The sequence below is a fragment of the Salimicrobium flavidum genome, assembly GCF_900156645.1.
In the GTDB taxonomy this organism is placed as follows: Bacteria; Bacillota; Bacilli; order Bacillales; family Halobacillaceae; genus Salimicrobium; species Salimicrobium flavidum.
Genome location: NZ_FTOC01000009.1, coordinates 1 through 115,343 on the forward strand (window position 1 = coordinate 1; position 115,343 = coordinate 115,343).

Genomic DNA, 115,343 nt, shown 5'->3' on the forward strand with positions numbered 1-115,343 from the left:
AAACTCTCCATAAAAGAGCGATTGATTAGCTCATGTTGTCTTGCTTTAAAAATTGACGCATGGCATAAAACATTGTTCAGTTTTCAAAGATCTACGGTGTCGCTCTCAAAACAGCGACTTAATCAATATACCATGTTGTGCGTATTCCGTCAACAACAATGTATATTTTTTTGTGTCGATTAGCCATGATCGGCTATTTTTCAATGTAATTTCATGGTGGGCCTGAGTGGACTTGAACCACCGACCTCACGCTTATCAGGCGTGCGCTCTGACCGACTGAGCTACAGGCCCATTAATTATAATGGAGCGGGTGAGGGGAATCGAACCCCCGTCATCAGCTTGGAAGGCTGAGGTTTTACCACTAAACTACACCCGCATTTAATTTTAGGAAGTATCGATGGTCGGGAAGACAGGATTCGAACCTGCGACCCCTTGGTCCCAAACCAAGTGCTCTACCAAGCTGAGCTACTTCCCGTGAGAAGAAAAAATGGTGCGCCCGAGAGGACTTGAACCCCTAACCTTCTGATCCGTAGTCAGACGCTCTATCCAATTGAGCTACGGGCGCATATATATTGAAGAAATGCGGTCGAGAGGACTTGAACCTCCACGGGATTAACTCCCACTAGGCCCTCAACCTAGCGCGTCTGCCGATTCCGCCACGACCGCATGAAGAATTAATGGTGCGGGTGGAGGGACTTGAACCCCCACGTCGTAAGACACTAGATCCTAAATCTAGCGCGTCTGCCAATTCCGCCACACCCGCATAGAAGTGAGCCATGGAGGGCTCGAACCTCCGACCCTCTGATTAAAAGTCAGATGCTCTACCAACTGAGCTAATGGCTCCCTGTGAAAACTTTCTATCCTATTCGGTTCACAAGCACAAAGACTATTGTATAACTCTCAAGTTTGAAAGTCAATAAAAAAATGAAAACTGAAATGGCTGGGCTAGCTGGATTCGAACCAGCGCATGACGGTACCAAAAACCGTTGCCTTACCGCTTGGCTATAGCCCAATCATTTGATGGCGGTCCGGACGGGACTCGAACCCGCGACCTCCTGCGTGACAGGCAGGCATTCTAACCAACTGAACTACCGGACCGGAAAAAAGATGACCCGTACGGGATTCGAACCCGTGTTACCGCCGTGAAAGGGCGGTGTCTTAACCACTTGACCAACGGGCCATAATGGCGGAGAAGGAGGGATTCGAACCCTCGCGCCGCTTACGCGACCTACACCCTTAGCAGGGGCGCCTCTTCAGCCAACTTGAGTACTTCTCCGTAATATGGCTCCACCGGTAGGATTCGAACCTACGACCGATCGATTAACAGTCGATTGCTCTACCACTGAGCTACGGTGGAATAGTTCATCGCATTAATTAGCGACTTTGAATATTTTACTTTATGTAGTCGTTGATGTCAATCATATTATGAAAGAAATATGATTTGTTTCGCCGCTCTCTTTCGACGGCTATACTAATTTAACACGCAGAGGGGATTACGTCAATATTATTCCTCGACCTTTTTCAGAAATCCTTTACACTTTCCGCACCGGTATTTATCTGTATTCACACGCCGTTTCCGTTTATAAAGCTGATGACATTTCTGGCAGCGATATTTGTGGGCGGGGTGCTCTTTTATGGAAGGGAGTGGCGTGCAGTGTCTCGGGGCATCCGTTTCCTTCATTAACTTACGGAATTCTGCATCCCTGTGGTTAAATCCTTTCCCTTCTACATGAAGATGATAATGACATAATTCATGCTTGATGATTCCTTCGACTTCCTTTTCGCCCCACTCCTTCAGATAGGAAGGGTTTATTTCAATTCGTCTTTCCCGCGGAATATATCTTCCTCCTGTAGTACGAAGCCGGTTGTTGAATCGAATGTCATCCTTGAATTCACGGGAGAACTGACTTGAGGAGATCTCTTTCGTCCATTCCAGCAATTGTTCATTATTCATGTGCTCACCTCTCTTTCTTTCAGGCAACAATACAAATTCGACCTGAACCCTTATTCCATTTATGATTTGGCTCTGTTATCGTTCCTTGTTGATTTTCTTTCTATACGGGTAGAAGCTTGCCGCGGGCATGACGTGAACTTCCGGAATCTCTCTACGTTCGATTCCGATGATTTTTAAGTTCATGCTTTTCCCGCAGGCGTCCCCACCCTTCATTCCTAACATCAACATCAGGCTGTAACAGAGCCTATGATTTAAGACGCTCATAATTTGTCTTAATATCATATCACAAAACAAAAAGCCCAGGCTATTCATACTTCCATGCAAAAACCCCACACAACACCTGGATATCTCCAGATATTGCATGGGGTTCCACTATTCCCTATACCTTCTGTTTCTACGTCTTTTTCACCATCGTCAGAGCTACACGTTGTTTTTTGGTATCCACTTCTTCCACCCAAACTGTGACTACATCTCCGACGGAAACGACATCCATCGGGTGTTTTATGAAACGATTGGCCAATTTGGAAATATGGACAAGTCCGTCCTGCTTCACTCCTATATCGACAAAAGCACCGAAATCCACGACGTTCCTGACTGTACCTTCAAGTTCCATGCCGCTCTCCAGATCCTCCATCGTCAGGACGTTCGTTTTCAACAACGGTTTCGGAAGATCGTCACGGAGGTCCCGCGAAGGCTTCTTCAATGATTCAATAATATCCCCGAGAGTCAACTCACCTACGCCAAGACGCTCTGCCGTCTGTTTTAGATCTATGTCCTGAAGTTTCTCCGAAAGGGCTGCGGAGCCTATATCTTCTTTCTTAAGACCCAGATCTTTCAACAGCTCCCGTACTGCTGTATAACTTTCCGGGTGAATCGGTGTCTGGTCCAGAGGGTCTGTTCCTTCCGGGATACGTAAGAAACCGATACTCTGTTCGAATGTTTTCGCGCCGAGTCTCGGTACATCCTTCAAATCTTTCCTGCTTGCGAATTTCCCTTTCTCGTCACGCTTTTTCACTACATTTCCTGCTACCGTTTTGTTCAATCCGGAAACATATTGTAATAACGATGAGGAGGCTGTATTCGCATTGACTCCTACCTGGTTGACGGCAGTCTCCACTACAAATGTAAGAGATTCATTCAACCGTTTTTGGGTGACATCATGCTGATACTGCCCGACACCGATGGATTTCGGATCGATCTTCACCAGTTCCGCCAGTGGGTCCTGCACTCTTCTGGCAATGGATACCGCGCTTCGCTCCTCCACCTGAAAATCAGGGAATTCTTCGCGCGCGAGTTTGGAAGCGGAATAGACACTCGCCCCTGCTTCATTCACGATCATATATGGAGCTTCCCAATTATGTTTCTGAATCAATTCTGCGAAAAACTGTTCCGTTTCCCTAGAAGCCGTTCCATTACCTATCGCAAAGAGTTCGATATTATGTTCCCTCATGAATTCGGTGACTTTTTTCTCCGCTCCTTCAAAATCTTTACGGGGAGGAGTCGGGTATATGACCGAGATATCCAGAACCTTTCCAGTTTCATCAACGGCCGCCAATTTACAACCTGTGCGGTAGGCGGGGTCTATTCCAAGCACCGTTTTTCCGCGAAGCGGCGGTTGCAATAGAAGACTTCTTAAGTTTTTGGCAAACACTTCTATCGCCTGCTCCTCCGCTTTTTCCGTCAATTCATTCCGTATCTCCCTCTCGACGGAAGGTTTGATAAGACGCTTATAGCCATCCTCAACAGCTGCGTGAAGCAGGCCGCCTTCCTCCTTCTCTCCCCCTGTTTTCCGCTGCAGGTAGTGAAGTATCCGATCTTCAGGTGGAAGTACAGACACTTTCAGAATTCCTTCTTTCTCTCCTCGATTCAACGCCAGAATCCGGTGGGAAACGACCGCTTTCAAGGATTCCTGGAACTCGTAATACATTTCATACACGCCTTTTTCATCCTTCTCTGTTTTTTTAGCTTCAGATGAAATCGCTCCTTCGTAAGTCTTGTTCCTGATATAGTCACGATATTCCGGTTCATCGGCCACCCATTCAGCAACGATATCCTGTGCTCCCTGCTTCACATCTTCAAGCGTATGTAACTCGTTCTCTTCCGAAAGATAATGCTCCGCTTCTTCTTCCATTTGCACAGGGGTTCTTTCCCAGATCAACTTCGCCAAGGGTTCCAGCCCTTTTTCTTTGGCTACCGTCGCTCTCGTTCTTCTTTTTTGTTTATAAGGGCGATAAAGGTCTTCGATTCTTTGGAGCTTTTCCGCTTCCTGCAACTCTTTCTTCAGCTCCGGTGTCAGTTTTCCCTGCTCTTCAATCAAACGCAGGACTTCTTCTTTTCTTTTTCTTACGTTCTGTTCATACGTATAATTATCCTCGATATCCTTGATCTGCACTTCATCCAGACCACCCGTCATATCTTTACGGTAGCGGGCGATGAAAGGGACGGTGAAATCCTCTTCCAATAACGCCAGCACTTCTTTGACGGAAGATTCCTTGATGGTAGTCTGTGCAGCTACTTTTTGAATTAATGTCTGATCTGTCACTTTTTCTGCCTCCCTAAGCTTTCTCCTTACTATTCTAACAGAAATCCGAGAGCTCGAAAGTCCTCCGGGTAGCGTGACTTCTAGTCATCTCTTTCTGCCTCCCTCTTCCCTTCTCCATGCCCCCTCTCTTCCTTAGGGTCCTGTCATCAATAACAGTCGTCCACAAAGCATTTCCATTAAAAAACCTCATCCTGTTCATCAGAATGAGGTTCATCAATTATATTCCATTACGACCAATGTCGTGTCGTCCGAGCGTGACTGACCAAACTCGCTATCGTATTCATCCACCAGATCCTGCACGGTTTTCGCCCGGTAGAAAAGCTTAGTCACTTTCCTTTCGTCTACTCCATCGGAAAAAACGAGGAATCTCATCCCTCTTTCAAGCGTTCCGCGCTTCACGCGAAGGTCTTTCGGGTACCCGGCCAAAAAACCGGGAAGAGGGATGTTTCTGCTTTTCTTACCTGAAGCATCTACAATGACGATACCGATATTACCAATGGAAGAGTATGCATACGTCCCTTCGAGCTTATCGATACGCAAAATCCCGAGGACGACTCCCCTTTTATCCATAAGTACTTTATTGCACTTACCGACAAGAGAAGGAATCGTATCATCAGGATTCTGTTTTATGACGTCCATAACTGCTTTGGAAGCCTCTTTGGCAAGTTCACCACTCCCGAGTCCATCAGCCATAGCACAAATGAAATTGTTTTCTGTTTCATTGTAGATGTAGCTGTCTCCGCAATAGAAGTTCCCCTGTTTCGGCTTCTGATACGTCGCTATAGTAAGGGACGGCTCATTCATCAGCGAAATGCCTCTATCGATTCTGATTGAAGTGCTTCCCGCAATTTGCGTAAGGCTCTCCGTTGAAGACGGGAGACATGCATTTGGGAAATCCCGAGTTGTTCACCCGTATCCTTTTGACTCATATTTTTGAAATATGTGCACTGGAGTATTTCCTGCTCCCGTTCACTCAGAATTGGGAGCACTTTCTCAAGAAGCATACGTTGATCGATATTCTCATAGCCATCTTCCTGATCTCCGATGAGGTCGAGAATGGTCACTGTACTGCCGTCCGAGTCCGCTTCGATTTTACGATCCACGGAAAGGGCTTTATAACTTTTGCCCATCTCCATCGTCTCCAGCACATCTTCTTCGGACACTTCAAGGTACTCCGAAATTTCAAGAATGGACGGAGAACGTTGCAGATCACTCGTCAGCTCCTCTGTCGCTTTCTTTATTTTCGGTCCAAGTTCTTTGATCCGTCGCGGCACGTGTACACTCCAAGTTTTATCACGGATGAAACGTTTGATTTCCCCGATGATCGTCGGAATGGCGAACGATTCGAAGGACTTGCCATAGGACGGGTCATATCTTCTGATCGCCGCGAGCAATCCGAGCATCCCTACCTGAACGAGATCTTCATGGATGGTGCTGTTTTTGCTGTATTTTCTTGCGATCGACTCTACAAGGTCGTTGTATACGAGGACAATTTTTTCCTGTATTTCTTCATCACGAGGATTCTCCTGTAAATACGCGATCCATTCATATACTTCATCATTGTGATGTTGAGACTTGGTCGCCATCGCGGCCCACCTCATTTTCATGGAGATACTTCGTCATAAGTACAATCACTCCATGCTCACTCTTAATTTCGACTTTATCCATCAACGCATCAATCAGAAACAGGCCGAATCCTCCTTCACGAAGGTCCTCTACACTATCTTCCTGGTGATAGGGTCCGATTTCTTCCTTGACCCTCTCGAGGTTGAAACTGCCACCGTGGTCAGCGACCATGATTTCCAGACGATCCTCGTATACTCCGCAACCTATAGTGAGTTCGCCGTTCTCTTCTCCGCTATAAGCGTGTTCCACACCATTTGTGATCGCTTCTGACACCGCCACTTTCAAATCCTCTATATCTTCATAAGTGAAACCCATGCGACTGGCAATCCCCGAAACGCTGAGACGCACTACTCCGATATATTCCGGTTTCGCCGGCACCTTTACTTCAATGAAATCAAAAGTACTCATCTTTAACTCCCACCTTCTTTGACGGACGTATCGATATCAATGATTTCCGTAAGTCCGGTGATTTTGAACAAGCGATACACACGTTCCTGCATATGTGTAAGTTTCAAAGTCGCTCCATATTCCTTCGCGGATTTAAGAGCACTGATAAAGATTCCGAGTCCGGTGGAATCCATATAATTCACAGCAGCGAGGTCCACTTCCACTACAGCTTCTTCTGCCTGTGTAAGCGGAAGCAGTTCTTCTTTTAATTTCGGAGCAGTGAAAGCGTCAACTTCTCCTACAAGAGTCATCACAGAGTAGCGCTCCTCCGGCTGTTTTACATCTATATTTAAATTCAATTCCTACACTCCTCCTTGAATTACCTGAAAAATTGGTCAAAACTAACTAATCGTACGTATTCCCACACATTCCGCTGATTAAACATCTCTTTTCAATACAATTAATGTAAAATCATCACGAAGCTGGAAATCCTGGAGGCGTTCAAAGTATTTGTACACATTTTCCACGATTTCCTGGGAAGGAAGATCTTTATTGTCCCGGATCACTTCGAGTATTTCTTCCTGCTCGATGAATTCGTCACCTTTTCTGCATTCTGTTACCCCATCTGTCAGCAAAACGATCATGTCTCCCTTTTCGACCTGTTTCTGACGCTGTTCATACATGGAATCTTCAGAGACTCCGAGTACGAGACCAGGGGCAGAGAATTCTTCAAATTCATCACGGGCTTTGGAATAATAGAACCCGGGTTCATGGCCTGCCGAGGAATAGGAGAAGGTATGGTCTTCCGTGTTATACATCCCGTACATCATCGTGATGAACATATTCGAATCCACGTTTCTTTCGACCACGCGGTTCAGGCTTCCTAAGATGTATTTCGGATCCATCCGGAGTTCCGGAAAACTGTCCATCGCATACTTGATCATAGACATGCACAGAGCAGCCGGTACTCCTTTTCCGATCACATCTGCAACGGCAACACCAAGAGACCCTTCATCATCCATGACGAAGTGGTGGTAATCGCCGTTCATCTGTTTGGAAGGAACACTCATCGCTCCTATATCCAACCCCTCCATTTCGGGTTTCACCGTGGATAAGAGCGTTTTCTGCATATTTGCGGCTACAGCTATTTCCGATTTCAGTTCAAGCTGTTTTTCACGTAGTGATTGGAACTCCTGATAAGCGAGTCCGTAAGACATCATCGTTTCCATCAAAAAGTCGAAAGAATCAAGAATAAGTTGCGGCATCTCCGGGTATATTTCCTGCAAAGACCGTAAATGTATATTGATGATTTCTTCCGGTGAAATGTTCTGTTGCATCGATTGCTTACTGAATTGTTCTGCCTGGTAGAGCGCGCGTTCATCTTTGGTGCGAACATACTCTTCCAGCAGATCCCGGTAATTCTCAAGGTCCAGCCTTAACGTACTCATATTTTTCCTCCCTTTTTATCGGAGCCATTTGGTGGATTCGATTGTCGTACCTTCTCCGGATTTTGAAATGATATCAAACTCATCCATAAGACGTTTCACGCCTGGGAGGCCTGCTCCGAGTCCTCCGGATGTGGAGTAACCATCCTCCATGACCTGAGCCAGATCGCTGATGCCGGGTCCTTCGTCTATAGCTTTGATATTTATGCCTTTTTTCTGAACGGTTTCGATAGCCTCGAAACAGATTTTTCCCGCTCCGGCATACAGATAGATATTACGGGCCAACTCTGAAATCGCTGTGGCGATTCTGGCCTGATCAACTGTGCCGAACCCCACTTTTATTGCAATATCGCGGCCCATTTGTCTTGCGGCTACGATATCCCACTCCTTTTTTATATAAACACAGGACTGATCTTTCATACCCTACTCCTCCAATTCTTGACGCAACTTTATTAACCCTTGCTCCAAGTCCAGTGCTGTAGGTACGTCCTGCAGATGAATACCAAGATCGATCAAAGTCACTGCTACAGCTGGTTGAATACCGGTGAGGACAACTTTCGCCCCCATGAGATCAGACATGGTGACCACATCCCCGAGCACCTTGGCAATGAAAGAGTCTACGATATCGACAGACGTCAAATCGATCACCACTCCGGTCGCCCCGCTCGAATGTATCTTTTCCAGAAGATCCTCCTGGAATTGAATAGCGGTCTTGTCATCGAGTTCTGTCTGTATCGAGATCAACAGGTAGTTGTGTAATTTTAATATTGGGATTCTCATTCGTTATCACTCCGATCCAGTGAGTCGATTAGATTCTCTATTTCCTGTTCCTGATTGCGGTCTTCCACAATTTCCCTGTTGGTAAGCTCAAGCGCTGTCTGGAAACCCTTCCGAAGCGAACTTTTCGTCGGGAACTTCCCTAAATCAATACCGAGACTCACAATGGTCTGAGCAATTTCAGGACGGATACCGACGAGAATGCAACGGGAACCGATTAGTCGGACAGCTTCCGCCGCCTGAATAATGTGATGCGCTACCATCGTGTCCACGACCGGCACACCTGTGATATCAATCAGAACCACTTCCGCATTATGTTTGATGACTCCATCAAGAAGGCTTTCCATAACCATCTTCGCCCGTTCGGTATCAATCGTCCCGATCAGTGGCATGATAGTGATATTGTCCATTACAGGAATCAGAGGCGCTGATAGTTCCTGCAATGCCGAACGTTGCAGGGAAACGATATTTTCCCAGCTTCCGGAATACTCCGAAACCAGTTCATTGATGAGTGGGTCGACCCATTCGTCCACTTTCTCAAGTACCCAGGAAAAATACTCGTCTCCGAGCTCGTATACATGTTCTGCTTCGGAAAAATCGAGTTCATCCCACTTCTGGATGATGAACTTCACCACCGATCTGCGGAACACCTGCATGCCGTCCGTCAAATAAGTGAGAGGCCAGCCGAGATTGATGAGTCGTTCCGCGAATTCATCCAACGGAGTCTTTGCCATCTCCCCTTTTTTGATGCCATCAAAGATCACGTTGACGAATTCACGATTTGTATTTTCTAACATCTCCTCGGAGATAGACTGGTAAAATTCTTTATGCTGGTTCTTTTTCGCCTGATCTATCCACATCCGGACGATTTCATCGCTGTTATCCAAAACTAAATCTTTCAGTACTTTTTCCATCTATACATTACCTCCACGCTATGGAAAGCTCATTGAATATATTGCTTTCATTTATTTTAACAAAAATCGTTCCCCAGTAATACTAAACGAGTCATTTTAAGGAATATTTAAATGTATTGTAAAATATTCCTTACACAAATAAGGAGACTGCTGGCTGGCAGTCTCCTAAAAGTCTATAAGCCCCAAACTTATTTGCAGAGCTTTGTTCACGCGAAGCATCATCGATTCGTCCAGGTGGGTAATCTTGTCTGTCAAACGTTGTTTATCGATTGTTCTGATTTGCTCCAGTAATATGACCGAATTACGTTCAAACTGGTATTTTTCTGCATCTATTTCTACATGAGTAGGCAGTTTGGCTTTTTGTATTTGCGCTGTAATCGCCGCCACGATCACCGTAGGACTGAAACGGTTTCCGATGTCATTCTGAAGGACAAGTACCGGGCGTACTCCTCCCTGTTCGGACCCTACGACCGGTGACAAATCAGCGAAATAAACGTCTCCTCGTTTGACTATCAACGGCTTCACACCCCGCTCACTAATTGCTCGAGGGTGTGCTCTGCCTCCTCTTCAGCTTGGAAAGCTTCTGAAGCGATATTTAAGTTGATTTTCGCCATCTCCATATAACCCTGACACATGGATTCACGAATTTGCCGTTCCTGTTTTTCACGTAAATACATTTTCATTGCCTGACAAAGAAAATCGTTTCGATCACATTGTTCTGTCTCCACATAATTATCCACTTCACTTAAAAGCGTTTCCGGAACTTTAAGGACGATTTCCCGCATGTTTTCCGACAAACCATACACCTCCACCATTAACTCTATCTCTTTGGACCAGTAATCTGCTATTCCAATATTACCATTGCGACCTGTCTAATGCAAAGGCCTATTTGAACTTCAGACGATTGGATCCTGGAGGCGGTGGGAAGTGGCGATGATTTCATTATTCCTTTTGTAGATCCTCGGCACACGATTAGTGATGATACACGGGATTTCGTAATTGATCGTTTCTAAATAATCAGCTACTTCATCCATTTCGATCTCTTCCTCCTGTTGTTTCCCGATCAGAACCACTTCTGTACCGGAGGGATAATAGCCGTCGAGACGAACCATGAATTGATCCATGCAGATACGTCCTATGATCTCGCACCTTTTTCCATTGACGAGGACCTCCATCCCCTGAAGTTTGCGGATCCACCCGTCCGCATACCCCAGCGGAACGGTGCCCACCCACTCTTCAGAAGATGTTTTGTATGTCGCGCCGTAACTGACCGCTTCTCCGGGCTCAAGTTTTTTGGCATGGATCAGATTGCTGTAAAGAGCAAAAGCCGGATGAAGGTCTATCGGCTTTTCTTTTTTCACATTATGGGAAGGGTAGAGTCCGTACATACTGATGCCAAAACGGATGAACTGATGCATCTGCTCCGGGAACCTCATACTGGCCGCGCTGTTCCCGGTATGTATATCAACTTCCTGTTTCCAATTTTCCCTGAAACGTTCCAACAAGTCTTCAAGGCGGCGATTCTGTTCTTCGTAGTAAGCGAGGTCGTCTTCATCCGCTGTCGCAAAATGAGTGAAAACCCCCGAGAGAGAGACTCCCGGCTTTTCCCTGATTGCATCCAGAACTCCTACCATCTCTTCTTCAGAGCGTACACCGAGCCGGCCCATTCCTGTATCGACTTTGAGATGCACATTCAACGGCGTACCATCCATGTCCCCGACTTGCTCCACCCATTCTTTCTGGTACACGGTGACAGTAATATTTTCCCGAGAAGCGACCTCCGCGTCTTCCGGGCGTATGTATCCCATAACGAGAATAGGGACGTCGATCCCTGCACGCCGCAGCCGAAGCGCTTCATCAAGAAGCGCAACCGCAAGGCGCTCCGCTCCTGCTTCAATGGCGGCTTTTGCTACCTGTACGTCCCCATGCCCGTATCCATTCGCTTTTACTACTGCATAAACTCCCGTCGTTGCAGACAATCGTTTTTTCAGTTGCGTCACATTATAATAAATAGCATCCAGATCGACTTCCACTCGGGAATCACGATAAAATCTCTGTTCCATAACTGCCATCTCCCACGTCATTGATTTTTTTCATTATTGAGGGTGTATCTCGTCGTGTCAAGCTTTATCCAGGCCGCTTCAGCGCGGAAGAAAAGTACGATAGGTGAGGGAAAGCCCGTCTGTCAGATCGGTAGGGAGCAGGTCTAACACCGTCCTATTCTTTGAGATCAACAATTCAGCCGTCCGTCCGTGAAGAAAACAACCGTTCGCAAGAGCCTTCACCGGCGACTCATGCTGCATGAGCATTGTAAGCAGAACACCTGTCAATACATCCCCGCTTCCTCCTTTGGAGAGACCTTCATTGCCGGAGGGCTCAATGATTTGACTTCCCTCCGGTGTGGTGATGATTGTATTAGGCCCCTTCAAAACGAGATAGACCCCGTATTCATAGGCCAACGACCTGCTCAGAGAGAAAGGGTTCCTTTTCACCTCGGAGACTTCTTCGCCCGTCAGGTGTGCCATCTCCCCGAAGTGCGGAGTGAGCACCGTGACTTCCTGTCTTTTTTTCAAATCATCAAGAAGGAAGCGCAAGTGATAAAGCCCGTCGGCATCAATGAGCAGGGGACCGGACGTACGGGACAGTAGCATTTCTATCACCGGCCGGCTTTCCGGTTCCCTTCCCATACCGACCCCGACAGCTACAGCGTCTTTTCCTTCGAGAACCTCGGGGTCCACGCTTGAAATAACACCGGAAGATTCTCCGGTGCCGGCGAACATCGCCTCCGGTAATGAAGGAGTAAGGTAGGGGATGATGTCCCTGACTGTCGCAGCGGTGGTAAGCCCCGCACCCGCTCTTATAGAGGCTCTCGCAGCCATCATCAGAGCCCCCGGCATCATTCTCCCTCCTCCTACAATAAGCCCTTTCCCTCTCGTCCCTTTATGAGCGGAGCCTGGCAGTACTGGGAAACTTTCAGCGAAAGCTCCCTCTGTCCATATTTCCCGGCTGACCTTCGGGGAAGCCATAGGGGGGAGGCCGATATCAAGCACTTTCCACTCTCCGTAATACCCGGCTGTATGGTCGAGAAAAAGAGACTGTTTCGGCGCCTGCACGATATACGTGGTATCAGCCTTCACCGCCTGGAATTCTTTTACACCCTCATCCGCAGGCAGACCTGAAGGGATATCAACACTGATCCGGTGCATTTGTGACTCATTCACTTTACTGACGAGTTCGTCAAAAGGAGCACGCAAAGCCCCCTTCACCCCTATCCCAAGCATTGCATCAACGAGGACGGTGTTTTCGTTCCACACTTCCTCAGATAAGGAAGAGAGAGAGTAGCCGCTCTGTTCATACACCCGCTTATGATAAAGGGCGTCCCCCTTGATTTTTTCATCCGGAACGACCTGTACAGCTGTGGCAATACGCCGCCTGTCTTTCAGAATCCTCGCAATAACATACCCATCGCCGCCGTTGTTTCCTCCCCCGATGACTATAAGGAACTTTTCGGTTTCCGGAAACTTCCGTAAAATTTCTTCCGCAATGGCACGACCGGCATTTTCCATGAGAACTTGCCCTTCCCGGCCGTAGCTTTCCATGGCTTTTCGGTCCCAGTCATACATCTCTTCTGCCCGTAATACTTGCATAACTCCCCACTCCTTGTCCGCTTTTTTCAGCAAAGCTACCCTGAAAATAAATATTCAGGCGGACGCTTTCCGCAGGCGTCCCCACCTTCCGTTCCTATCATCGACAATAGGCTTTAACAAATCTTTCAACAAAAGAAGCTATCGGTTACAGCTCTTCCACCACCACGTTCGCTACTGCATAATGATCACTGTGGGAAATGGAGACGAAAAAGCTGTAACTTTCCCATCCCTTTACTATGAGGACTGGTTTGCCCAATTCATCTGTGTCTACACTTATGTGTTGAAACCCTATACGTCCCACCCCTGTGCCAAGTGCTTTCCCCGTGGCTTCTTTAACAGCAAACCTCCCTGCCGCAAACTCATTCCTTCTCGTGAGTGACAGAGAATAATACCTTTCCCGTTCCCGTTCAGTCAATATTCGTTGAATCAAACGAGGGTTTCGCTTTATACTTTTTGTGATACGATTAATTTCCACGACATCTATTCCGATACCTTTAATCATTTTCTACCCTGCCCCTTACTTATTTAATCCCCGCCTAGCGGGTAACGAGAGTCTGAAATGCATCAACGAAACAATACTGCGCTTTCGAAGCTGTCAAAAAAAGGAGACCGACTATGTTTTTAAGAACCGAAAGTTTTAATGACTTCCTGAAGTTTTACCCGGTGATTGCGTTCATTATCGCCGTACACATCCTTCTCTGGCTGATGATGGATGTCCTGTCCCTCCCTTTTGCGGTGGAATGGAAACAGCTGGGAGTCGGTAATAACTACCTGATCAGCCAGGGAGAGTATTGGAGACTTATTACGCCTATATTTCTTCACGCCGGACTATCCCACACCCTGTTCAATTCCTTTTCTCTTGTCCTTTTCGGACCGGCACTGGAAAGAATGCTTGGAAAAACGAAGTTCATCCTTGCTTATTTGCTGGCAGGGATAGCCGGGAATATCGGAACGTATGCTGCGGACCCTGGAGCCTACTACTCCCACCTCGGCGCTTCCGGTGCGATCTTCGGGTTATTTGGAATCTACGCTTATATGTTATTTGCGCGCAAGGAGCTTCTTGATCAGGTCAGTTCTCAAATAATCGGTGTCATCATTGTTCTTGGACTAATTATGACGTTTCTTCAGCCGAACATCAACGTGCTTGGTCATTTGTTCGGATTCATCGGCGGAATCGCCCTTGCCCCGCCTCTTTTAAGAAATATAAAACCAGGATACTTTCGTTAAGAAAAGCGGAAACTTCCGTTTAGAAGCAATGGCGTAAGCAGGAGGCTTACTTTTCGGATCATCTTAACCGAAAATAAGGATACTGCTTATGACATGAGCTTCTGGAAGTTGGAACTGGACAAGAAAAGCGGAAACTTCCGTTTAGAAATGCTGGCATAAGTAGACTGGTCAGACGAAAGGCGCCCTTCCTTTCTCTGACCCGGGCTACTTATGACACGAATTTCTGGAATCTGGAACTGGACAAGAAAAGTGGAGCTAGCCCGTTCAGGAGTTCTGGCGTAAGCAGGGGGTTCTCTTTTCAGGCGGTTTTTCCTGGAAAAGAAATCGCTGCTTAGGACACGGACTTCTGGCTAGCGTAACTGGACAAGAAAAGTGGAGCTAGCCCAATCAGAACCCTGAACATTAAAGAACTGAAACATCATACCCTTGTCCGCTTCAACAGAAAGGAGACTATTATGCCTGTAACCACCTCGAGACGCTACCGTGAAGTGCTTAAAGTGTTCTCAAAACATGGTCTCAGCCACATCCTCGAAGGAGCCGGACTGAGACATGCGAAAAACCGATCCACCACCGGTATCCATTTACGCCAGGCCTTTGAGGAGCTCGGGACTACATTCATCAAGTTCGGTCAAATTCTGTCGACAAGGAATGACCTGCTCCCTGAAAAAATCACTTCAGAGCTCGAAAAACTCCAGACAGGTGTACCTCCGCTGCCTTTTGAAGACATTAAAGCAGTGATAGAAGAAGAACTCGGTCCTATTTCCACCGTGTTCACCCATCTGGACGAAACTCCTCTGGCTGCGGCTTCCATAGGTCAGGTACATAAGGCCAGAACCACTGAAGGGAAAGAAGTGGCAGTGAAAGTGAGGAGACCCGGCATCACGGACCAGGTCGAACTTGATCTGAAAATTTTATCAAGGCTCAGTCATCGACTCGTCCATTTTCCGAAGATGGAAGAAACCCGTCAGATCGAAGACCTCTATTATGAATTCTCGGAAACGTTGCGTACCGAACTCAATTTCCTGAAAGAAGCGGAACATATGGAGACCATCTCCCATAATTTCCATTCCTGGCCCAAGGTCCACATCCCTTCGATCGACCGGAAACGGACGACTTCCCGGGTTTTGACCATGAAATATATGGAAGGACTCCGCTTCGCCGAATTCAGCAACCAGCACAAAAACGATCCCGATTTTATCGAAACCCGTAAAGCTATCGCTGAATTTTCTGCGGAAGTTCTTCTCAAAATGGTGTTTGAAGATGGGGTCTTCCATGCGGATATCCATCAAGGGAACTTCCTCCTCGATGAGAACAACGAATTGATCATCCTGGACTTCGGAATGATCGGAACCATCGACTATCACACCCGCCAGAAACTGATGAACATCGCCCTTTCCTTCTCATCGAAGGATGCTGAATTGCTGACGGATGCACTTCTAGATATCACACTCGAATCCGGGCAGGGGGCTGAAATGGACGCTCTTACTACAGATGTGAAACGTCTCATTTCACGGACGAGCGGACGAGCCCTTGAGGATATCCCACTCGGGGAAGTACTCGGCGACCTTTTCACGATTTTACGCCGTTATCACTTGAGACTTCCACCGACAGCAGCCCTTTTGTTCAAAACGTTGATCATGGCCGAAGGGACAGGACGAGCAATCGATCCCGGATTTGAATTGCAGAGCACCCTGGAAAAACAGAGCAGACACTGGATGAAAGAACGATACCGCCCGGATCACCTCGGTAAAGATATGTGGAGATACACGAAACTGTGGAAGGACATCGGCAAAGAAACACCGCTTATGATAAAGCGGGTAATGAGAAAAGGAATGAATATAGGAGTAGAGCCGAAAGGATGGGAAAAGATCATAGCCCATTTTCATATTATGGTGAACCGCATCGCCATCACACTTCTGCTTTCCTCCTTCATCATCGCTTTGTCTCTGCTTCTTTCTGTCTTCCGGCCGGATGAAGGGTATCAGCTGCTTTCCTGGTTTCTCTGGTCCCTGTTCTTTCTATCACTCATACTTGGAATCTACCTGATCACTTCGATCTTACGCTCCAAAAATAAATTCAAAAATAAAACGCGCTAGAAGCATTATGCTTCCGGCGCGTTTTTTGTTGAATCTTATCTCACTTAACCTTTGTCTTTCTGGTTGAAGTTACGATTTCTGTTGTTGTTCTTGTTGTATGGGCGTTTTTTCTGATTACCTTTATAGGAGTTGTTACGGCCTTGGCCGCCTCCACGTTTGGACTTCCCGCCCTTGGCGTTCTTCGTGCTGATCGGCTGTACAGAAGATAGGCGAACCGGTGTCTCTTGTCTTTCCACCGTCAGCATTTTAAGAGCTGCCGCAACGAGATCCTGACCTTCATACTGGTCCATAAGATCACTTGCTGCCTGTTTGTAATCATTGATATCTTCAGCATTGAGCTTTTCGACAAGCTTCGTAACCGCAACATCCTGCTGACCTTTTTGCGCTTCCTTGTAAGAAGGAACGCGAAGTTTATCAACTTTCTTCTTCGTAAGCTTCTCGATCAGATTCAGCTGATCTTTTTCACGCGGCGTAACGAAGGAAATGGATTCCCCTTTACGTCCGGCACGACCGGTACGGCCGATACGGTGCACATAACTCTCCGGATCCTGAGGGATATCGAAGTTATACACGTGAGTTACGTCTGAAATATCAAGTCCGCGTGCTGCAACGTCTGTCGCAACCAGAATCTCAACGCGACCTTCTTTAAATTTCTTCAGTACGGACATACGTTTACCTTGGGTAAGGTCTCCGTGAATACCTTCCGCGCGGAATCCGCGTACCTGAAGAGCATCTGCTACTTCGTCGACACGGCGTTTCGTACGACCGAAGACGATAGCAAGGTCAGGCGACTGAAGATCCAGAAGACGTGTAAGAGCGTCAAATTTATGCTTTTCAGCAATCTCGACGTAATACTGATCGATATTCGATACAGTCATCTCTTTCGACTTCGTTTTAACTTCCTTCGGCGTGTTCATAAGCGTTGTGGCGATATCGCGGATCTCTTTCGGCATCGTCGCAGAGAAGAGAAGGGTCTGACGCTCTTCAGGAAGAGCTTTCAGAATATCGCGGATATCATCGATGAAACCCATGTTGAGCATTTCATCTGCTTCATCAAGGACAGCTGTATGAACCTGCTCGAGCTTGATGGTTTTTCTTCGGATATGGTCGAGGAGACGTCCTGGCGTCGCAACAACGATTTCGTTGTTCTTCAGCGCACGGATCTGACGTTCCATATTGGAGCCGCCATAAATCGGAAGTGCACGGACTCCTGCGTTTTTACCTAATCGGTTCAGCTCTTCCGCTACTTGAATCGCAAGCTCACGAGTCGGGGCTACTACGAGTCCTTGAACACCGCGTACCTGCTTGTCCACTTTTTCAATCATAGGGATTCCGAAAGCTGCAGTTTTACCGGTACCAGTCTGTGCCTGGCCGATAACGTCATGACCCTCCATTCCTAGAGGGATCGTTTGTTCCTGAATGGGTGTTGTTTCTTCAAATCCCATATGATCTAAAGCTTTCAAAATCGGATCTGATAAACCTAATGAATTAAATTTAGTCACGTTCTTTGCATACTCCTTCTGTGTGAAAATCCATTATCACAGTAAAAAAAGCCTTCTGCCACTTACTTCTTTGGAGAGGCCCTCGTTGACGAACGGATTCACTTGTTAATTGACTATCCTCATTCTACACCCTTTTCCATTACTTTTCAATCATATTATGTGATAGAATGATATTACCTATTTTAATCAAAGGAGGAATCGCGTTGGACAGGCCTCCTGCAACCATATATGCCGTTCTCGCCGTGGCGGTTCTGTCTATTTCCGCCTCGGCTATATTCGTACGTCTCGCGGGAGATGTACCAGCAGCTATCATCGCTTTTTACCGGCTCGGCATCGCTGTAGCAATCATGACGCCCTGGGTGATAGTGAAGCACCGTAATCACCTAGCATCTATAACGAAAAAAGACGCGCTTTCTTCCATGCTTTCCGGTATTTTTCTCGCAGCTCATTTCATATTATGGTTCGAGTCCCTAAAATATACATCCGTCGCAAGTTCCGTCGTACTCGTCTCCCTGCAGCCGATTTTCGCGTTTCTCGGAACGTATTTCTTTTTCCGGGAACGGTTCACGGCCGGAGCCGTCTTGAGTATGATGATCGCCATCACGGGAAGTGTGATTATCGGATGGGGAGATTTCCAGGCCGGGGGAGATGCTTTATACGGAGATATCCTTGCACTTCTCGGGGGGATGATGGTCACCGGTTACTTCCTGATCGGACAAAGCGTAAGGAAACGCCTCACCCTCACTTCTTACACATGGCTTGTGTATGGAATGGCAGCCATTGCGCTGTTCATATACAACCTTCCGTCCCTTTCATCGTTTTCCGGATATAGCGGAAACCAGTGGCTCATCTTTTTGATGCTGGCACTTATACCGACCTTTTTGGGGCATTCCCTGTTGAACTGGTCCCTGAAGTGGGTGAGTACTTCTAAAATCTCGATGGCCGTTCTTTTGGAACCCGTCGGAGCCTCTATTCTCGCCTATCTTCTTTTCGGAGAGTCGTTAAGCTGGTCCCAGGTACTCGGCGGTGCAGTGGTCATTTTCGGTTTGATGATTTTCATATTGAGCACGACCCGGAAAAGAAAACCCACCCTTTCCTATACAGCGAGAAAGCGGGGATGAGCTTCTGTTATAATCAACGAATCATTACCTTTAGAGAGAGCAGGTGAATCGTTATGGCAATCCAGATCGTTATTGATGGAGGAGCGGATGTTCCTTCCTCTTTCATTGAAGAACATAATATCAAAGTGGTCCCTCTCAACCTCCATTTCGGAGAAGACCAGTACAAAACAGGGATGGATCTCGATCTTCCCGATTTTTACCGGAAGCTGAAAGAGGCCGACGAACTCCCGAGATCGTCTTCCCCTAGCCCGAATGATTTCTATGAAATGTTCAAATCCATCGATCCGGGCACCCCTATCCTGAACCTCGCCCTCACACAAGGGCTGAGCAGTACCTACGAGCATGCTGAATTAGGTAAAAAGATGCTCCTCGAAGAAGAACCGGACCGCTCCATAGCCGTCATAAACACGAAAACCGCTTCATGCGGTATCGCTTTGCTGGCGGATGATGCCGTAAAAAGAATCGAAGAAGGGATGCCTTTCCACGACCTCGTCAAACATATGGAAGAACGCCTTGAAAAAGCGACGACCCTCTTTGTTCTGAAAACCCTGGAAAACGTCATCAAAGGGGGAAGACTCGACCGCGTCAAAGGAGCAATAGCAAAAACCCTTAACATCAAACTGCTCATGAAAGCGACCGAAGTCAAAGGCGATATCGATGTCATAGAAAAGGTGCGTGGAAATAAAAAAGCGATCCGTCGCTTCGTCGAACAGATCGGGGAGTACACCACTGATTTCGAAGACAAAGTCATCGCTGTTTCCCATTGCAATGATGAAGAAAACGCGAAAGCACTCCTGGAAAAAATCCAGTCCACCTATCCGTTCAAGGAAGCGATCCTTACAGAAATGGGGCCGCTCATTTCGACTTACTCCGGAGAAGGCGGCCTTGTGATCGCCTTTTATAAAGATTAAAAAGAAAAGCGAAGGCGACTGTTCAGCTTCCTACGCATAAGTGGACGGGCCTGGCTTCGGGTGAACTCTCCCGAAACAGGATTGGCCACTTATGTCGCAGGAAGCTAGGAGCCATAGCTAGATCAAGAAAAACGGAAAAGCCCGTTTAGAAGTTCTAAAATAAACGGATACCCCTGGCTTCGAGTGTTCTTTCTCGAAACAGGGGTATCCGTTTATTTTATGTACTTTTGGGCTTTAGAGCTGGACAATGAAAAGCGGAAACTTCCGTTTAGAAACTACTGGCATAAGCAGGTTGGTCAGATAAAAGGTGTTCTTTCCTTTTTCTGATCCGAGCTGCTTATGCCATGAATTTCCAGGGTAAATAAAAGCAAGGAAACAGCCATGTGTGAGCTGCTTCCTTGCTTTTTTAGATGATTGATAAAGAAAAACGAATCCCTTCAACTTCCGGCATCGACACCATAGTCTCCGGGGTCCGGTTTTGGTGATAACAACGCAAGAACCACGGCAGCCACAGGGAAAATAAGAATGGCAAGAATCGCCTCCTGATAGCCTCCGAACAAATCGTAAAAAACACCGAATGGAAGCGGCCCGAGCGCAGACCCTATCACCATGACTGTCTGGGCAAGACCTTTAATGCTTCCAAGGTGCATCCTGCCGAAATAATTGGGCCAGACGATGTTCAGAGCAATCCTTTCAAACCCGTTGACCATCCCCCATACGACAGCGAACGAAAATGCAAGAACAACGGAATCAGTAAAGAAAAGAAGAAGGAGTGTGACGACATGTCCAAAGAAGGTAATCGCCAAAATATAGTGAATAGAGAAACGATCCGCCAGATAACCGGTTAGAAATGTAGTAGGAAATCCGACAATGGCCATCACCGACAGGATGGTAGCCGCAATACCCACACCGAGACCTTTCATATCCATGATCGACACTATGTGAAAAGTAACGGCAGTATTCACAAGAGCAGGTACAGAAACACAGAACAAGATAAACCAGAACGTCCTCGTCTGCATTGCCTGCTTAAGTGTCCAGCTCACTTCACTGATTTCACCGCTTATCTCTTCATCCCCGGGCTTCCGATGAGCCTCCCCGTCGGGCAAAGCACCTACATCTTTGGGTTGGTTTCTGACAAGCCAGACTGTAATCGGAACAAATATGACTAGTACGGACACACCGAGGGTCATCCATGCTGTACGCCAGCCGAATGATTCAATCAGCCAGGCGTTCAAGGGCGGGAACAATGCCGAACTTGCGAAAGTACCTACCGCCATGACACTGAGTGCCCGGCCCCGTTTTTTGATGAACCACTGCGGAACGAGCGTATTAGGAACAAGAGTCATCGACCCCTGGCCAAGAAGACGGATCAGAAAGAAACCGATGAACATCATGACAGGCCCGACAATGGCCGCATTCCAGAAAAGAGCGATCGATAAACCGATCCCTACTCCGATCATCATGAAGCGCTGCCCGAAACGATCCACCATTCTCCCTACCATGAAAAGAGTGAACCCCGCCACCAGCGTGGCTGCGGAATACAAACCGGAGACCATGGAGCGGCTGAAGCCGAACTCCTCGATGTAATAGTCTATGAAAATCGAATTGGAATATGTCTGACCAGGCCCTGAGAAGAACACTCCCAGCGCCGCAACAAAAACGATCACCCAGCCGTAATAAAATTTTGTATGTATCGGCGGTTTTTGATTCATACCTGTACCCTCCTTACTTCTGCACATAAAAAAACGGACTCCCCGTTTTTTCTTATCAATTCTTCCATTATATTCTTTTCACCGGAAATGAGAAACCTATTTGTTCATTGGATCGCCCTCACAAAAATAAAAAGGCAGAGAAAAATTCTCTCTGCCCTTTTATTTAAGCGGATAATTTTTTCTTCAATCTGTTTTCCTGTACCCCGAGCACCTCTTCTTTATTTACGAAAGTTACAGGCGTGCCGTAGACACCCTCATCCTGCATCATCTTTCTGTATTCAGGATGACCTGTAATCAGTCGTTCCTCATACACCACGCCCCATGAATTAAGTAAGTCTCTGACTTTATCACATTGGGCACACGGTTCACTCGTATATAAGATAACACGATTCTCACTCACTCTTAACCCCTCCCAGATGTCTCATTAATCATGTCTAGTGGCGGAATAAATCCTCCACTGGGGTGTCTCCTTCAACTACATCAAAACTTTTATTTTCAGCTTTCGGATGTTTCAATGCCTTCACCAGAACATCTGCTACATCTTCTCTTGAAATCGATTCTCCCCCGTTCACATGTTCACTAAGGAAGACTCTCCCCTTGCCTTCACCATTTGTAAGTGGGCCTGGGCGAATGATCGTATAAGGAACCCCTGATTTTTTCAAATATTCATCTGCTCTATGTTTAGCGAAGAGATAATGTTTGATGGAATGATCACCCGCTTCCGGACGATCCGCAGCCATGGAACTCAGCATCACGAAGCGTTGAACTCCGAAATGTACAGCTCTGTCTGTAGCTTTGATCGCTCCTTCCTGATCGATGATGATCGTCATTTCTGCACCAGTCTCCTTACTTGAACCGGCAGCAAAGATCACTGCGTCAACATCCGCATAAGCGGATTCGAAATCTTTCTCCAAATCTCCCATGACAGCGGTTACACCTTTTTTCTCGAACATTTCTTTCTGATCTTTAGAACGTACCATTGCTACAGGAGTGTAGTCCGTCTGTTGTATCTTTTCGACGATCAGTCTTCCTACTTTCCCTGCGGCTCCTATGACTAGAACTTTTATCAGAAACACCTCCTCCACACTTGTCTATGCCTTTCATTACCCGTTCAGCTCCAGAAAAAAACCCAAACAAAAAAAGCAGGAGAGACTTTCCTCCTACTTTTTCAACTCATCCGCATACATCCCGAGCTTTTTCAAAAGAGGGATGACCTGTTCCTTTTCTTCTTCTGTAATACCGCCCATCACTGTCTCAAGGCGCTTCCAGTGATCTGGGAAGATCTGATTCAACAAATCTCTTCCTTTGTCGGTGATTGCCGCATAGGTGATACGTCGATCACTCGGACAAGGAATACGTTCGAGGTATCCTTTTTTCTCCAGTTTGTCCACCACATACGTGATGCTTCCGCTGGCGAGCAGAATTTTTTCTCCGATTTTCTGAAGAGGCTGCTCCCCCTGATGGTAGAGAAGTTCCATGACTCCGAACTCTGTCGGATTCAAGCCATGCTTTTGTATGTCGTCTTTCGCCAAATCGGCGATCGCCCTTTCCGCTTTTGCCAACACCACAAACAATTTAAGGGAAGGATCTTCTTTTTTCTTGCGGTACAGCTCCTGTTCATCCATGCCTTTCGTCCTCTCCTGAGTATTCTCTTATCGTTAGTATAGGTATCTCCTTCATCGTATGTCAAACCTGTTGTATTTCCCTGTTCTGTGTCATAATTACTCTATCATGAAATAAGCAGAAAGCGGTGTATATTATTGCTAGAAGATACAGGTGAAAGAGTCATACCGGAATTCATGAGTCCTGAAAACACATTGTTGCTTGAACATATAGCTCGTTATCAATTCGCTCTTCGTTATCTGCACGGGCGTGTACTGGACCTCTCCTGTGGTGCGGGGTATGGCACTCATATGATTGCCAAGCATAGAAAAAAGGAAGTCGAAGAAGTACTCGGCGTAGATATCGATGAAAAAATCATCCATTATGCCAAAGGGAAGTATTATCATCCCAACTCTTCCTTCGAGGTACACAACGCTGTCGATGAGAACCTGCCGGAAAAAATCGGAACGTTCGATTGTATCGTCAGTTTTGAAACGATCGAACACATTGAAGAAGAGACTGAACTACTTCACAACTACTACCGTCTTTTAAAACCGGGTGGAACCCTGATCGTCTCCACACCCTTCGGAAAAGGACGGGGCGAGCCGTGTGGGTCACCCTTCCACATTCACCAACTGACGGTAGCTGAATTCAAAGAACTGTTCACTGAATATGAAGAGATCTCCTTTTACTTTCAACAGGGAGTTCTCATTGAACCGCCTCAGGAGAGCGTCCATTATCCTCTTGGTATCGCGGTTGCCACCAAGCCTTGATCCTTACTCACTGAATGCTACATGAGTTCCGACATTCCCGGTAAGGAAAGATAGCCGCTTCGGCAACAGGGTTATCTCTGAAGGGGTCTCCCCTTCAATCTCCCCGTCCTGGTCCACTTCTTCAACCGGGTCCGTGGAAATCTTGATATGGGAAGCTTTCGCATAAGCAAGCTCACGGAAATTATCTTCATTTGTCCAGGGACGGCTCATCGTCATAAGCTCACGGAAGAGACGGAAGTTCGAATCCTTGATCACCATCACGTTGAAGTATCCGTCATCGATTCTCACATCAGGGTCAGGAACTTGACGGGTGCCTATGAAAGAGCCGTTCATCACCATCAGCATAACAGCTTCCCCTTCCATTTTCTTACCATCCACTTCCATCTGATAAGAGAAGGTTTCAGCACCACTCATCGTTTTAAAAGCACTGATGAAGTAACTCAGCACTCCGAGACTGTCTTTTTGGTCTTCATCAATATTATGCGAAGTCCTGGTTACAAGACCGATCCCCCAGAAGTTCGCAAAATATCTTCCCTCCGACTTCCCTATATCCACTTTCTTACCTTTACCCTCCACAAGCTGATGGGCAGCCTGATTCAGGTTCATCGGCAATCCAAGCATCCTCGCAAAATCATTACACGTTCCTGCGGGCAGGACACCGAACACAGGAGGATTTTCTACTTCCGCGAAAATATTCACGCATTCATGGACTGTACCATCGCCGCCCAGAATGAAAAAAACGTCAATATCCTGTTTATATCGTTCCGCTGTGAGGTGTAAATCATCAATGCCCTCTGTCTGTACTGTTATCAGCTCTTTCACTGCTTCTGCGAGTACAGGCAGTACTTGTGATAAATTATGTTCAATCTCCGTCTTACCGGCATTCGCATGATATACAAGTAGTCCTTTATCAAAACGCGGCATGGGAATGCGCCTCCTCTACATATACACATCTCAGTTATCATTTCCTTTCTTTTCTTTCTTTAAACTTTGAGGGAATGGAAATAACAGTCGTTAACGTCTAGTAAGTTATGACAAATTCAGTTAAAATGATTTAAGAATAGACACAGTAAAAAGGATGAACCTAATGATATATTCAGTAAACCTTTGGAAATTGTTTTGGAAAAGGGATGAAGAGTTATGGAAATTGAGCCAGGCGGAAAAAATCCGCAATGTATGGAACATGCTTTTTTTCCTGGTTCTCGCTTCTATCCTTACTTTTGTTTGGACAGCCTGGATCGGACTCGGAACAGATCCTGTTTCAGCTAACATGATAGAACTGAACCGGTTGGAGTATGAATGGAGAAAAGCATGGTTCGGACTCGGAAGAATCGGATACGCTCTGTTGTTTTCCGGTTTCATCCTTTTCTTTTCTACACTCATCTTTTGGCTTTTCAACACCGCTTCTTATAAACGTATCATGGTTATGCAGATGAACGTACTTCTCGTGATGCTGTTGGAACGCATCACCTGGATTCCACTCCTTACATACGCAGGACTCGATTGGTTCGTCTCGCCGCTTTCGTTCGGAGTAGTCACTTCTTACTTCACGGATATTACGTGGGTCATTTACTTTTTCGGAGCGATCTCCCTGTTCCAGCTGTTCATCATCTGGTATCAGATTTCTTCTCTGAAGAAGATATCCTCCACACGCCCTGTATGGATATGGATAGGGGTTATCCTATGGCATCTGATACTATGGGCTGGCGCTGCAGCTCTCAGTTATTTTGATATTGCACTCGTTTACTTGCTTAGATAATTCTTAGAAAGCAGAGGTACATCGTATGACAAAAAAGAGCAGAGTAATCAGACGGATTACCGGGGTAGTTATGATTTTATTCATTACCCTGAACGGGCTTTTGATTTATTTCGACCAGAAAGACCGCGTCACAGATAAATCATATATCGAAGAATGGTCCCAGAGTTTCACGGGAGATATATTCGAACGTCTCGAAACAGATGGGGTATTCGCTTCATCCGAACAAAACGAAGTATATTTCGACCATGACAGAGGAAGCTTCAACGAATTCCTCGTCGCTCAGGGAGATGAAGTGAGCGAAGGAGACGATTTGTACACGTATGACGTCAACAACTATGCTTCCAGACAAGGGGAACTCGAATCAGAAGTCACCCGACTTGAAGATGAAATCGATGCTATCGAAGAATATATCGACGAAGTCGAAGATTATAACGTACCGGAACCTGATACGGATATTGAGGATGAAGATTACGATCATCCGGTCCCTTCTTCCTATGTAGAAACCGAATTTGAAAAAGAAGAACAAGTCGCCGAAAAAGAAATGGAACTTGCGCAGAAAGAAGCGGAACTTTCCATGGTGGAAGACCAACTCGATCAACTCGAAGAAGGTGGAGAAACGATAACCGTCACCAGCTCATTCGAGGGAACGGTCACGGATATTTCCAAATCACTTGAAGATCCGGTTCTGACTCTTCAATCGACCGAATTGCTGCTTCGAGGTAATTTATCCGAGCAAGAAAGGAAACGAGTCGAAGAAGGAATGACGACTATTGCCGAGATACCGGAAGATGACATTGTCGTAAGCGGTGAGATCTCCCTTCTCAACGAATTTCCGGAGGATACGAACCTGCATTTGAACAGCACCTACCCTTTCGAAGCTGATGTAAGCACGGATGATGCAGAAATTCTCCCAGGGTACCATGCGGACGTGGACATCATTACTGATGAATCCATCGAAACGACGGCTGCTCTTGAGAAAGCCCTCATCGCAGAAGAGAATCTTTATGCATGGGTCATGAATGAAGAAGGACTTATGGAGAGAAGGTCGATCGAAACAGGACTTGATGAAAAGAATATAGTAGAAATCACGGAAGGGCTTGAATCCGGGGAATGGCTTGCTGTTGAGCAGAAAGATGAATTCCGTAACAATGCACCATTCATCACTCCTCTCGACCTGGACAACCTGGAAGTCAAACGTCTCTTCTCGCTGGAAACCGGCACTATGATCACTTACGGACTCCTTGGACTCCTCAGCAGGTAAAAAGAAAAGCGGAACCACCCGCTTAGAAGTTCTGGCGTAAGCAGAGGTTTCTGTTTTCAGGTGCTTTTCCCTGAAAAAGAAATCACTGCTTAGGTCACGGACTCCTGGGTGGTGCAGCTAGACAAGAAAAGCGGATGCGTCCGCTTAGAAATACTGGCATAAGTAGACCGGGCAGACAAAAGGCGTTCTTCCCTTTTTCTGATCCGAGCTACTTATGACACGAATTTCTGGACGCTATAGCTAGACAAGAAAAGCGGAAAAGGCCGTTCAGAAGCTCTAAGATAAGCGGATGCGCCTGGCTTCGGGTGACTTTCCCCGAAACAGGGGTGGCCGCTTATCTTATGGGCTTCTGGGCTTTGCAGCTAGACAAGAAAAGCGGAACCACCCCGCTTGGAAACAAAAACACATTGAGAAAAAATCATAGCACCGTTCTTCCTTAAAACCTTCCCGTTCCTGCCGGGAGGGTTTTTTATTTGCATTTCTTCCTCCCTGGTGCCACGATTAAAGTAGTGTTTGTCCCTGGCAAACGCACATTCTTACATTAATAAATTTAAATGGTTTCCGTTATAATAGAAAGGAAAAGATACTTATGAAATTGAGTGTATTGGATCAGTCCCCTATCCTTGCAGACATGGACCCGGAAAAAGCTCTCCAGCAAACCACCGAACTCGCCGCCTACGTGGACAAGCTCGGCTTCCATCGGCTCTGGGTGTCTGAACATCATAGCACCAACAGCCTGGCCGGTTCCGCTCCCGAAATTTTGGCCACACACTTGGCTGCGAATACCGAACGGATCCGGATCGGTACAGGAGGAGTGCTTCTCCCCCATTACAGCGCTTATAAAGTAGCGGAAAGTTTCCGTGTACTCGAAACGTTGTATCCGAACCGCATCGACCTTGGTGTCGGACGTGCTCCGGGCGGTATGCCTAACGTGAATCTCGCTTTAAATCGAGGCAAACTACCAAAAGTCGAGGATTATCCGAAACAGGTAGAACAGTTGATGAGCTATCTGCACGGAGAAGACCCTGCAAATATGGATATCTACGCTACCCCTAAAGGGGCCAGCAGTCCGGATGTCTGGATGCTTGGTTCAAGTGGCACGAGCGCGCGCCTGGCCGCCGATCTCGGAACATCCTATTCGTTCGCCCACTTCATCAACGGGCACGGGGGAATGGGAGCGATGGACAGATACAGGAACCACTTCACTTCTTCTATACAACAATCTGAACCGAAAGGGAACGTTTCTGTATTCGCCGTATGTGCAGATACACAGGAACAGGCAGAGTATTTGGCCTCGAGCCTTGATCTTGCCCTGTTGCTCATTGAGCAGGGAGGCGTGAGACACCATTTCCCTACGCCTGAAGAAGCGATGGATTATTCCTATTCTTTCTTCCAACAGGAAAGAATCAAAGAAAACCGGAAACGGATGATTATCGGTGATCAAAAAACCGTAAAAGAAGAAATTGAATCTCTCGCTGATGGGTACGGAGTAGACGAAGTGATAGTGAATACTATCGTCCACCCATTCGAAGAACGTCTGCGCTCTTATGAACTCATCGCCGATGCTTTCAACCTGACTTAGGAGGGATATCGACATGCTTGCGATCGATCATATCGTAGTGACCACAACCGATGCAGAACAGGACCGTCTCTCTTTCACCTCTCAATACGGGTTACAGGGGACGGGCGGTGGCAATCATCCTGATTGGGGCACCCACAATGAACTTTGTTTTTTCGATAATCGCTTTTATATCGAATGGCTCGGAGTCAGTGATGCCTTAACAGCGGAAAAATCGGAAAATCCTCTGATCCGCCAGATGCTTCAACAACAAACCGGAAACACAATTCAAATCGCTCTCCGCACCGATAACATGGACGATTTTCTGGAGTACTATGAAAAAGAGGGCATTGAATACGAGGGACCTTTCCCGGGAGCCCGCAGACGAAAAGACGGATCGCTCTTGGAGTGGCGCATGCTTTTTCCGAAACACGAAACGGTACCCCTCCCCTTTTTAATCGAATGGAACGGGGACAATTTCCCACAGGATCCTGTTTATATCAATCCACTCTCCGACACGATGATTGAATACGGTACAGAGCATAGTCGTTCAGAGAGTGCAGAAGTATTCCGGAATATTTTCCGTTTCCCGAAAGATGATTCTGAAGCTTTCACTCTTACCAACGGGCAATTGTTTGTCACAGAACAATCGAGAATCATAACGTACCTCGATCATATTATGCTTTAGCTGCAGGCTCTCCCTGCAGCTTTTTTTATTCAGTCATTTTTCTGATATTTCAGACTTCCATTTTTTACTTATAACCTTTTAAGAGTGTGTCATTCTTTCCGATATAAATAGATGTCAGACAACATAGAACAAGGAGAGTGAATGATGAAATATACAACTATGATCCTTTTACTGTTCTGCTTTTTGTTTCTCGCAGGTTGTGCCGAAGAATCGGCGCAATCAGAAGAGACCATCAGCGCAGGACTTGTCGTAACAGATAGCGGGCTCGGAGATAATGCATTCAGTGACCTTGCATTCCAGGGGTTGGAACAGGCACGGGATGAACTGGATATCTCTTTTGATTACCGCGAACCGGTCGACCAAAACTACGAAGAACACCTTCGTACCTTAGTCGAAGATGACCATGATGTAATCATCGGGCTCAGTTTTAACATTCAAGAGGCTATGGAAAAGGTGGCCGAAGAATACCCGGAACAGCAATTTGTACTCATTGATGCAGAATCATCGCTTGAAAACATCACTTCCATCACTTTTAAAGAAGATGAAGGGAGTTATCTGATCGGTATGATTGCGGCGATGAAAACGGAAACCGATACCGTCGGGTTCATCGGCGGAGAAGAAATCCCGGTGGTCCAAAAATTTGAAAATGGCTTCAAAGAAGGAATTCAGGCTGTAAGTCCGGACACCGAAGTACTGACGGAATACAGTGGGACATTCGGAGATGATCAGCTCGGCAAAGAAATCGCCGAATCCATGATTGAACAGAATGCCGATTACATATTTCCTTCCGCTGGTTTCACAGGTGTAGGAGCTCTCCAGGCCGCAGACGAAGCCGGGATCTACGCATTCGGTGTCGACAGTGACCAAAGCTTTTTAGCGGAAGACGCAGTAGTTACGTCCATGACCAAAAACTTGAACGTAGCCATCTTTGACGTCGTCGAACAAGTCGCACAAGGAGAGTCACTCACAGGGGATACGCTCACTCTCGGGCTCGCCGAGGGAGGAGTAGGGCTGGCCCCGATCCGCCTGATTGACCTTTCCCCGGATCAGCAGCAGATGCTCGATGAAAGGAGGAATGCCGAATGACGATCAAACGACGGCTTTACGTCATGACGCTCATCCCTCTTCTTCTTAGTCTCGGGCTTGTAACCTGGATAGTTTTTCAGATGATGGACCTGCAAAGTTCCTCGAAGGAAGATGTTGATGCGCTTCTTTCAGCTCAGCAACTGAACAGTGAATTGATTTCCGCGGAACAGGCACTGAACACGTATGCCCAGAACCCTACCCAGGCCTCAAGGCAGCAGGCACTTACAAAGATGGAAAGTACGAAAGGAACAATCGATGACTTGGCAACTCTAATCCAGACAGAGGCACAGTCTCACTGGTTAGACAGAGCCGCTCAAAAATATGAGACGTGGAACGAAGCGGCGATCCAAGCTGTGGAGAATAGAGATATCAACGAAACACGCAGACAGGCATCCAGAAGTGCCGGTATTGTAAATGATGCCTACAACCTACAGGAGGTATCCGATGAGAATTACTCAGAAACGGTAGCCACTCAGCAGCAATCCATCAGCGGACTGATTACGTTCGCTATTATTGCAGCTGTCATCCTGCTTCTTGCGTCCCTGTTTTTCACAACGAGACTTACCAGACACATCGCCTTGCCTATCCGTCGTCTCGCCGAACAGGCTGAACGCGCAGCGGATGGAGAATTGTCGATGACTATAGAGACGGATGAAAAAGAAAGAGATGAAATCGGACAGCTGAAACGATCCTTCCAAACGATGCTCACAAATCTCCAAAAAACGGTGGATTCCGTCCACTACATCGGAGAACGTGTCGAAACGTTCAGTAAGAGTCTGAATCAGGAAATGGAAACACTCTCCGAAGGAAGTCAACAAGTGGCTTCATCTACGGACGAACTCGCCCAGGGGAGCCAATCCATCTCCACAGATGTTCAGGATGTAGTAGTGCTGACAGATAACATGAACGATCAGTTCTCCGTCAACGCAGAAGAAAGCAAAGAATCCTCCAAGGCCGGTGAGACGGCAATTTCAAGTATTGCCAAGGGAAGAAATGCAATTAGACAGCAGCAGCTGTCCATGGACGAGAGTCGTTCTTCTTTAAGTACGGTCAAAGAATCCGTCGACCGTTTCACAGAGTACACAGATCAGATCGAAAAAGCCGTTCATCTCGTCAACGACATCTCAGAACAGACGAACCTGCTGGCTCTGAACGCGGCGATTGAAGCAGCACGCGCCGGTGAACACGGAAAAGGGTTCGCAGTTGTTGCGGAAGAAGTGAGGAAACTTGCAGATCAATCTACAACGGCGACATCCGACATCGCGCGTATGGTAGAACAGATCAAGTCAGGAGTTACAGCCATCCACACCCAGACGGAAGAGACCATCACTGCGAGCGAGAAACAGGCGGAAGCGGTGGAAACCTCGGAGACTTCCTTCTCTGAAATCCAGAGCAATGTGGAAACGATGAACAACCGTCTTCAGCAGTTGGCTGTCAATATGGAAACCTCCCGTGAGCAAAGCGAGCAGGTGGCCGCTTCCATGCAGAACATAAGCTCCATCACAGAAGAAACAGCCGCCGGAACAGAAGAAATTTCCGCCTCGGCAGAAGAACAGCAACGTTCGTTCAAAGAAATGCAGAAAGAAACGGAAAATCTCGAACAAATGGTCAAAGACCTGAACGAACAACTTAAGAGATTTTATTAAAAAGAAAGGCTCTGTTAAAGCCTGTTGTTGATTTTAGGTACGGAGGGTGGAGACGCCTGCGGGAGGAGCATGAACGGAAAATCACCGGAATCGAACGTAGAGAGATTCCGGAAGTTTACGTCATGCCCGCGGCAAGCTTCCACCCGTAGAACGAAAATCAACCAGGAACGATAACAGACCCTTTTCAAAAAAGATATGGCTACTTATGGCTCCGGTTTCTATGTGACGGAGCTAGATAGGAAAAGCAGTGCCATTCTGCTTAGAAGCACTGTCATAAGCAGAGCATTCTAAAAATACTTTCGATACTTACTCAAGTTGTGCGACGTTCATGGCACCAGAACCTGCGTGAACGTAGTGTAAAAATATTTGTGACCCGCTCACACCGGTGAAGCTCAGCTGAACGTCGTAATACTTGAAGAAATGCAACGTTCAAAGCTTCACCTTCTTTTTGAACGTCGCACAATCCACTTCCACCATAAAAAAAGCGTGAGCCCCTGAAATATACTCTCAGGACTCACGCTTTTCATTTTATAAACTCTTTTCGAGAAAACTCTCCACTTCTTCAGGAGTTTTAGCATTCGCACTGTGTAAATGAGCGATCTTTTCTCCCTTTTGGAAGATCAGAATGCTCGGAATCCCCATGACTTCATACTGCTCGGCGAGTCCAGGCACTTCATCACTATTCACTACAAACCACTCATAGGCGTTGTACTCTTCCAATATATCTCCTATAAACATGTCCATCCGTTTACAGTCCGGACACCAATCCGCTTCAAATTTCAAAATCACAGGCTCCTCTTTTTCAATTACCGCCTGAAACTGTTCTGTTGTATGAATTCCCTGCATCGTAATCCCCTTTCTTAACTTTGTTACTTATACTCTACACGACCGAGGCCCCATGCCGCAAACAAACCGCCGAGAAATGCCAGTACACTGACGAAAAGCATCGTTGCATTTCCGGACAGGCCAGGATAAATGACGACGACAGAGCCTAACACAAGACCGATGATCACCGCGTACGTTCCTGACGTATAATGATCCAGGAAGTACTTGACGATTTTACTCATCACCACGATCCCGATGGCGATACCTGCACCGACAACGGCAATAACATCCAACTGAAGATTGGATACCCCTTCGATGACTGTAGTGTAAACCCCGATGATCAAAAGCAAAAAGGAACCGCTGATTCCCGGTAGAATCATCGCACTGCTCGCAATCATCCCCGAGAAAAACAGAAGCAGATACATCCCGGAGGACAAATTACCGATAGCTTCTGATTCTTCCGGCTGAAAGAAGGCGAGCGAACTCACCACAAGCGCGCCAATCAGCATCAATACATAATGTTTCATCCTGAAATTATACTTCATCTCAGCTTTCTTACTGAGAAATGGTAACACCCCGATAATCAATCCCAGAAAGAAAAACTTCGTCTGAGCGGGGTAGTGGTCGAACAACCACTCGATCACATTCGCCAAAAGCAGAATGGACGTCACGACACCGATGCCAAGCGGCAACAGGAATTTCAGATGACGCTTCCATTCCTTACTGAAAAAACCGTTTATCGCCTCAATCAAACGATCATAAATACCGAGCACTACAGCGATGGTACCACCGCTCACTCCCGGGACCACATCACTCGCCCCCATCATCATACCCCGATATATATTCTTCCATTCCCACATATAAAACGTGCTCCTTCATTTTCAGTTATAGTAACCTTACTCATTGTACCAAACAATTCTACAATGCCAATAACAAGTACCATACGTTTACGATGATTAAGACAAATGTAACAATTCTTTCAATGACAGAGCCTGTTTTGAAAGTTACGAAAAAAGAATAGTGTTTTCTGCTGAACGGATAGAATAAGGGGATTCCTTTTTTCGTAATAAAATCCGCGAACAGATGAGAGGTACTCCCGATAATCAGACCTCCGAAATAGTACCAGGGGAGTCCGAGAAGCCATTGGACAAAATAACTGTAACCCACAAGGAAAAGTAGAAAACACAGGGAATGCGTTATCTTCCGGTGTCCTCTGATCATCAACAGAATAGGGAGCAACAGCATAACGAATGTTTTCAAAGGCTCTCTGTATGTATCAAAAATAGCCGGAAAAAATAAATAAGCTGCTAAAGCGATCGTAAATAAGGTGATCAGAATCCTCCAAAACTTCTGTCCGAGCTTCGAGCGTGGTGTATCAATATCAGGCACAAGCGCGCCGAATAATACAAACATAAAGAAAACGAGCATCTCAAGCGGTCGTTCCGGAAGAAACGGGAGCGCAGGTAGCATCGTGACAGCTGCGACCCCGAAAGTGAACCCGACGACCTGATGTCCTGGTGCCATCATGATAAAAACCTCTTTCTTCAAACATACATTCGCCTATTTATCATACCTTATTTTTTTAAGACACACAAAAACCCGGACAAGAAAAATGTCCGGGCTTTGCATTACTTCTATTATTCAGCTGTCACATTCAACTCTACATTAATGTTTCCGCTCGTGGCTTTCGAGTAAGGGCAGACTTTATGAGCTTCGTTTGCAAGCTCTTCTGCTTCTTCCTGAGAAACGCCTTTCACTTTAATGTTAAGAGTGACGCCTATTTTAAGACCACCATCAGCGGAGTCTTTCATAAGGCTGACCTCTCCAGTTACTGTAGAGTCTATATCTTTTTTCTTCTTATCCGCTACCAAATTCAGCGCACCGTCAAAGCAGGCAGAATAACCGGCTGCGAAAAGCTGTTCAGGGTTCGAACCTTTTTCACTGCTTTCACCTGGCTGTGCCAGTTGAAGATCAACTAATCCATCTTCGGATTTTACGTGACCGTTACGGCCGCCTTCTACTGTTGCGCGGGATGTGAACATTACTTCGCTCATAAAATAACCACTCCTTGAATTTGATATTTCTTCTTTCCTTTCACTGTATACCTTACCACTCGCAATTTTAAACCTCGTCCTCTAACTTATATTCTTCTTTCAGCGATTCAGGGGCCATTTTAACGATTTGCTGAAGAATAAATGTAAGTACAGCAACATCATCGATGATGCCGAAAAGAACCAGAAAATCAGGGATAAGATCCCAGGGGAACAGGATATACAGGAAAGCCAGCAATACAGCTCCTCCTTTTTTAACCCCTTTCACTTCTCTCGAACGAAAAAAAGATACCAGAAACGGAATAGATTTACGAAACTGAAACAAAAATTTGACTCTTCTCCAGAACTTCACAGAAAACCTCCTATTCTGTCTTAATTGCCTATGAAACTTGTATGCTTTAATATAATCATTAGTAGTACCTGTCTTTTGAAGGAGGAACCGACGTGAATATTGTATTGCTGAATGGTACGCTCACCGGCACCAAAACGGAAACGATGCTCGCTACCGTTGAAAACTATATGAAAGAAACAGCTCCTGAGATAACGTTAGAGAATATAAACCTGAAACACTATGACCTTCAATTCGTAGATGGCCGCCCACCTGAAGACTACAATGATGACATGAAGCGCCTGATCCATTCAATTGAAGAAGCGGACGGCTACATTATAGCTACGCCTGTGTTCCAGGGCGGAATCCCTGGCGTGCTTAAAAATATATTCGACGCCATATCTCCATTGTCCATGCGCTACAAGCCGGTGTCGATCGTCGCTGTCGGTGGGACACTTCAGCATCATCTCGTCATCGAAAATCAGCTGAAACCGGTGCTTGACTATTTCCGCTGTCTGATCACTCCAAACTATGTGTATGCCCACCCCGGTCACTTCACGGATGATAAACAGTTGGAAAACGAAGAGGTGAAAAACCGGCTACGGGAAATGAGCGATATATTCCTGCGCTATTTGGAAATGGGACGGTATCTTTCGCCATACAAGCCGGATTTATACCAATAGAAAATAGCACCCCATGGAGAGGTGCTATTTTTTATGCAGTTCCGAGCACTTTTCTTACATAGTTCTGCGTCTCTTCAAAAGGAGGGATACCTCCATGTTTGTCCACGTTACCAGGCCCTGCATTATAAGCAGCGAGCGCTAGTTGTTCATTTCCGTCATAGCGGGATAGCATATCACGTAAGTACATCGTTCCCCCCATAACATTCTCCTTCGGGTTCATAGGGTCCTTCACTCCGAGTCCTTCCGCCGTTCCTGGCATAAGCTGCATCAGCCCCTGAGCCCCAGCATGACTGACAGCTTCAGGATTGAAATTCGACTCCGCCTGAATGACCGAACGTATGAGATTCTCCTGTACACCGAATTTCTCAGAAGCTTCACGGATGATTCCATCTATGTCGCTGTCCTCACGTTGGATTGGGCTCGAAACATCCGTTATGGCAGGTGCCTGCGCTCCGGAAAAAACTTGGACCGAAGTGAGATTCTGCGCCTTCTCAGGGGCTTGGGTCAGATTATTCATCGAAGCCTCGAGTATGCTTTGGAACATCATCTGTTGCATCCCTGATCCGAAACTTTTTCCTCCCTGTCTCTCTCCCTGAAGGGTTCTCATCGCCTGCATTTGCATCATGGACTGAAAATCAATCGTATTGATCAATAGCCTTACCTCCGCTACATGATATTTCTTTAATCATACTTTAATGAACAGGAATGAACAACTGTTTTTTCAGGGTACCATCGATTAGGTAGCTATCCGAAAAACAAGTCGAAGATATCACTCCCTTTGGAGGATGCCTTGTTGTAAAACTCAGAGTATCCACAGTTCTCACAATATACTACGGTGAATTTATTGTCTTGCACATCGAACATTTTCGAAAGTCCGGATCCGGTCATCGATACATCTTTTGTACCAGCTTTCGTGCTACCGCATTTAATACAACCTTTTTCACTCATGGTTCCACTCCTTATTCGCTATGTTAGTTTTCGTTTTTGATTTTCGTCTCTACGGGGGGAAGCTTGCCGCGGGCATGGTGGAAACTTCCCGCAGGCGTCTCCACCTTCGTTCCTTCAATCAACGCTAGACGTCGAAGAGGCTTTTTATTTCGCCCGTCTTGCAGCTTGCTGTAAAGGGTCCCACACGCTGTTGTAAGGAGGGGCATATGCAAGATCGAGATCGAGTAGATCCTCTGTGGTCATTTCATTATAAAGGGCTGTAGCCATCACATCGATCCGTTTATCGACACCGTCCGGTCCGATAATCTGAACGCCGAGCAACCGCTTCGTATCCGGCTGATAGAAAAGCTTCAGGGACATAGGTGCTTCGTCCGAATAATAACCGGCTGCATGTGTAGCCTGCATCGATACCGTTTCAAACGGTATATTTTCTTCTTTCGCTTCTTTTTCCGACAACCCGGTCTTTCCGATGGTAAGGTCAAAGAATTTCAGAATAGAGGTGCCGACGATCCCTTTGAAAGCTCTCCGCTGTCCGCTCAGGACTTGACCCAGGATACGACCCTGCTTGTTGGCATGTGTTCCGAGCGGGATAAAGTCATTTCTCTCTTTGATACGATGGAACTGCACGGCACAATCACCGGCCGCATAAATATGAGGCACATTCGTTTCCATGAATCGATTTATTTCTATAGCTCCGCTCTTCGTCGTATGCATTCCTGTACTGGTAAGAAAATTCGTGTTCGGAGCAACTCCCGTCGCTACGATAAGGAGGTCGGTCCTATACTCATTCTTATCCGTTACCACCTTTTGGATGCGTTCCTCTCCTTCAAGGTGGGCGACCGACTCGTTCAAAGTGATTTCAACTCCGTGTTTCTCGGCCTCCTGGCCGATCAATGCTCCCATATCCGCATCCACCATGGAACCGGGATAGTCGCTTCTACTGATGATACGGACATCTTTACCGATTTGCTTGAAATTTTCAGCTACTTCAAGACCGATATAACCACTTCCTATAATCGTCACCTTGTTCACTTCAGCGGTCACGTCTTCCATTATTTTTTCAATGTCTGGTATCGTCTTTACTACATGAACTCCTGCAAGATCGACTCCCTCCCACGGGGGAATCACGGGGCTTGCTCCTGAAGCTATGACAAGCTCGTCATACTTCTCCTCGAAGTTCATACCGTCCCCATCCACACCGTAAACGACCTTCAGATCACTATCTACGGCATTTACTTCATGGTTCACCCGGGCATCGATACCGTATTTCTCCCTGAACGTCTCCACGTCCCGGGCAATCAGGTCATCCGTCGAGGACACGCCCCCGCCGATGACATATGGAAGCCCACACTGGCCATATGAATAGATTTCACCTTTTTCAAGGACGACGATTTCAGGATTATCGGTATTACGAACGACTTGCATGGCTGCACTCATTCCCGCGGCATCGCCGCCTACAACTACTAATTTCACATTCATCCCCCCAAGCTGCAAAGTAGACTTTCTTCTTCCTTTACGAGTACCAATCTAAAAAGGGTACTCCCGGTATCCGTTCATGACGCTGATCCATTTCACCGTGGTGAATTTATCCAGCGCCCATTCTCCACCGAAGCGGCCGATTCCGGATTGTTTTTCTCCACCGAATGCTACGTGCGCTTCATCATTCACGGACTGATCATTGACGTGGATCATGCCGGTATTGACCTGCTTCGCCACTTCCACACCCCGGTACACATCCGTTGTGAACACGGAGCCGGAGAGCCCATAAGGAGTACCGTTGGCGGTTTCCACAGCTTCCTGCTCATCTGACACTTTAATGATGGAAGCGACCGGCCCGAAGACTTCTTCTTTAGCTAATGTTTTTTCATTATCCATATTCGTCAATATCGTAGGATGAAGGACGTTACCTTCCGCTTTTCCACCTGTGAGCAATTTTCCGCCCTCCTCGATGGATTTGTCGATTCCTTCAAGAATACGGTCGACCTCCTCCCTCGCGATAAGTGGTCCGACCATCGTCTTCTCATCTTTCGGATCGCCGTAAGGAAGACTTTCCGCTTTTTCTTTGAATTTCCGTACGAACTCCTCGTGTACATCTTCATGCACGATGAACCGGTTCAAAGACATGCAGATTTGTCCCTGATGCAAATATTTTCCGAAAGCAGCCGCTTCCACCGCCTTATCGATATCTGCATCTTCAAGGACGATCATGGCATTGTTGCCCCCGAGTTCAAGAGCCGTGTCTTTGATGTGCTTCCCTGCAAGTTCTCCGATATGACTACCTACTTCCGTGGAACCGGTAAATGAAAACATTTCAGGAATCGGATGAGTAATGAAGTCATCCCCGATTTCAGATCCCCGTCCGACTACTACGTTGATCAACCCTTCAGGAAATCCTGCCTCTGCTGTCAACTCCGCAAGCAGAAGTCCAGACGTAACCGGAGTGTGTGAAGCCGGCTTGATCACGACACTGTTACCGCTGGCGAGAGCCGGTGCCAGCGACCGGGTCGTTAAGTGAAAAGGGAAGTTCCATGGCCCGATAACACCTATGACACCCTTAGGGTTGCGGTACACTCTGTTTTCTTTCCCGGGGGTATTGGAAGGGAGAATTTCTCCTTTCATACGTGTCGGAAAAGAAGCAGACTCCGTAACGATATCAAGAGCAGCTCCGTATTCGACTTCAGCTTTCACTCTAGTACTTCCTGCTTCTGTAATCAGCCAGTCGATGATTTCTTCTTTCCTCTCTTTGATCACTTCGATCCATTTCAGGAAAATTTCCCGCTGCTCTGCAGGGGTCTTTTCTTTCCATTCCTGTTGAGCTTTTTCTGCTGATTGGTAAGCTTCATCCAAATCTTTTGAATCAGCGGATGGGATCGTTGCAATCAGCTCATCACTGTAAGGATTTCTGTTTTCAATCGTTTTATCACTCGAACCTTTTTTCCATTCTCCGTTCACATACTGGGATGTATAAGTTTTCATACGTATCGCCTCCGTCCATAGTATTCTTCTTAATTATTCACTCTTCCCCGCTTCCTGAAACATCTCTTCACATGACAACCGATTCATGGCTTCCATTTCCCGGCCCCATATGTTATTATATGAACATATAATCATATATAAAGGAGTGAGAACGTTGGGACACCACCATCATCACAGTCACGATACAACCGGAAATATCAAAGTCGCGTTTTTTCTCAACTTCTTTTTCACCATCATTGAGTTAATCGGCGGCATTCTCACAAATAGTATCGCCATCATCTCGGATGCCCTGCACGATCTTGGGGACTCGCTTTCTCTCGGCCTTGCCTGGTTTCTACAGAAGTTTTCAAACAAAGACCATTCGAAGGATTTTTCCTTTGGGTATAAACGATTTTCTCTGTTAGCCGCTCTCATCAACAGTGTCGTTCTGATTGTCGGCTCCATCTTCATTTTAACCGAAGCCATCCCGAGATTGTGGAATCCGGAAACTCCTAACACATGGGGGATGATGGGGCTGGCTATACTTGGCATAGCCGTAAACGGAGCAGCCGTCTTCCGGTTGCGTGGAGGAGAATCCATGAACCAGAAGGTCATGTCCTGGCACATGCTCGAAGACGTATTAGGTTGGGTAGCGGTTTTCATCGTAGGTCTTGTCATGACGTTTTTTGACCTGCCTATCCTCGACCCTGTCGCTTCGATAGGAATCACCCTATTCATTCTCTACAATGTCATCGTAAATCTCATCAAAACGATGAGACTTTTCCTGGAAGCAGTTCCCGATTCTGTAGATCTCGAGAAAATCAGACGGGATATCCAACAACTGCCCGAGGTCCGTTCGACTCACCACACCCATCTCTGGTCACTGGACGGAGAGCATCACGCCTTTTCTACGCATGCAGTGGTAGCGTCGGAGGCGACGAAAGAGGAAGTGTGCCACGTGAAAGAATCGATCAAATCGATCGTCAGTCCGATCCACCTGGATCATATGACGATAGAAATCGAATACGAAGACGAGTTCTGCAGCATGGCCGAGGAGGGAGCGCATGGCTGAGTTCGATAACGAAGAAACCATCCGTAAGACAGCAGATACATTCAAGGTGTTGTCCGACCCGACAAGAATAAGGATTCTCCATTTTCTTTGTAAGAAGGAATCTTCCGTATCCGACATCGCTTCTGAGCTCGACCTGAAACAGTCGACGGTATCTCACCAGCTACGTACACTGAAGCTTTATCGTCTGGTTACTTTCCGGAGAGAAGGTACAAGCATATACTATACATTCGATGACGATCACGTGATGCAGACGCTTGAACAGATGATCGAGCACATCGAAGAATGACAGGAGGCCCTTATGGAATTCAGAAAAACACGCAAAGATGATCTACCGGAAATCATGCCGATGATACACGAAGCCCAGCAAAAGTTCCGCGCTCAGGGCATCAGCCAGTGGGTGGACGGGTATCCTGATGCCGAAACCATTTCTTCCGATGTGGACAAGGGAGAAAGTTATGTACTCGCAGATGAAAAAGAAATTGTAGCAAGCACGGTCATCTCCTCTCGTCAAGAAGTCACCTATCGCACCATTCACGAAGGAGAGTGGCTGAGCGATGCAGACTATCTGGTAGTCCACCGGCTCGTAGTGAAAGAAGACAGGAAAAATGAAAGACTCGCTTCCCTCCTTCTCCAGAAAACAGAAGAGATAGCAGAAGACCTATCGATCATGAGTATAAAAATCGACACTCATGAAGAGAATCTACCGATGCAGAACCTGCTGAAGAAGAACAGCTATGAGTATTGCGGGGTTATCTATCTCGAGGATGGAAGCAAACGTCTCGCCTATGAGAAAAAAAGAAAAGTGGAAGCTTCCGTTTAGAAGCTAATGGCTAAGCAGGAAGCTTCGTCTTCGGGGGGCTTTTCCCGGAGAAAAGGTTACTGCTTAGACATGCGCTTCTGGAAGCTGAAGCTGGACAAAGAAAAGTGGAATCACACGTTTAGGAGTTCTGAAGTAAGCAGGGGTTTCTCTTTTCAGGTGGTCTTTCCTGAAAAAGAAATTACTGCTTAGGGCATGGACTTCTGGGTGATGCAACTGGACAAGAAAAGTGGAAGCTTCGTTCAGCAATTTAAATAATAACTCTGTTAAAGCCTATTCTTGATCATAGGAACGGAAGGTGGGGGGGACGCCTGCGGGACTGGCATGGAAGGGAAATCACCCGGAACGACTAGAGGAAGTTTCGGGAAGTTTCCGCCATGACCGCGGCAAGCTTCCACCTGAAGAGACGAGTATCAACAACAAACGATAACAGAGTGTAAATAATAAACAAACCGCGTACTATCACCATTGATAGTACGCGGTTTTAATTCTACATATCAAGTTGTTCAGGCGTATCCTCGGAATCATTCATGAGACGGATCGTTTCAGGGAAAATTTCAAGAACGATATATTCCGGATCTTCTTTCCCGTCAAACCAGTGTTTCATATGCTCATTCCATATCCGGGTCTTTATATCCTGGTCCTCGCGGATCTGCGCCTGTCCCTGGATTTCCAGGTAGGCATCCCCCGAACCTTCTCCTTCATACCCGATCAAAATGTGTACGAACGGATTCCCATCGATTTCTTCCGCTTTATACGTTTCTTTATTGGTCGGTGTGAACAAGGTCAGATTCTCGTCGTGCTGGAATGTCATGTAGCGGGTATGCGGCTTGTTATTTTTAACGGTGGCCAGCGTCCCTACATTGTGATTCCTTAGTATATTGCTGACGCGTTCTTTCAATTCCTCATGCTTCATGGTCATTCTCCTCTCAGTAATCATTCTGCTTACTGCTATTTCCTTACAATCCATCGTTTAAACCATTAATAAGAATTATATGCTCTGCCGTTTTGTTTTTTTGTAAAATTCGCTATACTTAACTTGTATAACAAAAACCATATTCATCTTACATAAGGAGGAATTTTTTATGTCTTTTGCTACGGCTATCAACTGTATGGACGGAAGAGTCCAGCTCCCTGTCATTCACTGGATGAAGGAAAAATACGGAGTGGATTACATCGATATGATCACTGAAGCGGGACCGAACAAAACACTGCTCGAAGGGTCTTCTTCTCAGCTCGAAGAAATCAAAAAGAAAGTTCTCGTCTCGACGGAAAAACATGACTCCAAAGTGATTGCCGTCGCCGGTCATCATGACTGCGCAGGAAACCCGGTGGACCGCCCACAAAAAGAAAAAGAAATCAGACGCTCCGTGGAATTGATTGAAAAATGGGAGCTCGGCGCTACCGTTCTAGGTCTGTACGTCAACGAAAACTGGGAAGTGGAAATGATAACAGAGTGACCTTCCCACTGAGGAGGGAGAGATTTCATGAAAGAATTCGTCGGGTACTGCGCTGCATGTGAAGCGGAAATACACTGCAGAGACGGCTTTCTTGACGGTATCATCGCGGATGATAAAACGCTCTTTTGTTTTCAATGCGGAAAAAACAAGTGAGGATTGTCAGAAAACTCTACGCTTTCTTCGAAGAAAGCGTAGAATTTTACTTACAATTTAAAATATTCACGCAACTTCTTATCCAGAGAGACGGAGGGACTGCCCCTGCGAAGTCTCGGCAACCAGTGATTCTTAACCGCCCGGTGCCAAATTCAGAGCACACCTGTGCGAAGATGAGAAGGACAAGCTTGGTTTATTGCTTTATTCCTACATTTACCAAGCCCCTTCTCGCTCCGTGCAGAAGGGGCTTTTTCTATTATGAGGAGGATTTGAAACGGTTCGGGAAGGAAGTTATTCCGCTCGTCAAAGAGAAAGAAGAGGCATTGAAGAAGGAAGGGGTACTCCTATGAAGTCGTTAGGCATATCAGGCAGGTCAACCCGCGAAAATCACTTCAGGAACAGTATTGACGTCTCCCTCACCCGGGAGGCGTATTTTCTTTCCTTTCCTGAACTGGTAAGATAAAGAAACCGGCAATTGTTACGGAGGTGAATACAATGAGCAGAAGAATGTCTATGCTATCGATTGCGGGTGGTGCCGCTCTCTGGGGAATCATAGGACTTTTCGTTACATACCTGTATGAGTTCGGCTTCACGCCGGTGCAGGTCGTAGCTGTACGTGTAGCCAGTGCGGCTGTATTGTTACTACTTTATACATATTTCACGAGCAAACAAAGTCTTCGCATCCATTGGAAAGACAGCCATTATTTCATAGGTACAGGAATTATCAGCATCGTGTTTTTCAATCTCTGTCTGTTCATAGCCATGGATGAAACCTCCATCGCCATCGCCGTCACCCTGTTGTACACAGCCCCGGCTTTCGTAACGGTCTTTTCACGTTTTCTTTTCGGTGAACTGTTTACAGGAAGCAAAATCACCGCGCTTTTCACGACGCTCATAGGATGCGCTCTAGTGGTAGGCCTCTACCCGTACACTGGATTTGAACTGTCCGTTTACGGCGTGATAGCGGGATTGGGCTCAGGGTTTTTCTACGCCCTTTACAGCATCTTCGCCACCTACGCGCTTCGTAAATACTCTTCTGTCACTGTAACCGTTTATACGTTCGTGTTCGCAAGCGTAGCCATTCTTCCGTTTGCCGGACTAGGGAGTCTCAGCTCGGCTTTCGCACAGCCGGCTACATGGGTGAATATCATCGGTATCGGACTTTTCTCCACCACGCTCGCTTTTTTGTTCTATACGAAGGGGTTAGAGAAAGTCGAATCGAGCAAAGCTTCGATCATCGCGACCATCGAGCCGGTCGTCGCCACCCTGATCAGCTTCTTCGTATTCCGGGAGCTGCTGGATAGCTGGCAGATCTTCGGGTTTCTGTTAGTGATCACAGCTGTCATTCTCGTTCAGGAGCGCTCCCGTCCTTCTTTCTTAAAGCGAAAAGTGTCATGAACGAAACCGCCTGTTCGAACATTGGGTTGGCCAGGTCTTCCGGAGCCCCTTCTTTAGGCACGGAAGACCTCCCCTCCACAATCCAGCCATGATTCTGTGCAAGTCTCTCGAACTCCCACGGCATCATCGTATTGCAGACGACTTCTTCCCCTTCCAGTCTTGGATAACTGTTGGTCCTCGGTCCGGCCACCGGTCCCAATATTCCCGCTATCATCACTCCTCCCGGCTTTACGACCCGTTTTATTTCTTCAATACCCTGAAGCGGGGACGCTACCCATTCCAGGCAGTTGATTACCATAACACCGTCAAACTCCGCCTCGTCAAATGGCAAGGCAGCAAGGTCGGCCTGCAGAAACTGGATACCTTCCCTGCGCTGCTTCGCCATTTCAATCATTTTGGAGGATAAATCGACTCCGGTCACGTCATACCCTTTGTTATGTAGCATTTCACTTCCTTCCCCGTCGCCACATCCAATATCCAGTACCGATGATTTTTCCGGTACAAATGACTGGAAGAAAGGAATCACTTTTTTCCGACTTCCCTCTTTCCACATCTTTTCACTTCTCTCTCCCCAATTCCCGGAAAACTGGTCCCACTTTTCTTCTGCTTTTTCGTGCCATTTTTTATCAATCATTTTTTTCCTCCTTTGTCTTTCACTTTATGTATGATAGAATCAATATATAGTAATCATTTTTAATAAAAACACAATATATAGTACGGAAGATAGATGCTCACAGAGCTTAATAGGGAATCCGGTGCGACTCCGGAGCTGCCCCCGCAACTGTAAGTATCCGCGAAACAGCGTCTCCACTGTAGATCACTACGGGAAGGGCTGGAGTAAGATCGGATACGAGCCAGGAGACCTGTCTGTTTTTCGTCAGGAAAGTTTCACCTTTTTCGGGGTTGGAGAAGATGAAACGATGATGCGTATTTTCTCGTGTCATGGTTTCATCCGCTCCCGCCTATGGAGCGGATTTTTTTATTCCAAAAGGAGGAATCACTTATGACAGTAACCGCAGCAGTTGATTGGAAAAACTGGTTGAGCGATCAGCAGAACTATTTCCCCCAACTCGACTTTTCACGTATAAGCGAAAAAATAACAGACGGGACTTCCGTGGTGCTCGAAGCCCTTGCCGAAATGGACGAAACCGAACCGGGATGGACCTACGTCGCTGCCCGGGCTCATATCGAAAACCTTTATACGGAAGCGATACAAAATCGACATACTTACAAACCTTATCAGGACCTTCACGGACTGATCGAGGCTCTCATTGAAGAGGAGGTTTACGCACCGTCTCTTCTCACCCATTATACCAAAGATGAAATCAATGAACTCGAACATCTTCTCGAGCCTGAGAAGGATCTGCAGTTCACTTATATCGGACTGAAGACTCTCGATGACCGGTATTTGGCGAAAAGGAAAAACGGAAAAACGATGGAGCTTCCCCAGGAAAGATGGCTGATCATCGCCATGAATCTTATGGCGAGTGAGGATACTTCCTCCCGCTTCGATTATATCAAAGAGGCCTACTGGGCACTCAGCAATCTTTACATGACCGTCGCCACACCGACCCTCGCAAATGCGGGTAAATCCCACGGGCAACTCAGTTCATGTTTTATCGAAACCGTCGATGACAGTCTTCAATCCATCTATGACAGTAACACATCCATCGCCAACCTGAGTAAACATGGCGGCGGCATCGGGGTATATCTCGGGAAAATCCGTTCCCGCGGCAGTGATATCAGGGGTTTCAAAGGGGTCTCCTCAGGTATCCTTCCCTGGATGAAACAGCTGAACAACACCGCGGTAAGTGTCGACCAGCTCGGCCAGCGCCAGGGAGCAGTAGCTGTCTATCTCGATGTCTGGCACAAGGATATCTTCTCTTTTCTCGACAGCCGCCTGAATAATGGAGACGAGCGACAGAGAACGCACGACTTGTTCACCGGTATCTCCATCCCGGACTTATTCATGGAAGCTGTCCGGGCCAGAGACGACTGGTATCTGTTCGACCCTCACGAGGTAAGGAATACGATGGGCTTCTCCCTCGAGGACTCCTTCGATGAACAGGAAGGAGAAGGCACGTTCCGTGATCGATATGAAGCCTGTGTCCATAACCCTGACCTCTCCAAAGAAAAAGTCCCTGCCATTGATATCATGAAGCGGATCATGGTCGGACAGCTCGAAACAGGCACACCGTATATGTTCTACCGGGACGAAGTGAACCGGAAAAACCCGAACCACCATACCGGCATGGTTTACTGCAGCAACCTGTGCACTGAGATCACCCAAAATCAGAGTGCCACGACTCAGGAGTCCCAGTACACGGAAAACGGCCAGATCATCACTGTTCATAACCCGGGGGATTTCGTCGTCTGCAACCTGTCGAGCATCAATCTCGGAAAAGCCGTGCCCGATCAGGTACTGGAAAAATTGATTCCGATTCAAGTACGCATGCTCGATAACGTCATAGAAGAAAACCATATCCCCGTCCTGCAGGCGGAACAAACGAACAGTCGGTACCGAGGCATCGGACTCGGCACATTCGGCTGGGCTCACTTATTGGCTCAGAATAAGATCGCCTGGGAATCCGACGAAGCTGTCCAATACACGGAAGACGTCTATGAAAAAATATCTTATTTAACTATTGAAGCGAGCAGTGATTTGGCAAAAGAAAAAGGGAGTTACCCTCTTTTTGAAGGCTCCGATTGGGACACGGGCGCCTATTTTACGAAACGGGGGCTGAAAAACGCGGATTGGAAAACTCTTGAAGATAAAGTGCATAAGGACGGATTGCGAAATGGCTATCTCATGGCCGTCGCTCCAAACTCCAGCACCTCACTCATTGCAGGGAGTTCTGCGAGCATCGATCCGATATTCAAAAAATTCTATTCCGAAGAGAAAAAGGATTTCAAAATCCCGGTCACAGCTCCGGATCTCAGCCCGGAAAACTTCTGGTACTATAAGTCCGCCCATGACATCGACCAGCACTGGAGCATCGCTCAAAACGCCCGGAGACAACAGTTCATCGATCAGTCGATATCTTTCAATCTCTATGTGAGAAACGATATCCATGCCAAAGATCTGTTGAACCTTCACCTCGACGCGTGGGAAAAAGGATTGAAAACTACCTATTACACAAGGTCCACCTCCGGCACCGACTATGACGAATGCGAAAGCTGCACGTAAAAGAAAAGCGGAAGCTTCCGCTTAGAAGCTATGGGCTAAGCAGAACGAGCAGAAGAAAGGCGGTTTTTCCTTTCTCTGATTGGACTGCTTAGAACACGAGCTTCTGGAAGCTGCAACTGGATCAAGAAAAGCGGAGCCGAGTGCTTATCCCTGTTCGCATAAGTAGAAACGACAAAGAAAAGCGTCCTTTCTTTTCATTGGCAGAGCTACTTATGTCGCTCAGGGCTACGAGGCAAAGCTAGACAAAAAGCGGAATCACCCATTTAGAAGTTTCAATAAAAATGGACGCGCCTGCGGAACCAGCATGAGCCGAAACCATATAAAATAACACCCTCTTTTTGAAAGGAGCACTAAGCATGACTATACAAAAAAGATCCCTCGTCGACTATGAAGCACCTAACCGCTCGACAGGCATCATTAACGGCAGAACTTCGAATGTCCTGAACTGGGATGATACAAGGTTCGCCTGGGCTTATCCGATGTACAAAAATATGCTACAAAACTTCTGGATCCCCGATGAAATCAATATGAGCAATGACCTGAAACAGTGGCCGGAACTCTCTGAACGGGAACAGCAGTCCTTTAAAAAAATCATCGGTCTGCTCGCTTTCCTCGATTCGATCCAGACAGATTACTCAGGAAAAATTTCGGACTACCTCACTGATTCAAGTTTGGCAGCCCTTATGCAGGTGCTTTCTTTCCAGGAAGTCGTACACAACCAGTCGTATTCCTATATACTATCCACACTGGTCCCTTCTGCAGAGCAGGAAGAGATTTTCGATTACTGGAAACACGATCCGATTCTTCAAAAACGGAATGAATTCATCACAGACGGCTACCAGGAGTTCATCGATGATCCATCACCGGAAAGCTTCCTGAAGTCATGCGTATACGACGTCGTGCTCGAAGGATTATTCTTCTACGCCGGATTCGCCTTTTTCTACAACCTGGCCCGTAATCAGAAAATGGTTTCCACCTCCACGATGATCAATTACATCAACAGGGACGAGCAGATTCACGTAAACCTGTTCGCACGTATTTTCAATGAAACGTTGAACGAACAGACCCAACTCGACCAGGAAAAATTCCATCAATTCGCCCAGGACACTCTAAAGGAAGCTGCGGAGCTTGAAATAGAATGGGCCCGTCATATCATCGGGGAGGACTTCCCCGGTATCCCGATGGTGGATCTTGAGAGCTATATCCGCTTCACTGCAAACACACGAGCCCAACAATTGGGTGCGGAAAGACCATTCCCGGAACACCGGAAGAATCCGATGCGCTGGATTCGCGCCTATCAGAATGTTGACGAAGGAAAATCCGATTTCTTCGAACAAAAATCGAGACAGTACACGAAAGTATCAGAAGATAACGGGTTCGACGATCTGTAAAGCGCCCTAAAGCTTCTCGCTGGAAATAAAAAATGAGCCGGATGCGCTCCTCTAATGTGAGGAACCCATCCGGTTTTACTAAAGTTTAATGTTGAAAGCCCTATAAAAAACAGAACTTCCAAGCTTTGCGGAAGTTCTGTTTTTTATAGGGCTTTCAGCAAAATTGAAACTTATTCATCCCATCCCAAAAGTTCAGCAATAACGTCAGAGCTACCGGGAAACAATAATAATGATATCGACATTCCTACAAGGCCGATACCGATTATAAATAGAAAAATCACAATTTTAACTGAACGAGGCACATCCTTCTTAAGCGCTCCAATCACAATTAGTACAATTCCGATAGCAAGTAAAAACAAATAGTAAAATCCCATCAAGACACTCCCTATAATATTTTGTCTTTAAAGAATATATTCAGGTATTCGAACAAAGAAATAACCTTTATTCAGTAACGGCAGATAATCTTAGAGTATCTTATGTTTTGGAACTTGTAAATAATTTCCCTTTTCCGAGATATCACTCGTCTCAACCACCGCCTCGCTTATGATGAATAATCTCTAATACCTGAAACCAGTTCAGATAATGATTGAGATACTTCTTTGCAATTCCATTGAAGCGTTACATTGATCTTCGAAATTAATGTAAACTTCCCTAACATTACCTGTTGCTTTTTCAGAATATTTTGTGTATATTACTACTAATACATTACTTAATGTGTTAATTAAGTTAACATTAAAGGAGGGAACGTAGTGAAAAAAGTGGAAGCCATCATTCGTCCTGAAGCATTTCAGACACTACGGCACCAGTTGGATCAGATCGGCGTAAATGGCTTGACCGTCTCGGAAGTCGCCGTCTGCGGTCAGCAGAAAGGAAAAGAAGGTATATTCAGGGGCACGAGATATGAAATCAAGCTTTACCCGAAAGTCAAAGTCGAGATGATCGTCGATGATCACGAAATCGATCCCATCGTCGAAGTCATCATGGATACCTGCACTACGAACGAACCAGGGGACGGGAAAATATTCGTCTCCCCTGTAGAAGAAGTGTATCGGATCCGCACGGCAGAAAAAGGAAAAGCAGCACTTATTTAAACCAATACAAATAGGAAAGGTGATTACAACCGATGAAAAAAATTGTTCCGTTATCTTTGTTGGCACTGTTGGGGTTTCCGATGATAGCAAGCGCTCAGGCTGTATCTCCTGAAGCTGCCATCGCATCCATTGATATGATATGGGTCATGATCGCCGCCTTTTTAGTATTTTTCATGCATGCAGGATTCGCGATGGTCGAATCCGGATTTACCCGCTCCAAAAACGCGTTGAATATTCTCATGAAAAACTTCATGACCATTTCCATCGCTTCTGTCCTTTATTTCCTCGTCGGGTATGGTATTATGTTCGGTACTTCAGGAGGAGGATTCATCGGAACAGACGGCTTCATGCTCACCGGACATGAAGACCAGATCGGTTTCTTCGTTTTCCAGGCCGTCTTCGCAGCTACTTGTGCCACCATCATCTCAGGAGCAGTAGCTGAACGTATGAAACTCGGTGCCTATCTTCTACTTACACTGATGATGACAGGACTCATCTATCCGATTGTCGGTCACTGGGTATGGGGCGGAGGTTGGCTTGCGGAACTCGGTTTCGTCGACTTTGCCGGATCGACCGTCGTTCATATGACCGGGGCTGCAGGAGCTTTAGCTACTGTAATGTTTCTCGGACCGCGTCTCGGTAAATATACAGGGAAAACCGTCAATGTCATCCAGGGACACAATATCCCTCTTGGCGCACTCGGGGTGTTCATTTTGTGGTTCGGATGGTTCGGTTTCAATGGCGGAAGCACACTCGCAGCCGATCCGTCGCTTGTCCCATCGGTCATCGCTGCCACGCTTCTTTCCGCATCCGGCGGTGTCATCGCCTCTGCTTTCTATTCACAGATCAAATTCGGTCAGATTGATGCTTCCCTAACGTTGAACGGGGCTCTTGCAGGCCTTGTAGGTATCACGGCAGGGGCAGCCGACATTTCGGCGGTGGGAGCGATCGCTACTGGTCTTATCGCTGGTGTCATTCTCATTGAAGCTATCCAGTTGTTCGACCGCGTCTTCAAAATCGATGATCCTGTAGGAGCTATTGCTGTACACGGTATTTGTGGAGCGTGGGGAACGATTGCAGTGGGGCTTTTCGCTACAAACGGCGGCCTTTTCTACGGAGGCGGCGGAGAATTGTTATTCATTCAGACAGCGGGAATCGTTGCTGTAGCCGTATGGACGATGGCCGCCACCTCAATCAGTATCTTCGCAATTAAGCGGACGATCGGTATACGGGTATCGCGTCAGGAAGAAATCGCAGGTCTTGATTTTTATGAGCATGGGTCCTCCGCTTATGAATCTTCCGGGAGCATTTTCAACGAAAACACTCCCCAGACCGTGGACGCTGATTTCGGCGTCGGATTGTTGAATCGACTGAACACCATTGATAATCAACATAAAAAGACAGTCCATTAACTAAGGAAGCCCTCTTTGGAAATGTGTTCACTCCAAAGAGGGCTTTTGGCTTGGTCGGTTACTGTTCAATGTTGTTGTTTATTATCGTCGAGAAGGCAAAAATGTCCGTCTGGATCTTACACCAGAGTCTTCGGTATCTATCCTCATAAATAACTTTGTAACCGGTCGAGGGATTCATAAATGGACTCCCGAATAGACGGATTATAAAAGACAGCTGCCGGGTGATATAAAGGAATCACTGTATAACTGCGTTCCGTCTTAACGTAGGTGTCATTATCCTGGTCGTATCGAAGCAACGGTGTCTCCAGTTTTTCACCGATCACTTCAGAGATTTTTCCCTTCTCATCGATCAGTCGCTGATACGCTACACCACCTAACAGAAGGATCACCCTCGGATTCGCTTCTTCAATTTGCACATCCAGAAGTTCTGCATGGGCTTTCACTTCTTTTTTATTCGGCTTGCGATTAGCTTTACGCACCTCTTCGCCCCCGGATTTCTTTTCCCATTTATAAGGGCGACTCCTTACGACACTGGTAATGTATACATCATCTCTTGTCCAACCGAGATAGGAGAGCTGTTTATCCAGTTCTTTACCGGCTCTCCCTGTAAAAGGTTCCCCGTCATATACTTCATTTTCTCCCGGGGCTTCCCCGATCATCATAATCTCCGCCGGCACCGGCCCTTTCCCTAGTACAAATCCTTCTGTATCAAATGGTTCTATATTTTGTTCGGCTCTTTTGATTACATCTTCCGGCAATTTCATTTTCTTCACCTCCCTTTTCTTTACCCGGATTTTTCCTTGTGTAACTCTTAACGTTTTCCTTCCTTTAGAGAAATGGGTACAATGAATATAGTAATGAACAGGAAAAAGGAGCCACTTTTATGGAAAAAATCGCACAGGGTATTGTAAAACTGCGAATTTGGCTACTGACCTTATGGCTGATAGCCTTCGTGATATTAGGGTATTTCGCTTTGGATCTCCCCTCCCTTCTTGAAGGAGACGGATTCCGCACCGAGGGAGAGTACGAACAGGTGCAGGAGATTTTGACAGATGATTTCGACCGGCCCGAATCTACCATTCTGGTATTATTCGAATCGGCGGACGATGAGAAGATTGAAGAAACACTCACAGAAATCGAGAACTTGAATATCGCCGCTTCCATCCAGTCGCCTCTGGATGCAGAAGAGCTGTATAAGGAAGAGACGGCCTATGCCGCTATTCAATTTGATGAAGAAAGCACCGAACTCACTGAGGAAATTCAAGACATACGTTCGATCACCGAAGACACTTCCGGCGTGACACTGACAGGCGAACCTGTCATATCAGAAGATATCAATAAAGCGAGTCAGGAAGATCTGAAAAACGCGGAGCTTATCGGGCTTCCCTTTGCATTGCTGATTCTTCTCGTGGCCTTCGGTACCCTGACAGCATCGCTGTTGCCCCTTGTCATCGGAGGATTCACGGTAATAGCGGGCTTCGGGTTTCTTGCGCTCGCCGGAGACAGCATTTCCCTGTCTGTATTCATATTGAACATCGCCCCGATGATCGGACTGGCGCTGAGTATCGATTTCGCATTGCTGTTCATCAACCGGTACCGGGAAGAGTTGGCTAAGCAGGCCATTGATGATGCGCTCGTCACAACCATCCGGACAGCCGGACGATCGATTATTTTCTCGGCGGTCTGCGTGTTCATCGGACTGGGTGCCATGAGCATCATTGATGTTGATATCTTTCTAAATATTGCTCTCGGCGGCACCGTGGTCATCACCCTGGCTGTATTGACTTCTCTCACCCTGCTTCCGGCACTGCTGAGATTACTGGGGCCGCGTATAAATAAATTCCGCGTACTTCCGGCCCAGAAAGATACAGTCCCGCGGTGGAGAGCTTTTGCTAAAGGTATTATGAAACGTCCGGTCATGACAGCTCTTGTCTCATTCGTCATTCTGCTTATCGGAGTCATTCCGGTCTCAAATATGAATGTGTCTATCCCTACGATCGATGCGCTTCCTGAAAGTTACGAATCGAGAAGCGCTTACGAAACCATCGAAGAAACGTTCATGAACGACACGGATAGTACGGTTTATGTAGTCGCTGAAAATGAAACGGACTGGCTGAGTGAAGAAGGGCTCGAAGCTATGAAAGATAAAATAGATGAACTCTCCGGCCCGGATATCGTGGATAGCATAGACTCTCTCTACTCTGCTGCGGATGTTGAAACCCCGGAAGAGTTGAATGCCGCTCTACAGAACCCGCAGACACGCGAAGCTCTGGAACCGGCGATCGATCAATTCATAGCCGGCGATCGTCTTCTTTTACCCTTGAACCTGACAGTAGCTGATAATTCAGGAGAAGCACAAAATCTTGTCAGGGATTTAAAAGAAGAACAGGAAGCGCTCATAGGCGGATTACCCGCTTTCAACCAGGAGATATATGATGAAATCTTCGACAAACTGCCTATGGTATTGACGATCATCATCGTATCTACGTTCTTCATCCTGATGATTGCGTTCCGTTCTATACTGATTCCGATCAAAGCTATCCTGATGAACATTCTGGGACTGGCTTCTACATTCGGCATTCTCGTATGGCTGTTCCAGGGAGGACATTTCGGTTTGAATGAAGCGGACATCGCTTTGATTCTACCGGTGATTGTATTCAGCCTCGTATTCGGATTGAGTATGGACTACGAAGTTTTTCTCATCTCCCGTATGAGAGAATTTTACCTTGAAACGAAAGATAATCATTATTCTACAATCGAAGGTGTAGCCAATACGAGTAAAATCATCACGTCCGCCGCACTGATCATGATTGTGATTACAGGAGCCTTCGCTTTCACCGGCGTCGTTCCTGTTAAGCAGATAGGTATAGGTATCGCCATAGCGATTTTCATCGATGCTACCATCATCCGTCTTCTGCTTGTTCCGAGTCTTATGAAACTGTTCGGTCACTGGAACTGGTGGTTCCCATTCAGCAAGAAGAAATGATTTTACAAAAACTTGGAACAACACACATAACAAAGAGCCTGGGCCAAAACTAAATAGTACAAAACAAAAACCGAACGATAGTGTTCGGTTTTTGTTTTGTATGCTGTTTATAAAAGGATTAAAAAGAACAACACATCGCTTTCCGCGGGCACGGCTTCAAGCCGACCCATAATCAAGAAAATCGCTTGATCATGGGGATCTTCAGCACGTGCTGTTCCCGCAGGAGTCTCTGTGTTGTTCTTCATAAAAGGATAGGCATCGTCTCGAATGTTCGGTTATTGATTGCTGTTATTCGTTTTGTCCCAAACTCTTTGTTATGCCTTATTTAATCTTAGTACCTGCACTTTTTCACTCGCACTTTCTATTTCATCTGAAACGAAACGAACGAAACAGCGAAATAAAGGACAACAATCAATATAGAAGGAATCACATACGTAAACTGATATTTCGGGCTTTTTCTTGAGATACTGATCAGGAACAGCAGGACGAAAACAATCGAAGCAATCGCAATAATTATATTGACCTGACTGGACTCGCTGAAGAGATTTCCTCGGAAATACATCACATCCGTGATAGCCAGAATTAGAATATTGAACGCATTACTTCCGATAAGTGAACTGATTGCCAAATTGTAGTTCCTCATCTTGAGGGCTGTTCCGACACTCGAGGCATCAGGCAAGGAAGTGCTGATAGCCACGAGGAAAGCTCCTATAAAAGAAGAACCGAGCCCTGTGATTTGGGCGATTTCCTCTGCAGTGACCGTCAATATACTCCCCATAATCATAATGGCTACAGCCAGACTGATAAAACGCGTCAACACTTGTTTACGAGTATATTCCCGGTATCTTTCCTGCTTTCTTTCATTCTTCACTTTACGCCCTTTGTATTCCGTACGTTTATTGATCAGCTGCGCCCCGATAACATATAGCAGAACCAGGGCGAAGGTAGAGTAACTGATATGAAGAAAAGGAGTCGGTAGTGGAAAGGATACCGCAACAATCACGATGATCGTAAGAAAAATGACCAGATAAGCATAGAGTTTACTTTCCACTGTTGTTTGCGTCATAATCTGATGCTTCCGATAGATCAGATCGAACACCGCCAGACCCAGAAGATTGAAAAGGTTACTGCCTATCAGATTACCGACAGCAAGTCCCGGGGTGTCAATGATGACTGCCGTCACGCTTGATGTAAGTTCCGGCAAGGAAATAGCTATGCCGATTACGGCTCCTACCACGGTAGATGTCGCTTTAGTTTTTTCCTTTACTGCATCGCCGAACACAGCAAGGTTGGAAGCGATGAAAAAGGTGGCGATCGCAGAAACAAAAAAACCAAGAAATATCAGCACTGCCATAAACATAGACTCCTAACTATTGTTGTTTGCTTTTAATCAGATCAGCTGTCAGCTGACCGGACAGTGTCACCATAGGTACTCCGCCTCCGGGGTGCGTAGAACCTCCGGCAAAATAAAGATTATCGTACAAAGCACTTTGCGCAGGGACTTTGAAACCGCCGTTCGACTTCTTGTCCGCGACAATACCGTAAATCGAACCACCATTTGCCCCATATAGAGACTCAAGGTCTTCCGGAGCGAACTGGTATTCGAAATCGATCGAATCTTCCAGGTCTTCGAGACCCATACGCTCCAATTTTTTGATAATCGTTTTTCTGTATGCTTCCCAGTCCCAATCTTTACGCTTCTTATTCTCGAGCGGTGGCACGTGGGTAAGGACAAACAGGTTATCCTTCCCTTCAGGCGCCTGGGAAGGATCTGACTTCGAAGATACTCCGATGTATACCGTCGGGTCCTCTGCAGGTTTCCCTTTATCGAAAATCTCTTTGAACTCCTGCTCAGGATCTTCGGAGAAAAAGAAATTGTGATGCTCCAATTGGTCATACTTTTTGTTCGTTCCTAATAATAATACTAGTCCGGAGACTGTCGGTTCAAACTTTTTCTCAAGTCTCTTCGCTTCTTTTTTACCTTTTTTCGATCCATCGATAAAGCGATACGTAGGAATAGCTTCTGCATTGGAAACGACGACATCCGCTTCTATCATTCCTCTCGCTGTCTCTACACCGGTCACTTTGTTCCCATCTGTCACCAATTTCGACACAGGAGTTTCAAGATGGACATCCACTTTCAGTTCTTCCATCAGTTTTCCCATCGCTTCTGCAATTTTGTACATACCACCCTGGATATAATGGATACCGAGACCGAGCTGCACGTATGCCAACTGGTTCAAAATCGCAGGAGAAGAATAAGGGTTCGAACCGACGTACATCATCATATAATTGAACATTTGCTCTAAATGTTTATTGTTAAGATGTTCATGGGTCGATTTCGCGACCGTCTTCATGGGATCCATTTCCATCAGTTCTTTGAACGAATGGTGCTTTTTCAGATCACTCAAGTCAGCAAGGCTGTATTTGTAGAAACTCTTCATGCATAATTCATACATATCCTGACTGTAAGAAAGGAAATTAGTCAACGAACTGTTCGGGCGATCTGTAACTTTGGACATTTCCTTAAGCATCGATGGTAAATCACTCGTAAGGTCCAGCTGTTTCCCATCTTCAAAAAACGTCCTCCACTGAGGCTCGACTCTTTCTATTTTTATGTAATCATGAATATCCCTGTGGACACTTTCAAAAAGCTGCTCGAGTACCCAGGGCATCGTTAGAATAGAAGGACCTGTATCGAAAGTGAACCCTTGTCCGGATCTCTGATTCAATTTTCCACCGATATTCTCGTTCTTTTCGAGAAGTGTAACGTCATATCCGTCCGCTTTCAGTCTTATTGCTGCCGACATCCCGCCAAGACCCGCTCCTACCACTACTGCTCTTTGATTTACCATTACATAACACCTCCGTTTAATAGATAAAAGGAATAAGACGATATCTTTTGCTGCACCACCGTACATATTTTTTCCCATGAAGCGAAATGAGCATCGATTCTTCCAGGTGAATCCTGTATAAAAGACTTCCTCCGACTGCAAGCCCTCCGGTCACAACTCCGACAAGGCTTCCGTTGCTGAGGGCGAAACCGGTAACAATGCTTAAAAGACCGGTGTACAAAGGATGACGCAAAACCCGATAGGGGCCTGTACTAACGAGACGATCTCCTTCACGAACGCTCACATTCCTGGTGAACTGTTCTTTAAGGTGGATGATGCCCCATAGACGCAAACCCACACCCGCACCATAAAAAATAATCCCAGCCCACCTTACAGCAGGTGACGTCACCGTCCAGGGGTCAATAGCCAGAATAAAAATGACAGATACAAGCATTGCCACAAAAACATACCGGAATGATACTTTTTCTGTTTTTTCAGAAGCGGGTGATGAAAAAAAGATGAATTCCACTGCCCAAAGAAGTGAAATTATACCAAACAGCATTTCAATCATACGTCACGCTCCTGACTTGTACCGGTTTTCTACCCCTTTCCCTAAAGCCGAAAACCACAAACCTTTCCTTTGCAACGATAACTTCTCGTACGTATAGTCAGAGGAAAGGAGGACGTCCGCCCATGACATTGCTCTACTCACTAGGTATCATTCTGACTATACTAGCTACCTACTATATCATTTTCAAAAAATTGACCAGAACCAGTTATATTATCTTTTCTGCCATTATCTTTTTTTATTTTCTGCTCCTGATTCTCAGTCCATGGCTTCTATTTTAGAACATAAGCCCGAACAATCAGACGGGACTGACTCGAGATCATAGTCCGGAATCATAAGAAAAACGAGCCGACATCCGGCTCGCTTAACGATTCCGGGAACGATTGATCGCTTCCCGAATATGATATAATTCTGCAAACATCGCTGCAGCAAACACAACCACCATAGTTAGCAGTACAGAAATAATAAATATGGATCCATCAAGGCCGAACCCGAGTACTCCCGAGAAACCGATTAAAGATCCGATTATAAGACCGATCGAAGCGAATATGACTATCTTCTGAAACGTGATCGAATAAAGCATGACCTCACCCCATTTATAGACTGGACTTCAGTTATTGCTTTCCCCTAAATTCTCCTTCGCAAACCATATGCTTCTTTTCACCCAGGGGTGCTATCACGTTCTTTCAGTTTCCTTCTTAAAATCTTCCCGCTTATCTGAGTCTTCGGTAGCTCATCTAGGACCTCGATTTCTCTGGGAGCTGCATGAGCAGCAAGCCCCCGTTTTACAAACGATCGCAACTCTTCCAACAGATAGGCACTCTCTTCATACGTATTGTTCAGTGTGATGAACGCTTTCACGATTTCTCCGCGGATCTCATCCGGTTTTCCGACGACACCCGCTTCCTGAACCGCTCCATGCTCGAGCAGTTTACTTTCCACTTCGAACGGTCCGATCCTTTCTCCCGAAGAGTTGATCATATCATCACTCCTCCCCTGAAAGAATATATACCCGTCCTCATCCATCGTCGCCAGGTCTCCGGCTAAATACCATTCCTTTCCGTATGGAAAATAGGAGCGGTATTTTTCTTCGTTTTTCCAAACTTCTTTCATCAGAGCCGGCCAGTCAGCACGGATCGCCAGGTGTCCAAGCTCTCCCGTTGCCACTTCCTTCCCTTCTTCATCCAGGACCGCCGCCTGCACTCCCGGAATCGGCCGGCCCATGGACCCTGGTTTGATGTCCCGGGTAGGTAAATTGGCAATAAGCTGCGCTCCGGTTTCTGTCATCCACCATGTATCATGGATACGAAGACCGAACACTTCAAACGCCCAGTGGATCACTTCCGGGTTCAGCGGCTCACCGACACTCAAAATGTGACGGAGTGAGGAGAGGTCGTAACGTTTACGAGTATTCTCTCCCGCGGCCTTCAACATACGAAAAGCCGTCGGTGCACTGTACCATACCGAAACTTTTGCTTTTTCCATCACTTCGTACCACGCTTCTGCAGAGAAACGTCCTCCATGAATGACTGTGGTGACACCGTTCAAAAGAGGAGCGAACACCCCGTAGACCGTTCCCGTCACCCAGCCAGGATGGGCCGTGCACCAATAGACGTCCGTCTCTTTCAAATCCAGCACCCATCTCCCGGTCTGGTATTGCTGGATCATGACACGGTGGGCGTGGATGATTCCCTTCGGTTTTCCAGTAGAACCACTCGTGTAGTGGATATTCACTCCATCATCCAGGTCGACCCATTCCGTTTCGCTTTCTGTGCTTTCTTCTTCCGCTTCTGAGGTGATTGATATGTATCCATCTACATGCTTATCTGTGACAAACACCGTCTTCAGACTAGGCAATTCTTTCTCCGGCACCCGTTCCAGGAATTCTTCCGATGTAATCAGATATTCCCCGTCACAGTCATATATCCGGTCTTTCACCGCTTCTTCCATGAAGGCCTCGAACAACGGCCCCACCGCTGCTCCGATTTTCACCGCCGCAAGCATGGCAATGTGGCAATACGGATGTTTCGGGAGAAAGATGAAAACGAAGTCCCCTTTTTGCACTCCGCGCTTCCTGAGTACGTTCGCCCAGGCGTTCACTTCGCTCTGAAGCTCTCTATACGTCCACGTTTCTTCCTTGGCGTCACTGATATACCAGAGAGCCGTTTTCTCTCCTTTCCCATCATTTACATGTCTATCTACACATTCATACGTCATGTTCACTTTGCCCGTTTCATACCAGGTGAACTCCGGATGGACCCGCTCCCAGCGAAACGGTTCTCCTTCATGCCATTCCTTTTCTACATTATATGTCCCGTGTAAGGGTGGCAAAATAGACATGGTTTCACCTCCTAATCATTCGTAAAATCAAGTTCTTTCAATATTTCTTCTTTCATGTCTGCAAGATCCCGGTCTCCGCGGTGGCGCGGTTTCGGTTTATCGACCACCAGCTCCGATTCCACTTCTCCCGGCTGGCCACGCATGATAAGAATGCGGTCACACAAATACAAGGCCTCATCTATATCATGCGTAACCAGAATACTCGTGGAGGGCTTCGTCTCCCATATCGATAAAAGCAGCTCCTGTAACTGCAGCTTCGTGAAAGCATCGAGCGCGCTGAAAGGCTCATCCAGCATCAGCAGATCCGGATTATGAAGCAGAGACCTGGCTATTGCCACACGTTGAGCCATACCTCCGGAGAGGTCTTTCGGAAAATGGTTTTCAAAGCCGCCGAGACCGACAATATCGATCAGTTCAGATGCCTCTTTCTTTTTGGAACCATCATCTCCGAACAGGACATTCTCAAATACTGTAAGCCACGGCATTAAGCGTGGTTCCTGAAACATCATTCCAATGGAAGGGTTCTTTTTCTTTGAATGGATCCGTCCCTCATACCCCTCATCAAGCCCGGAGAGAACACGCAGAAATGTGCTTTTCCCACAACCACTCGTTCCCAGCACTCCGATGACTTCCCCTTTTGTAAGTTGGAGATTCACATGCTGAAACCCCGCTTTCTTTTCGTCGAACCAGCGTGATACTTTTTCCACTGCGAGCATAAGCTCCCTCCTTACACTGAATTATCCAGGCGATCCTGCCATTGGAGTGATTTTCTTTCTATTCGCTTCAATATTTCATCTGTCGCTTTCCCGAATACGGCGAACAACAATATACTTCCTATCACAAGTTCCGGGGAAGATGTATTCTGACCGAAGACCATCAAATAGCCAAGTCCCTGACTCGTCCCGAGCAGCTCGGCCGCTACGACGAACATCCATCCCAGACTGAGCCCGCTTCTGATACCTGTGAGAAAGGAAGGAGCCGCTGCCGGAAAGACGATTTTCCTCACCTGCTTCCACGTAGAGAAACCGTACATTCTCCCTACTTCAATCAGTTTTCTGTCTACTCCTTGAATTCCTGAAGTAAGGTTCAGATAGACAGGGAAGAAAACTCCGACTGCTACCAGGGTGATTTTGGAGGCTTCCCCGATTCCGATCCAAAGGATAAACAAGGGAACCCACGCCAGGGAGGGGATGGCCCTCAGAGCCTGAAGCGTAGGATCGAGAAGTTTCTCCATCCATTTACTGCTTCCGGTCAGAACACCGAGAATAGCCGCTGCCGCTGTACCGATAACAAATCCGGCAAGCACTCGATAGAGAGTGATACCTATATGTCCCCATAATTCCCCTTCCCGTCCCATCGTTACCATTTCTTCTACGACAACCGTCGGAGCGGGAAGTAAATGAGAGGCGACCCAACCGTTACGGGAAGCTGTTTCCCAAATAATTATAAGCACTACCGGAAGTAAAAGCCCCGCCCACCAGTCCGTAAAAGGGAGCGATTTCTTTTTGCTTTTCTTTTTTTTTGATGCCGGCAACGTTGCGGTATTCGTTCGTATCGTCATACTGTCTCCTCCCTGTCGATTCTTTTATTCGATCACTTCTTCCGCAAAGGACGGATTAATCATTTCTTCTGTCAAAGCGTCAATATCAGCTTCCTGATCAATCACTTCCACATCCTGAAGAACGTCTCCGGCAGCGGTAATCGTGTCGATCACGTCCTGGTTCGGCACAGCATTGCTGAAGTCGTTCCGTTCTAGACTCTGTTTCGCCACTTCCAGATCCAACTCTGCTTCTGCAGCAAGAATCTCTGCTGTTTCTTCAGGATTATCAATAGCGAATTGACGGGCTTTTTCATAGGCTTCAATGACTTTCTTCACGACATCTGGATTATTTTCTGCAAACTCGGTACGTGTGTTCAACGTTCCGTAGGTATTAAGGTCAGCATCACGGTAGAAAAGGTTCGCACCGGATTCAAGCTCCTCTCGAGCCATATGAGGATCAAGTCCTGCCCAGGCATCCACATCACCGTTACTGAGAGCAGATGCTCCGTCCGGATGTTGCAGGTTTACCAGCTCAATATCGTCTGTGGACATGTCGTGTTTTTTCAGGGCGCGTTCTAGGAATATGTATGGATCCGTTCCGAGAGTCGCAGCCACTTTTTTGCCTCTCAGGTCTTCCACTGAATCTATTCCTGAATCCTTGCCGGATACGAGCGCGGTCCACTCCGGCTTAGAGTACAGGTAGACTGTTTCAACCGGTGCTCCGTTCGCTTTGGACATCAATGCTGCCGCTCCGGCTGAAGAACTGAAATCCACACTCGAGGAGTTCAGAAATTCAAGTGCTTTGTTGCTGCCCTGGCTTAGTACGTACTCTACTTCCACCTCTTCACCGAAAACTTCTTCCACGAAGCCTTTTTCCTTCAATACCAGACTCGTCGGGGAATAATAAGCATAATCAAGCGTGATTTTTTCCGGCGTCCCTGAAGCACCATCCGCATCTGAAGAACAACCAGCCACTAAAATCCCTAGTAAAATTATCGTTATAGTCAATATTAAATTTTTAATATTCATATGCCCAGCTCCTTTTTCTTATCCTATAATTTTCAGAAGACGGCTTGATGCCGCCTTCTGATATAAAAATCTTCATTTAAATTTCACAAGCGTACGTATCAATCGTTCCTCTCAAACGTTGAGCTTCCTTATAAGTGCAACGGTTGTGAACTACTTCGAGCCCTGCTTCATTGGCGATTCTCGCTGCTTCCGGAGCAATGACTCCTTCCTGGAGCCAGAACACATCCGGTTTCACCTCGCCTGCTTCTTCAGCGATACCGATAGCCGCCTGCGGGCTTCGGAACACTTGAACGACCTCCACCTTGAACGGTATGGATTTCAAATCAGGGTAGGCTGTCTCTCCGAGAACCTCGTTTTCTCCCGGGTTGACCGGTACAATCTGATAACCGAGACGCTGCATTTTCCTCGCCAGACGATGACTCGGACGCGAAGGTTTTCCGCTTAAACCTACGACTGCCAGACGCTTCGTACGTTTCTCCCCGTCCTCGGTTATTTCTGCTGATTTCAAGGCCCAGCTGATAACCCCTTCGTCGTTTTCCGTCAGTGTTTTGGCAGCCGCTTCATTCCCCGTCGCTTTTTCAATCGCGCGATCGAGATCGTTGATCAGATCTTTCACTGATTCCAGACCTACGGACAGACGGATCAACTCTTCGGTTACACCGCTCGAAGACAAGTCCTCCGCAGACAGTTGCTGGTGTGTGGTGGAAGCCGGGTGGATAATCAGAGACTTGGCGTCTCCCACGTTCGCTACGTGAGACCACAGGGAAATATTATTGATCAGACTGCTGCCCGCTTCTCTACCGCCTTTGATACCGAAGTTCACGATAGCGCCGTATCCACCTTCTAAATACTTATTGGCAAGTTCATGGGCCGGGTGGTCCGGGAGCCCCGGATAAGATACCCACTCTACATCCGGGTGTCCTTGAAGATATTCGGCTACCTCCAGAGAATTATCCGCATGACGCTCCACGCGCAGAGACAATGTCTCCAACCCTTGAGTCAGAAGAAACGCATTCTGCGGACTGAGACATGCCCCGAAGTCACGCAGTAACTGGACACGGAATTTCGTAGCGAAAGCTAGAGTCCCGAAATCTTTTGCATAGACAATGCCGTTATAGCTGTCGTCAGGTTCAGTGAACCCAGGGAACTTCCCGTTCGTCCAGTCGAAACGTCCTCCATCGACAGCTACCCCGCCAATCGCTGTTCCGTGCCCGCCGATCCATTTCGTCGCGGAATGGACAACAATATCAGCACCCCACTGAATCGGTTTACACTGAGCCGGGGTGGCAAATGTATTATCGATGATAAGTGGGACGCCATTACCATGTGCTACTTCCGCCACTTTCTCGATATCCAGTACGTGGAGACTCGGATTCCCGATCGTTTCAGCAAACACCGCTTTTGTTTTTTCAGTGATCGCCTTTTTGAAATTTTCCGGATCCTCAGGATCGACGAATTTTACATTGATGCCGTAACGCGGCAAAGTGTTAGCGAATAAATTATACGTACCGCCGTACAGATTGCTGGCCGCGACTACTTCGTCTCCTGCTCCAGCCACGTTCAAAATCGAATAGGAGATAGCGGCCATGCCGGATGCTGTGGCTACAGAAGCTACCCCGTCCTCGAGAAGAGCCATACGTTTTTCGAAAACGTCGACCGTCGGGTTCCCGATTCTTGAATAGATGTTTCCGGGCTCATCCAGTGCGAACAAGCTTTGTGCATGATCGGTATCGTGAAAAACGTAAGATGTCGTCTGGTAAATCGGTACAGCTCTTGATCCTGTTGTCGGGTCGGGAGATTGTCCGCCGTGGAGAGCTATTGTATCCAGATCGTAACCTTCGAATTGTTGAGACATAAATAATTCCTCCTAATGTGTATGTGTCAGGAGGTTCTGAGAGAAGAAGAGCCAATCAAAAAAACCTCTTCGATAAGAAGAGGTTTACGGGTAAACGTATATAGGTCCTCCCCTTATCTCTCAGACCTCCTGGATCTGTAGGAATTGGCACCTTTTCAAACTGATGTTTGAAGGTTGCCGGGCTTCGCAGGGCCTAGTCCCTCAGCCGCTCTTGATAAGAGTTGCTATTCAATTAGTGGTTTGAATGAAATTATATATGACAATCGGTCGCTAAGTCAATAATTTTTTGAATATTCCCTATTTAGAAGCTTCAATCGCCTGTTCAAGCTGAGCGATGATATCTTCAGAGCTTTCGATTCCCACAGAGATCCGAACGACGTGATCATCGATTCCGAACCGTTCTTTATCTTCTGAAGTGAGTGTACGATGAGAAGTACGGGATGGCACAGATACAGTCGTTTCGACTCCCGCAAGACTCGGAACGATTTTAATCCATCCGAGCGCCCGGTAAAAGGTGTTCATATCCACCGACTCATTCAACGCCACAGTCACAATCGCCCCGTTACCCTCAGAGGAAACACCTTTCGGGTAATAGACCTTCTGGACATCAGCATGTTTCTGCATCGCTTCAGCAAGCGCTTTGGCGTTCTTCGATTGTTTGTCCATCCGGATTCCAAGTGTCTTCGTTCCGCGGTAAGTCAACCACGCTTCGAAGGGGCTCAAATTGGAACCGAGAGAAACGATTTTTTTACGAGCTTTCTCTACGAGGGAGTGTTCCCCGACAAGAACTCCAGCCGTTGCATCACTGTGGCCTCCGAGATACTTCGTCGCACTGTGGACGACGAGGTCCGCTCCATTATGTAATGGACGCAAAAGATACGGCGTAGCAAATGTATTATCGATCATAACTTTCAATTCATTTTTTTCGGCCACTTCCTTCAGACCATTCAAATCTTCCACACGAAGAAAAGGGTTCGTCACTGATTCTGAGTATAGAAGCTTCGTATTCGTCCGGATTTCTCCCTTGACGCTTTCGAGGTCATGGAAAGACGTGAGCGTCACTTCGATTCCGAGAGCAGGAAGTTCATGAGCGAGCAGATTGTGCGTCCCTCCATATACATCTTCCGCAGCTACAATGTGATCCCCCGGCTTCACCACAGAAAGAATCCCCGCAAAAATCGCAGCCATTCCGGAAGCAGCAGCAACTCCAGCCTCTCCTTCCTCAAGCAAAGCGACCCCTTCCGCTAATTCTTCAGGATTCGGGTTCCGTTCTCTGGAGTAAAGGTAAGAGGTCTCCCCCTCATAATATTTCTCCAGGTCGTCGAGGTCTTTGAATGTAAAAGCCGAAGTCTGATATATCGGAGTAGCTTTACTATTCAGAGCAGCACTCTGGTCCGCTTTATGGTGTACAACTTTTGTGAAAAATGATGATTGCTTCATGATTGAATCTCCTCCGCTTATCGTTTCGTATCAGTATATCTACTCAAACAGCGGGTGTAAAGAAAAGCGGAATCATTCGTTTAGAAGCTCTAAGATAAGTGGACGCACCTGGCTTCGGGCGCCCTTTCCCGAAACAGGGGTGGGCGCTTATATTACGAGCTTCTGAATGAGGCAGCTGGACAAAGAAAAGCGGAAACTTCCGTTTAGAAGACTACCCCTCGCTTCAATAAACGACCACACCCACAGGAGGAGCAGGCTTACTATAATAAAAGCCCTGATACAAGTGACACCCGGTCTGTTTCAAATACTCAAGCTGCTCCTTCGACTCCACTCCTTCAGCAATAACCTTCATCCCGAGATTCTCGGCCATCGCAATAATCGCCCGTACAATAGCTCCGTCCTGTTCTGTCTTCCCTATATTCCATACAAATGATTTATCAATTTTAATCGTATCTACCGGGAGTTTGCTCAAGTAATTGAGAGAGGAGTACCCCGTCCCGAAATCATCCAGGTGAACTTCAACACCACGCTTTCGTAACGAATCCAGAACTTTGACACTTCCTTTGAAATCCTCAAGCACCATAGACTCTGTAATTTCTATCACCAGATGCTTAGGGGTTAATCCCGCTTCCTCGACAGCCATCAGTATTTTGTCATCCAGATATCTGTCCTTGAATTGCTGAGCGGATAAATTAACAGATACTTTCAATTCATGTCGACCATAAAATTCCTGCCATTCTTTCAATTGTCGACAGGATTCTTTCAGTACCCATTCCCCCATCGGAATGATAAACCCGCTGTTTTCCGCTATCTCAATGAATTTATCAGGAGTAAGAAGTCCGTATTCAGGATGACTCCACCTCAAAAGCGCTTCATACCCGATCACTGTCGAATCGTTCTCGCACACTTGAGGCTGATAAAAAAGTACAAACTCTTCGTTTTCAAGCGCATAGTAAAGCGCCTGTTTAATCTGAAGTTCTTCCTTTACAGCTATCCCCAGGTGGCGATGGTAAATTTCGTACCGGTTCTTACCTTTGTATTTCGCTTTATTCAAGGCTGCATCTGCGTGAGAAATCAGATTTTTGGCCGCCTCCCCCCCTCCGGAGAATGCGATCCCGACACTGAGTGTTCCGAAGTACTCATTCCCTCCGATAACGAAAGGGTACCTCATGGAATCGATCAATTGTTCCGCACGACGCACGATTTCTCCTTCGCTGTATTCCCCGCGGATCATCATAGCAAATTCATCACTACTCATACGTGAAATGACGCTATCTAGCTCAGAGAACTCCTCAAGCAGGTGCCTCGCGAGCTTCCTCAACAGTTCGTCACCCACGTCGTGCCCCCAGGAATCGTTCACCATTTTGAAATTATCGATATCCATCACCATCAGTATAACCTGATCATGGTGACGCTCCATCTCAAGATCCAAAAGTTCCCCGAAATATTCGCGCTTTACCAGTCCGGTCAATGGGTCATATCTGGAAACTGCCTGAAGCTCAAGCTCCGCATTTCTTTTCGTCAATTCAGTGGAAATTCTGTCTGCGAACACACGAAAGATGGCCCGTTCCATTTCCCCTTCTGTTTTCTTCTCCTCAGACATCACTGCAAGGATACCGATCACTTCACTATTCGAATTATAAAGAGGGCTTCCAAAATAACTTTCAACGTTCATAGAGTGCAATGTCTGGTCGTCCGGATATTTTTCTTTTGCATCCGACGGCACAAAACATTCCCCTGTATCCGCTGCTTCAGCACAAGGAGTCCCTGTCAGGCTGTAACTGATATTAGGAACGATCTCCCCTTTGTGGACCATTGCCACCGTATCGACGTAGCGTTGCTCTTCACCGGTGATTGTTCCAATCAACACCCCATCTGCTTCCAGTAATTTTGCAAGGTAGCGGACGGAGAAATCATAGAAGGACTGCCCGCCGTTTTCCCGGAATGCCTCTCCGATTTCAATGATTGCCTGTTTCAGTTTGTCCGCTTCTGTAATAGCGTCCAGAAACGTGAGCGAGTGTCCCGCGTATCCGACCGCCTCCCCCTGGGCATCGGAAATCAGAGAAGCGATATCTTCAAACGTTTTATTCTCCGCATCCATAAAGTGATATTTAAGAGAAAAGGATGGCTCCTCCTTGTCTCGGAGCATCAGGAATTGTTCACGATACTTATATGGAATCTCCATCAAAAATTCATCAAGGGTGTACACTTCCGCCTTCAGTGAACTATGTTCCCGGTAAGGAGGATTCACATATATAACGTCACTTTCCCTGTCGTAGAACCAGGTTGGTACTACGAGTTGTTCCAACAGTTCCCTAGCCATACTGTCCAAATTTTCCACCTACTTTTTCTCTCTTAGACATGTTACTATAATTATCGGATTGATTATTTATTCCTCAAGCTTTTCACCAAATATTCCTTTTGACTTTAAATAATAAGGTGGATTTTCTATGTCGAAGAAACAACTTCTCCTATTCGGAGTGGCTATCGTTCTTTTTCTCATCGCCTCGCAATTTATACTTAAGGATCAGGAGCCGACCCTCACCCACGAAGACACCGAAGCACCCTCCTCCCCGCCACCTGAAGACCTTCCACCTCAATGGGAAAATGTCGAAAACGAACAAGCGATCACTTCCTTTTACGAAGAGGAAATTCCGTTTCTGCAAAAAGCGCGCGAACAGAATCTTACAGTGGAACATAACCAGGAAGTCGATTTTTCCGAGGAACGGGAAGGAAACATGACGATTCTGGAAACGTGGTACAACAAAGAACAGATACATATCTTGTACAAGTTGGACATCGAAGCTGTGGATCTGGAACAACCCCAAACACCTAGACTGATAGAAAACGGATTTGTGGAAGATCTCGAAGGAGACATGAGAGATCAGGAACTTTATGCTTACAATCAAGCGGGACCCGTAGCACTTTATGACGGTGAGATTTATACATACACTTCTGTTTCTGCAATATCGGAAGAAAGGAATATCGAGACTCCTGACGGGCTTACCCACACGCGTATGGATAGCGTTGAACGATTTGAACAAACCGTTCTGGCTTCTTTTCATTTACATCTCGGGGACGGTACATGGAAGACAAATGACACTCCCCTGTTTCTCTCCTATAATCCGGAAGCCTACAACACCCAAACATACACTTTCAAGGAAGCGGGGTATCTTGAAAAGGGAGAGGTTCGATATAAACCGCTTCGTGTAGAAAACGATCTCAGGGGTTCACGTCTATACATGCATATCGAGTCTTCTCGACCCTTGTCCAACAGAATCGATGCCACCCTTGACACCAGGCAAGAAATGAATCCTTCTTTCCTAAGACTTTCTAAAACCGACGAGAAACACGTATATATGACGAGAGGCGTCCCTCTCGAAGACGCTTCTTCCATAAACTTCACTATGAACGAGCTGTACGTAAAGTCGGAAGAACAGGTAAGCTTTGAAGTGGATACACGTGATTTTGACGAACACGTCTCCACCAACAACCAAACGAGCACCATAGACCTGGAGAAATCTCTCGGAACATACAACGGAACGGAGATAACACTTACGAAGAAAACGTATGAATACCCGAGGAATCTGACCTGGGAACTCACGACAAACCCTGAAAATAGCGAGCGCTCCCATCTGTCTCCTCACCCGTATCTTCCGCTCCAGGGAGAAAACGAATATGCGGCCTCACGCCCCCAGGGTGTGGAAATAGAAGGAGTTCCGGAATATGCGACACGCGACACGTTTTTCAGTTCATCCGAAGATAAATTGATTATTCACGGCAATCAGTTCAATCTCGCCGAGCATATGCCTGTCACGTTCACCCTTCAGAACCTGACGGATGCGATCACCTTTAATGCGGAAAGTTCGGCAAGGCGGTAAAAATTCTTATTTTGTTCATTGAGATGACGGGTTGCAACAGGTACACTGAGTAAAGAAATGACACGGAAAGGAGTCTACCCTACTTGAAAAAGTTAATGATCGGTATATTTTTCACACTGTTTCTTGCCGCCTGCGGCCAGCAGGAACTAGAAGACCCTGTCAACTGGGAAACAGGAAGCTTTGAAGCAACTACCCAGGACGAGGAATCATGGAGCATGGAGGAGATGGAAGGAAAGGTGTGGATCGCGGATTTCGTATTCACTTCCTGTAACACCGTCTGCCCACCTATGACGAGAAACATGGCACAGCTCCAGAGTAAGATGAAGGAAGAAGGCATCGACGTGGAATTCGTATCCTTCAGCGTCGATCCCGGGGTCGATAATCCCGCAACATTAAAAACATTCGCTGAAAAACAAGGTGCAGATTTTTCCAACTGGAACTTTCTCACCGGCTACGATCAGGAAACGATCGAAACATTCGCCGAAGAGAGCTTTCATATTATAGTCGACAAGCCCGAGGGAGAAGAGCAGGTGATGCACGGTACACAGTTCTTCCTTGTAGATGAAGAAGGTACAGTAAAACAATATTACAGCGGCGACAAAGACGTTCCGTATGAGCAGATCATCGAAGATACAAAAATAGTCCAAAATTAAAAAGAGAAGCGCCTGTGGAGCGCTTCTCTTTTACTCTATTAATTCAAAACGGAATCGATGAAGGTACGTAAGGAACGGAAAAAGTCCTGAATCGTTGTACGTACATTATTCCAGAACCCTTCATCATTGATCAGATCCTGAAAACCGCTCGCTAGTTCATCCAGCTGATTCTGGACTTCGTCAAAATTGATGTTCAGATTCCTCATCTGATCGAATAGATTGACGAGTCTCTCCCTATCCTCAGGGCTAAGTTCAATCTGTAGCGAGTCCAGCTGCTCCTGGACGATCTGCTCCACCTCTTCGCGACTTACCGGGTTTTGCTCAGCGATCGCCTTTTTGATTTCCGTAAGCAGACTGCTCACTTCATCCTGGCTCACCCCTTCTTCTTCACCGATAGAAGTGGCTACGTCCAATTCTTCACTCGCCACCTGCATCCTGTCTCTATCCAGGGTGGCACCTTTGGCATCATAGGCTTTGTAGATACCGGTAAGTGCCGAATGCCCGCTCACCGCAACGGAAGAAGCTACGGACACTTCCGCATTTTCCACACCAGCCGTAATCAGTGCATTCTCATACATTTCCTTCGTCACTTCCGTAATATTATCAGGGCTTACGATATCTACATTCAAACCACCACTATCCTGATGGAGGATCTTCACGGAAGAATACATGTTAGAATTAGGATTGCCTCCGATGTAATTGGCGATATCCTGTCCTGTAACCGTAAACTCATCTATTTCATTATGCTGACTTACTTCAAGCAGTTCACTGACATCTGATTTTTGCGTATCAGATAAAGCATCACCATAGACGACAATGGGCAATCCGAGCTTCTCATCAATACTGTTCGAGTTCGATGCCTGCACAGCCGTTGCCATGGAAAGAACGAAAACAAGAACGATACCCGGGATCAACCAACTCTTCAGAGATTTCATCATTTACATTCCCCTTACAAAAATATTAGTCTATCTATGCTTAATTATACCTGAAATAAGTGAATAGTGACATTACAATCCTCTAACGAAAGAAGGTCCTGAACCATGATATTGAAAACGATCGGATTATATTTATTCGCGGGGGCCCTGTTTTTTGCAGGCATCCTCCATTTCATTTACGACAGTGGGTTTGCAGCAATGATTCCTGAATTTCTTCCGTTCCGCTACGAGCTTGTTTATATAACTGGTATTACGGAGTGGCTCCTCTCCCTGCTGCTCATTTTTCCACATACGCGGAAAGCGGCCGGAATCGCCACAGCTGTCTTCCTGGTTGCCGTTTTGCCTGCCAACATCTACGCTGCCATCATGCAGATTCCTGCGCCGTGGACAGAGGAAACGAGCCTTACCGCTCTCTGGATCCGTCCTCTCTTCCAGCCGCTTCTTATATGGTGGGTCCTCGTGGTGACAAAAGATTCTCCGTGGCGACGAACCTATGATACACTGGATAAAAAGGAGGTATAGCTTATATGCGCCTGAGTGATAAAAAAGTGATCGCTTTTGTAAGCGATGACTTCGAAGATCTCGAACTATGGTACCCGGTTCTCCGTCTGCAAGAAGAAGGTGCGACCGTGCACATTGCGGGAAAAGAAAAAAATCATACGTACAGCGGAAAATACGGCGTGCCGGTGACTTCCGATGTAAGTTTTGAAGATATCAGTCCTGCCGACTACGACGGAGTGCTCGTGCCCGGAGGCTGGTCCCCCGACAAGCTGCGCCGATACGAAGCAGTGCTCGACATCGTCCGTCATATGGAAGCGAACCAAAAACCGATCGGACAAATTTGTCATGCCGGGTGGGTTCTTATCTCCGCTGATATTTTGAAAGGTCGCAAGGTGACAAGTACACCGGGCATCAAGGATGACATGAAAAATGCCGGAGCTGAATGGGTCGATGAAGCTGTCGTCACAGACAATCACCTCGTCTCTTCCCGTCGCCCACCGGATTTATCACCTTATGCCAAAGCATTTGCTGATAAGCTGGCCGAAGGTTAAACCTTTTTGGCCAGCATAGTTATCACAGCATCATCCATCGGAGGGTTATGCAGGCCGGCCCGAACATCACGGTAGTATTTTTCAAACGGCTGTTGCCTGGACAGCCCACGCCCGCCACTGATACGCATCGCAAGATCCACCACTTCCTGCGCTGTATTGGTAACTGCCAGCTTCACTGCTCCAAGTTCTTCCTGCCATTCGTCTCTTCGCTCCGGGTATTCATCCCATTTTCTCGCCGTGTTATACAGAAAACTGTGAGCCTGCAATAGCTTCCATTCCATCGTACCGATTTTATCCTGAATATGAGGGACTTCACTGATCGGTGTGTCCAGACTGTTCGGCTGAAAGTTTTTTGCGAATTGAACCGCCTCATTACGGGCCGCCACAGCGATACCGAGATAACAGGCGGGGATGTGCAACAGCCAACCCTTCGGTCCTGCGGGCTTAGACGTTTTCGTTTCGACAAGAGAAGAACTATCGACTTCAACATCTTTCATGAGTAGATCATCACTTTCCGTTCCTCTCATCCCGAGAGTATCCCACGTCTTTTCAACAGAAACTCCAGGTGTATCTTTCTCAACAAGGAACCACCCCACCGTATCCAGATCTTCTACATAAGTAGAAACGATATAATAGTCGAGATGATCAGCGAGGGATGCGAATGTTTTCCTGCCGTTGATGATATAGCCATCACCTTTTCGTCTGGCTATCGTTTCCGGCATCCCTCCGCGTGTAGGGCTCCCTGTCGCCGGCTCCGACGCAAGGCGGTTCAACACTTTCTGCTTCCTGCCAACTTCATCCATAATATGGCGGAGCGTCGCTTCTTCCCACGGGCGCTCATCCTTCAGTTCCATCATCACACCCACGTGCCAGCCGATGGAGAGCGCCACAGCCCCGTCCCCTTTTGCGATCTCTTCCTGCATCAGTAAAAATTCGTATAAAGAAAGTTCTTCCCCTCCGAATTCTGGAAATAAAGGTAGGGAAGGATATTTCTCTTCCTTGATCTTCTTCAGTACTTCATCCGAAAATGAAGCTTCTTCATCTGCTTTTCCCGCATGCAACGCAGCCGTCTCGTTAATTCTAGCCGCCTTCTCCACCAGACGTGTCTGCCTTTCAGTAAATATCCATTTATTAAGCATGATGCTTCCTCCTCTATCAACTTTCATTAAGGCTACCCTGAAAATAAATACTCAGGGTAGCCTTCATTAAAAACCGGCCGTAAAAGGATTTTAAATGTACAAGAAAGGCGCTCGTAATGAGCGCCTTATTTTCCCTCTGAGAGTTTATAAACTTTTTCCACTTCTACACCGATGTTACGCAAATCATGAATCAATTCATCAAGCTTTTTCATTGTTCTGCTTCACCTCATCTACAAAAGTATAACCATAACCTCTCTATATTTTCATACGGACAGCAAGTCGAAACGTTTCATTTTTAAGCTATATTCCCTTTTCTACTTCCTTATTTTTTAACCCTGTTCAAGTCAAATATCGTATTGATCCGATTCTTTTGCAAATTTGTTATAGCGACGCTGGAACCAGTGGAAAAGATGGGACACAACCACTTTCAATATAGCGTAGCCCGGGATAGCCAGAATGATTCCGATAACTCCGAATAGATGACCCGCTGTCAGTAACACAAAAATGATGGTCACAGGATGGACGTGAAGTCGTTTTCCCATAATCTGCGGAGAAATGAATTTCCCTTCCAGCAACTGCACAACCGTCCATACCAGGATAAGTTTCAAAAACATGAACGGAGAAGTGACGAGAGATATGATAAGGGCAGGGATGATCGCTATCGTCGGTCCGAGATAAGGGACGACGCTGGTCACACTGGCAATACCGGCAAGAACGATGGGAAAATCGATCCCTATGATAAGAAAACCGATGTAGAGCATCGCTCCGATACAAAAACTGACGATGACCTGTCCTTGAATGTAAGCTCCGAGCTGGTGGTCGATATCTTTGAACATCTCACTCAACTCAGGACGGGTACGAGGCGGAAAAATACGTAAAATAGCGCCGGGAAGCTTATGATCATCCTTCAATAGATAGAACAGGATGAACGGCAAAGTAACAATCGCAATCACTATAGTGGTGACCGTAGATATTAGACTTGTAATACCCGAGAGCGCGTCCCCGATATACGAACTCAGATCCTGGGGGAGATCATTGAGCGCTCCTGAGAAGTTTTCGAAAAGGTCGTTATAATAGGCGGAAAAGATCGAGTTTTTCAGCCACTGATCCAACCCTTCTGCCATTTGCATCAAATATATCGGCAATTCTTCAATCATATTCATGAACTGCTGTTCAAAAAATGGAATGACCAGAAATACGAGCAGTGTAATCAGCCCAGCTACGATTATCGTAGTAATCAAGATACCCCAAATACGCTTAATACCTATTCTCTCGAGTAATACAATTACCGGGCGAAGTAGATAATAGACGACAGAAGCCAGGATAATCGGTAAAGCGACCGTTTCTATAAATACGAATAACGGATCGAATATAAAAGACACATTGGAATATACAACGATATTCAACCCTATGATCAAAAGAACGCCTAATATGTACAAAAGACTGCGTCCTCCGAAAAAACGGACCATGCGACCTCTATCCCATTCCTCCATCACGGCACCCCCTTTTTCACCCGTCTCTTATTTATAAGTATAGCAAAAAGAATCCCTAAATAAAGCCTATTCGAAAATATGAAGCTAATACTTATGAATTCATATACTACCTGAAATGAGCGTTGTTTCACGCTTATTTCAGTACCATTATCATCTAACGACGTCTGCCCTTCATAAATTTGCGTACCAAAGGGTAAACTAACGGTCCATATTTGAAGATTCTTTTTAATAGACGTCCCATCTGTGTCATCCTCCTTCATAATTAAATTACAGCTACGTCTATCTTTCCCTCAGAAGAGGGGAAACAAACTATCTCATCACACTTCCTCCGGATATTTTCATCGACTCTCCTACAATATTTCCGGAGGCCTCCGACAAGAGAAAAAGGATAGCGCTTGCGACTTCCGAGGAGGTGGTGATCCGGCCGGAAGGATTACCCGCTTTCGCAAGCTCCCACTGCTCTTCAAAAGTTCTTCCTTCTCTTCCGGCCTTAGCCTCAACAGCCTGGCGTCCCATCTCGGTGTCTACAAATCCCGGTGCCACAGCATTCACACGGATATTCGAACGTATCGCTTCATGGGCGAAGGACTGAGTGAACCCGGTAAGTGCGAATTTGGATGCACAGTAAGCGAGATTTCCATCCGTCCCTCTAAGTCCGGAAAGTGAAGTAACGTTGACGACCGCTCCTCTTTTCCGCTTTTTCATCTCTTCATACAAACTTTGTGTCAGGAAAGCCGTGGAAAAATAATTCACTTCCATGACTGAACGCAGTTCTTCTTCCGATATCTGATCGGCCTCCCCACTGTTAAGTATTCCGGCTGAATTGACGAGCCCGGTTACAGGAGCAAACTCCTCCACACTCTTCACGAGCTTGCGTCTATCTTTTTCATCATTGAGATCAGCGATGACAACTTGCACCTCCCCTTGCCTGCTCTGACACTCCCCCTCCACCTCTTCAAGTTTCTTCCGGTTTCTGCCTGTCAGTGTCACGAAAGCCCCACTCGATACTAACTGCAAAGCCGCTTCTCTGCCGATTCCTCTCGATGCACCGGTTACAACTATATGTTCTCTTTCAAAAGCTTTTTCCGAAAATAACAAAAAGCTCACTCCCCTCTATAATTCTTTTTCATATATCCTCTAAACCCTTTGCATAAACAAAAGATCTTATTTTCCAGTCCTTGTTTCTGATTTTGCATACAAAAAATCAGCGTCCTGAGCATATGTTGCTCTTTCACGGACGCTGATTCAGTGACATTCATTAATTAAGAGTCCTAAATAGAACTGCTTGTTTTTTCTCATAGCATTTAATACACTACTGCATCACCATTACTTACGCTTGCTTGGCTTACGGAACAATTTACCGCTCCGTGTCTGCTTCACACCCGAAGTTGGTTTTGCATTTTCTTTAGAAGCTGGAGTCTTTTTGAAATCTTCTTCAAAAAGTTCACGGGCTTTTGTGTACAGCAGTGTCATAGGGCTTCCCCCCTTATTCTATTTATTACAGGTCCCTTTCCCACCACAGACAAGAGTGGAATCGGATCGCCTGTTGCTTACCTAATATAATCCCTACACTACCCCTATGTAAAGAAAAAAATTTTATAAATTTTAAGAGATTTCTCCCCTTATTTTTCCTCAATTTAACATCCCTTGTCATAGAAGCATTTTCTTCTTGTGCGACGTAAAAATTGAACCAACATCGAATGTTTCTTTTCTCTCACCGAGCTAAAAAAAGCTGTCTTCCATTATAACCGCTATCACTTGTTGAAGACGATTGCTCTCTTCTTTGAGCACTAAAAATATAGCTCTGTTATCGGTCAATGTCGATTTTCATCTCTACGGGTAGAAGCTTGCCGCGGGCGTCTCCCTCCTCCGCTTTGAAATCAACAACCGGCTTTAACAGAGCCAAAAATATAAAAACCCGGCCGTTGTCTGAGTTGGCGGCCGGGCTCGGTATTTCAAATAGGTGATGCTTCTTCCATCTTAATCAAGCACTCGCAATATCACGTTTAGTGAATACGAGCCAGGAAGCTACCAGAAAGAGAAGGAAATAGATCGACAACATCGTAATCGAAAAAGGCATCGTCAAGCCTTCGATCAATGGCGTCCCTGTCACGAACTGATTGAGATCCGTATTAGCGAATAAAATATACTTTGCCCACGCTCTGTCAGCAAAAAAGGCTACAATGGAGTTTCCGCTCATCATGAGAAAAATAGCAGTACCTATCGCAAGTGCGCTATTTCTGAATACTGCAGAAATCATAAACGCAAATGTCACCATCATCAGCAGGTTCACCGATGAGAATCCATATTGCATCAATGAATAGGAAAGAATCGTCATTTCTTTCACTTCGCCGCCCTGAAGAAACACATGTGGTTCCGTCCACGTTCCGAGACCGAACATCAACGCCCCGAGGCCCATTGAAAGCAGAAACAGACCGACGAGCATCATCAGTGCGAATAACAATACCGTTATGAATTTAGATAAAAGAATTTTCGTTCGGGACACCGGTCTTATCAACAATAATTTGATCGATCCCCAGCGGAACTCGTTCGCTATGCTTCCCGCTGCGATGATGATCGTGAACAGACTGATGATAGAAACGAACAACCGATTCTCCTGTACGAAATTCCACCCGCTGAAGTTATCTGGAGCTATATTGTTCTGGATGCGATATTCGTTCAATCTGATCTGATCCCCCGAAAAATTCGCCGTCGCCGGCGCCTCTTCCATATTTTTTCTCATTTCTTCATTTTCCTGCTGTAATTGCTGCTTCCAGTCCCCGCCGTATTCTTCAGAAGGAGCGAAGTCTGTAGTCATAAACAATGCATACCCCGTGATCAGACAGACAAACAGCACAATCATGATCCAGGTCGACCGCTGAGCGAACAGCTTCATCCATTCGTTACGTATGAGACTACTCAATCACACCATCTCCAATCACTTTCAAAAATTGATCCTCAAGCGTTTTTCTCTGGGTATAAATGCTGTAAATATTTACATTGTTCTCCACGAGCCTCACTGTGATTTCCGGAATCCTTTCTTTCTCCAGAACCACCTGGCAACAATCATTTTTCGTCATTACGTGGTCCGTTTCTTCTTTCAGTATACGCTCCGCCACGGCCAGAGGCGTCGCTTCGATCGTCACTTCCATGTCTGCGTCCGCTATCGCATCATTCACCGATTGGATGTCGACCAGTTCTCCGTTATGGATCACACCGAACCGGTCGCACATCATTTCCATTTCGGAAAGGATGTGACTCGATACGATAACCGCTACGTTTTCCACTTTTGCCAGCCTTTGAATATAAGCTCTTATTTCTTTCATTCCGGAAGGATCCAGGCCGTTCGTCGGCTCATCGAGGATCAGCACGGAAGGACGATGCAATAAAGCCTGAGCAATCCCGAGACGTTGGCGCATCCCGAGAGAATATTTATGCACCTTATCATTGATTCTGTTCTCTAGTCCCACAAGCTTTACAACCTCTTTGATACGCTCTTCGGAGACGTCCTCCCCCATCCGGGCGAAATGGACAAGGTTTTTCCAGCCGCTCATGAACGGATACATCTCCGGATTCTCCACAATCGCACCGATCCGTTTCATAGCCTGATTCCTCTGTTTATGTACACTATGACCGGCGATGACGATATCGCCGCTGTTCATACTCATCAAACCGACCATCATACGTATCGTCGTCGTTTTTCCGGCACCGTTCGGACCGAGGAATCCGAACACCTCTCCCGGATATATTTCAAAACTCAGATCCTTGATGACGTGATGGGAGCCTATCGTTTTGTTCACCTTTTCAAGCTTCATTATACTTTCCATCCATTTCACTCCTTTCCACTCTCTGTAATACGGGCGGCAGAAAAAAATGTTTCACTTATTTTGGAAAAAACCCGAATAATAGAAGTCACCTTCAATCTTTGATAAGATACAGATAATGGAGGTGTTCTGTATGAGAATCGTATCCATCGAACCGACACCCAGTCCCAATTCGATGAAAATCAATGTAGACGAAAGCCTGCCGGCCAGCGAAACATACAATTATACAAAAGACGGGGATCCAGCCTCTTTCCCTGCGTGGACCCGGAAGCTTTTCGATATAAATGGCGTCAAAGGTATCTATCATGTGCTTGATTTCCTTGCTCTCGAACGTCACCCTAAAGTATCGTGGGAGGACATCCTCCCGGAAGTGCGGGACGTCCTCGGCTCTGATGAAACCACTCAGACCGAAGAAGTGAACCAGGAACCGGAAGAGAATTTCGGGGAAGTCCAGGTATTCATCCAGAAGTTCCGGAGTATACCGATGCAGATCAAGCTCCTCGAGGGAGAAGAAGAAACACGCATCGGTTTACCTGAGCGATTCACAAACGCTGCCATGAAAGCGTCAGAAGCCTCCGAAAACATGATTATGGAACGGAAGTGGGCGGAAGAAGCTCCGCGCTATGGTGATATAGAAGAAATCGGAGAGCAACTGAAAGAAGAAATCGCTGCGAGTTACGATGAAGAGAGGCTTCGACAGCTCGTCGACCTCGCCTTTCAGAACGAAACGGAACAGAAGGCGGAACCGGTCACACTGGAAATCCTCGATGACCCCGACTGGAAAGTCCGTTATCAGGCACTCGATCAGATGGACCCCTCCCTTGATGATTTACCTGTTCTCCACAAGGCGTTGCATGATAAAAAAGCGTCGATCAGGAGACTGGCCACCGCTTATCTCGGGATGATCGAACAAGAAGAGGTTCTCCCTTATCTTTATGAGGCGCTGAACGATAAGACGGTCACCGTGCGCCGAACCGCCGGCGACTGCATTTCTGACATCGGTTCCACAGAAGCCATGCCTCATATGATTGAATCTCTCAAAGACCCGAGCAAGATTGTCCGTTGGAGAGCTGCCATGTATCTGTACGAAATCGGTGACGAAACAGCCCTCCTCGCTCTCCGTGAAGCAAAAGACGATCCCGAATTCGAAGTCCGCCTGCAAATCCGCATGGCACTCGAGAGGATCGAAGGTGGAAAGGAAGCGGAAGGATCCGTATGGTACCAGATGACTCAAGCAACGAAAGCGAAAGATAATAATTAAGGAGGTTTTTTGAATGAACGCCTATGAAGCTTATATGAAAGAGATATCCCAACCGATGAGAGATGAACTGACAGGAGCCGGATTCACAGAACTCGTGACACCTGATGAGGTGGATGAATTCATCACTTCCGTCAAGGGTACTTCCCTCGTTGTAATCAATTCCGTATGCGGATGCGCAGCCGGTCTGGCTCGCCCCGCCGCTACCAAGTCTCTCGAACATGAGAATCGTCCGGAACATCTCATCACCGTGTTCGCCGGTCAGGACAGAGAAGCTACAGCACGCATGCGGGACTATTTGGAAGGATACGAGCCTTCTTCCCCTTCCATGGCTGTTCTTAAGGACGGCCAGGTCCTTCATTTCATTCCACGCGAGCATATCGAGGATTATGAAGTGGAAGAAATCGTCGAAAATCTTACCAACGCGTATGATCAGTACTGCTAAAAAAATTTCCTTATGTAAAGAATAGCTCTTAAAGTTTAATATAGTGTTAATCAAAAGAACCTGGGCCAAAAGCTGATTTCGCTCATAAAACCCCGAACAAAAATTGTTCGGGGTTTTATCTGTCTTCGGTTCCTTTCATTATAACGGAAGAAAAACACGTCGCTTTCCGTGGGGTACTACTTCAGCTAAGAATCGTTGCAAACACTAATAATGGCCAGGGTATTTATGTAAAGATGACAGGTAAATTCCCATATGCTACGGTCACCGGGGTGTATAGCCAATAACATACGCAAAAAAAGAGAGAGTGGGACGTCCCACCCTCTCTTTTTTTATATCCTTTCCCGATTTCTTCGCGTATCCATTATGAACGTGAATGCTCCCCCAACAAGGAATAGTATCCCCAGCAGGCTCCACTTCGGATACGTCGTCACAATCAGATACACGCCGACGATGGCCACCATGATCGCTAACACGGGATTCACATAATCTTTTTTCATCATACACGTCGCGCCCTCCATCGTTTTAAAACAACGTTAGCGTTTCTATAACACACACAGCCTACACCCAAAATGATAACAGATGAGCAGGACTCATATAAGTAATAATTGGAAATCCATCAACGAAAAAAATTGGCTCTCCCTAATCAAGTGTGTTTGACATTGAAAAAAGCAGAATCTTCCTCTAATGTTTAAAGTGACCAAACCAAAACATTGATAGATAGGAAGTTCTGCTTGTATAAACAGTTTACTACAGATATTCTGCACCTACCAACCTTCTAGGTTTTCGCCCCATGACATATGAAAATCGTTTCCTTGTAAAATCCAGTATCAAACTCCAAACAATGATTGAGAAAGTGGGAGGACTGAAGCAGAGTTTATTGATGGGTAGCCAAAGAAAAAGCGCCTGCCGATGCATAATTGCACGACAGGCGCTTTTCAACTTCACATAAGTTATTTATTTTCACTGCTGAATGCTAAGTTGAAGTCGATGACTGCTGACTTCGAATTCTTCCATGCTTTCCGTTTCATTGACCTCAAGTGCATTCACGAGTACGTTATCCCGGATGACCTGCTCATTCTCCTGGATAGCTTTCTTCACATCTTCATCCCCGGACAGCGTAATGTCCACGCGGAGGTCGATAGGAAGATCCTTCTGTTTACGTACGTCCTGAATCACTCGGATGACTTCACGGGCGAGCCCTTCCAGACGAAGCTCCTCGGTGATCGTCGTATCAAGGACCACATGGAACTCCTGGTTGGCTCCCATCGAAAGGCCGCTGTCCGCGACACGTTCCACTACAAGAAGATCCGCAGGTACTTCGATGTCCCCGTCTTCTGACGGGACGACCGCTTTTTCGTTGGCTACAATTTCCGCCGCCTGTTCATCTGTGATCGAATCCAGATATTTTTTCACCGTATTGACGTTTTTGCCAAGTTTCGGCCCGGCTTCACGGAAGTTGAGTTTCACGTCATACCGTACCAGATCATCTGAGGACTCCTTCACAACGACCTCTTTCACGTTGATTTCCTCGGCAATGATGGAACGATATTCTTTCAGCGCGGCACCGCGTTCCTGATTCACAGGAATGACCGTCAGCTCAGATAGCGGCTGCTTCGTTTTGATCGCTTCCGTGTTACGCACGCCACGTGCGAGTTCCACGACCTGCAGAACGGCATCCATATCTTTTTCGAGCTGTTCATCCACACGAGATTCTTCCCGTTCAGGGAAAGCTGCCAGGTGAACACTTTCTCCGGTCAGGTTCATGTGGATATCATCCGCAACGAACGGAGTATAAGGTGCCAACAGACGGCTCACGCCTACGAGCACTTCCCGGAGTGTGGAATAGGCGGCCTTCTTCGACTCGCTCATCCCGCTTTCCCAGAAACGGTTACGGGAACGACGGATGTACCAGTTACTAACTTCATCGATCAGCTTTTCGATCTCTTTCGCCGCTTTCGTGAAATCATAATCATCGAGAGAAGTACTCACTTTTTCCGCTACCGTATTGGCACGGGAGATGATCCAGCCGTCAAGCAGCGTTCTCTCTCCTGTATCATTCGGATCATATTCAAAGTTATCGATCCCTGCGTAAAGCGTATAGAAGCCATGCGTGTTCACAAGCGTATCGACGACCTTCGATTTCGCTTCGGAGACGACACGCTCGGAGAACCGTTTATTGTTCCAAGGCGCACTGTCCGCAAGAAGAGCCCAGCGGAAGGCGTCCGCTCCGAATTTATTGACGAGGTCCATCGGGTGCAGGGCGTTTCCTTTACTCTTGGACATTTTTCTTCCGTGTTCATCGAGGATGTGTCCGGTCGACAGCACACGCTTATATGGTGCTTTTCCTGTAAACATCGTAGAAACGGCCATCAGGCTGTAGAACCATCCCCTTGTCTGGTCCACCCCTTCACAGATGACGTCTGCAGGGAATTGTTTATCGAACATTTCTTTATTTTCAAAAGGATAGTGATACTGGGAAAACGGCATGGACCCACTATCGAACCATACGTCGATCACTTCAGGCACACGGTCCATCGTTCCGCCGCACTCCTCACAGGAGAGCTGGACACGGTCCACGTAAGGCTTATGCAACTCGACGTCGTCAAGGTCGCCTTTCGCTTTTTCCAACAGCTCCCCTTTACTCTCCGGAGCATGCTGGTGGCCGCAGTCATTACAGATCCAGACGTTCAGCGGCGTACCCCAGAAACGGTTACGGCCGATGTTCCAGTCCACCATATTTTCAAGGAAATTACCGAAACGACCATCTTTGATATGGTCCGGGTGCCATTCCACCTGCTGATTGTTTTCGATGAATTTATCCTTCATTTCCGTCGTCTTGATGAACCAGCTCTCGATCGCATAATAAAGAAGTGGGGTGTCACAGCGCCAGCAGTGAGGATAGCTGTGCTCGTACTTCTCTTTATGGAAAAGAAGTCCCTCATCAGACAGATACTTCACGATATCAACGTCACAGTCTTTGACGAAACGTCCTTCAAACGGAGGAATATCCGACGTATAGCGCCCCGCTTCATCGACGACGTTGAAAAAGGACAGGTTGTTCTCGAGAACGAGATTGTAGTCATCTTCCCCGTAGGCAGGGGCGATGTGGACGACACCTGTACCACTTTCGGCATTGACGAAATCGGCAGAAACGACCGTATGGCCGCGTTCCGGCTTCACGAATGGAAGTGGTGCTGTGTAATCCATACCTACGAACTCGCTTCCTTTATGTTCAGAAATCGTTTCGTATTCTTCGCCCATCACCGTATCGGCAAGATCGCGGGCTACGATGAACACTTCCCCGTTCTGTTTCGCCCTGATGTAATCAAGTTCCGGGTGAACAGCAAGCGCCACGTTCGCAGGCAGCGTCCACGGCGTCGTCGTCCATCCGAGGAAGTATTCGTTCTCTTCCCCGTTCACTTTGAACTTCGCTGTGGCGGAGAGATCTTTGATATCCTCGTACCCTTGAGCGACTTCATGCGAGCTTAACGTCGTCTGACAGCTCGGGCAGTAAGGAGTGACGCGGTGACCCTTGGATAAAAGTCCGCGTTTATGCAGATCGGAGAGGATATACCATTCACTTTCGATATAATTATCTTCGAGAGTCACATAAGGGTTGTCCATATCCAACCAGTAGCCGATCGCTTCCGTGAATTCCCGCCACTGCTTTTCATACTCGAATACACTCTTTTTGCACTGTTCGATGAATTTCTCCACGCCATACTTCTCGATTTCCTGTTTCCCGGAAATACCGAGCTGTTTCTCGACTTCAATCTCAACCGGAAGGCCATGTGTATCCCAGCCGCCTTTACGGAGGACCTGATAGCCGTTCATCGTTTTGTAACGGCCGACGAAGTCCTTGATGACGCGTCCGAGCACGTGCCCTGCGTGCGGCAGCCCATTAGCTGTAGGAGGCCCTTCATAGAAGACGAACGTTTCGTTCCCTTCCCTCTCTTCCATCGAACGGTTGAACACATTCTGTTCCTGCCAATATTCTTTGACACGGTTCTCGCGTTCGACAGCCACTTCTTTCGTATCGACTTTACGCATTTCTACCTCACCTCATGTACATGAATTTTTTTGCAGATCGCTGCTGGCTAATGTTTCAAAGCAGCCTTTCCTACATATAAAAAACCGCCCCTTTATAAAAAGGGACGGAGTCGTTTCCGCGGTACCACCCAAATTCCGCACGGATGCGGCACTTTGATCTACGTGAGTAACGGCCACGGCACCGACGACGTCTACTGATTTCAACGACGCTTCTCAAAGGATGATCTTCCCCTCTTCTCCATCTGTCGCCTCGCAGCTGCCGGCGACTCTCTGAAAATGGTCAAAGAGCGTACTCTTCCTATCACAGAATTTACGTATATTCTATACCTTTTCATACTAACACGAAATTCAGGCCTGCACACAATATTTTTCACTATTTTCTCAAAGATTCCATCTTCCCGCAGCTTGAACTTCCATCAATCAGGGTACATTTCCATTAATGAACCCACTCAGAAACCGAAGAGGAGAATCTATATATGAAACAATTATCCAATGAATTGCTCGAAGAACTGATCGAGGATAGCCTCCCCTATGCTTCTGAAGGGGCTGTCAGACCTGTCATCCCCTTTTACGATGAAACGAAGAAAGACATTCTGGGAATTACAGTCTGGACCGGGGACGCTTCCTACCACGCCGGGAATACCGATATGTACGTTCCGATGCAGAGCACTGCCAAAATCGTCACACTGATGCTCGCCCTCAGTGATTTCGGTAAAGACCGGGTATTCGAAATGGTCGGCATGGAACCGATGGGAGACTTCTTCAATTCCATCAGTCAGTTGGAGCAGAATCATACTGATAAACCCTTCAACCCTATGGTCAATGCCGGCGCCATCGCCACCTCCGCTCTCGTTAAAGGAGGGAATGTCGAGGAACGCTTCGACAGGTACATGCAGTTCCTCAGAAACATCACCGGAAATCCTCATTTAGAAATGAATGAAGACGTATATAAAGCAGAAAAATCGAACGGTGCCCGCAACCGTTCTCTCGCTTATTTTCTTCAGAGTACCGGAGCTATGATCATGGATCCTGAGGAGGCACTCGATTTCTATTTCCGTACCAATGCCGTCATGATGTGTACCGAAGATTTTGCCCGGGTCGGATATTTTCTTGCCAATGGAGGGCGGGAACCGGAGACGAACAAGCGACTCATCCCACCTGAACACCTGAGAACCGTCAAATCGATCATGCTCACCTCTGGGATGTACAATTCCTCCGGACAGTTTGCCGTCGAAGTGGGCTTTCCTCTCAAAAGCGGTGTATCCGGAACAATGATCGGCGCCGTCCCTGGACGGATGGGGATAGGGATTGTCGGACCGGCGATCGACGCAAAAGGGAACAGCACTGCGGGCGGGGCGCTGATCAAATCACTCTCTCAGGAACTAGGTCTGAATATGTTCGGAGTCGATGATGATGAGCTTTGATTACGATCAGGATTTCGATCACATCGATTTTCGTAAAAACCCGGAGAAGTATCAGGTAGGACGCGGAGAACAGGGAGTGCTTCTCGTCGAACCCTACAAAAGCGAAATTCTGCCCCACTGGCGTTTCAAGACGCCGGATATCGCCGAAGAATCTTCGGAGGCCATCTACAACCTCTACCTGGAATACAAAAAGAACAAAGGTTTCGTCGGCATGGATATGGCCCGAAAATTTCTCCAGATGGGCTATACGAGATCCAGACGTTATGCCAACTACAAAGGAGGAAAGAAATACGACAAAGAAGGCGAGATCAACGAGCGGGAAATCGACGAAGAAAAAGCGGAAGCGGCACGTATTTTCGAGGAAAAATGGATAAAAGTCCGGGAAGATGAAACGTACCTTGCGATGAAGAAAGAACACCGTAATAAATACGAGTCTGGAAAAACATAGACTTCTGCGAGAACAGCACGTGCTGAAGATCTCCATGAGCGAGCGATTTTCTCGATACGCGCCGCTTGAGGACGTTGCCCGCGGAAACAGTATGTTGTTCTTTTTTTATCTTTTTAGGCCCAGCATACAAAACAAAAACCGGACGATGGTGTCCGGTTTTTGTTTTGTTCTATTTCGTTTTATCCCAAGCTCATTGAGGTGCAGGATTCGCTTTTCGGCTCATCCTCTGTTCTTCACAGGATATAAGATCAGGACAAATGCGTGACCTGATTGTAATCATGTACTTTCCAGTACCCTTCCATATATTCGATATTATTCAGGCACCCGTTCAGCAGTTTGAAGCGATCGGCACCTATTTCCCCACCGGAGATCTCGGTCAAAATCGCATTGATGACAGCACCATGAGCCACAAGAAGCACCCGTCGATTCGTGTGCTCTTTGGCGATACGTCCGATCCCTTCCATCACCCTTTCGACAAAATCCTCTTTCGTTTCCTGACCCGGGTACTGTTTGTCGGGGTAGAGAGCCAGCCTTTCCTCTTCGGTCATGCCTTCCCCTTCTCCGAAATGGCGTTCTTTGAATTCATCCATCAGTACAAGGGAGATGTCGTGACTTTGGCCGATGATTTCAGCCGTATGTTTTGCCCGCTGGAGCGGACTCGCTACAATCGTATCCCACGAATCCTCACGCAGGAAATCCCTGCATAGCTCTGCCTGCTCCCTGCCTGTATCATTCAACGGGATATCCGTCCCCCCTTGAAGTTTTCCCTGCCTATTCCACATCGTTTCTCCGTGACGCACAAGACAAATAGAAGTCATTGGTGATCTCCTCCCCCGGGCTTTTCGTGCTTATAAACGACCGTACTGTAAATTTGAGGGGGAGCTTTCGGAACGAGGAGCTGTTTCACGCTATTCACAGCTGTCATCGCTTCAGACATCCCGGAAGCAAGCAGCATCGCTTTGCCTGGATAATAAGCGGAATCTCCGCAGGCGAATACACGGTCCATGCTGGTTCTCATTTCCGTGTCAACGGTGACTCGACCCTTTTCGACCTCCAGTCCCCAATCTTTGTATACGCTTTTCCCGATATTCACTCCTTCATAGACGAGCAGGTGATCGACCTCTATACTGCTTCCATCAGAAAGATGCAGGTGGGAAAGCGCCCCTGCTTCCCCTTCAAGATCGACGATATCGGTATGGCGGAGTACGTGGACGGATGACGCCGCCAGCTGCTCTTCATCATGTTCATACACTGCCCGGAATGTCTCATCCCGGTTGATCAGATACACTTCTGCAGCCCCCGTATTTTCAAGTGTCAGTGCCCAGTCGATACCTATCCGGAAATTGGAATAGACAGCCACCCGCTTATTCTTGAAATGACTGCGGTTTTCAAGCGTGTAGTGGATAGAAAATGGTTCGAATTCCTTTCTCTTTTCAAGTGGAAGCGGCACCATATCATACGCGCCCAGACCTGAAGCGAGAATGACCGTAGACGTTTGGTAATCACCCTTATCTGTCATTACTGTCACCCCGTCTTCCGTTTCCTCGATACCTGTCACGACCACTCCGGTTTCGATTTCCGGCGACAGCAATTCCGTCTGTTTTTGTGTTTCATAAACGAAATCCTCTCCCGTTATCCCAACGAACCCCGGTACATCATACAGCTCTTTCTCCGGGTAAAAGACTTTCGCTTTCCCTCCGGTCTCTTCCTGATACTCCAACACAAGTGTATCCAAATTTCTCATACGACTGTAGTAAGCGGCATATAGACCGCTCGTACCTCCGCCGATCACGATTACATCTCTCATTCCAGAACGCCTCCGATACTAATTGATAACTATTTTCAATTCTAAACAAAATCTTACCTTTTTACAATATTGACAAAAGGGGATTGATATCGTATGTTGATATCGGAAATTGATAACGGAAGAGGTGATAAGAATGCTTCGGGATTTTTTTCTCGGAACAATCAAGATCCATATCTTACATCATGCGAAAGAAGAACCGATTTACGGAGCATTTATGATGGAGGAACTGGAATCTCATGGCTACACCGTAAGCCCGGGGACCCTCTACCCTACATTGAATGCTCTCCATGAAGAAGGACTGCTCGAGAAGTACGAACAGACGGTCCAGGGGAAAGTGAGAAAGTACTATACAATCACCGAAAAGGGTGCTGAAGTATTGGAAGAAGGAAAGCGCCAAATTATTGAATTGGCGAATGAAGTACTGGAGGAGGGGGATTCATGAAGGAAAAAAAAGGTTCACTCTTAGAAATTCTGAAAGCATCGACAAAACTTGGGCTCACATCTTTTGGAGGTCCGGTCGCTCACCTTGCATATTTCAAAGATGAATATATCGACCGGAGAAAATGGCTGGACGAAAAGACATATGCCGATATCATCGCCCTGTGTCAGTTCCTTCCGGGTCCTGCATCGAGTCAGGTAGGCATTTCCATCGGGATGCTACGAGGTGGATTGCTCGGAGGTATCATCAGCTGGCTCGGGTTCACGTTGCCATCTGTCCTCGTGCTTATCCTGTTCGCCCTTCTCTATCAAAGTTTCGATCTGGCAGACGCCCCGTTCATTTTCAGCTTGAAAGTCGTAGCTGCCGCTGTCGTCCTGCACGCTCTCATCGGTCTCGGCAAAAAGCTGACCCCGGACCGGGAAAGGATTACACTCGCTATGATTGCCGCTTTCATCATGCTGTTATTTCCATCCGCCTGGATGCAATTAGCGGTGATCGGCGCCGCGGGGATCGGAGGGAAATTCCTGTTTGAAAAAATAGCTAATACAGACGCTGAGCCATTTCCGATTACATTTTCCAAAAAGGCGGGCGCGGTCTCCCTCGCTATTCTCGGCAGTCTTCTCGTGGTTCTGCCGATTCTCGCGCGTCAGACCGACCATATCCTTATGCAGATTTTTGATACGTTTTTCCGGGTAGGCTCCCTCGTTTTCGGAGGAGGCCACGTCGTTCTTCCAATGCTTGAGCGGGAAGTCGTCCCTTCCGGGTGGCTGAACGCCGATCAATTTCTCGCAGGGTATGGGATGGCCCAGGCAGTCCCGGGACCACTTTTCACATTTTCGAGTTATCTCGGAACGATGATCGAAGGATTGAGCGGAGCGCTTGTCGCTACTATCGCCATATTCCTCCCGTCCTTCCTGTTTCTGGTCGCCGCTCTCCCTTTTCTCAGTGAACTGAGAAGCCGTCCCGGGTTCCAGGGCGTACTTATGGGTGTGAACGCCAGTGTGGTCGGTATCCTGCTTGCCGCTTTCTATGATCCTGTCATTACAAGCGCAATTACGTCGAACGCCGCTTTCGGCCTTGCCGCGATACTATTCGCTCTGTTGCATTTCTTCAAAGTACCGGCCTGGGCTGTAGTTCTTATCGGTGTGGCCACAGGATCCTTCCTGTTCGCCTGAAACCCCCGTTCTCTACTAAACATTAGTCTCTTTTAAAGTCTATTGTTGATGATAGGAGCGGAAGGTGGAGACGTCAGTGGGATTAGCATGAATGGAAATTCACCCGAATCGACCAGAGGGAGGTTCGGGAAGTTTCCGTCATGCCCGCGGCAAGCTTCCATCCGGAGAGACGAATATCAACAACAAAAACTGACAGAGCCATAAATTAAGCCCCCGGAACAGGACTGTATGTCGTTCCGGGGACTTTTTTTCAAATTTCATTATTCACGGAGCCCGTACACGTCCACGGGCGTATTCATAGGAGAGTTGTAATAGACACCTACCATTTTCCTGGCCGGCCCATCCTGAATCGACGAAGTAAGAATCTCCCTGATCCGTTCGGTGTCCGTCACAGTTTCCGTGTTCTCCCCTTCTCCGACCGATTGCCGAAATTGTTCATAGTAATCACCAGCAGGAACATCACTGAATGTCACTACTTTCAATTCTTTCACATTTTCGGCCTTCAAAAATACCTGCTCATAAATTCCTTCTTCTTTCATCCAGGCGATTGTATTCTCATCATTTACAGTTACCTTCACCTGGCTCACTTCTCCACTCATTCCCTGACCTTGCACATGAAGAAAAACATCGGTCCCGAACACATGCGGGGCGGTCATTTCCCTATAGGTCCGAGAATATATATCTTCCTGCATCCGTTCATAGAAGGCTGCGATGGATCCACGGTCGGAAATTTCGTAAGAAGCTCCCTGACCTCCGTTCATCTCCACACTCACGACCTCTTCCTGGGGGAGATGAAAGATCGGTGAATTCATTTCTTTGTATTCTCTTGATTCATATACCTGCTTCAGGTAATTTTCCCGATTGAACCCGGCTGGAAGCACGTAAGACCTCGCCACCTTCTCTCCGTCCTGCAGTTCGTATTCGAAAAACAGGGAGCGTCCTTCTTCATCTCCGGAAGCCTCTTCGATCAGATGTTCATGAACGTTCATCACTCGCAGAATATTTTCGGTTTGCGTCATATTCTCTGCACCAGTCGCCGAATTATTCCCCCAGTAGTTGTGGTCGCCCATATAGACACTTTCCACTTCTTCAAAGGCAGGGACACGTTCTTCATACCCTGTAGGGTCCAACTGTACGACAAATATCACTATAGCGCTGATTGCAGCGAAAATTACATAATTCCTCAGAGCGCGCATGGAGAAAATACGCCACGTTTTCTCAAGGAGCATCTGTGTGACAAGAAAACCGAACAACGAACCGATGATATAACCAAACAAAAGCCAGTTCCACGAACTCCATACACCGCTTGCGAAGTAGATGCCTCCCACCATCATGAAACAGAAAATGATCAGATACTGGAAAAACGGCGCCGCTTTCGGGAAAGATACAGCCTGACCGGCCATCTCAAGTGGGCGATACTTGTATAACATATAAGCGATACCGAAAAAGATCAGCGCTGCCAGTACATAAAAGAATAAAACGATTTTTTTCGTCTCCCCCAGCTGATCGGAAAACAGCTGAATGACGGGGGAGTAACGATCACTGAAAGTACTCGTATAGTACCCCGGTGTAAACCCGTCAAAATAAAAGACGAGATTGGAGGTGACAAGCGTCACCAATGCTTGCGGAAGCACGAGAAGAATGAAAGCCACTATGCCCTGAAGCAGCGACATCCCCGTAAGCATCCCGACGAATACGGCAACGGAAAAGATGAGCACAGCAATGATCGTCGTAATCCCGATCCACTCCCCTATATCTCCCCATCCGTACAAGACTTCCATATCACCAGTGACAAGCAAAAATCCGAGAAGAGTCCCTGTCAGTAGAAGCGGCAATAAAATCAGTACGGTTCCCGTGCCGATATGAAGCAGAAAAAGCTGCAACCGTTTCAAGGGAAGACTATGCAGAAAATCACTGTACCCTTTATTCTGAAGATAGCGAAACAGAAAGATCCCCATCAACAGAGGAACTATCAGCGTAAAGAAGTACTGAATCCCGAATTCATAACCAAGCAAAGGGTTTTCCGGGGACGGGCCTCCTCCATAAAAACCGGCGTCGTTGACCTGTTCCCATCGACGACGGAGAATCTGGAAAGGGAAGATGAAAAAAAGGGCGATGAAGTACATAATGCTGATCCATCCGGCCTGACGAAGTATCTGTTTGAGTATTTCCGGTTTATATAATGTCATCCTTGGCATAGCCGACCCTCCTCATCTCATAAATGAATATCTCTTCCAATGTCAGTGACAACTGATCGAACACGACCGGATGCGCTGCCTGCACGTGCGAGGTTATTTCATCTTTCTCTCCGCGAACGATATAAATGAATACGCTGCCCCTCTTTTCGCGGTGCACGACATCAAGCGGTGACATATCCGGCTCCTTCCCTTTTCGGAAAGCTGCCTGCACCTTATGGAATTCCCCTTTCAAATCATCGATATCCCGCTCAAGCAGTATCGTTCCATTGTGTAAAATGCCTATGTAGTCACATATATCCTCCACCTCTTTCAGGTTATGGGATGATATGATGACCGTCATGGAACGCTCCGCTACGTCTTCTAAGATCATCGACTTGATCGTTTTCCGGACGACGGCATCCAGCCCGTCGAACGGTTCATCCAGAATCATCACTTCAGGTTTAGCGGACAACGCGAGCCAAAAAGCGACCTGACGCTTCATCCCTTTTGAGAATTTGTTTATCTTTTTGTTTTCATCAAGTCCGAGCGACTGTTTCATGCCTGCATAACGCTCCTCATCCCAGGAAGGGTACGTCTCTCTATAGAAGCGCGCCATCTGTTTCGGAGTATACTGGGAGAAAAAGTACAGGTCGTCCTGCAGGAAAATCATTGTTTCCTTCAGACGATTGTTCTCGAAAATGTCCTCCCCGTCAATCTTCATCTCTCCGCTATTCGTACGCAGTATCCCCGCCATCATACGGAGCAATGTCGTTTTACCGGCTCCGTTCGATCCGAGCAGACCGTATATCGACCCATTCCTCACGGATAAACTTACGTCTCGGATCACAGTTTCCGACTGGAATGTTTTCATTGCGTTCCTGACTTCAATCATCGTCCATCCCTCCATTCGCATCACGGATGATTTCTTCGAGTTCTTCCCTCGTCATCCCCAAATAAAAAGCTTCTCTCAGCAGAGGAAACATTCTTTTTTTCATTTCTTCGATTTTGGCAGTGTTGCTTTGTTCTTCTCTCTGCTGAACAAAACTTCCCCGCCCTTTCACCGAATAAATATAGCCCTCGGCTTCTAGTTCACGGTAGGCTTTCTGGATTGTATTCGGATTCACTGTAAGTTGACCGGCCAAATCACGAACGGACGGAAGTTTTTCATCCACTTCCATCACCCCTTCGATGATCAGGCGTTTGAATTGATACACGAGCTGTTCATAAATAGGTTCGCCGCTTCTCATATCCAATTCGAACATAATTACCCACCACCATTCCCGAACTGTATTAACTGTATTATTTATCATAATACAGTTTTCCTTAAACTGCAAGTTGGGCGTCCACGGGTCCCTCAGGTTCTTCAGCTCTGGAGAACGATGAATGCAGCGAAACGAAAGCCAGTGTCCCGACAAAAAAACAAAAAAAACAGCCGGGCTTTAGGCCTGGCTGTCCTGTTCGATCATCTGAAGCGCCTGCTTCACGGACACACAGCTTCTCAATGAAAGTTCACTGAAGTTCGCATAAGGAGTGCTGCCGATGGCGAACTTAGGGGTGACTCCACTTAAAACCAATGTCGTCCCCATCAAATCGAGCAGCTGATTCAACTGATAGATGCCTATATGTATTTGCTCGTTGAATACCTCCACACCGGATAGGTCCAGGATCAAGTAGTCTTCCTTCTCTTCCTGCACATGAAAACTGACCGCATCCAGCATCTGTTGAAGACGTTCATCATCGACATTCCCGACCAGCGGCAATATGGAAACGCCGTCTTTCACGGGCACAATCGGTGTGGACAACCGCTTCACTTCAGAAGAATAATGACCGACGAGTCGCTCCGCTTCTTTTCGTTTGGTCACATCCTGCTGCACCCCTACGAAAAAGTCCTGATCCAGCTTATCTATAAAAACCGTATAGATCTGAAGTTCGTTCCAGAACTCCGACCCGTCTTTGCGATAATTGCAGAGCTCCACTTTCACTGTTTCCTTCGTCTTCATGGCCTCGCGGATCTTTTCCAAATCCTCCTCCTCCGTATTCGGCCCTTGAAGAAAGCGGCAGTTGCGACCGAGCACCTCCTCTGATTCATATCCCGTCAATTCCTCAAACCCTTTATTCACATAAATAAGTGGTGTGTCCTCCTGCTGCGGATCTGCTATGACTACACCTGCCCCTACCCTGTCCACGGCAGCGCGAATGAAATCGTTCTGCTGCAGTACCGCAAGTTCATCCAGTGAATGATACTCCATCCTTCTTCCCCCTCCGGTGATTTCCTTTTCTTTATTTTATTCTGTGAGCCTGTCGTTTGGCAATGAGAAAAAATCCCGCACAAAGGTATAATCGCCTGCCATACGACCAATCACCTGCAGTTTATGAGGGTCGACTTTATCTTTTTCCATATAGACATCATCACGCAAATGGTATCCGACGACTTCCCCGAGGATCAGATTCGACGTCCCTATTTCCACAACGTCGGTGAGCCTGCATTCGAAACTCACCGGGGAAGCCATTACGCGTGGCGGGCGTACATATACACTTTCCGCTTCCGTCACCCCGGCTACTTCGAACTCATCCTCTTCCCTATCGTAATACTTACTCGTTTCATGCATAGCGTTCGCCAATGATTCCGAAACGATATTGATCGTAAACTCCTCCGACTCCTTGATATTGAAAGCCGTATCCTTTTCACGTTCTACCTCACCCACGGATATGGCCAGGGTGAGGGGATTCATCGAAGCCACTGTGAAAAAGCTGAAAGGGGCCAGATTCTTCCTCCCTTCTCCGTCGATAGTAGCCACCCATGCGATAGGTCTAGGTACTATGGCGCCTTTGACCAGTTTTCCCATATCATGATCGTTGAACTCACTCTTATGTAAAAGCAAAAAGCCACCTCCACTCTTTTTTCCAAGCATACACGATTATCGTTCATCTTTCTATGACACGGGTGCTTACCGGAAAGAAGCATAGCCGTCATCAGCCATGACCACACTGCCATTCACGGCTTTTGCATCAGGGGAAGTGAGCATATAGGCGACCCCTGCGACTTCTTCCGGCTGCAGTAACTCCCCGCGAATGTGTTTACGTTTCATGGACTCAAGCGCCCCCATATCCTTATATCCCTGAATGATCGGGGTGTCCACTCCGCCGGGAGCGATTCCGACGACCCTGATACCATATTCACCAAGTTCCAGAGCGGCCGTCTGCGTCATCATACGAACCGCCCCTTTCGATGCCTGATAAGCGAAAGTCCCCCTGCTCGCCATGTACCCAAAAACAGAAGCCGTGTTGATGATCACGCCCTCCACTTTCAGCTCCACCATTTTTTTAGAAGCTGCAAAAATTCCATAGGACACCCCGTGTTGATTCACTTCTATCGTTTTGTGGTACATATCGAGGTCCGGCTCTAAAATAGAACCCACATCACCGATTCCGGCGTTATTGAACATGACGTCGATCGTTCCATACACTTCGACCGTTTTATCCACGAGATGCTGCACCTGTTCATAAGAGGATACGTCTGTCTTCACAAAAATGACTTCTCCGCGTTTTTCCTTCAACTCTTGTTCCACTTCTTTCCCCCGGGTCTCGTCCACATCGGCTAAAACGACTCGAAACCCTCCTTCCGTAAATTTATCAGCTGTCGCTTTTCCGATCCCGCTCCCCGCGCCCGTTATAACTGCCACTTTTTTACTCATGTAATACCTCCATATTATGAATGATTATTCAGTCATTTAATTATATCAAAAACGTTGCCGATTTTCCCGAGTTTCCGGAGGTATTTTTTTACACAAAGGCTACCTTAAAAATAAATATTCAGGCGGAAGCTTGCCGCAGGCTTCCCCACCCTCCGTTTTGAAATAACCAACAGGCTTTAACAGAGCTTACACAAAAAACCGCCGGCTCTCACCAGCGGTCCTTTGCTATTATCTGATATTCATCTCACTCGGACGCGGCCCTTTTCTGGTACCACTGTCCAATCCGTTCAGTTTTTCCATATCTTCATCCGTCAGTTCGAAATCGAACACGTCAAAATTCTCTTCGATCCGTGTCGGTGTAATCGATTTTGGAATCACGACACGATTATTCTGCAGGTGCCAGCGGATAATCACCTGGGCACCTGTTTTGCCGTGAGCCGTAGCGATCTGCTGGACTACAGGATCTTTGAGCACTTCTCCGCCCTGCATAAGGGGGCTCCACGCTTCCATCTGGATACCGCGGTCTTCACAGAATTCCTTCAGATCTTTCTGTGCAAGATACGGATGACACTCCACCTGGTTGATTGCCGGCTTCACGTCACATTCATCCAGGAGGCGCTGCAGGTGATCGATATCAAAATTACAAACACCGATGGCGCCGACTTTGCCATCCTTCTGCAATTTTTCCATCGCTTTATACGTATCTACATAGTCATCATACTCAGGTGTCGGCCAATGAATGAGGTAAAGGTCCACGTAATCGAGGCCCAGTTTGATGAGACTTTCCTCGAAGGCCTTCAACGTATTCTCATAACCCTGATCGGCGTTCCACACTTTCGTCGTAATGAACAAATCTTCTCTCGGAAGATCACTGTTGGCGATCGCTTCGCCGACCTGGCGTTCATTTCCATAAATCGCGGCAGTATCGATAGAACGATAGCCGGTTTCAAGTGCCTTCGTTACGGCCGGTTCGGCGTCCTGTGTATCCACTTGCCAGACGCCGAAACCAAGTTGCGGCATCTTCACATTGTTATGTAACTCTACATGATTCATTTAACTCTCCCCTTTCTTTCGTACTATACCCATTTTACCGCACCTTTCAACCTACAACTTTTTGAAAGTGATATGCCAGTCCGGCCCAGTACCCACATTATAAGCTTTAGAGAAGGAGCCCTGATTGATCGCTACGGCCAGGTGATCAAGTGAATTGACGTAAACGAGGGGTTCTCCTTTATGCGTGTCAGCGAAGGAATGACCGAACGTCATCAGCTGATGAAAATGATGCCTGCGTCCATGCTCGATGGTCACTTCAATCGAATCCCCATAATTTATACCCAACTCATGGAAAGAGTCACGGTGGACATTCGTCCACAAATTCCCGAACTGAATGTCGAGGATATCAACCGTTCCTTCAATTTCCTCTCCGGACACTTCGGGATACTGAAGTGGAAGAGAAACGAAAGAGTCCACAGAAAGGGAGGGGCCAACTTCTTCATACCCGATAATACCGGATGCGAGCCTGGCTCCGGTGTAAGCATAAATATCACGGCCATGGAAAGTATAGCTCTCTCCTGAATTAGGAAGACGATTCACTTCTTCATCGATTTCCCGGAGTTCCACAATATTTTCCGCTTCATGGATGTGGGTAAGCGTACCGTTATCAGGTGTAACGATGTAATGACCTTTGGCTGTCTTTGCAACAACACTTTTGCGTTTGGAACCGACACCCGGGTCTACGACGGAAACGAACACCGTCCCTTCTTTCCAGTAGCCGGCCGTCTGCCATAAACGGTAAGAAGCTTCCCATATATGAAAAGCCGGAATTTCATGCGTCAGCGTGAATTGCTGCAATCGATCATCCACAGAATGAGCAACGCCGTGCATCGCACTCACGGCCCCGTCACTGATTCCGAAATCCGATTGAAATACCAGTGCATTCTTCATCACTTTCCCCTCCTTAGCATTGTTTTTCTCATTATCTTACCTTATCCCGCATAGGATTCCAAGTGAAAAAGAAAAGCGGAGCCACCCCACTTAGAAGTTCTGGCGTAAGCAGGGGGTTCTCTTTTCAGGTGCCTTTTCCTGAAAAAGAAATCACTGCTTAGGACACGGACTTCTGGGTGGTGTAGCTAGACACGAAAAGCGGAAGCGTCCGCTCAGAAATACTGGCATAAGTAGACCGGTCAGATAAAAGGCGCTCTTTCCTTTTTCTGATCCGAGCTACTTATGACACGAATTTCTGGACGCTGGAGCTAGACAAGAAAAGCGGACATGCCTGGCCTCGAACAGTCTCCTTCCAGGTGAGGTGAGATCAATATTTGTGCGACGTTCAGGAAGAAAAATCCACTCGAATGGCTCACAAAATAATATATCCACCCATTCGCACAACCCAGCTAGCCACGAATGTAGTGAAAAAAGAATAATTGCGACATTCATCGGATGACCACGGCTCTGAACGCCGCACAACAACCAACTCCTCTTTTAACAGCATAAAAAAAGAAGCGTCAGGAACGCTTCGGATAAACGGTTATCATTTTATACAGCAAGTAACTGATCGGCACGACGAAAAGAAGCACCGTTACATAGTCGGGAAACCCCGCATACGTAGAAATCGTCGAAAAAATGAGCGGGAGCGTAAGGGCATAAGCCGTCATCTTCCATACCTGTTGATAGCGCAGCTTTCTTTTCAGCACCTTGGAAAGAAGAAGCCCTCCTCCTGAGATCAAAGTCACTCCTGCTATAATAAGAAAAATGATCAGCAGGGGATAAAAGACAAGCGCCTGCGCCATGTAGAGCCCTCTGGCCACTTCTGTAAGTTCCCGCTCGAAGGTAGTGATGGCACTATAAATATTCGGAAGGAACAATACAAGAAGCAATGTAAACAAATAGCCGATTGTGCTTGTAATACCTTTCCTATTAAGTTTAAAGAGCGCTTCTTTTTTCGGAAGGCGCAAGCTCAGTTTCAATGAATCCATCGGTTCCACGTCCATTTCTATTATGCAAAGGCTGCCAGCTCTTCATCAATCTGTTTCCGGATTTTTTCCAGCGCTTCTTCTGCTGAATGTCCAAATACCCGCTTGTTGTTAACAAGGGCATAGGGCTTGATAGCACAAAGCCCGCAATAGGAGAGGCAGTCACTGATCAGGACATCCACCTCCGGATATTCTTCTTCCAGAATCTCTTCCGCATTAATCGTACTCAGCAAGTTGCTGTCACAGATTTCTACAAGTACTACCCCATGGGAGTCAGTCTCCTTTTCTTTGTTGTAATCCTAAAATCCTGCGTGCTTCCACTTCATCCTGTTTCATCTGGTCCACCAGGGCGTCGAGACCATCAAAATCGATTTCCCCACGCATATGCCTAAGAAATGAAAGAGTTACATTCTTCCCATAAATATCCTCTTTGAAATCAAGGATGTAGGCTTCCACTTTATATGAAGTTCCCTTGACCGTAGGACGGTACCCGGCACTGATCAGCGCATAATACTGTCTCGGCGTATCTTCGTGTATGACTACCGATCCTATATAAACACCGGGAGCGGGATCGACATAGGTTTCAGAACCTCCCAGATTGATGGTAGGGAAGCCCAATTCTCGACCGAGAGCCTGTCCCTTGGCTACGGTGGCTTTTATAGCGTAAGGGCGTCCAAGTTGGGCGAGGGCGGCTTCCACCCTGCCTTCCTCGATCATTTCCTTTATTTCTTCCGAGGAAGCACTGAACGTCGAGGCGTTTTCTGCTCCTTCGATTCCCGAATGTTCTTCTCCCATGATAACATGTGCAGGTTGGAGAGTTTCTACCCCTGTTCTGACATCACTATTACCGGAGAAAACATAGTAAAAATCGACACCGTATGATTCCAGCAGTTCTTTTTTATGATAAAGGGGGGTGAGCAGCCTGTCTTCATCTAAAGATGTATCAAGCACCGCAATTTCGTTTCCTTTACTCTGAGCTTGGATCAATAAGTGATGATGACCAAGGTGTAACCCATCGAAATCAGCGATCACGAGAGTCAGCGGCTGCTCTTTTTTTTGAACTTGTGACCAATCGTTCGTTTCCATCAAAACCGTCCCCTTTTTGTGATGTTCCATACAGATTTATTTAATCAGCCTTTGTCTTTGGATGCAAGCCTTGTGCACAAAGAAAAGCGGAAACTTCCGTTCAGAAATACTGCCATAAGCAGACGGGTCTGACGAAAGACGGTCTTATCTTTCTCTGATCCGGGCTGCTTATGGCATGAATTTCTGGAAGTTGGAACTGGACAAAGAAAAGCGGAAACTTCCGTTTTAGAAGCTTTTCTCTACTTTTCAAAAAGCACTTTGTTTAATACCTCCACTTACATGGGTATACAAGGATTGTGTGCAGCAAACCCGAAAAAAAAGGAGTGCATAAATTATGAGTAAAAAAGTACTAATGGTGGTAACGAACCACGATAAAATCAACGAGGATGCTCCAACAGGCATCTGGCTTTCAGAATTCGCTGAAGCCTATAATGAATTCCAGAAACATGGCTTCGATGTAACCGTCGCAAGCCCTGCCGGCGGTCAGTCCCCGGTAGACCCGAACAGTGTTAGTGATGATGAGCCTCAAGCAAACCTTGATGCAAAACCGCTTCTTGAAAACACAACACCGATCGACAGCCTGAATGCTGAAGACTTCGATGCTGTTTTCCTTCCTGGCGGTCATGGCACAATGTTCGACTTCCCGGACAACGAGAAGCTTCAGAACATCATCAAAAGCACCTATGAATCTAAAAAACCGGTTGCAGCGGTCTGCCACGGTCCGGCAGGCCTCGTGAACGTGAAACTTTCCGATGGTCAATATATCGTGCAGGGCAAACGAGTCAATGCTTTCACAGACGCTGAAGAAGCCGATACCACACTTGATCAGCACATGCCTTTCCTACTTGAAAGCAAACTCCGTGAACGTGGTGCGCATTTCTATTCCGCACCGAACTGGTCGGAACATGTGGAATCTGATGGTGTATTAATTACAGGTCAAAACCCTCAGTCCACAGTAGCTGTAGCGAAAGAATTCGTTCGCACCCTTCAAAACTGATTTTGTAGTCAAAAAGCGCGAGTGTCTCTTTTCAGAGATACTCGCGCTTTTTTATATCGATGATTCCAATTATGGTAGAACTTCTAAGCGGGGTGGCTCCGCTTTTCTTGATCCAGCTACAACTTCCAGAAACACTGGCATAAGCAGCTCGGATCAGAAAAAGGAAAGAACACCTTTTGTCTGACCAATCTGCTTAGACATGCGTTTCTAAACGGAAGTTTCCGCTTTTCTTACATCATTATTTGTTCAATGGAATAATCCAGAGGGTCGAGTTCGGTTTCTTCTCCAGTTACAAGACGCGCAAGTTCCGCTCCTATGTAAGGACCGGCCGTCAAACCTGAAGCTCCTAACCCGTTTGCGATATAAAGCCCTTCATAGCCTGGTGATTTCCCAAATACAGGCATAGACCCCGGCGTATAGGGACGGAAGCCTATTTTGGCCGCATGGAACTCCATAGTCTCGAGACCAGGCGCCACTTCCATCATCTTTCCGATAATTTCATGTAAAAGAGAGGCACTTACTCCGTGATCAAACCCTGCATCCGATGACTGTGTTGCACCGCTCACCAGTCTTCCACCGTCGAACGCCAGCATATACTTATTTCCGGGCGGTAACAGCACAGGCCATTCCCCGGTCTCCGCCTCCGGCATATCAAAATGGGCGATCAACGCTTTTTGCGGCCCGGCATCAACCTGAAGTCCAAGAGGCTCCAGCAGTTCTTTTGCCCACGCACCGTTCGCGGCGATGACCTGGTCCGCTTCATAAGTAACGCCGTCCACTGATGTCCCATAGACCTTATTATTCTCACATAAAAGCTCAGCAGAACCCTCAACGAACCTGACGCCGAGTTGTTTCCCTGCACGGATCAGAGCATCCCGGACTTCACGGCCGTTCACCCTTGCCGCCCCGCTTACATGCACCCCGGCATACGCTTCATCAAGCGGAGGGAAGTATTCTTTCGGTTTTCCGTGCTCGAGATACGTCACTTCTCCCATTTCAGGGGTGTATTCTTTTTTTGCCAATGCCCGTTCATACATATCGCGGGCCTTCTCTTCTTTCTGATGCATTTTTATCGCACCGACCTGCTTATACCCCGTTTTTGTTTCGCCCATTTCTTCGAGTTCACGAACAAGTTCAGGGTAGTAACGTGCCCCGCCGGAAGCAAGACGGTACCATCGTTTGTTTCTTCTGAGGGAAAGCCAGGGGCAGATGATGCCCGCGGCGACCGCGGTCGCCTGACCATCATCATTACGATCGATGACAGTCACTTCCTTCCCTTGCTTACGGAGATGATAAGCGGTGGAGGCACCGAGGATACCTGCACCAATCACAATATAGCGCTCTGTCATAAATACACACCTTTTCTCTTAGTTCAACATGACGATATTGTACAGGAAAGAGGCAAGAAACCTCAATCAGGAAATTTACGGTGCTTTTCCTTTTGACGTTTGAAATGATGGTATAAGGCGATTTCGAAGATGAGGAAAGAAATGATGAGACTGCCGGCGAAAGGGTAAGAGGCGCCGATGATAATCAGAAGAACAAAAAAGAGGACAAATGCCGACACGCCGATAATGATGGGGATTTTCATAGGACGTCCTCCCATAGAAAATACTTGATACTATTAAAATACCACGAACAGGAAAGAGTTAACCTTCCTGGTCGTGGATCACTTTCGTGCCGGCTATAAAATCATGGATCGCTCGTTTATCTTCTCGCAAACCAACCATGAATGCGCTGACGATCAATCCGATACCTAACGTCAGAATATAGGCGAGTGCGCCTACAATGACACGGAGAAGCATGTTGACGATCGTAACGTTCTCCCCTGTCTTTTTCACAATACGTACTCCCATCAATTTCTTTCCGATCACGTATCCTCTCCAGAAAACCGGGAGCAAAAGGGTGTATAAGAAGGATAAGAAATCGATTGGCGTCGATTCATCCGTCTGAGGCAACTCTCCATAAATAATAAAAGCGAGGAGGGCTGTAATGATTCCGATAATGATGCCATCAAGTATATTCGCTGCCAGACGAATCCAGAATCCTGCAGGTTGTTGCATATAGTACCATCCTTCCTGATTGTCTTCTTATTCCTTCTCCTTTACGATAGAGAAGAGCATAACGTTTCATTAAGGAGAAGATCATCATGAAAAAATTAATTACAGGCATCATGACATTCCTCGCCGTATTTCTGTTTATAAAACCTAAAAAAGTCCTGGCTCCACGCTCACAGCCTGAAGTGAAACCGGGAGATTTGTTATTCTCCCCCCTCGGGCAGAAGGACTCTTTCTATATCGGCCACGTAGGAATCGTCACCGAAGATATGAGTGTCATCCATTCTATACCAAAGGGGTTGAAAAAGGATGACGTCGATCATTTCTTCGGCAAGTTCAAACGTCTGTCACTGTATCGCTCAAAAAGCGAAGAAGCCGGAACCAGGTCAGCGGCTTTCGCTCTTCATCTCTATGAATCGAACACAAAAGCGCCGTACCGTTTCTTCACGAAATTAAAAGAGACCGACGGCGAGCAGTATTGCACCAAACTGGTGTGGCAAGCTTATTATTACGGAGCGGGGATCAACCTGAAAAAATTCCCTCTTTACGCCCGCGCCATCCACCCGGAATTCGTCAAAGACTCCCGTCACCTATACAAAGTCGGAAGTTATTAAAAAAGCGAAAGCACCCTGCTTAGAAACCTAAGTCATAAGTAGCCTTGTTCTCTTTTGGGTGCTTTTTCCAAAAAGACAAGGCTACTTATGGCTCCGGTTTCTGGGTGCTGGAGCTGGATTAAAAAAAAGCGGAGCCCCCCGTTTAGAAGTTCTGGCGTAAGCAGGGGGTTCTCTTTTCAGGCGCTTTTACCTGAAAAAGAATTCACTGCTTAGGACACGGACTTCTGGGGGGCGGAGCTGGACCAAGAAAAGCGAAAGCACCCTGCTTAGAAGTGCTGGCGTAAACAAGGGTGTCTTCCATCCGTCCATGCATGCAAGATAATACAAGGAAAATCTACTCCCTCACAGAACTTACCGGGAATAAACTTCACCCCCGTTTCCGCCCATCGATTTCTTCAGAAACATGGCCTCGTCCGCTTTTTTCATCACTTCATCAATCGATTCTGGCTGTTCCTCTGTAGACGTATAGAGGCCGAGACTGGCAGAAACACACACCTCTCCTTCTGAAGTCATTACAGGTGTTCGGATCGCTTCGAGAAGCTGTTCCGGACATGTATTCAAACCATTCTCTTCTACAAACACAAGAAGAAATCCGTCTCCTGCAAGTCTGTAAGCCTCTGCCTCCCTTCCGTCTGTCTCCTTTGCAAGACGACGAGCTATCGTCTGCAGTACTTCGTCTCCAATCAAGTGCCCCCATGTATCATTGATCACTTTGAAATTATCGATATCGATGAACAGAATAGTGAAAGGCTCTTGTTTCGAAAGCTTTTTCTCCGTATCTTCCCGGAACGCCTTCCGATTCCAGAGACCGGTCAATGAATCACGGTAAACGAGACAGGAGATTTCCTTCTCCCTTTTTTCCTTTTCCCATTCGTTGGCGGCCCACCCGCCGATCACCGCGAGCTGCGATACAATATCCCGTATGACTACCGGTTCCTTGACGGCTGTATACTCACCCGGAAGAGTATACAGGAAGAAACCGCCTACTTTCGTTCCGCTTGTTTCATCTAAAATGGAACTTTTCAGAGAGTTCGATATAGTGATATCTCCTTCTCTCTCTTCGTGATACCCCTCTTCTATACTCTGTTTCGCCAAGGATTTTATAACTCCGGGGTCAATATCTTTTCTTCCGGAACGGGTGAGATGGCATTCCCGCTCTCCCATATAAAAGAATGCTCCCGTGTAATGGCTCCATTCCAGGAACGAACGAAGAACCTGCTCGATCCTCTCTTCCACCGGAAGATCCTTCACAATGGTACGATAAATATCTTCCATCGCCTGCTGGCGGCGGTTCGTTTCCTTCAAGTAGTCCTGCATCTCTATTTCCGTCATAACCCAGTCGGCGTACTCTTCAAGAAGTTGGACATCTGTATCGTCAAATTTCCTCAGATCGGTATCGAGGATGCAGAGAGAGCCGATGATTTCTCCGTTTTTCGTGATCAGTGGGACCCCTGCATAAAACTGATAGCCATACTCCCTTACAAAATATTTATACCGCTCCTCTGCCATCAGGTTAAGATCCGGAAGCACCAGCGGCTTCTCCGTTTCAATCATACCGCCACAGGTGCTGTTTTCTATCTCCATCCCGCCGAGCTCGGCAAATAATTCGGGAAGACCTACGGAAGACTTGTACACCTGCTGGTCTTTAGTAAGAAGGGAAAGAATAGCTGTAGGAACAGAAAACGTCCGACTCACAATTTCTACGATTCGATCATATCGTTCGGAAAAATCGAACCCTTCGAGATTCAGACGGTGCAGCTCGCCGAGTCTTCTCAATTCCCCTTCGTCTATATCTGATTTTCCGGAAATACAATCTCCCCCGAACGAGAACATGGATGCAAGCGACGACAATACCCCTTCGAGCGAAGCGGCCGCCATAGGCTTACTGATAAAATACCCCTGCAATTCGTCTGCTTTGAGGCGCTTGATCACATCATAATGCCCTGCTTTTTCCACTCCTTCAGCAGTAACTGATAAATGCAGTTTCCTCGCGAGCGTAATGATCATCTTCACAATTTCGTAATCTTTGTCCCGTATGTCCGTCTTGAGCTCTCTTATGAAAGATTGATCGATTTTGATTCCATCTATAGAAAACTGCTTCAGGTAATTGAGCGAAGAGTAACTGGCTCCGAAATCATCAATGACGACGCGGAATCCAAGTGCTCGCAAGTGATCGATGATATCTCTGGCCTGGTCCGGGTCCTCCATGATGGCACTTTCCGTAATTTCCAGTTCAAAAGCTTCAGGGTGAATGCCGTACCCCTCAATAACAGAAAGAAGAGTGTCCTCCAGCATCGTCTTATGGAACATGTTGGCCGAAAGATTTACAGCTACTCTTCTATTTCTGAATTCTTCTTTGTAATGCAATATATCCTGACAGACTTTCTCAAAGACTCTTTTTGTAATCTTTTCAATAAGACGGGACTTCTCAGCCAGTGGAATAAAGACCCCCGGGGAGACTGTGCCAAGCTTGGAACTGAACCAGCGTGCAAGCGCCTCATAGCTGACTTCTTCCTTGATTACATTCAACTTCGGCTGATAAAAAACATCAAACTCGCCGTTTTCAAGCGCATGTTCCAATTCCTTTTCGAGGACGCTCTCGTTCAGCTGCTCACTAATATAATTGGTTTCTTTGAATATGGAAACATTATTTTTCCCATCCCGCTTTGCCTGTCTCATCGCTATTGAAGCCTGGGAGATCATATCATCCACTTCAGATGCTTCTCCGCTGATGCCCGCACAGGAACTCAAATAAATATCTTCTCCTTCCACCTCGTAGGAAATGCCGGATATAACGTCGAGAATCGTTTCACTCACCAACACGGCCTCCGAAGTACTCATCATTCCGATGAGAACAAACTCATCTCCGTCCATTCTCCCGAGGATAGAATCCTGGGATATGACTTTACTCACTTTTTCGACTATCTCTTTCAGAATATCATTGGATTTTTCAATCCCGATCGTTGCGTTCACCAGCTTGAAGCTATCTATATCAAAATAGACCGTCCTGACTTTCAAATGGCCTTCTTCCACCAGCATTCTGCCGGCATCCTGCTTGATTTTCAACAGGTTCGGCAGCCCTGTCAGATAATCGTACATACCGATCGTTTCCAATAATTCTGCTGCCACGCCGCTTTTCAGATCGCTGGTGATTCCAAGGACATAGCTGTCGCCTTCCCTTTCATGGACAGGAAGAAGAATCGTTGAAGCGTAACGATCAGCGTTGTACAGGACGTTCATGCGATCCGAGAAAAACGTCACATCTTCTGCAAAGACAGCCTTCTCATATTGACGCGTCAAGTGAGCGGCTTCCCGTTCCGGATAGACGTCTTCGAAAGTTTTTCCGGCTACATCCGCCGGTAGCGAAGCGGCTTTTCTCGCTTCTTCTGTCACTTGTACATAAGAAAAACCTTCTTTTTCCATCTTCATCAAATAAACGATATCATGAAGCTTGCTCATGAGTTGAAACAGGTGCGCCGACGTCGAGTCATCTCTCATCATAAAGTCCCTCCTGCGGTGCCGGACACGTTCTCCACACACTTCTCCTTCTATTATCGTACATTCCGGTGAAATAATTAAAGCTTCCTCTTTTGGACAAAGAGGAAGCTTCTTCTAATTTTCTTTCTGAACGTAGTCATAGAGCCCCATAGCACAAACTTTCATATCTAAATCAATTATTTTGTACACGTCATGATCTTGCGGCACACCTCTGGCGTTCAGGTGAGCTTCCACTTGTTTTCTAAGATTTTTTTCAATTACTTCAAGCGATGTTTCCTCTCTGGCGATATCAAGGAATTCCGGAATCCATTCTCGCACTTCCTTCATCGCCAGTTCCGGTTCCTCCGTCATCCCGTAGTGACCAAAATAGAGACGGGATGGCTCCCGGTGGCGAAAGCGCTGAATCTGTGCAAGCATGGCTTCAGGGTTGAATTGATTCGGAGAAGTCGACGGAAGGTAAAACGTCACCCCTTCCACGTGGTGGTATCTGATACCGGCCGTATCTCCTGTGAAGATACCGTTGCTGACAGGGTCGTATATACCGATATGATGATTGGCATGACCGGGAGTATCCAGAAATTCGAGTTCCCTGTGCTCATCAATCGTCAATACATCCCCTTCTCCCTTTTCGATGATCTTCTCTTCCGGTATAGGGACGACAGGCTCGAACAATCGATCGAATTCTTCACCGTAAACGGCTCTGGCACCTTTAACGAGCCGGGACGGGTCCGCCAGATGACGCTTCCCTTTCGGATGAACGATTACTTCCGCGTTCGGACACGATTCCAGAAATAGACCAGCACCTCCGGCATGATCTAGGTGAACATGAGTCACTATAATATACTTCACATCCTGAAGAGATATGTTCAAAGTCTCCAGTCCTTCTTTAATTCTTTTAACCGAAGGACTGGGTCCCGTTTCGATCAGCGTCACTTGCTTGTTGTCGAGAACATATGTCCCTGTTCTTCCTTCGAAACCCATATCATATCCGTCGATCAGATATGTATGGAAACCTAAATCTTTCGGTCGTTCGCTCATTCTCATCCCTCCTGTTTCTATATTACTAAAAAATGGATGATGATGTAAGGGCTTTCTTTCTGGATTCCTGCATTTATCAACCCTCTTTTTAAATGAATCAATTTCATAATTGCTTTCTCAAAAAACGTTCAGACCTCCAGAATTCTTGATCGCATCAATGGCCACCGTATCGTCCTGGATATAGCCTTCCTTCATCGCCTGATGGACGATGTCCTGACCGACGTCCCGGAGGACATCAGCTTCCTGGATCTTTTCCTGGATACGGGTGTAAGAAGCTTCCGAGGGGACACGATCCGAGAGAAGAAATCCACAGTCGAACCGGAAAAACGGATCCTCGTTCAGGCGCCGGACCAGCCGTTTGATATCGGGGATCCTTTCCACCACACGGATGATCAGCGACTGGACCATCGCTTCGTAGTTCAGCTCCGCAGGTGCACCACGACGGGATTTCTTAACCACGACAGCCATGACGGGGTCCAGATTCAGGGAGGATAAGATAGCCTCATACCGGTGGGTAGGTTGCATGTCATATAAATCGGTGATGTCAAATAAGCTCTCTTGCCTTATAATGGACATAGGGAGTCCCTCCAGTCTTTTTGGTAGTTGTGGTGAACCACCATTATACAAGACTTGGGGAGGTACTTCCTTTTTTATGTCTTGAACCCGTTGGGGGACAAGGGCTAGGATTTATGAAATTGACTCAAATGATAGCCTTTTCAGAAATATTTGTTATAATCTATTTTGAGTGCGATTGTTCGAAGGAGGCAGCAAGATGAAAACGACGAAAGATTTTCAAAAAATGAAAGATAAGAACGAAGCTATCGCTATGATGACCGCGTACGACTACCCTTCCGCAAAACTCACCGAAAAGTCGGGGATGGATATGATTCTCGTCGGAGATTCTCTAGGTATGACCGTTCTCGGGTATGACTCCACGGTTCCTGTCACCATTGATGATATGGTCCTCCATACTAAGGCCGTCCGGCGCGGGGCCAAAGACACCTTCACCGTCACCGACCTCCCTTTCATGACATACCATATTTCCGAAGAGACCACTTTGCGAAATGCTTCCAGACTTCTGCAGGAAGCAGGAGCTCAGGCTGTGAAGCTCGAAGGAGCAGGCAGTGTCCTTTCAATGATTTCCCGGCTCACCTCCGCCGGGGTTCCGGTGATGGCGCATCTGGGGCTGACCCCTCAGTCCGTCGGTGTGCTCGGAGGATATAAAGTACAGGGGAAAAAAGCCGAAGAAGCCGAGCAACTGCTCCAGGATGCCAAAGCAGCAGAAAAAGCGGGGGCGTTCGCTCTCGTCCTTGAATGTGTACCGAAGCAGCTGACCGGGCTCATCGTCGAAACCCTCTCCATCCCCGTCATCGGAATCGGAGCCGGGGCAAAAGCCGATGGCCAGGTCCTCGTTTATCACGATGTCATCGGTTATGGCAGCGAACATCTACCTAAATTCGTAAAACAATATGCAAATGTCCAGGATACGATTGAAGAGGCTCTCCATCAGTACGTATCGGAAGTGAAAGATTCCCGCTTTCCGGAGGATCAGCATACTTTCACGATGGATGAAGACACACTCACTCACTTATATGGAGGCAAAAATGAACGTCATTACAACGATTGAAACCATGCGCGCATACCGAAAAGAAAATTGGAACAGCTCCATCGGCTTCGTTCCTACCATGGGGTACCTGCACGAAGGACATATGTCTATGGTGGAACGTTCGACACAAGAGAACGACCTTACCGTTATCAGCATTTTTGTGAACCCTCTGCAGTTCGGTCCGGATGAGGATTTTGATAACTACCCCCGCGACCTCGAGCGTGATAAGCGTATCGCCCGTGAATACGGGGCGGATGTCATCTTCCATCCATCCGTAGAAGAAATGTATCCCGAAAAAAGAACCACCTCCCTCCAGGTCATCGACCGGACGGACGTCCTGTGCGGACCGGCCCGCCCCGGTCATTTCGACGGAGTAGCCACCGTCGTACTGAAGCTTCTTCAGATCATCCAGCCTGAGTACATGTACCTCGGCCAGAAAGACGCCCAACAAATCGCTGTACTCGAAGGCGTCGTCTCGGACTTCAACATCCCTGTACGTATCGTTCCCTGCCCGACTGTAAGGGAAAAAGACGGACTCGCCAAAAGCTCGAGGAATGTAAATCTTACACCGGAAGAACGACAGGAAGCCCCCTTTCTAAAGGAGAGCCTGCAACACGCAGCAACTATGGTCAAAGAAGGGCACTGGGAGCCCGAAACAATAAAAAAAGAAATGGAAAGTATACTGAATGAAAACACTTCCGGCATCATCGATTACCGCGAAGTGTTATCCTATCCTTATCTCAAACCCGCTACCCCGGAAGATAAGAAATGGATCTGCGCTGTAGCCGTATACTTCGAAAAGGCCCGGCTGATCGACAATATCATTATTGAACTGCCTGAACGACAGAAAGGAGAAACCACATGAACCGAACAATGATGAATGGAAAAATACACCGCGCCCGCGTTACCGGCGCCAATCTCAACTACGTCGGGAGCATCACGCTCGATCCCGATATTTACGAAACGGCCGGTATGCTTCCGAATGAAAAGGTACAGATCGTCAATAACAACAACGGAGAACGTCTCGAAACGTATATCATCCCCGGTGAACGAGGTAAGAAAGAAGTCTGCTTGAACGGAGCGGCCGCCCGTCTTGTGCAAGAAGGCGATGTCATCATCATCGTCTCCTATGCTTCAATGAGTGACGAAGAAGCGAGAAACCACTCTCCGAAAGTGGCTATCCTGAACGGAAACAATGAAGTGACCGAAACCCTCGGCACCGAACCGGCCTTCACGACTTATCTGTAACCCATAATAAAACGCCTATCCCAAGGTTTTTCTTTTAAGGATAGGCGTTTTTTCTTTTTTATCCGATCAACGTATTTTCGAGCTGTTTCATTCGATGAAAATATCCATCACGACTTATAAGCTCTTCATAACTTCCTGTTTCCACCACTTCTCCCTGGTTCATAACGATGATTTCATCCATTTTTTCCAGCCCCTGCAGATTATGGCTGATAAGAATAACAGTGTCGTCTCGTGTCTCTTCCCGGAAATTATCCATGAGCTCCTTCTCCGTCAAAGCGTCCACCGATGAGAAAGGCTCATCGAGAATCCATGTGCGTGCTTTTTTCAAATAGATTCTAGCCAGGGCAAGCCGCTGCTTCTCCCCGCCGGATAAGTTCATGCCACGCTCCTCTACCGCATCTTCCGGCGATAAGTGAGCGAGTTGCACGCGGGCAAGCACTTCTCCCATTTCCTGATCATCAGCATCTTCTTTTGCAATGGCAAGATTATCTCCGATCGTTCCATGGAAGAAATGGTTCTCCTGCAGTATGATGTTCACCCTTTTCCATAAACTTTCCTCGTCCACTTCCGCCATATTTTCACCGTGGACGGTTATATCGCCTGCGTCCACCTCAGCCATGGAGAGGAGGAGCTGTTGGATAGTCGATTTCCCGGAACCGCTGGGCCCGACGATAGCTGTTTTCGACCCCGGAGGAAAGTTGAGCGTAATGTTCTGAAGGACGGGCGCCGGGCTTTCCGGAAACGAATAAAATACGCCATCGAGGGAAAAAGCCAGCGGTTCTTCTGTATCCAGCTGTACAGGTCTCTTTTCTGCCGTTTGTGCCACCGGAAGGGAAAATAACCGCTTTGCAGCGTGCCGGTTATCTTCAAAATATACAGGCACACTGGCCATCGGTCCAGCGTCTTCAAACACCATCAAAGAAATCATGATGAACATGGCGAGAAAGATTCCATCCAATTCCCCTGCCTCGATCAACCAGACAGAAACCCCGACTACTACCCAGGTCGCTGTCAGGGAGACGAGAAGATTCAATGACTGTCCCTGGACCATCTGCAGTTGCTGGTGTTCATGCGTTTCTTCATATGCTTCCATCGAATTTTTAACGTCCTTTTCTTTCTCTTCCTGCTTCTGATAAATTTTCAAGTCACGGAACCCGTACATCCATTCTGTCAGCTTCACCGAAAGTAAACCACGTCCCTCCCGTACAGACTGCTGACTTCTTCGCTGTCTAAGGGCCGTCAAGAAAGGGATAACCCCTCCGACCATAACGAGGCCGACAAAGAACAGCAGTGCCAGTACCCACGAGAAGAAGGTGGTGAAGACGATCGTACTAAGGAAAACGATTCCCAGTACAATCGGCGGATAGTAAACTCTTAGAAAGAAGTTCTGAAGACTCTCCACATCTCCGATCACCCGGGAAAGGAGATCACCGCTTCTGTATTTCTGAAAAATCTTCGGCACTCCCGGCTCGAGCAGCTCAAAGAAGCGGAGACGGATATGGCTGAGAATCGTGAACGTGGCGCGGTGGGAAAATAATCGCTCCGCATACCGGCCAAGCGCCCTCATGAAACCGAACAGCTTCACCATCGCAATGACGATAATCAATGTATAGAGAGGCGGCGTAAGCGCGGCTTTTGAAATCAGGTACCCACTGGCACCAAACAACCCTACAGTCGTCAGTCCTGCAATAACCCCGAACACGATGGAGAGCCAGATGTCCCTCTTTTCTCTCGCTACGAGACCCAGTACGATTTTCAACTCGTTCATTGCGCTTCACCTCCCTGACTCACCGTCGTCATCCGCCGATATTCATCCACATCCCGGAGGAGCTCTTCATGCGACCCCTGGCCCGCCACTCGTCCATTTTCAAGAAAAAGAATTTCATCCGCTTCTCTGATTGTATGCAGCCGATGCGCCACCGTAATCATCGTCGCTTGTTCCGAAAGCTCCTCAAGGGATTCTCCGAGAATACGTTCCGTTTCCAAATCCAGACCCGTCGTCGGTTCATCGAGGAGAATGACATAAGGGTTTTTCAAAAAGGCACGCGCAAGAGCCAGACGCTGCTTCTCTCCTCCAGAAAGCCCGCGACCTCCCTCTCCTACAGAGGTTTCCATCCCACTATCAAGTTTCTGCACCAGCTCATGCAGTCCGGCTTTTTGGATCGCTTCACTGACTTCTTTTTCTGAAGGATCACCATGAGCCCCGATTACTACGTTTTCCCTCAACGTCCCAGAAAAGATGTAAGGATGCTGGGAAATATAGCTGATATGGTTCATCCACTCTTTTTCCTGATAGGAATAGAGAGAGCGTCCTTCCACTTCAATCATTTCCCGGGAAATAGGTAATAACCCACTGAGAATATGAAGAAGCGTGGATTTCCCCGATCCGGTCCGTCCCGCAATCGCCAGGCTCTTGCCAGGAGAGAGATCGACGGTTACAGGCCCAAGTTCAAAACCATCTTCCTCATAGCTGTACGTTGCCTGACGGAGGATTATATGGGGAGGGCGGGAAAGAACAAGCTTCTCTTCCCCCCACATCACTTCATCCTCAGGTTTATTGATCTCTTCATATACTTTCGCAGCCGCTCCCATACTTGTACGTCCGGTATGGAAGGCAAAGCCGAGTTGTTTCAGGAAGTTGTAGAACTCCGGAGCCAGTATCAGTATGAAAAAGGCTGTAAAGAAGTTCATATTTTCAAAAATGATCAGCTGTAGCGCGATCTCCAGAGCAATCAGTCCGATGCTCAACATTGAAATGAGTTCAAGCATAAGCGAAGATACGAAAGCCGTCTTCAACACTTCCATCGTCGCCTCCCGGAACCGGAGACTGCTGGAGCGTATCGTTTCTTTCTGGTCATTCGCTTTGAGAAACAATTTAAGTGTCGTAAGACCCTGAAGGATATCCAAAAATTTTCCGGATAACGCATTCAGCTCTCCCACTTTCTCCTCTGATTTCTCCTTCGTTTTCAAGCCGATGATGATATAAAAAAGGGGGATGAACGGGGAAGTAGCCAGAATGATAAGAGCGGAATTCAGATGAGTGAGGGCGATAGTCACAAACAGAAAGAACGGTACAATCAGCGATTGGATGACCTGTGGCACATATCCACTGAAATAACTGTCCGTTTCTTCAATTGAATCCATGAATATGCTGACACGTCTCCCCGCTTCTGTCTGAGCCGCATCTCTGGTGGAACCTGAAGCTATTTTGTGAAGGAGTCTGTACCTCATCTCACGTTTTGCCCGCGAAGCCAGACGCACCCCGGCACGGGAGATTACCGTACTCACCCCTGTTCTCAGCCATAATACAGCGAGCAGATAAAAAAGAGGAGCCATCACAGCGGATAGTCCCGCCCCGTTGATGAAGACATCATCCACGATCGACACGAAAAGATACCCCTGCATAATGATACTTGCAGCAAGCACCAAAGCAGCGACGGCCATCACCGTCACTTTTTTCCACTCCTGTTTCAATATCAGATTCCATTCCTTCATTCCGTCACCCCACTCAACGTGAATCATTTCACAATTAATTATACGTGATACCAGCACTAAATTAAAGAAAAGGAGATTCACTACGGAACCGATACACGATCGATCAATGAAAAAATTGGCCCGGACGCCTCACCTTCCAGCAGAGAACGCCCCCCGTTCCGGAATCGCTCCGTCCGGTAAGGGGGCAGCCAGTTCTTGTTCTGCAGAAGGTTCGCATTCGGACCAAATCACTTCTTACTA

The 115,343-nt window shown here is 47.0% G+C and carries 113 protein-coding genes, 12 tRNA genes, 3 riboswitches and 1 other annotated feature; of the genes, 38 read left to right on the forward strand and 87 right to left on the reverse strand.

The annotated features are described in order from the left end of the window. Positions 1 to 214 precede the first annotated feature (214 nt). From BW944_RS11610 to acpS, 27 genes are all read right to left on the reverse strand, one after another. Positions 215 to 291: transfer RNA gene (locus BW944_RS11610), tRNA-Ile, on the reverse strand. An 11-nt stretch (positions 292 to 302) separates the two neighbouring features. Next, positions 303 to 376 (reverse strand) — tRNA-Gly (locus BW944_RS11615). A gap of 22 nt (positions 377 to 398) precedes the next feature. Continuing rightward, positions 399 to 475: transfer RNA gene (locus tag BW944_RS11620), tRNA-Pro, on the reverse strand. Positions 476 to 488: 13 nt separating this feature from the next. After that, positions 489 to 565 (reverse strand) — tRNA-Arg (locus tag BW944_RS11625). A 16-nt stretch (positions 566 to 581) separates the two neighbouring features. Then, a tRNA-Leu gene (locus BW944_RS11630) sits at positions 582 to 666 on the reverse strand. 12 nt (positions 667 to 678) lie between these two features. Beyond that, positions 679 to 763: transfer RNA gene (locus BW944_RS11635), tRNA-Leu, on the reverse strand. A gap of 7 nt (positions 764 to 770) precedes the next feature. Further along, positions 771 to 843, reverse strand: a tRNA-Lys gene (locus BW944_RS11640). Positions 844 to 937: 94 nt separating this feature from the next. Then, positions 938 to 1,012 (reverse strand) — tRNA-Gln (locus BW944_RS11645). A 9-nt stretch (positions 1,013 to 1,021) separates the two neighbouring features. Then, positions 1,022 to 1,098, reverse strand: a tRNA-Asp gene (locus tag BW944_RS11650). A gap of 10 nt (positions 1,099 to 1,108) precedes the next feature. After that, a tRNA-Glu gene (locus tag BW944_RS11655) sits at positions 1,109 to 1,180 on the reverse strand. A gap of 4 nt (positions 1,181 to 1,184) precedes the next feature. Next, a tRNA-Ser gene (locus tag BW944_RS11660) sits at positions 1,185 to 1,276 on the reverse strand. Positions 1,277 to 1,282: 6 nt separating this feature from the next. Beyond that, positions 1,283 to 1,357, reverse strand: a tRNA-Asn gene (locus BW944_RS11665). Between the two features lie 147 nt (positions 1,358 to 1,504). Beyond that, positions 1,505 to 1,954 (reverse strand): SprT family protein, encoded by a 450-nt coding sequence (locus tag BW944_RS11670; RefSeq protein ID WP_076559885.1) that lies wholly within the window; start codon positions 1,952 to 1,954, stop codon positions 1,505 to 1,507. 394 nt (positions 1,955 to 2,348) lie between these two features. After that, the gene (locus tag BW944_RS11680; RefSeq protein ID WP_076559889.1) at positions 2,349 to 4,496 is read right to left on the reverse strand and encodes a Tex family protein; all 2,148 of its coding nucleotides are present in this window, start codon (positions 4,494 to 4,496) and stop codon (positions 2,349 to 2,351) included. 213 nt (positions 4,497 to 4,709) lie between these two features. Next, positions 4,710 to 5,300, reverse strand: a complete 591-nt coding sequence (locus tag BW944_RS11690) for a SpoIIE family protein phosphatase (RefSeq protein ID WP_076559892.1) — start codon at positions 5,298 to 5,300, stop codon at positions 4,710 to 4,712. Next, entirely contained in the window at positions 5,300 to 6,082 is a 783-nt protein-coding gene (gene sigB, locus BW944_RS11695; protein WP_076559894.1) for an RNA polymerase sigma factor SigB, read from the reverse strand. Before sigB ends, BW944_RS11690 begins: the two co-directional genes overlap by 1 nt. Then, positions 6,054 to 6,530, reverse strand: a complete 477-nt coding sequence (rsbW, locus tag BW944_RS11700; RefSeq protein ID WP_076559896.1) for an anti-sigma B factor RsbW — start codon at positions 6,528 to 6,530, stop codon at positions 6,054 to 6,056. Before rsbW ends, sigB begins: the two co-directional genes overlap by 29 nt. Before the next feature lie 2 nt (positions 6,531 to 6,532). Continuing rightward, on the reverse strand, positions 6,533 to 6,868 hold the full coding sequence (locus BW944_RS11705; RefSeq protein ID WP_076559898.1) for an STAS domain-containing protein: 336 nt from the start codon (positions 6,866 to 6,868) through the stop codon (positions 6,533 to 6,535). A gap of 78 nt (positions 6,869 to 6,946) precedes the next feature. After that, a complete protein-coding gene (locus tag BW944_RS11710; protein WP_076559900.1) occupies positions 6,947 to 7,957 on the reverse strand; it encodes a PP2C family protein-serine/threonine phosphatase in 1,011 nt (336 codons plus the stop codon). A 15-nt stretch (positions 7,958 to 7,972) separates the two neighbouring features. Continuing rightward, the gene (locus BW944_RS11715; RefSeq protein WP_076559902.1) at positions 7,973 to 8,374 is read right to left on the reverse strand and encodes an anti-sigma regulatory factor; all 402 of its coding nucleotides are present in this window, start codon (positions 8,372 to 8,374) and stop codon (positions 7,973 to 7,975) included. A gap of 3 nt (positions 8,375 to 8,377) precedes the next feature. Next, entirely contained in the window at positions 8,378 to 8,734 is a 357-nt protein-coding gene (locus BW944_RS11720; RefSeq protein ID WP_008591068.1) for an STAS domain-containing protein, read from the reverse strand. Beyond that, positions 8,731 to 9,645, reverse strand: coding sequence for an RsbT co-antagonist protein RsbRA (locus BW944_RS11725; protein WP_076559904.1), 915 nt, complete (start codon positions 9,643 to 9,645; stop codon positions 8,731 to 8,733). The genes BW944_RS11720 and BW944_RS11725 overlap by 4 nt, the downstream gene beginning before the upstream one ends. 165 nt (positions 9,646 to 9,810) lie before the next feature. Next, positions 9,811 to 10,161 carry a type II toxin-antitoxin system PemK/MazF family toxin gene (locus BW944_RS11730; protein ID WP_076560118.1) on the reverse strand — a complete coding sequence of 117 codons (351 nt, stop codon included), beginning with the start codon at positions 10,159 to 10,161 and terminating at the stop codon, positions 9,811 to 9,813. A 5-nt stretch (positions 10,162 to 10,166) separates the two neighbouring features. Next, entirely contained in the window at positions 10,167 to 10,430 is a 264-nt protein-coding gene (locus tag BW944_RS11735; protein WP_200806521.1) for a CopG family ribbon-helix-helix protein, read from the reverse strand. Between the two features lie 111 nt (positions 10,431 to 10,541). Continuing rightward, entirely contained in the window at positions 10,542 to 11,708 is a 1,167-nt protein-coding gene (gene alr / locus BW944_RS11740) for an alanine racemase (protein ID WP_076559908.1), read from the reverse strand. 78 nt (positions 11,709 to 11,786) lie between these two features. Then, positions 11,787 to 13,292 carry a bifunctional ADP-dependent NAD(P)H-hydrate dehydratase/NAD(P)H-hydrate epimerase gene (locus BW944_RS11745; protein WP_076559910.1) on the reverse strand — a complete coding sequence of 502 codons (1,506 nt, stop codon included), beginning with the start codon at positions 13,290 to 13,292 and terminating at the stop codon, positions 11,787 to 11,789. Between the two features lie 145 nt (positions 13,293 to 13,437). Continuing rightward, entirely contained in the window at positions 13,438 to 13,794 is a 357-nt protein-coding gene (gene acpS / locus BW944_RS11750; RefSeq protein ID WP_076559912.1) for a holo-ACP synthase, read from the reverse strand. Positions 13,795 to 13,907: 113 nt separating this feature from the next. On the opposite strand from acpS, the gene BW944_RS11755 reads away from it, so the two are divergent. Together BW944_RS11755 and BW944_RS11760 are read left to right on the forward strand one after the other, a co-directional pair. Continuing rightward, complete coding sequence (locus BW944_RS11755) at positions 13,908 to 14,519, forward strand: rhomboid family intramembrane serine protease (RefSeq protein ID WP_076559914.1); 612 nt, start codon at positions 13,908 to 13,910, stop codon at positions 14,517 to 14,519. A gap of 455 nt (positions 14,520 to 14,974) precedes the next feature. Next, positions 14,975 to 16,615, forward strand: coding sequence for an ABC1 kinase family protein (locus BW944_RS11760; protein ID WP_076559916.1), 1,641 nt, complete (start codon positions 14,975 to 14,977; stop codon positions 16,613 to 16,615). A gap of 44 nt (positions 16,616 to 16,659) precedes the next feature. Here BW944_RS11760 and BW944_RS11765 read toward each other — a convergent pair whose 3' ends face one another. After that, the gene (locus tag BW944_RS11765; RefSeq protein WP_076559918.1) at positions 16,660 to 18,117 is read right to left on the reverse strand and encodes a degradosome RNA helicase CshA; all 1,458 of its coding nucleotides are present in this window, start codon (positions 18,115 to 18,117) and stop codon (positions 16,660 to 16,662) included. A gap of 203 nt (positions 18,118 to 18,320) precedes the next feature. Here BW944_RS11765 and BW944_RS11770 point away from each other — a divergent pair, with 203 nt between their 5' ends. Together BW944_RS11770 and BW944_RS11775 are read left to right on the forward strand one after the other, a co-directional pair. Then, the gene (locus BW944_RS11770) at positions 18,321 to 19,238 is read left to right on the forward strand and encodes a DMT family transporter (RefSeq protein ID WP_076559920.1); all 918 of its coding nucleotides are present in this window, start codon (positions 18,321 to 18,323) and stop codon (positions 19,236 to 19,238) included. A gap of 53 nt (positions 19,239 to 19,291) precedes the next feature. Further along, a complete protein-coding gene (locus BW944_RS11775; protein WP_076559922.1) occupies positions 19,292 to 20,149 on the forward strand; it encodes a DegV family protein in 858 nt (285 codons plus the stop codon). Positions 20,150 to 20,586: 437 nt separating this feature from the next. Here BW944_RS11775 and BW944_RS11780 read toward each other — a convergent pair whose 3' ends face one another. From BW944_RS11780 to BW944_RS11795, 4 genes are all read right to left on the reverse strand, one after another. Beyond that, entirely contained in the window at positions 20,587 to 21,861 is a 1,275-nt protein-coding gene (locus tag BW944_RS11780; protein ID WP_084193732.1) for an MFS transporter, read from the reverse strand. Positions 21,862 to 22,024: 163 nt separating this feature from the next. Then, on the reverse strand, positions 22,025 to 22,261 hold the full coding sequence (locus BW944_RS11785) for a glutaredoxin family protein (protein ID WP_076559926.1): 237 nt from the start codon (positions 22,259 to 22,261) through the stop codon (positions 22,025 to 22,027). Between the two features lie 34 nt (positions 22,262 to 22,295). After that, a complete protein-coding gene (locus BW944_RS11790) occupies positions 22,296 to 22,937 on the reverse strand; it encodes an SDR family oxidoreductase (protein WP_234983178.1) in 642 nt (213 codons plus the stop codon). 84 nt (positions 22,938 to 23,021) lie between these two features. Then, the gene (locus BW944_RS11795) at positions 23,022 to 23,486 is read right to left on the reverse strand and encodes a MarR family winged helix-turn-helix transcriptional regulator (protein WP_076559929.1); all 465 of its coding nucleotides are present in this window, start codon (positions 23,484 to 23,486) and stop codon (positions 23,022 to 23,024) included. A gap of 135 nt (positions 23,487 to 23,621) precedes the next feature. Between BW944_RS11795 and BW944_RS11800 the strand changes: the two genes are divergently transcribed. Continuing rightward, positions 23,622 to 24,236, forward strand: coding sequence for a class I SAM-dependent methyltransferase (locus BW944_RS11800; RefSeq protein ID WP_076559931.1), 615 nt, complete (start codon positions 23,622 to 23,624; stop codon positions 24,234 to 24,236). A gap of 3 nt (positions 24,237 to 24,239) precedes the next feature. Here BW944_RS11800 and BW944_RS11805 read toward each other — a convergent pair whose 3' ends face one another. Then, positions 24,240 to 25,160, reverse strand: coding sequence for a diacylglycerol/lipid kinase family protein (locus BW944_RS11805; protein ID WP_076559933.1), 921 nt, complete (start codon positions 25,158 to 25,160; stop codon positions 24,240 to 24,242). 163 nt (positions 25,161 to 25,323) lie between these two features. On the opposite strand from BW944_RS11805, the gene BW944_RS11810 reads away from it, so the two are divergent. The 6 genes from BW944_RS11810 to BW944_RS11835 all read left to right on the forward strand — a co-directional run bounded on the left by BW944_RS11810 (position 25,324) and on the right by BW944_RS11835 (position 32,234). Further along, positions 25,324 to 25,995, forward strand: a complete 672-nt coding sequence (locus tag BW944_RS11810; RefSeq protein ID WP_076559935.1) for a hypothetical protein — start codon at positions 25,324 to 25,326, stop codon at positions 25,993 to 25,995. 25 nt (positions 25,996 to 26,020) lie between these two features. Next, positions 26,021 to 27,256 (forward strand): efflux RND transporter periplasmic adaptor subunit, encoded by a 1,236-nt coding sequence (locus BW944_RS11815; protein ID WP_076559938.1) that lies wholly within the window; start codon positions 26,021 to 26,023, stop codon positions 27,254 to 27,256. Positions 27,257 to 27,845: 589 nt separating this feature from the next. After that, on the forward strand, positions 27,846 to 28,838 hold the full coding sequence (locus BW944_RS11820) for an LLM class flavin-dependent oxidoreductase (RefSeq protein WP_084193733.1): 993 nt from the start codon (positions 27,846 to 27,848) through the stop codon (positions 28,836 to 28,838). A gap of 13 nt (positions 28,839 to 28,851) precedes the next feature. Next, positions 28,852 to 29,502 carry a VOC family protein gene (locus BW944_RS11825; RefSeq protein ID WP_076559941.1) on the forward strand — a complete coding sequence of 217 codons (651 nt, stop codon included), beginning with the start codon at positions 28,852 to 28,854 and terminating at the stop codon, positions 29,500 to 29,502. Positions 29,503 to 29,646: 144 nt separating this feature from the next. Beyond that, positions 29,647 to 30,588 (forward strand): BMP family lipoprotein, encoded by a 942-nt coding sequence (locus BW944_RS11830; protein WP_076559943.1) that lies wholly within the window; start codon positions 29,647 to 29,649, stop codon positions 30,586 to 30,588. Further along, the gene (locus tag BW944_RS11835; RefSeq protein ID WP_076559945.1) at positions 30,585 to 32,234 is read left to right on the forward strand and encodes a methyl-accepting chemotaxis protein; all 1,650 of its coding nucleotides are present in this window, start codon (positions 30,585 to 30,587) and stop codon (positions 32,232 to 32,234) included. The genes BW944_RS11830 and BW944_RS11835 overlap by 4 nt, the downstream gene beginning before the upstream one ends. A 528-nt stretch (positions 32,235 to 32,762) precedes the next feature. Here the strand turns inward: BW944_RS11835 and BW944_RS11840 are convergent. The 5 genes from BW944_RS11840 to BW944_RS11860 all read right to left on the reverse strand — a co-directional run bounded on the left by BW944_RS11840 (position 32,763) and on the right by BW944_RS11860 (position 35,462). Continuing rightward, positions 32,763 to 33,080 carry a thioredoxin family protein gene (locus BW944_RS11840; RefSeq protein ID WP_076559947.1) on the reverse strand — a complete coding sequence of 106 codons (318 nt, stop codon included), beginning with the start codon at positions 33,078 to 33,080 and terminating at the stop codon, positions 32,763 to 32,765. Positions 33,081 to 33,103: 23 nt separating this feature from the next. Beyond that, the gene (locus BW944_RS11845) at positions 33,104 to 33,919 is read right to left on the reverse strand and encodes a DUF368 domain-containing protein (RefSeq protein WP_076559949.1); all 816 of its coding nucleotides are present in this window, start codon (positions 33,917 to 33,919) and stop codon (positions 33,104 to 33,106) included. A 58-nt stretch (positions 33,920 to 33,977) separates the two neighbouring features. Further along, on the reverse strand, positions 33,978 to 34,586 hold the full coding sequence (locus tag BW944_RS11850; protein WP_076559951.1) for a metal-dependent hydrolase: 609 nt from the start codon (positions 34,584 to 34,586) through the stop codon (positions 33,978 to 33,980). Between the two features lie 110 nt (positions 34,587 to 34,696). Next, a complete protein-coding gene (locus BW944_RS11855) occupies positions 34,697 to 35,113 on the reverse strand; it encodes an organic hydroperoxide resistance protein (protein ID WP_076559953.1) in 417 nt (138 codons plus the stop codon). 67 nt (positions 35,114 to 35,180) lie between these two features. Beyond that, positions 35,181 to 35,462, reverse strand: a complete 282-nt coding sequence (locus BW944_RS11860; protein WP_076559955.1) for a YkvA family protein — start codon at positions 35,460 to 35,462, stop codon at positions 35,181 to 35,183. Positions 35,463 to 35,554: 92 nt separating this feature from the next. Between BW944_RS11860 and BW944_RS11865 the strand changes: the two genes are divergently transcribed. After that, entirely contained in the window at positions 35,555 to 36,121 is a 567-nt protein-coding gene (locus BW944_RS11865; RefSeq protein ID WP_076559957.1) for an NADPH-dependent FMN reductase, read from the forward strand. Between the two features lie 31 nt (positions 36,122 to 36,152). Here the strand turns inward: BW944_RS11865 and BW944_RS15425 are convergent, their stop codons facing one another. The 4 genes from BW944_RS15425 to BW944_RS11885 form a co-directional block, all read right to left on the reverse strand. Continuing rightward, positions 36,153 to 36,770 (reverse strand): lytic transglycosylase domain-containing protein, encoded by a 618-nt coding sequence (locus tag BW944_RS15425; protein ID WP_407690086.1) that lies wholly within the window; start codon positions 36,768 to 36,770, stop codon positions 36,153 to 36,155. Between the two features lie 95 nt (positions 36,771 to 36,865). Further along, on the reverse strand, positions 36,866 to 37,069 hold the full coding sequence (locus BW944_RS11875) for a zinc ribbon domain-containing protein (RefSeq protein WP_076559959.1): 204 nt from the start codon (positions 37,067 to 37,069) through the stop codon (positions 36,866 to 36,868). Positions 37,070 to 37,213: 144 nt separating this feature from the next. Then, a complete protein-coding gene (locus tag BW944_RS11880; RefSeq protein ID WP_143525712.1) occupies positions 37,214 to 38,542 on the reverse strand; it encodes an FAD-dependent oxidoreductase in 1,329 nt (442 codons plus the stop codon). 54 nt (positions 38,543 to 38,596) lie between these two features. Beyond that, a complete protein-coding gene (locus BW944_RS11885; protein WP_076559961.1) occupies positions 38,597 to 40,045 on the reverse strand; it encodes an aldehyde dehydrogenase family protein in 1,449 nt (482 codons plus the stop codon). 145 nt (positions 40,046 to 40,190) lie between these two features. On the opposite strand from BW944_RS11885, the gene BW944_RS11890 reads away from it, so the two are divergent. The 3 genes from BW944_RS11890 to BW944_RS11900 are packed head-to-tail and all read left to right on the forward strand — an operon-like array spanning position 40,191 to position 41,916. Continuing rightward, positions 40,191 to 41,096, forward strand: coding sequence for a cation diffusion facilitator family transporter (locus tag BW944_RS11890; RefSeq protein ID WP_456113504.1), 906 nt, complete (start codon positions 40,191 to 40,193; stop codon positions 41,094 to 41,096). Continuing rightward, positions 41,089 to 41,382: an ArsR/SmtB family transcription factor gene (locus tag BW944_RS11895; RefSeq protein WP_076559963.1), complete on the forward strand. Its 294-nt coding sequence runs from the start codon at positions 41,089 to 41,091 to the stop codon at positions 41,380 to 41,382. The genes BW944_RS11890 and BW944_RS11895 overlap by 8 nt, the downstream gene beginning before the upstream one ends. A 12-nt stretch (positions 41,383 to 41,394) precedes the next feature. Continuing rightward, positions 41,395 to 41,916 carry a GNAT family N-acetyltransferase gene (locus BW944_RS11900; RefSeq protein WP_076559965.1) on the forward strand — a complete coding sequence of 174 codons (522 nt, stop codon included), beginning with the start codon at positions 41,395 to 41,397 and terminating at the stop codon, positions 41,914 to 41,916. 487 nt (positions 41,917 to 42,403) lie between these two features. On the opposite strand, the gene BW944_RS11910 is transcribed toward BW944_RS11900, so the two are convergent. Next, on the reverse strand, positions 42,404 to 42,829 hold the full coding sequence (locus tag BW944_RS11910) for a pyridoxamine 5'-phosphate oxidase family protein (protein ID WP_076559969.1): 426 nt from the start codon (positions 42,827 to 42,829) through the stop codon (positions 42,404 to 42,406). A 169-nt stretch (positions 42,830 to 42,998) separates the two neighbouring features. Between BW944_RS11910 and BW944_RS11915 the strand changes: the two genes are divergently transcribed. From BW944_RS11915 to BW944_RS11920, 3 genes are all read left to right on the forward strand, one after another. Further along, the gene (locus BW944_RS11915; RefSeq protein WP_076559971.1) at positions 42,999 to 43,373 is read left to right on the forward strand and encodes a carbonic anhydrase; all 375 of its coding nucleotides are present in this window, start codon (positions 42,999 to 43,001) and stop codon (positions 43,371 to 43,373) included. 27 nt (positions 43,374 to 43,400) lie between these two features. Continuing rightward, entirely contained in the window at positions 43,401 to 43,526 is a 126-nt protein-coding gene (locus BW944_RS15365; protein ID WP_268794110.1) for a hypothetical protein, read from the forward strand. A 75-nt stretch (positions 43,527 to 43,601) separates the two neighbouring features. After that, positions 43,602 to 43,706: riboswitch (SAM riboswitch) on the forward strand. A 315-nt stretch (positions 43,707 to 44,021) separates the two neighbouring features. Next, entirely contained in the window at positions 44,022 to 44,924 is a 903-nt protein-coding gene (locus tag BW944_RS11920) for a DMT family transporter (RefSeq protein WP_076559973.1), read from the forward strand. Here the strand turns inward: BW944_RS11920 and BW944_RS11925 are convergent. Next, on the reverse strand, positions 44,869 to 45,558 hold the full coding sequence (locus BW944_RS11925; protein ID WP_076559975.1) for a class I SAM-dependent methyltransferase: 690 nt from the start codon (positions 45,556 to 45,558) through the stop codon (positions 44,869 to 44,871). The two genes, BW944_RS11920 and BW944_RS11925, sit on opposite strands and share 56 nt — an antisense overlap. 74 nt (positions 45,559 to 45,632) lie before the next feature. Next, a riboswitch (cobalamin riboswitch) is annotated at positions 45,633 to 45,809 on the forward strand. A 118-nt stretch (positions 45,810 to 45,927) separates the two neighbouring features. Here BW944_RS11925 and BW944_RS11930 point away from each other — a divergent pair. Both BW944_RS11930 and BW944_RS11935 read left to right on the forward strand, forming a co-directional pair. Beyond that, positions 45,928 to 48,111: a ribonucleoside-diphosphate reductase subunit alpha gene (locus BW944_RS11930; RefSeq protein WP_076559977.1), complete on the forward strand. Its 2,184-nt coding sequence runs from the start codon at positions 45,928 to 45,930 to the stop codon at positions 48,109 to 48,111. Positions 48,112 to 48,467: 356 nt separating this feature from the next. Then, positions 48,468 to 49,502, forward strand: coding sequence for a ribonucleotide-diphosphate reductase subunit beta (locus BW944_RS11935; RefSeq protein WP_076559979.1), 1,035 nt, complete (start codon positions 48,468 to 48,470; stop codon positions 49,500 to 49,502). A gap of 170 nt (positions 49,503 to 49,672) precedes the next feature. On the opposite strand, the gene BW944_RS11940 is transcribed toward BW944_RS11935, so the two are convergent. Further along, positions 49,673 to 49,876, reverse strand: a complete 204-nt coding sequence (locus tag BW944_RS11940) for a hypothetical protein (protein ID WP_076559981.1) — start codon at positions 49,874 to 49,876, stop codon at positions 49,673 to 49,675. Positions 49,877 to 50,251: 375 nt separating this feature from the next. On the opposite strand from BW944_RS11940, the gene BW944_RS11945 reads away from it, so the two are divergent. Further along, on the forward strand, positions 50,252 to 50,593 hold the full coding sequence (locus BW944_RS11945) for a P-II family nitrogen regulator (protein ID WP_076559983.1): 342 nt from the start codon (positions 50,252 to 50,254) through the stop codon (positions 50,591 to 50,593). Between the two features lie 32 nt (positions 50,594 to 50,625). Beyond that, on the forward strand, positions 50,626 to 52,005 hold the full coding sequence (locus BW944_RS11950; RefSeq protein WP_076559985.1) for an ammonium transporter: 1,380 nt from the start codon (positions 50,626 to 50,628) through the stop codon (positions 52,003 to 52,005). 143 nt (positions 52,006 to 52,148) lie between these two features. Here the strand turns inward: BW944_RS11950 and BW944_RS11955 are convergent, their stop codons facing one another. Continuing rightward, on the reverse strand, positions 52,149 to 52,769 hold the full coding sequence (locus BW944_RS11955) for a uracil-DNA glycosylase (protein ID WP_076559987.1): 621 nt from the start codon (positions 52,767 to 52,769) through the stop codon (positions 52,149 to 52,151). A gap of 119 nt (positions 52,770 to 52,888) precedes the next feature. Between BW944_RS11955 and BW944_RS11960 the strand changes: the two genes are divergently transcribed. Beyond that, positions 52,889 to 54,991, forward strand: a complete 2,103-nt coding sequence (locus BW944_RS11960) for an MMPL family transporter (RefSeq protein WP_076559989.1) — start codon at positions 52,889 to 52,891, stop codon at positions 54,989 to 54,991. Positions 54,992 to 55,352: 361 nt separating this feature from the next. On the opposite strand, the gene BW944_RS11965 is transcribed toward BW944_RS11960, so the two are convergent. From BW944_RS11965 to BW944_RS12015, 11 genes are all read right to left on the reverse strand, one after another. Next, positions 55,353 to 56,345 (reverse strand): sodium:calcium antiporter, encoded by a 993-nt coding sequence (locus BW944_RS11965; RefSeq protein WP_076559991.1) that lies wholly within the window; start codon positions 56,343 to 56,345, stop codon positions 55,353 to 55,355. Between the two features lie 16 nt (positions 56,346 to 56,361). Further along, positions 56,362 to 57,846, reverse strand: coding sequence for a phytoene desaturase family protein (locus tag BW944_RS11970; protein WP_076559993.1), 1,485 nt, complete (start codon positions 57,844 to 57,846; stop codon positions 56,362 to 56,364). Between the two features lie 16 nt (positions 57,847 to 57,862). Beyond that, positions 57,863 to 58,396 (reverse strand): methyltransferase family protein, encoded by a 534-nt coding sequence (locus BW944_RS11975; RefSeq protein ID WP_076559995.1) that lies wholly within the window; start codon positions 58,394 to 58,396, stop codon positions 57,863 to 57,865. A gap of 361 nt (positions 58,397 to 58,757) precedes the next feature. Beyond that, the gene (locus BW944_RS11980; RefSeq protein ID WP_076559997.1) at positions 58,758 to 58,976 is read right to left on the reverse strand and encodes a hypothetical protein; all 219 of its coding nucleotides are present in this window, start codon (positions 58,974 to 58,976) and stop codon (positions 58,758 to 58,760) included. Between the two features lie 77 nt (positions 58,977 to 59,053). Further along, positions 59,054 to 60,733 (reverse strand): acetate--CoA ligase, encoded by a 1,680-nt coding sequence (acsA, locus tag BW944_RS11985; RefSeq protein ID WP_076559999.1) that lies wholly within the window; start codon positions 60,731 to 60,733, stop codon positions 59,054 to 59,056. A gap of 11 nt (positions 60,734 to 60,744) precedes the next feature. Next, complete coding sequence (locus BW944_RS11990; protein WP_076560001.1) at positions 60,745 to 61,449, reverse strand: ABC transporter ATP-binding protein; 705 nt, start codon at positions 61,447 to 61,449, stop codon at positions 60,745 to 60,747. Between the two features lie 11 nt (positions 61,450 to 61,460). Continuing rightward, complete coding sequence (locus BW944_RS11995) at positions 61,461 to 62,294, reverse strand: ABC transporter permease (RefSeq protein ID WP_084193734.1); 834 nt, start codon at positions 62,292 to 62,294, stop codon at positions 61,461 to 61,463. 24 nt (positions 62,295 to 62,318) lie between these two features. Further along, complete coding sequence (locus tag BW944_RS12000; RefSeq protein WP_084193735.1) at positions 62,319 to 63,302, reverse strand: aliphatic sulfonate ABC transporter substrate-binding protein; 984 nt, start codon at positions 63,300 to 63,302, stop codon at positions 62,319 to 62,321. Positions 63,303 to 63,378: 76 nt separating this feature from the next. After that, positions 63,379 to 65,157, reverse strand: a complete 1,779-nt coding sequence (locus BW944_RS12005; protein WP_076560003.1) for a PLP-dependent aspartate aminotransferase family protein — start codon at positions 65,155 to 65,157, stop codon at positions 63,379 to 63,381. Positions 65,158 to 65,267: 110 nt separating this feature from the next. After that, a riboswitch (SAM riboswitch) is annotated at positions 65,268 to 65,378 on the reverse strand. A 76-nt stretch (positions 65,379 to 65,454) separates the two neighbouring features. Further along, positions 65,455 to 66,597 (reverse strand): trans-sulfuration enzyme family protein, encoded by a 1,143-nt coding sequence (locus tag BW944_RS12010; protein ID WP_076560005.1) that lies wholly within the window; start codon positions 66,595 to 66,597, stop codon positions 65,455 to 65,457. Between the two features lie 223 nt (positions 66,598 to 66,820). Continuing rightward, entirely contained in the window at positions 66,821 to 68,920 is a 2,100-nt protein-coding gene (locus BW944_RS12015) for a bifunctional diguanylate cyclase/phosphodiesterase (RefSeq protein ID WP_076560007.1), read from the reverse strand. A 127-nt stretch (positions 68,921 to 69,047) separates the two neighbouring features. Here BW944_RS12015 and BW944_RS12020 point away from each other — a divergent pair, with 127 nt between their 5' ends. Continuing rightward, a complete protein-coding gene (locus tag BW944_RS12020) occupies positions 69,048 to 70,478 on the forward strand; it encodes a hypothetical protein (RefSeq protein WP_076560009.1) in 1,431 nt (476 codons plus the stop codon). Between the two features lie 83 nt (positions 70,479 to 70,561). Continuing rightward, on the forward strand, positions 70,562 to 71,131 hold the full coding sequence (locus tag BW944_RS12025) for an SCO family protein (RefSeq protein WP_327291228.1): 570 nt from the start codon (positions 70,562 to 70,564) through the stop codon (positions 71,129 to 71,131). A gap of 38 nt (positions 71,132 to 71,169) precedes the next feature. On the opposite strand, the gene BW944_RS12030 is transcribed toward BW944_RS12025, so the two are convergent. Continuing rightward, positions 71,170 to 72,066: a DUF1002 domain-containing protein gene (locus BW944_RS12030; RefSeq protein WP_084193740.1), complete on the reverse strand. Its 897-nt coding sequence runs from the start codon at positions 72,064 to 72,066 to the stop codon at positions 71,170 to 71,172. Positions 72,067 to 72,171: 105 nt separating this feature from the next. Here BW944_RS12030 and BW944_RS12035 point away from each other — a divergent pair, with 105 nt between their 5' ends. Together BW944_RS12035 and BW944_RS12040 are read left to right on the forward strand one after the other, a co-directional pair. Then, positions 72,172 to 72,588 carry a DoxX family protein gene (locus BW944_RS12035; protein ID WP_076560013.1) on the forward strand — a complete coding sequence of 139 codons (417 nt, stop codon included), beginning with the start codon at positions 72,172 to 72,174 and terminating at the stop codon, positions 72,586 to 72,588. A gap of 5 nt (positions 72,589 to 72,593) precedes the next feature. Then, entirely contained in the window at positions 72,594 to 73,118 is a 525-nt protein-coding gene (locus BW944_RS12040; RefSeq protein ID WP_076560015.1) for a type 1 glutamine amidotransferase domain-containing protein, read from the forward strand. Here BW944_RS12040 and BW944_RS12045 read toward each other — a convergent pair. The 6 genes from BW944_RS12045 to BW944_RS12070 all read right to left on the reverse strand — a co-directional run bounded on the left by BW944_RS12045 (position 73,115) and on the right by BW944_RS12070 (position 79,577). Next, positions 73,115 to 74,257, reverse strand: coding sequence for an acyl-CoA dehydrogenase family protein (locus tag BW944_RS12045; RefSeq protein WP_076560016.1), 1,143 nt, complete (start codon positions 74,255 to 74,257; stop codon positions 73,115 to 73,117). The genes BW944_RS12040 and BW944_RS12045 overlap by 4 nt on opposite strands. Positions 74,258 to 74,601: 344 nt before the next feature. Continuing rightward, positions 74,602 to 75,750, reverse strand: a complete 1,149-nt coding sequence (locus BW944_RS12050; RefSeq protein ID WP_076560017.1) for an AI-2E family transporter — start codon at positions 75,748 to 75,750, stop codon at positions 74,602 to 74,604. Positions 75,751 to 76,059: 309 nt separating this feature from the next. Continuing rightward, positions 76,060 to 76,848: an SDR family NAD(P)-dependent oxidoreductase gene (locus BW944_RS12060; protein WP_076560020.1), complete on the reverse strand. Its 789-nt coding sequence runs from the start codon at positions 76,846 to 76,848 to the stop codon at positions 76,060 to 76,062. Between the two features lie 228 nt (positions 76,849 to 77,076). After that, positions 77,077 to 77,223, reverse strand: a complete 147-nt coding sequence (locus BW944_RS15160) for a hypothetical protein (protein WP_200806520.1) — start codon at positions 77,221 to 77,223, stop codon at positions 77,077 to 77,079. Between the two features lie 511 nt (positions 77,224 to 77,734). Continuing rightward, positions 77,735 to 78,673, reverse strand: coding sequence for an ABC transporter permease (locus BW944_RS12065; RefSeq protein ID WP_076560021.1), 939 nt, complete (start codon positions 78,671 to 78,673; stop codon positions 77,735 to 77,737). Beyond that, entirely contained in the window at positions 78,666 to 79,577 is a 912-nt protein-coding gene (locus BW944_RS12070; protein WP_076560022.1) for an ABC transporter ATP-binding protein, read from the reverse strand. Before BW944_RS12070 ends, BW944_RS12065 begins: the two co-directional genes overlap by 8 nt. 130 nt (positions 79,578 to 79,707) lie before the next feature. Between BW944_RS12070 and BW944_RS12075 the strand changes: the two genes are divergently transcribed. Together BW944_RS12075 and BW944_RS12080 are read left to right on the forward strand one after the other, a co-directional pair. Continuing rightward, positions 79,708 to 80,835, forward strand: coding sequence for a conserved virulence factor C family protein (locus tag BW944_RS12075; RefSeq protein WP_076560025.1), 1,128 nt, complete (start codon positions 79,708 to 79,710; stop codon positions 80,833 to 80,835). Between the two features lie 13 nt (positions 80,836 to 80,848). Continuing rightward, complete coding sequence (locus BW944_RS12080) at positions 80,849 to 81,277, forward strand: BrxA/BrxB family bacilliredoxin (RefSeq protein WP_076560027.1); 429 nt, start codon at positions 80,849 to 80,851, stop codon at positions 81,275 to 81,277. Positions 81,278 to 81,606: 329 nt separating this feature from the next. Here the strand turns inward: BW944_RS12080 and BW944_RS15080 are convergent, their stop codons facing one another. Both BW944_RS15080 and ileS read right to left on the reverse strand, forming a co-directional pair. Further along, the gene (locus tag BW944_RS15080; RefSeq protein WP_159438256.1) at positions 81,607 to 81,777 is read right to left on the reverse strand and encodes a hypothetical protein; all 171 of its coding nucleotides are present in this window, start codon (positions 81,775 to 81,777) and stop codon (positions 81,607 to 81,609) included. A 460-nt stretch (positions 81,778 to 82,237) separates the two neighbouring features. Next, on the reverse strand, positions 82,238 to 85,327 hold the full coding sequence (gene ileS, locus BW944_RS12085; RefSeq protein WP_076560029.1) for an isoleucine--tRNA ligase: 3,090 nt from the start codon (positions 85,325 to 85,327) through the stop codon (positions 82,238 to 82,240). Positions 85,328 to 85,424: 97 nt separating this feature from the next. Next, positions 85,425 to 85,641: a binding site (T-box leader), on the reverse strand. A gap of 162 nt (positions 85,642 to 85,803) precedes the next feature. On the opposite strand from ileS, the gene glsA reads away from it, so the two are divergent. Both glsA and BW944_RS12095 read left to right on the forward strand, forming a co-directional pair. After that, positions 85,804 to 86,751: a glutaminase A gene (glsA, locus tag BW944_RS12090; protein ID WP_076560031.1), complete on the forward strand. Its 948-nt coding sequence runs from the start codon at positions 85,804 to 85,806 to the stop codon at positions 86,749 to 86,751. Further along, a complete protein-coding gene (locus tag BW944_RS12095; RefSeq protein WP_076560034.1) occupies positions 86,741 to 87,199 on the forward strand; it encodes a DUF4385 domain-containing protein in 459 nt (152 codons plus the stop codon). The genes glsA and BW944_RS12095 overlap by 11 nt, the downstream gene beginning before the upstream one ends. 248 nt (positions 87,200 to 87,447) lie before the next feature. Here the strand turns inward: BW944_RS12095 and BW944_RS12100 are convergent, their stop codons facing one another. Further along, positions 87,448 to 88,017 (reverse strand): histidine phosphatase family protein, encoded by a 570-nt coding sequence (locus BW944_RS12100; RefSeq protein WP_076560036.1) that lies wholly within the window; start codon positions 88,015 to 88,017, stop codon positions 87,448 to 87,450. Then, on the reverse strand, positions 88,014 to 89,006 hold the full coding sequence (locus tag BW944_RS12105) for an NAD(P)/FAD-dependent oxidoreductase (protein ID WP_076560038.1): 993 nt from the start codon (positions 89,004 to 89,006) through the stop codon (positions 88,014 to 88,016). The genes BW944_RS12100 and BW944_RS12105 overlap by 4 nt, the downstream gene beginning before the upstream one ends. 133 nt (positions 89,007 to 89,139) lie before the next feature. Here BW944_RS12105 and BW944_RS12110 point away from each other — a divergent pair, with 133 nt between their 5' ends. Continuing rightward, positions 89,140 to 89,448: a PadR family transcriptional regulator gene (locus BW944_RS12110; RefSeq protein ID WP_076560041.1), complete on the forward strand. Its 309-nt coding sequence runs from the start codon at positions 89,140 to 89,142 to the stop codon at positions 89,446 to 89,448. Next, positions 89,445 to 90,620, forward strand: a complete 1,176-nt coding sequence (gene chrA / locus BW944_RS12115; RefSeq protein WP_076560043.1) for a chromate efflux transporter — start codon at positions 89,445 to 89,447, stop codon at positions 90,618 to 90,620. Before BW944_RS12110 ends, chrA begins: the two co-directional genes overlap by 4 nt. 260 nt (positions 90,621 to 90,880) lie before the next feature. Here chrA and BW944_RS12120 read toward each other — a convergent pair whose 3' ends face one another. The 11 genes from BW944_RS12120 to BW944_RS12170 form a co-directional block, all read right to left on the reverse strand. Further along, positions 90,881 to 92,818, reverse strand: a complete 1,938-nt coding sequence (locus BW944_RS12120; protein ID WP_076560046.1) for a DUF6449 domain-containing protein — start codon at positions 92,816 to 92,818, stop codon at positions 90,881 to 90,883. Continuing rightward, positions 92,796 to 93,689 carry an ABC transporter ATP-binding protein gene (locus BW944_RS12125; RefSeq protein WP_076560048.1) on the reverse strand — a complete coding sequence of 298 codons (894 nt, stop codon included), beginning with the start codon at positions 93,687 to 93,689 and terminating at the stop codon, positions 92,796 to 92,798. Before BW944_RS12125 ends, BW944_RS12120 begins: the two co-directional genes overlap by 23 nt. Further along, the gene (locus tag BW944_RS12130; RefSeq protein WP_076560051.1) at positions 93,682 to 94,059 is read right to left on the reverse strand and encodes a GntR family transcriptional regulator; all 378 of its coding nucleotides are present in this window, start codon (positions 94,057 to 94,059) and stop codon (positions 93,682 to 93,684) included. The genes BW944_RS12125 and BW944_RS12130 overlap by 8 nt, the downstream gene beginning before the upstream one ends. A 177-nt stretch (positions 94,060 to 94,236) precedes the next feature. After that, complete coding sequence (locus BW944_RS12135) at positions 94,237 to 95,046, reverse strand: YtvA family blue-light photoreceptor (protein WP_076560054.1); 810 nt, start codon at positions 95,044 to 95,046, stop codon at positions 94,237 to 94,239. A 36-nt stretch (positions 95,047 to 95,082) separates the two neighbouring features. Further along, on the reverse strand, positions 95,083 to 95,679 hold the full coding sequence (locus tag BW944_RS12140) for a flavin reductase family protein (protein ID WP_084193736.1): 597 nt from the start codon (positions 95,677 to 95,679) through the stop codon (positions 95,083 to 95,085). 66 nt (positions 95,680 to 95,745) lie between these two features. Further along, positions 95,746 to 96,492: an SDR family NAD(P)-dependent oxidoreductase gene (locus BW944_RS12145; RefSeq protein ID WP_076560059.1), complete on the reverse strand. Its 747-nt coding sequence runs from the start codon at positions 96,490 to 96,492 to the stop codon at positions 95,746 to 95,748. 228 nt (positions 96,493 to 96,720) lie between these two features. Further along, the gene (locus BW944_RS12150; protein ID WP_076560061.1) at positions 96,721 to 97,545 is read right to left on the reverse strand and encodes an aldo/keto reductase; all 825 of its coding nucleotides are present in this window, start codon (positions 97,543 to 97,545) and stop codon (positions 96,721 to 96,723) included. Positions 97,546 to 97,596: 51 nt separating this feature from the next. Beyond that, complete coding sequence (locus BW944_RS12155) at positions 97,597 to 98,436, reverse strand: SAM hydrolase/SAM-dependent halogenase family protein (protein WP_076560064.1); 840 nt, start codon at positions 98,434 to 98,436, stop codon at positions 97,597 to 97,599. A 560-nt stretch (positions 98,437 to 98,996) separates the two neighbouring features. After that, a complete protein-coding gene (locus tag BW944_RS12160) occupies positions 98,997 to 99,467 on the reverse strand; it encodes a DUF1189 family protein (protein WP_076560136.1) in 471 nt (156 codons plus the stop codon). A gap of 20 nt (positions 99,468 to 99,487) precedes the next feature. Then, on the reverse strand, positions 99,488 to 99,712 hold the full coding sequence (locus BW944_RS12165) for a YuzB family protein (RefSeq protein ID WP_076560067.1): 225 nt from the start codon (positions 99,710 to 99,712) through the stop codon (positions 99,488 to 99,490). Between the two features lie 25 nt (positions 99,713 to 99,737). Next, the gene (locus BW944_RS12170) at positions 99,738 to 100,550 is read right to left on the reverse strand and encodes a riboflavin kinase (protein ID WP_076560070.1); all 813 of its coding nucleotides are present in this window, start codon (positions 100,548 to 100,550) and stop codon (positions 99,738 to 99,740) included. Positions 100,551 to 100,884: 334 nt separating this feature from the next. On the opposite strand from BW944_RS12170, the gene BW944_RS12175 reads away from it, so the two are divergent. Continuing rightward, on the forward strand, positions 100,885 to 101,547 hold the full coding sequence (locus BW944_RS12175; RefSeq protein WP_076560072.1) for a type 1 glutamine amidotransferase domain-containing protein: 663 nt from the start codon (positions 100,885 to 100,887) through the stop codon (positions 101,545 to 101,547). Between the two features lie 230 nt (positions 101,548 to 101,777). Here BW944_RS12175 and BW944_RS12180 read toward each other — a convergent pair whose 3' ends face one another. The 3 genes from BW944_RS12180 to BW944_RS12190 form a co-directional block, all read right to left on the reverse strand. Then, positions 101,778 to 102,896 (reverse strand): NAD(P)/FAD-dependent oxidoreductase, encoded by a 1,119-nt coding sequence (locus tag BW944_RS12180; RefSeq protein ID WP_076560075.1) that lies wholly within the window; start codon positions 102,894 to 102,896, stop codon positions 101,778 to 101,780. A gap of 62 nt (positions 102,897 to 102,958) precedes the next feature. Continuing rightward, complete coding sequence (locus tag BW944_RS12185; RefSeq protein ID WP_084193738.1) at positions 102,959 to 103,138, reverse strand: hypothetical protein; 180 nt, start codon at positions 103,136 to 103,138, stop codon at positions 102,959 to 102,961. Between the two features lie 58 nt (positions 103,139 to 103,196). Continuing rightward, positions 103,197 to 103,610 carry an RDD family protein gene (locus BW944_RS12190; protein WP_076560080.1) on the reverse strand — a complete coding sequence of 138 codons (414 nt, stop codon included), beginning with the start codon at positions 103,608 to 103,610 and terminating at the stop codon, positions 103,197 to 103,199. An 86-nt stretch (positions 103,611 to 103,696) separates the two neighbouring features. On the opposite strand from BW944_RS12190, the gene BW944_RS12195 reads away from it, so the two are divergent. Further along, positions 103,697 to 104,218, forward strand: a complete 522-nt coding sequence (locus BW944_RS12195; RefSeq protein ID WP_076560082.1) for a YiiX/YebB-like N1pC/P60 family cysteine hydrolase — start codon at positions 103,697 to 103,699, stop codon at positions 104,216 to 104,218. A gap of 351 nt (positions 104,219 to 104,569) precedes the next feature. Here BW944_RS12195 and BW944_RS12200 read toward each other — a convergent pair whose 3' ends face one another. The 3 genes from BW944_RS12200 to BW944_RS12210 form a co-directional block, all read right to left on the reverse strand. Then, positions 104,570 to 107,719, reverse strand: a complete 3,150-nt coding sequence (locus tag BW944_RS12200) for an EAL domain-containing protein (protein WP_076560085.1) — start codon at positions 107,717 to 107,719, stop codon at positions 104,570 to 104,572. A gap of 111 nt (positions 107,720 to 107,830) precedes the next feature. Next, entirely contained in the window at positions 107,831 to 108,754 is a 924-nt protein-coding gene (locus BW944_RS12205) for an MBL fold metallo-hydrolase (protein ID WP_076560087.1), read from the reverse strand. A gap of 117 nt (positions 108,755 to 108,871) precedes the next feature. Continuing rightward, positions 108,872 to 109,330 (reverse strand): transposase, encoded by a 459-nt coding sequence (locus tag BW944_RS12210; protein ID WP_076560089.1) that lies wholly within the window; start codon positions 109,328 to 109,330, stop codon positions 108,872 to 108,874. Positions 109,331 to 109,526: 196 nt separating this feature from the next. Between BW944_RS12210 and panB the strand changes: the two genes are divergently transcribed. From panB to panD, 3 genes are read left to right on the forward strand one after another with little or no spacing between them, the layout of a single operon-like run. After that, positions 109,527 to 110,381: a 3-methyl-2-oxobutanoate hydroxymethyltransferase gene (gene panB, locus BW944_RS12215; protein WP_076560090.1), complete on the forward strand. Its 855-nt coding sequence runs from the start codon at positions 109,527 to 109,529 to the stop codon at positions 110,379 to 110,381. Continuing rightward, positions 110,359 to 111,225 (forward strand): pantoate--beta-alanine ligase, encoded by an 867-nt coding sequence (gene panC, locus BW944_RS12220; protein ID WP_076560092.1) that lies wholly within the window; start codon positions 110,359 to 110,361, stop codon positions 111,223 to 111,225. Before panB ends, panC begins: the two co-directional genes overlap by 23 nt. Continuing rightward, complete coding sequence (gene panD, locus BW944_RS12225) at positions 111,222 to 111,608, forward strand: aspartate 1-decarboxylase (protein ID WP_076560094.1); 387 nt, start codon at positions 111,222 to 111,224, stop codon at positions 111,606 to 111,608. The genes panC and panD overlap by 4 nt, the downstream gene beginning before the upstream one ends. A gap of 58 nt (positions 111,609 to 111,666) precedes the next feature. Here the strand turns inward: panD and cydC are convergent, their stop codons facing one another. Both cydC and cydD read right to left on the reverse strand, forming a co-directional pair. Continuing rightward, positions 111,667 to 113,376, reverse strand: a complete 1,710-nt coding sequence (gene cydC / locus BW944_RS12230) for a thiol reductant ABC exporter subunit CydC (RefSeq protein WP_076560096.1) — start codon at positions 113,374 to 113,376, stop codon at positions 111,667 to 111,669. Next, positions 113,373 to 115,103 (reverse strand): thiol reductant ABC exporter subunit CydD, encoded by a 1,731-nt coding sequence (gene cydD, locus BW944_RS12235; protein WP_076560098.1) that lies wholly within the window; start codon positions 115,101 to 115,103, stop codon positions 113,373 to 113,375. The genes cydC and cydD overlap by 4 nt, the downstream gene beginning before the upstream one ends. Positions 115,104 to 115,343: the final 240 nt, after the last annotated feature.

Excerpts from the sequence above, each read along its gene's own strand:
- BW944_RS11670 (WP_076559885.1), bottom strand. The coding sequence starts at position 1,954 with ATGAATAATGAACAATTGCTGGAATGGACGAAAGAGATCTCCTCAAGT.
- BW944_RS11690 (WP_076559892.1), bottom strand. The coding sequence starts at position 5,300 with ATGAATGAGCCGTCCCTTACTATAGCGACGTATCAGAAGCCGAAACAG.
- sigB (WP_076559894.1), bottom strand. The coding sequence starts at position 6,082 with ATGGCGACCAAGTCTCAACATCACAATGATGAAGTATATGAATGGATC.
- rsbW (WP_076559896.1), bottom strand. The coding sequence starts at position 6,530 with ATGAGTACTTTTGATTTCATTGAAGTAAAGGTGCCGGCGAAACCGGAA.
- BW944_RS11710 (WP_076559900.1), bottom strand. The coding sequence starts at position 7,957 with ATGAGTACGTTAAGGCTGGACCTTGAGAATTACCGGGATCTGCTGGAA.
- BW944_RS11715 (WP_076559902.1), bottom strand. The coding sequence starts at position 8,374 with ATGAAAGATCAGTCCTGTGTTTATATAAAAAAGGAGTGGGATATCGTA.
- BW944_RS11720 (WP_008591068.1), bottom strand. The coding sequence starts at position 8,734 with ATGAGAATCCCAATATTAAAATTACACAACTACCTGTTGATCTCGATA.
- BW944_RS11725 (WP_076559904.1), bottom strand. The coding sequence starts at position 9,645 with ATGGAAAAAGTACTGAAAGATTTAGTTTTGGATAACAGCGATGAAATC.
- BW944_RS11735 (WP_200806521.1), bottom strand. The coding sequence starts at position 10,430 with ATGCGGGAAATCGTCCTTAAAGTTCCGGAAACGCTTTTAAGTGAAGTG.
- alr (WP_076559908.1), bottom strand. The coding sequence starts at position 11,708 with ATGGAACAGAGATTTTATCGTGATTCCCGAGTGGAAGTCGATCTGGAT.
- BW944_RS11745 (WP_076559910.1), bottom strand. The coding sequence starts at position 13,292 with ATGCAAGTATTACGGGCAGAAGAGATGTATGACTGGGACCGAAAAGCC.
- acpS (WP_076559912.1), bottom strand. The coding sequence starts at position 13,794 with ATGATTAAAGGTATCGGAATAGATGTCGTGGAAATTAATCGTATCACA.
- BW944_RS11755 (WP_076559914.1), top strand. The coding sequence starts at position 13,908 with ATGTTTTTAAGAACCGAAAGTTTTAATGACTTCCTGAAGTTTTACCCG.
- BW944_RS11760 (WP_076559916.1), top strand. The coding sequence starts at position 14,975 with ATGCCTGTAACCACCTCGAGACGCTACCGTGAAGTGCTTAAAGTGTTC.
- BW944_RS11775 (WP_076559922.1), top strand. The coding sequence starts at position 19,292 with ATGGCAATCCAGATCGTTATTGATGGAGGAGCGGATGTTCCTTCCTCT.
- BW944_RS11780 (WP_084193732.1), bottom strand. The coding sequence starts at position 21,861 with ATGAATCAAAAACCGCCGATACATACAAAATTTTATTACGGCTGGGTG.
- BW944_RS11795 (WP_076559929.1), bottom strand. The coding sequence starts at position 23,486 with ATGGATGAACAGGAGCTGTACCGCAAGAAAAAAGAAGATCCTTCCCTT.
- BW944_RS11805 (WP_076559933.1), bottom strand. The coding sequence starts at position 25,160 with ATGCCGCGTTTTGATAAAGGACTACTTGTATATCATGCGAATGCCGGT.
- BW944_RS11810 (WP_076559935.1), top strand. The coding sequence starts at position 25,324 with ATGATATATTCAGTAAACCTTTGGAAATTGTTTTGGAAAAGGGATGAA.
- BW944_RS11815 (WP_076559938.1), top strand. The coding sequence starts at position 26,021 with ATGACAAAAAAGAGCAGAGTAATCAGACGGATTACCGGGGTAGTTATG.
- BW944_RS11820 (WP_084193733.1), top strand. The coding sequence starts at position 27,846 with ATGAAATTGAGTGTATTGGATCAGTCCCCTATCCTTGCAGACATGGAC.
- BW944_RS11825 (WP_076559941.1), top strand. The coding sequence starts at position 28,852 with ATGCTTGCGATCGATCATATCGTAGTGACCACAACCGATGCAGAACAG.
- BW944_RS11830 (WP_076559943.1), top strand. The coding sequence starts at position 29,647 with ATGAAATATACAACTATGATCCTTTTACTGTTCTGCTTTTTGTTTCTC.
- BW944_RS11835 (WP_076559945.1), top strand. The coding sequence starts at position 30,585 with ATGACGATCAAACGACGGCTTTACGTCATGACGCTCATCCCTCTTCTT.
- BW944_RS11840 (WP_076559947.1), bottom strand. The coding sequence starts at position 33,080 with ATGCAGGGAATTCATACAACAGAACAGTTTCAGGCGGTAATTGAAAAA.
- BW944_RS11845 (WP_076559949.1), bottom strand. The coding sequence starts at position 33,919 with ATGTGGGAATGGAAGAATATATATCGGGGTATGATGATGGGGGCGAGT.
- BW944_RS11850 (WP_076559951.1), bottom strand. The coding sequence starts at position 34,586 with ATGATGGCACCAGGACATCAGGTCGTCGGGTTCACTTTCGGGGTCGCA.
- BW944_RS11855 (WP_076559953.1), bottom strand. The coding sequence starts at position 35,113 with ATGAGCGAAGTAATGTTCACATCCCGCGCAACAGTAGAAGGCGGCCGT.
- BW944_RS11875 (WP_076559959.1), bottom strand. The coding sequence starts at position 37,069 with ATGAGTGAAAAAGGTTGTATTAAATGCGGTAGCACGAAAGCTGGTACA.
- BW944_RS11885 (WP_076559961.1), bottom strand. The coding sequence starts at position 40,045 with ATGAAAACTTATACATCCCAGTATGTGAACGGAGAATGGAAAAAAGGT.
- BW944_RS11895 (WP_076559963.1), top strand. The coding sequence starts at position 41,089 with ATGGCTGAGTTCGATAACGAAGAAACCATCCGTAAGACAGCAGATACA.
- BW944_RS11900 (WP_076559965.1), top strand. The coding sequence starts at position 41,395 with ATGGAATTCAGAAAAACACGCAAAGATGATCTACCGGAAATCATGCCG.
- BW944_RS11910 (WP_076559969.1), bottom strand. The coding sequence starts at position 42,829 with ATGAAGCATGAGGAATTGAAAGAACGCGTCAGCAATATACTAAGGAAT.
- BW944_RS11915 (WP_076559971.1), top strand. The coding sequence starts at position 42,999 with ATGTCTTTTGCTACGGCTATCAACTGTATGGACGGAAGAGTCCAGCTC.
- BW944_RS15365 (WP_268794110.1), top strand. The coding sequence starts at position 43,401 with ATGAAAGAATTCGTCGGGTACTGCGCTGCATGTGAAGCGGAAATACAC.
- BW944_RS11920 (WP_076559973.1), top strand. The coding sequence starts at position 44,022 with ATGAGCAGAAGAATGTCTATGCTATCGATTGCGGGTGGTGCCGCTCTC.
- BW944_RS11925 (WP_076559975.1), bottom strand. The coding sequence starts at position 45,558 with ATGATTGATAAAAAATGGCACGAAAAAGCAGAAGAAAAGTGGGACCAG.
- BW944_RS11930 (WP_076559977.1), top strand. The coding sequence starts at position 45,928 with ATGACAGTAACCGCAGCAGTTGATTGGAAAAACTGGTTGAGCGATCAG.
- BW944_RS11935 (WP_076559979.1), top strand. The coding sequence starts at position 48,468 with ATGACTATACAAAAAAGATCCCTCGTCGACTATGAAGCACCTAACCGC.
- BW944_RS11940 (WP_076559981.1), bottom strand. The coding sequence starts at position 49,876 with ATGGGATTTTACTATTTGTTTTTACTTGCTATCGGAATTGTACTAATT.
- BW944_RS11950 (WP_076559985.1), top strand. The coding sequence starts at position 50,626 with ATGAAAAAAATTGTTCCGTTATCTTTGTTGGCACTGTTGGGGTTTCCG.
- BW944_RS11955 (WP_076559987.1), bottom strand. The coding sequence starts at position 52,769 with ATGAAATTGCCGGAAGATGTAATCAAAAGAGCCGAACAAAATATAGAA.
- BW944_RS11960 (WP_076559989.1), top strand. The coding sequence starts at position 52,889 with ATGGAAAAAATCGCACAGGGTATTGTAAAACTGCGAATTTGGCTACTG.
- BW944_RS11965 (WP_076559991.1), bottom strand. The coding sequence starts at position 56,345 with ATGGCAGTGCTGATATTTCTTGGTTTTTTTGTTTCTGCGATCGCCACC.
- BW944_RS11970 (WP_076559993.1), bottom strand. The coding sequence starts at position 57,846 with ATGGTAAATCAAAGAGCAGTAGTGGTAGGAGCGGGTCTTGGCGGGATG.
- BW944_RS11975 (WP_076559995.1), bottom strand. The coding sequence starts at position 58,396 with ATGATTGAAATGCTGTTTGGTATAATTTCACTTCTTTGGGCAGTGGAA.
- BW944_RS11980 (WP_076559997.1), bottom strand. The coding sequence starts at position 58,976 with ATGCTTTATTCGATCACGTTTCAGAAGATAGTCATATTCGCTTCGATC.
- acsA (WP_076559999.1), bottom strand. The coding sequence starts at position 60,733 with ATGTCTATTTTGCCACCCTTACACGGGACATATAATGTAGAAAAGGAA.
- BW944_RS11990 (WP_076560001.1), bottom strand. The coding sequence starts at position 61,449 with ATGCTCGCAGTGGAAAAAGTATCACGCTGGTTCGACGAAAAGAAAGCG.
- BW944_RS11995 (WP_084193734.1), bottom strand. The coding sequence starts at position 62,294 with ATGACGATACGAACGAATACCGCAACGTTGCCGGCATCAAAAAAAAAG.
- BW944_RS12000 (WP_084193735.1), bottom strand. The coding sequence starts at position 63,302 with ATGAATATTAAAAATTTAATATTGACTATAACGATAATTTTACTAGGG.
- BW944_RS12005 (WP_076560003.1), bottom strand. The coding sequence starts at position 65,157 with ATGTCTCAACAATTCGAAGGTTACGATCTGGATACAATAGCTCTCCAC.
- BW944_RS12010 (WP_076560005.1), bottom strand. The coding sequence starts at position 66,597 with ATGAAGCAATCATCATTTTTCACAAAAGTTGTACACCATAAAGCGGAC.
- BW944_RS12015 (WP_076560007.1), bottom strand. The coding sequence starts at position 68,920 with ATGGCTAGGGAACTGTTGGAACAACTCGTAGTACCAACCTGGTTCTAC.
- BW944_RS12020 (WP_076560009.1), top strand. The coding sequence starts at position 69,048 with ATGTCGAAGAAACAACTTCTCCTATTCGGAGTGGCTATCGTTCTTTTT.
- BW944_RS12030 (WP_084193740.1), bottom strand. The coding sequence starts at position 72,066 with ATGAAATCTCTGAAGAGTTGGTTGATCCCGGGTATCGTTCTTGTTTTC.
- BW944_RS12035 (WP_076560013.1), top strand. The coding sequence starts at position 72,172 with ATGATATTGAAAACGATCGGATTATATTTATTCGCGGGGGCCCTGTTT.
- BW944_RS12040 (WP_076560015.1), top strand. The coding sequence starts at position 72,594 with ATGCGCCTGAGTGATAAAAAAGTGATCGCTTTTGTAAGCGATGACTTC.
- BW944_RS12045 (WP_076560016.1), bottom strand. The coding sequence starts at position 74,257 with ATGCTTAATAAATGGATATTTACTGAAAGGCAGACACGTCTGGTGGAG.
- BW944_RS12050 (WP_076560017.1), bottom strand. The coding sequence starts at position 75,750 with ATGGAGGAATGGGATAGAGGTCGCATGGTCCGTTTTTTCGGAGGACGC.
- BW944_RS15160 (WP_200806520.1), bottom strand. The coding sequence starts at position 77,223 with ATGACACTGCTGTACACAAAAGCCCGTGAACTTTTTGAAGAAGATTTC.
- BW944_RS12070 (WP_076560022.1), bottom strand. The coding sequence starts at position 79,577 with ATGGAAAGTATAATGAAGCTTGAAAAGGTGAACAAAACGATAGGCTCC.
- BW944_RS12075 (WP_076560025.1), top strand. The coding sequence starts at position 79,708 with ATGAGAATCGTATCCATCGAACCGACACCCAGTCCCAATTCGATGAAA.
- BW944_RS12080 (WP_076560027.1), top strand. The coding sequence starts at position 80,849 with ATGAACGCCTATGAAGCTTATATGAAAGAGATATCCCAACCGATGAGA.
- BW944_RS15080 (WP_159438256.1), bottom strand. The coding sequence starts at position 81,777 with ATGATGAAAAAAGATTATGTGAATCCCGTGTTAGCGATCATGGTGGCC.
- ileS (WP_076560029.1), bottom strand. The coding sequence starts at position 85,327 with ATGCGTAAAGTCGATACGAAAGAAGTGGCTGTCGAACGCGAGAACCGT.
- glsA (WP_076560031.1), top strand. The coding sequence starts at position 85,804 with ATGAAACAATTATCCAATGAATTGCTCGAAGAACTGATCGAGGATAGC.
- BW944_RS12095 (WP_076560034.1), top strand. The coding sequence starts at position 86,741 with ATGAGCTTTGATTACGATCAGGATTTCGATCACATCGATTTTCGTAAA.
- BW944_RS12100 (WP_076560036.1), bottom strand. The coding sequence starts at position 88,017 with ATGACTTCTATTTGTCTTGTGCGTCACGGAGAAACGATGTGGAATAGG.
- BW944_RS12105 (WP_076560038.1), bottom strand. The coding sequence starts at position 89,006 with ATGAGAGATGTAATCGTGATCGGCGGAGGTACGAGCGGTCTATATGCC.
- BW944_RS12110 (WP_076560041.1), top strand. The coding sequence starts at position 89,140 with ATGCTTCGGGATTTTTTTCTCGGAACAATCAAGATCCATATCTTACAT.
- chrA (WP_076560043.1), top strand. The coding sequence starts at position 89,445 with ATGAAGGAAAAAAAAGGTTCACTCTTAGAAATTCTGAAAGCATCGACA.
- BW944_RS12120 (WP_076560046.1), bottom strand. The coding sequence starts at position 92,818 with ATGCCAAGGATGACATTATATAAACCGGAAATACTCAAACAGATACTT.
- BW944_RS12125 (WP_076560048.1), bottom strand. The coding sequence starts at position 93,689 with ATGATTGAAGTCAGGAACGCAATGAAAACATTCCAGTCGGAAACTGTG.
- BW944_RS12130 (WP_076560051.1), bottom strand. The coding sequence starts at position 94,059 with ATGTTCGAATTGGATATGAGAAGCGGCGAACCTATTTATGAACAGCTC.
- BW944_RS12135 (WP_076560054.1), bottom strand. The coding sequence starts at position 95,046 with ATGGAGTATCATTCACTGGATGAACTTGCGGTACTGCAGCAGAACGAT.
- BW944_RS12145 (WP_076560059.1), bottom strand. The coding sequence starts at position 96,492 with ATGAGTAAAAAAGTGGCAGTTATAACGGGCGCGGGGAGCGGGATCGGA.
- BW944_RS12150 (WP_076560061.1), bottom strand. The coding sequence starts at position 97,545 with ATGAATCATGTAGAGTTACATAACAATGTGAAGATGCCGCAACTTGGT.
- BW944_RS12155 (WP_076560064.1), bottom strand. The coding sequence starts at position 98,436 with ATGAAGAATGCACTGGTATTTCAATCGGATTTCGGAATCAGTGACGGG.
- BW944_RS12160 (WP_076560136.1), bottom strand. The coding sequence starts at position 99,467 with ATGGATTCATTGAAACTGAGCTTGCGCCTTCCGAAAAAAGAAGCGCTC.
- BW944_RS12170 (WP_076560070.1), bottom strand. The coding sequence starts at position 100,550 with ATGGAAACGAACGATTGGTCACAAGTTCAAAAAAAAGAGCAGCCGCTG.
- BW944_RS12175 (WP_076560072.1), top strand. The coding sequence starts at position 100,885 with ATGAGTAAAAAAGTACTAATGGTGGTAACGAACCACGATAAAATCAAC.
- BW944_RS12180 (WP_076560075.1), bottom strand. The coding sequence starts at position 102,896 with ATGACAGAGCGCTATATTGTGATTGGTGCAGGTATCCTCGGTGCCTCC.
- BW944_RS12185 (WP_084193738.1), bottom strand. The coding sequence starts at position 103,138 with ATGAAAATCCCCATCATTATCGGCGTGTCGGCATTTGTCCTCTTTTTT.
- BW944_RS12190 (WP_076560080.1), bottom strand. The coding sequence starts at position 103,610 with ATGCAACAACCTGCAGGATTCTGGATTCGTCTGGCAGCGAATATACTT.
- BW944_RS12195 (WP_076560082.1), top strand. The coding sequence starts at position 103,697 with ATGAAAAAATTAATTACAGGCATCATGACATTCCTCGCCGTATTTCTG.
- BW944_RS12200 (WP_076560085.1), bottom strand. The coding sequence starts at position 107,719 with ATGATGAGAGATGACTCGACGTCGGCGCACCTGTTTCAACTCATGAGC.
- BW944_RS12205 (WP_076560087.1), bottom strand. The coding sequence starts at position 108,754 with ATGAGCGAACGACCGAAAGATTTAGGTTTCCATACATATCTGATCGAC.
- BW944_RS12210 (WP_076560089.1), bottom strand. The coding sequence starts at position 109,330 with ATGTCCATTATAAGGCAAGAGAGCTTATTTGACATCACCGATTTATAT.
- panB (WP_076560090.1), top strand. The coding sequence starts at position 109,527 with ATGAAAACGACGAAAGATTTTCAAAAAATGAAAGATAAGAACGAAGCT.
- panC (WP_076560092.1), top strand. The coding sequence starts at position 110,359 with ATGAACGTCATTACAACGATTGAAACCATGCGCGCATACCGAAAAGAA.
- panD (WP_076560094.1), top strand. The coding sequence starts at position 111,222 with ATGAACCGAACAATGATGAATGGAAAAATACACCGCGCCCGCGTTACC.
- cydC (WP_076560096.1), bottom strand. The coding sequence starts at position 113,376 with ATGAACGAGTTGAAAATCGTACTGGGTCTCGTAGCGAGAGAAAAGAGG.
- cydD (WP_076560098.1), bottom strand. The coding sequence starts at position 115,103 with ATGAAGGAATGGAATCTGATATTGAAACAGGAGTGGAAAAAAGTGACG.